This window comes from Nonomuraea fuscirosea (genome assembly GCF_003001935.1).
Lineage (GTDB): Bacteria > Actinomycetota > Actinomycetes > Streptosporangiales > Streptosporangiaceae > Nonomuraea > Nonomuraea fuscirosea.
In genome coordinates, this window is record NZ_PVNG01000016.1 from 55,387 (window position 1) to 170,729 (window position 115,343).

Genomic DNA, 115,343 nt, shown 5'->3' on the forward strand with positions numbered 1-115,343 from the left:
CGGTCGGCGAGCGCTTGCGCCCATGGCGCGTCCAGCCGTGCCAGGCCGTTCCGGAACGACTCCACCGGGTCGGCGCTGTGGACGTCCAGGTGCAGGGCCGGCGCCACGAGCAGGCCGAGCTGGAGCAGGCGCCGCAGATACTCGCGCACGTCCTCGGGGGAACGGTTCGGCCGGTCGGCGGCGCTGAGCAGTTCGGCCAGCCGCCCGAAGGACACCTCCGCCCGCTCGCCCAGGATCCGCATGACCTCCTGCAGCAGGGTGCCCTGACGCAGGAAGAAGAGGTTCTCCCGCATGCTGTCCGCGCCCGTCGGGATGTCGTCGTCACCGACCACCCGGATCCGCCGCACGTAGCGCACCCGCTCCGTGTCGGCCCGCGAGCCCGACGTCAGGCGCACCGTGAGCTCGGGCCGCAGGTCGAGCTGGTCGACGATGACGTCTATCAGGCGGGCCAGCGCCGCGACGTTGAGACGGGCGTGAGCGCGCCAGACGACGTCGAGGTCGACCTGCGGGAAGAGGGACCCGCTGCCGGGTACGAACCGCCCGAGCGCGACAGCGGTGAACGTGCTGAACGGGCTCGTCTTGCAGGCGGTGCGGTACACGTACTCCAGCAGCGACCGCTCGATGCGGCGGGCGCGCTTGTTCAGCGGGCCGGCCCCGGCGTCGAGATAGGCCGGCAGGTAGCGGTCCAGCGAAGGAGACGCCAGCAGCACGCCCTTGCGCAGTCTCGGATCGCGGGCGAGTTCACGCAGGTGGGCGCGGGCCAGGCCGGTTTCATCGGCCACGACGGCGGCGCCGCGCCGGAGTTCCTCGTCATAGGCGGCGCGCTGGTCGAGCCAGCCGAGCAGGGCGGCGCGACCCTGGTCGTCGAGGTGCGCGGCGAGCGCCCGCGCTGACGCCAGGTCCTTGGGGAGGCGGCGGTTGAAGACATCGCGCCGCAGCGTGAGCAGCCGGCGACGCTGCCGTTCGTCGTCATTGTCCGCGATGGACTCCTGCAGCGCGTCGGCGATCACCTGCTTCGCCGCGTCCATGGCGGTCTCGGCCGCCAGCAGGGCGTCCGCCCATCGCACCCCCCGGGGGTTGGTCAAGGGGGCCACGGCGTCGATGGGCATCCCGGCCACCCGCAGCATGAACTGCGGGGTGACGATCCACTGCCTGCCGTCGTCCTGGCCTGCCGGGGAGTCCGTGCCAAGGGGGAAATCATGGTCTATCAACCGGTGTCACCTCTTCGGGTCGGTGAGATCAACGGAGCCGGAAGTGGAAGTCGGGAGCCTTCTGGCGCTCGTGCCCCAGCATCACGATCAGCAGGGGCCATTCCCGGGCGTCGTCATCGCCGCCCGGATCTCGCCGCCTGTCCAGGTGCTCGGCGTACGACACGTTGTCGAAGCCCAGCGCGGCCCCGCAGCCGATGTTCGCCGCGGCCGCGGCCAGATACATGGCCTGGGCGGCGGCGCCGACCTCCGCGTTGAGGAACCGGTAACCGCGCTGGCCGGTGGCCGCGATCACCGCGTGCGGCCGTGCCAGCACCGTGACGACGGCGGCGACCTGCTCCAGGTTGTAGTTGTTCAGGAAGTAGTTGCGCTGCAGGAACGACGCGCTCACACCGACGCCGAGGGGGAGCAGCGTGTTGGTGGCGAGGTCGTAGTCGTACGCGTCCGGGGGGACGCCGTCGACGTGGCCGGCGAGCACGGCCAGCCTGGTCAGCTCCGGCGTGCCGTCCGGCTGTTTGACATCCGACACGAGCCGGGCTCCCAGGGTTCCCGCGCGCAGCACCGCGGCCAGTTCGGCCTGTCCGAGGCGGTGGTGTGCGCTGAATCTGCCGAAGCTGCTGCGGCGAGCGCGCAGGGCGTCCCGCACGGTGGCGTCGAGCGGGAGCGGATCGGCCAGCTTGATCGCGTCGCCGCTGCCGCCGCTGCCGCCGCTGTGGCTCGGCCTCGCCGCCTTCAGCTGGTCAGCCGGTGCATCGCCGGGCGGCGGAGTGGCGACGGTCGAGGCGTGCACGCGCTCGACCGCGGGATGCCGGACGACGGTACGTGACCGTTCCGCGGGGACGGCGGTGACGCGAAGTCCGGGCCGGCCCTCGGGGGACGGGCCTCCGCCGCCGGGCAGCGGCACCACGGCGAACACGCTTTCCTCGTGCGTCCGTACGCCCAGCAGCCGGTTGAGTGCTTCCTCGTCGAAAGTGAGCAGCGGGCGCAGCGGAACTCCCGCCGCCCTCGACCACAACTGCCACGTCCCCAGCGCCGTGCCCACGTCCATGGTGACCACGTGGTAGCCGAAGGCCTCGTACTTGAAGGTGTTCTTCCAGAACTTGACCGTCACGAGCAGGAACTGGTCGCCGACGGCCTCCGCCGGCGCGATCGCCTGACGCACCTGGCTCGTCACGTCACCGATCAGCAGTCTCTGCACACCGTGCTGGGCCGGCGAATAGTTGTAGACGCCCGGCAGCATCGGCCCGCCGGGCCCGCAGACCCAGTAGATCTCCAGCGGGTACAGGCCACCCCCGGACGCCGTGCCGCGAGACCAGACCGCGCGCGGATAATGCGGCAGAGCCACCGTGTCGTCGTTGACCGTGACCGCCAGCCTGCGCCCGCCGTACGCGTAGGAGTCGCACAGCATCTCGTAGAGCATCGGCAGGGTGAACGCGCCGCCGTCGCTGGGCGGCTGCCCGGTCAGGCTCGCTTCGAGAGAGGCGAGCTCGACCTTCGCGGCCGGCAGCGGGACGGGCGTGACGCCGGGATAGACGTTGTGCATGCGCGGCTGGTCGGCCCAATCGGGTTTCAGGCTCCAGTCCTCCGCCGGCGATCGGTTGCGGCGCATGATCGCGGCGATGTAGTCGCTCGCTGTTTCGAACGCTTGCTCCGTGTCCATGGACGACTCCTCAGGCGCGCCGGTAGCGGCGAGCAGGTGCGTTGGCCGGTTCATCGGCCGGTTCATTGGAAGGGGTGCGGAGCCCGGTTGAGCCCCGAGGCTTCGAGATCGCTGTCGCGGAGTCCGGCCCGGCGCAGGACAGTGCGGGTCCGCGTCATGTGCAGGGCGCGCTGGCGGTCCCACCCGAAGTCGACCGGCAGCAGGCCGGGGATCACCACGCTCGCCGTGTGCAGGCGGATCTCCGCCTGCTCCGGCGAGGTCTGGTCCACCACGATCACGTCGAAACCGGCCTCGACCACGGACTGAACGCAGAACCTGAGGTCGTCCAGCAGATCCAGGGTGCGCGGCCGTTCGTGCCGCCAGCCCCGGTACACCTCCTCCACCGGGGGAAGCCCGGCCGGTCGGCCGCCGTCGCCGAGCAGATGGGCGGCGTACCCGGCCATCTCGGGCAACCCGTAGAGCGGGGCGTGATCGGACAGCGAAACCACCTGGCTGAAGTCGGCCGCCTTCGCGGTGAGCTCGTCGGCGCGCAGCTTCGTGTAGCCGGGGAAATCCGGGATCGCGGACGCGACCTCGTACAGGCCGGAGGCGATCGCCTCCTCGGGATCGAGACTGGCGCCGGCCCCGAAGAGCAGCCTGCCCACGCCGCCCCCTCTGCGCTGGGCGACGGCGATGACGACCGGGATCGGAAATTCGATTCTGGCGTCGAACAGCCGGAGGTCGTAGCCGTACATCGAGAGGCGATCAGTCATCAGCCGGCTGCTGACCCTCGTGCTGCTGTACGGGTCGATCTCGCGCAGCCGCGGCTTGGCGTACCAGGCGATCAGGAACGCGTCACGCTCGACCAGTTCGAGGAGGCCGTGGAGGATCGCCTCTTCCAGGCAGCCGCCGGACGCGCACCCGTTCGAGCATTCCTGGACGAATCTGCCGGTCTGGTCGATCAGGTGGTAATAGGTGATCGCCGCTGGGACCAGAAGGGGACGCTCATCGCGCAGCGAGTAACCCCATACCCAAGGAATCGCCAGATCAGGATGGTAGGGCGTGTAATGCCGGGACCTGGCGTAGAACTCTTCGGTGTACAGGCCGCATTCGGCGGGATCCAGCGCCGAGTCCCGCAGATTCCGGTAGGTGCCGACCACCGGATCGGAGAAGCGCCGAGGCTGGGTGCCGGCGATCCGCTCGTGGGCTTCCAGGATTCCCAGGAGCGCGCTGCGGGCGTAACTGTCGGAGTGACCGGCCCAGAACGTCTCATGGACGTACCCGCCACCGGGGACGTCGATCCGGCCTTTCACGTTCGCCGTCGTCGTGCTCGTCATGCTCGGCTCCGCGCCGGTGCCGGCCATCCCGCAGACCGGGTTCGCGTACGCTCCGAATTCCAGGTCGTGGTCGGCGGCTGAGCTGATCCGGAAGTCGTCCACCGACCGTTTCGTCTGGCTGCGCAGCGTTATGCGAGCGGCGTCGGCGCTGTCTTCAGCCGGAACAGCGCATCGAGGGCACTGCGAGTCCGCGACGATCGGGTGACGCCGCACCGTCAGGTCTCTCAGCCGTAGTTCGTGCACGAACGGATGTCCGTGCCGGTCGGTGTGTCTCCGTTCCGGCGGCACCCGGACGATCTGCTGGACGGTCCGCCAGATCGCCTCCAGGCCGAACCGGGAGAGGAACGGGGACGTGTGGTGCGCGACGAGCGACGGCCCGCCTTGCAGGGCCTCACGTTCCACGCCGGTCCGCAGCTGCTGCCACCGTCTGGCCAGGCAGTGGAAACAGGGGCGTGCGCTGTCGAACGGGCCGAGCAGCACGGCGTCGCCGTGCACATGGACAGGCAGCAAGCCTGCCGTGTCCGTGTCTGTGTCCGTGTCCGTGCCTGTGTCCGTGCCTGGGTCCGTGCCTGTGTCCGTGTCCGGTGCGTCAAGCCGCCGCATCGCGTTCTGCGCGCCGAGGAGCGCCACGCGAACCGTCACGGGCCGCCCGGTCGTCCCGGCCAGTCGATCGTGCAGGTAACCGGCTACCAGTCGTCGATCGTCCGCGAGCGCCTGGGGGACCCGCTCCTTCATCACGTGCATCGCGTCAGGAGGACCCGGCAGGTCACCACGGCCGCCTGAGACCTGAGCTCCGGAGTCGTGGTGTCGACGACGAGAACGTCGCGGCCCTCGCCGGCGAGCTCGGCGACCAGGGCCGCGAGGTCGCTGGGGACATCGGGGTCGGTGCGGTCGATGGGGCCTGTGGGGTCGCTGGGGGAGCCGTCTGTCGTGGCCGGCACCGGTTCCCCGGACGCGGGCACGGCCCGGGCGTCGAAACCGGGCAGTAGCGGCTCGCCGAGGTCGACGTCCTCGATCTTCGCCAGGTGACGCAGCTGGACCTGCCCGGCGAGATCTCGCAGAGCTCCGACGAGCGCGTCCTGCCGGGACAACGCTGCCTGGACGGTCCACAGCGGCCGCTCGGCGGAGTCCGCGGCCCGAGCGAGCACGATGCCGGCGTTGCGCCAGGGGGAGAGCTCGAGCACCTCCGGGCGGAGGCTCAGGTTGCCGCAGGTCCGCAGTAAGAACTCCAGCTCGGAACCTGTTTCGGGATCCCCGCACACGACCGGACGAGGTTCACTCCGTCCCGAGACCGCCGCGCGCAACGCCTCGAACGCGATGGCGGACGACAGGCCCGCCCGGACGGCCTCACCGAGGCTCGCCCCGGCTCCGGCACCCGCCCCGCTCCGTTCGAACCACGAGTCGGCGTTCAGTCCTGAGAACGGGTGAACCGCCGCGGCGGGCACCAGCCGCTGTTCTCCGCTCACCAGAGACGTCGAGGGAAGCCATGGGAGCGTCTCGCGTCCCTCGATCGCCAGCCCCGTGGAGACGGACAGGTCGGCAGGGGCGACCGTGTGCGGCAGCTCCGTCGAGCCGGTCACCGCGTTCCGGACGCTCGCCACCTGGCCGACATAGGCGAGCAGCGCGGCGCGCACCGCGCTCCGGCGCGCGACGGGCACGTAGTGCAGGTCGAACGCCGTGATCAGCCGAGTCCGCACGTCGGATCCGGCCTGGGCGCCGAGGCGGACCCTGCTGACCTTGAGCGGTGACTGGTCCAGAGCCGCGTCGTCGAACGACGACAGCAGACCCGTGTGGGAGCCGACCAGTTCGTCGGCCTCCTTCAGCAGCGCCCTGAGCCGCTCCTTGTCATCATGACCGGCGCCATCATGACCGGCGCCATCGTGACCGGCGCCATCGTGAGCGGCGTCGTGAGCGGCGCGGAACGGTCGCGGTGGCGTCTCGTGGACGACGGCCGGCGTGACGGGCCCGGCGCCGAAATCCTGGTGCTCCGCGCAGGAGGGGCAGAGCGGGTGCGGCCACAGCCGCTCGCGCCTGGCCTCCAGCGTGGAGACGTCCTGGATCAGGACGCCATGGTCCGTCTCCGCGTCGAAGCAGCCGGTGACCAGCCGGAACAGGTCGAAGGCGAGCAGATTGCCGACCATCGCCGCGAGCTGCGGATTGAGCCTCGGCGCGGCCAGGCCCGCGGCTCCGCACGCGATGCCGCGCCACAGGGCGGCCGCCTCGCGTGGCTCGGCGTTGGCTCCGTAGCGGAGCATGGAGCACGTCCAGCATCCCGCGGTCGCCGGGCGGGTGACCGGACCGATGACGACGCTCGAACCGATCGAGGTGGCGGGCAGCACCACGGGACCGCCGTTCACGCCGGCGTCGATCAGCCGCCGCAGCGTGGCCATGCCGATGTCGTCGCCGGACGCGAGCACGAAGTCGTAGCCGTTCAGGGCGTGCGGCGTGAGGGCCTCGTCCAAGGTGAGGCCCGGCAGGTGGACCTGCGGAGGGCTTCCGGCCTCGGTCAGGTCCGCGACGCATCCCGCCAGCCCCGCGAGAGCCGTGGGGGAGCCCTCGGCCGGGCTCTCCGGCGAAGACTCGACCAGGCTCAGTGAGGCGAGCCCGTTGCGCAGCAGGCTCTCGGCCGCCGCCCGGTTCACCCGGCCGGTGCCCAGCATCAGCACCTTGGCCGTACGGAAGCGCAGAAACCGAGACTTGGCCTCGTCGACGAAGTGCTCCACATAGTTCAGCTGAGAGGCGAACACCTGCTCGACGGCGGGGTCCAGATCGATGTCGCCCGCCGGAGGTACGTCGCGCGCGAAACCGTTGTCGATCAACGACCGGACCAGGGAGACGACCATCGCCTGCCGTTCGGGCGCGAGGCCCGCGCACAGCTCGGCAAGCGTGTGTTCGGCGGTCAAGTACGGTGCGAGCGAGCACAGGAAACGGTAGGCCCATCGTCCTTTGACGACGTACACCTTTTCGGTGTTGCGCACCACGACTTTGTCGCCGACATCGTAGAACAGCACGTCATGACCCAACCTGGGCCGGACCGCGAGATCATCGGCCGTCGCCGGCTTTCCCTGTCCCGCCTCTGGCTCAAGCTCTGTAGCAGTCATCGTCGAGATCACTTCCTTGGCGTTCGACGCCATGGGCGTTGTGGTGATGAACAGGCAGGAGACCGTGGGCGGCCGACCGCCACGCGACCTCTCTGACAGGCGCTGCGCGTTACGTCTCAGGAGTATGGCCGCGGCTTCTTTCGCGTCTCTTTCGGCTGTTGCCGCAGGTGGCAGCAGCGTGAAAGGGGTCGTTGCGATACTGCGCCTGTTCGGCCCGATCGTGCGAAGGAAAGGAAACGCGCTGTGCGGACCATCGTCGAGAAACCACTGTCGGATCTGTTCCAGGAGCTGGAGCAGCTGGGGTCGGAGACTTTCGAGGTCTCCGACTACACCGAAGTCGACATCCACCTGTCCCCTGTAGCGGCCGCCACGAGCTGCTGCGGGTCCACCAGCACCACGAGCACGAGCTGCAGCAGCGGAACCCAGAGCGGAGAGTGCTAGGGATCCGCGGCGGAGCTGCCCGCGCCGCGGGAGCAGCGTGACGTCACCGATCCCGGTTCGGCCGTTGATCTCCCGCTGACGCCGTCGGCTGCCCGCGGACTCCGCGGGCAGCCGACTCGGCTCGATCGGGGCGCCGGTGGCGGCGTACGCGAAAGTGCTCGTTCATCTCGCGCGAAAGGCTGGAAGCAGGTGGCATCAGCGGCGGAGCAGGACACGGAGACCGGCGCATCGGCGCCGGACCGGCTCCTGCGCTACCTGGATGCGCGGCTGGAGCAGGGAGACCTGCCCGACGTGGCGGTACTCGGTCTGCGCGACGCGTTGCACCTGCCCGCAGCGGAGAAGAGCCATGGCCTCGTGCCGATCTCTTTCGCCGCGGGCTCGGCCGTCCTCGGACCGGTGGTCACCGGACAGAGCGGCTCGGCCCCGTGTGGGCGATGTCTGGCCCTGCGGTGGCAACGCCTGCGCCCCGCACCGGAACGTGATGCGATCGAACGCGGGCGGCAGGTGCGGTCGCCGGCGTCGTCGCCGTACTTGACGCCCTTCGCCCTTGAGGCGATCTGGCGATTGTGGAACCTGCTGCGGACCAGCGCCACGGACGGCCGGCGTCATCGCGCCGGGATCGCCCCGGTCTACGAACTGAATCTGCGGACCCTGCGGGTGTCCCGGTACGAGCTGCTGATGGACGCCGCATGTCCCGTATGCCTGCCGGGTGAACCGGACACCGCGGCCGGCGCCGTCCTCGACCTGCGTCCGATCCCGAAATCGGCGCCGAACCGCTACCGGCAGTTTCACCTGCGCGACCACGACCTGCCGGTCTCGGCACTGACGAATCCGATCTGCGGCGTGGTCGGCCGCTACGCGCACCGCGACGACCTTTCTCCCACCACGTCGCCGAGTTTCGGCATGTTCCACTTCCACGACGGCGTCGCTCTGCAGGAGATCCAATGGAGCGGCCAGACCAATACATTCGCGACCAGTGAGACCAGCGGGCTGTTCGAAGCGCTCGAGCGTTATGCCGGACTCGAACAACGGCGATGGACCGAAGTCACGGTGGACAGCTTCCACGCGTTGTCCGCGCAGGCCATCGACCCCCGAGGATGCGGCGTCTACGCGGACGAGGTCTACGCGTCGGGGGCGTATTCGAGATTCGATCCTGATCGGCCGATTCCCTGGGTCTGGGGTTACTCGCTGCGTGACCGGCGGGCGGTTCTGGTGCCGCAGCGCACCGTCTTCTACGGCGGGGCGGATCGCACTGACAACTTCGTGATGGAGTGCTCCAGCGGCTGTGCGAGCGGCGCGAGCGTCGAAGAGGCGATTCTGCACGGAATGCTGGAACTGATCGAGCGCGATTCCTTCCTGCTCGCGTGGTACGGCAAGGCAGCGTTACCCGAAATCGATCCGGCCACGTGCCGCGACGAATCCCGCTTCCTGATCGACCGGCTGCGGCTCTGCGGCTACGACGTCCGCCTGTTCGACATGAGAATCGACCTGCCGGTGCCCGCCGTGCTCGCGGTGGCGGTCCGCCGGGACGGCGGTCCCGGCACGCTGACCTTCGCGTCCGGCGCCTCCTTGGATCCGGCGGAGGCCGTCGCGTCCGCGCTGTCAGAGGTCGCCTCCTTCGCGCCGACCATGCCCGAGCAGTTCACCAGACGCCCCGACGCGGTCCTGGCGATGACCGAGGACTTCGGCAAGGTCCGCACGCTGATCGACCATCCGGCGCTGTTCGCGGCGCCGGGCATGAGACACCATGCCGACTTCCTGCTGTCGAACAGCCGGCTGACCTCCATGGGGGAGTTGTACCAGGAGTGGCAGCGGACTCGGCCCAGGAGCCCGGACCTGCTGACGGACCTGTCGTACTGCCGCGATCAGCTGATCGAGGCCGGTCTGGACGTCCTGGTCGTCAACCAGACGGCCCCGGAACAGAAGCTGCTGGGCCTGCGCACGGTTCGCGTGATCGCACCGGGGCTCCTGCCCATCGATTTCGGCTGGTCACTGCAGCGCGCTCTGCACCTGCCCCGGACCCGTAACGCGTTCCGGCGCGCCGGCTGGCGGACCACCGATCTGGATGCTGCTGACCTGCATCAGGTGCCGCACCCCTTCGCCTGATGGCACCCGGCAAGGACGCCGGTGACGCGAAACCTGCCGCGGCGGCCGTCAGCGGGCGTGAGGGGCGGCCGGTTCGCCGGTGTGGAAGGCGCTGCGGTACGCGGACGGCGAGGTCCGCATGATGGCGGCGAAGTGGTGGCGGTAGGTGACGGACGTGTCGAAGCCCACGGCTCTGGCGATCCTCTCGATGGGCGTGTCCGTCGTCTCCAGGAGCGCGAGGCTCGCCTGGATCCGCTGGTGGATCAGCCACCGGATCGGGGTGGTGCCGGTGGCGCGGGTGAAGTGCCGGAGATAGGTGCGGGTGGACATGTGCGCCTGCCCAGCTAGTTTCTCGGCCGTGATCGCCTCGGCGAGGTGGGCCAGGGCCCACGCGATGCTGCGGGCGATGCGATCGTCGGCCGGGTCGGCGGGCAGCGGAGCTTCGATGAACTGGGCCTGTCCGCCGTCGCGGTGCGGCTGGACCACCAGCCGCCGGGCGACCGCGTTGGCGATCGCCGGGCCGTAGTCGCTCCTGACCACGTGCAGGCACAGGTCGAGGCCGGCGGCGCTGCCGGCGCTGGTGAGCAGGGGGCCGTCGTCGATGTAGAGGACGTCCGGGTCGAGGCCGACCTCGGGGTGCCGGCGGCGGAAACGGTCGGCGTAGCGCCAGTGGGTGGTGGCCGGCCGGCCGTCCAGCAGCCCCGCACCGGCCAGGGCGAACGCGCCCGAGCAGATGGACATGATCCGCGCGCCCCGGTCGAAGGCCCGGCGCAGCGCGGCGACCAGTTCCGGTGACGGGTCGGCGGTGACGTCGGGCACGCCGGGCACGATGACCGTCTCGGCGGCGGCGAAGGCGTCCAGGCCGTGGGGCGTGTGCAGGCTGGCCCCGCCGATGACGCGTACGGGGCCGGGCGCTTGCGCGCAGACGGTCAGCTCGTACCACGGCACCTCGAATTCCGGCCGGGGCAGGCCGAACACCTCGGTGACGATGCCCAGCTCGAACACCGACATCCCGTCGTAGGCGAGCACCGACACGGTCGGCCCCCGCGGGGTGGGTCGCAGCATGGCGGAATGTTAGCGCCCGTCGTCACTGACGCCACTGGCCGCGGTGGTGGGACCGGGCCGAGGATCCTTCCATGTCATTCGTCCTTTCCCCGTCGCCCGCTTCCGCCGGGCGGGCCGTCGCCCACTTCGCCGCGAAGCTGTCGTACGAGACCGATGTCAGTGACGTCCACAGCGACCTGGAGGCCGGCGCGCCCGGGCTCGTGGTGGTGGACACCCGCGGCCCCGACGCCTGGGAGCAGGGGCACGTCCCCGGCGCGATCCACCTGCCCACCAGGCAGATCCCGACGAGAGCAGCGCGGGAGATCCCCGCCGGCGTCGTGGTGGTCACCTACTGCTGGGGGCCGGGCTGCAACGGCTCCGCCAAGGCCGCGCTGGCGTTCGCCAAGCTCGGCTACCAGGTCAAGGAGATGATCGGCGGCTACGAGTACTGGGTGCGTGAGGGCTTCCCGGTCCGTACCCCGGCCGGCCTGCGGCGGCGCGAGGGGGACGACCTGACCGTGGTTCCCGCGGGAGTGACGTGTGACTGCTGAGCCGACGCTCCAGAAATAATCGGGAAAGTTCTGCGCGCGGGTGTCCGGTCGGGTGGTCGCCGTTCGTCACTAGGGTGAATCGCCGAACACCTGAGGAGCGCGACATGAAGTACATGATGTTCGTCTGCAGCGACACCGAGCCCGACACCGACCAGCGGAACCTGCCCGACATCGACGCCTGGGTGGCCGAGAACGACGGCCGCGGCCGGCGGCTGGACGGGTCGGCGTTCGCGCCCGAGTCCTCCGCGACCACGGTGCGGGTACGGGAGGGTGAGCTGATCCTCACCGACGGCCCGTTCGCCGAGACCAAAGAAGTGATCGTGGGCTTCGACCTGCTCGAATGCGCCGACCTGGACGAGGCGATCGAGGTCGCCCGTACGCATCCGATGGCCCGGCTGGGGCGGCTGGAGCTGCGGCCGCTCGCCGTCGACGGTCAGTGAGCACGTCCCTGGAGGCGGTGGCGGCCGACGCCTACCCGCGGATGGTCGCCACCCTGATCCGCGTCACCGGTGATTGGACGCTGGCCGAGGACTGCGCCCAGGAGGCGCTGGCGGCCGCCGTGCAGCGGTGGCCGCAGGAGGGCGAACCTGGCAATCCGGGCGGCTGGCTGATGACGGTGGCCCGCAACCGGGCCATCGACGCGTTGCGCCGCGCCTCCGTCGAGCGCCGCAAGCTCGCGGAGGTGGCGGCGCTCGCGTCGGCCGAAGCCTATGAGGCCGACCAGATCGACGAGGTCATAGGGGAGGGGGAGGTCGTGGACGATCGGCTGCGGCTCGTCTTCACCTGCTGTCATCCGGCGCTGGCGCTGGAGTCGCGCGTGGCACTGACGTTGCGGACGATCTGCGGAGTTCCCGCCGCGGACATCGCCCGGGCGTTCCTGGTCACCGAATCGACGATGACGCGCCGCCTGACCAGGGCCAAGAGCAAGATCGCGGACGCGGGGATCCCGTACCGGGTGCCGAGCGGGCCGGCGCTGGCCGAGCGGCTGCCGGGGGTGCTGGCGGTGCTGTATCTGCTGTTCACGCAGGGGTACAACGCCGACGGGCGGCCCGCGTTCGCGGAGGAGGCGATCCGGCTGGCCCGGCTGCTGCGCCGGCTGATGCCGGGGCAGGGCGAGGTGTCGGCGCTGCTGGCGTTGTTCCTGCTGCAGCACTCCCGGCGGGCGGCCCGGCAGGACGACGAGGGCAACCTGCTGCCCCTCGACCGGCAGGACCGCTCCCGCTGGGACGCGGCCGCCATCGCCGAGGGCCTGGACGTGCTGGCCGAGGCGGAGCGGGACAGCCCGTACGCGCTGCAGGCCCGCATCGCCGCCTGCCACGCCACCGCCCCGTCGGTGCCCGGCACGGACTGGGCCGAGATCGCCCGCTGTTACGACGCGCTGGCCGGGATCCGGTCCACACCCGTGGTCGAGCTGAACCGCGCCGTCGCCCACGGCTACGCGCACGGGGCACGGGCCGGGCTGGCGCTGCTGGCCAGGGCGCGGGAGGGCGGCGAGCTGGACGGGCATCCGCTCGCCATCGCCGCCGAGGCCGACCTGACCGCCCGTGAGGGCGACCGCGACCGCGCCGCCGCCCTGTTCCGCCGGGCGGCCGCCGCCGCGCACACCGAACCCGAACGCCGCGCCCTGCTGGACCGCGCCGCCGAGACCGAACGCTCGGCACCGCAGGACCGCGCCGCCGAGACCGAACGCTCGGCACCGCAGGACCGCCCCGCCGAGACCGAACACTCGGCACCGCAGGACCGCGCCGCTGACGTCGAACGCCAGGCGCTGCCGGGTCGCGCCGCCGAGACCACACGACAGGAGCTTGGATCATGATCAGCGCTGAGGCCGAGGCGTTGCTCGCCTTTCAGAACAACCAGCGGCAGCACGTCCAGGGCATTCTGGAGGGCCTGAGCGAGGCGGACCTGCGGCGGCCCGTGCTGCCGTCGGGCTGGAGCTGCCTGGGCCTGGTCCGGCACCTCGCCCTGGACGTCGAGCGGCACTGGTTCCGCGCCGTGATCGCCGGCGAACCGGCGGTGATCGACGTCCTGGACCGGGCCGGTGACTCATGGAAGGTCGGCTCCGAGGAGTCCGCCGAAGCCGTCCTCGACGACTACCGGCGCCAGATCGAGGCCGCCGACGCCGTCATCGCCGCCACCCCGATGGACGCGGCGCCCGCCTGGTGGCCTGACCGGTTCGGCGAGTGGCGGCTGCGCACGGTGCGGGAGATCTTCCTGCACGTCATCACCGAGACCGCCTGCCACGCCGGCCACCTCGACGCGGCCCGCGAGCTGCTCGACGGCCGGAGGTGGCTGGTCCTCTCATGACGCCTCAGGTGCCGGCCGGGCACAGCTGGTCCGCGCGTCAGCCGCTGGACCGGGCACGAAGATCGGCGCTCGGCCGGTCCGCACATAAATATCAGCGTTCGGCGGCATATGGCCGCTACCGTGCCTCCATGCTGGACACACACGAACGATTCGTGACCTCAGGGCCGCTGCGCATCTGGACGGAACGGGCCGGAGATCCCGAACGTCCCGCCGTCTTGATGATCATGGGATCGGCCGCGCAGGGGGTCAGCTGCCCTGACGAACTCGTCGGCCGGCTGGTCGAGCGCGGGGTCCAGGTGATCCGGTTCGATCATCGGGACACCGGCCGGTCCAGCGTCGTCGACTTCGACGCGCATCCGTACACGATCAGTGACATGGCCCGCGACTGCCTGGCCGTGCTGGACGGTTACGGGCTGAGCTCCGCTCATGTGGCCGGAGCCTCCCTGGGCGGGATCATCGCGCAGTGGCTGGGGGTGCACGCGCCGGACCGGGTCCGGTCCCTGACGCTGATGTCCAGCTCGCCGATGGGGCACGATCCGAGCGCGGCGTGGGCACGGGCGCAGGCCGGGGAGCCGGCCGACCCGGACGACCTGCCACCGCCGGCGCCGGAGTTCCTCGCCCATGTGGCCGCCGATCTGCCGCCGGGCGTGGAGTCCGACGTGGCGCTGTTCCGGGTCTTCAACGGTCCGGTACGGCCGTTCGACGAGGGGGCGGCCAGAACGATGCTCGAACTGGCGCTGTCACGGGCCGTCGACCCGGCGGCCGCGGCCAACCACCACCGGGCCGTGTGGAGGGACGACCCCGGCCTGCTCGCACCCCTGTCGTCGATCACCGCGCCGACCTCGATCATGCACGGCGACCAGGACCCGGTCAATCCGCTCGCCCACGGCGAGGCCCTGGCCGCAGCGATCCCCGGCGCGGTCCTGCACGTCGTGCCCGGAATGGGCCACGTCATGACCTCACCCGGCCTGCCCGAGGAGGTCGCCGGCCTGATCAGGATCGACGACTGAGCCGGCGCGGGGGAACGAGATCAGCGGAACTCGGTCGTCACCGTGGCCGGGGCCGGTGCCTTGACCGACACCTTGCCGCCCCACCCGGTGTACCGGCTGTCCACGGTGCTGGTGTAGGTCGTCCCGTCCTCCGTCAGCGCGTAGGTGGAACTCACCCGGCTGACCAGGCCCGACGAGGACAGGGTGAGCGTGTAGGAGATCTTCACGCCGTCGGCTTCCTTGGTGAGCATGGCGGCGGACACCCAGGCAGAGACGGTCTTGAGTTCCTTGAGGGTGATGGAGCCTGAGACGGTGTTCCCCTCGGCCGTGCCCTTCTCGAGTAAGCGGGCCAGGGTCTTCGTCTCCGCGGGGTTGATGAACTGCGACCACGAGTCGGGCATGCCGCGGTTCTTCTGCTTGTACCAGGTCTTGTCCTCAGGCAGCAGGCGCTCGTACAGGCCGCCCGAGTAGTAGCCGGTCTTGCCGATGCCGATCACGCGCTGCCGTTCGTCGCCCTCCTCCATGCTGATGTCGAACGCGGCGACGCCCTTCTTGCCGAACTGGAAGACGCCCTTGATGTCGCGGGCGCCCCGCTCGCTGGTGCCGTCCGTCCAGGTGACGTTGCCGGTGAAGTGCACCCCGTGTCCGGGGACGATCTTCGCGTTCAGGGCTTTGACCGGGTCCTTGGGGGCCGCGTGCGCGGGCGTCGCGGTCATGGTCAGCGCGGCGAGGGCCGCCGTGGCGATGAGTGCTTGCTTCATGGCAGGTGATCATGCCGGACGGCGGTGACAACCTGGGGCCCTAGATCGTCCGCGACCGCTCATCGTTATCCGGATGATGCGGCTCCTCAGTGGTCGCGTATCGGGAACAGGCTTGCTCCCGCCATCCGTGTTCCGGGCCGAGGAGGGGCTGACCAGGGGCGTATACGGAGTGTGTGCTGGAGATATTCCGGCGCTGGTTACGCTCCCGGCAATCCAGTCATTGATGACGACCGGTCTGTCCGCCGGTCGCGGTGGCGGAGGCGAGTCCGGGAAGCGGGTGTTGCCGGTGGCCGGCGCGCGGTCGTGGATCAGCGCTCACATCTTCTACGACGGCGACCTCGATCTCGTCATCACCGACCTGCTGGACACCGTACACAGCCGGCTCGACCACGCCGCGGCCGGCCAGGGGCTGTTCTTCCTGCGGTACTGGGAGGGCGGGCCGCACCTGCGGGTGCGCGTCCTGGCCGGGCCGGGACGCGCGGACGACGTACGGCGGATTTTGTCGGGCGCCGTCGCGGACTCACTCAACCGCCTCCCCGCACCCGTCCGGGTGACCCAGGAGGACTACGACGGTTACGCGCCCTCGATGGCGGCGCTGGAGCGGCTGCGATCGTACGAGCGGCACCGCCGGCCCCCGAACTCGTTCGCCTTCATCCCGTACCGGCCGGAAACCGAAAAATACGGCACGGGTGCGGCGCTGCACGCCGTCGAGGACCACTTCGTGCGGTGCAGCGCGGCGGTACGCGGGCTGCTGGCGACGCGGCCCTCCCATGACCGGCGCACCACGGCCGCGTTCGCCGTGCTCGCCCTGAACCGGTGGATCGCCGCGCGCGGCATCGGATGGCCGGAGCAGGAGACGCCGCCGTGGCCGCCCGGCGGGCGGTCCCGGTACGAGCGCCGGCGTCCCGCCCTGCGCGCCATCACCGAACGGACGCGCGCGCTGGCCGCGAACCCGCCGGGGGACCCGTCCGGGTTCGCCGGGGCACTCGCGGCCTCCGCCTCCGAGCTGGCCGGCCGGCTCGGGGAGCCCGAAGTCGCGCCCGTCCTGGACATGTGCGCCCATCTGACCTGCAACCGGCTCGGCGTGAGCCTCGACGAGGAGCTCCACCTGCGCGACTGGGCCGCCAGGACGTTCGCCGACCTCGCCAGGGAGGAGGCCCTCGCATGACGACCGGCTGGCACAGCGTGCACATCCACCACCACGGCGACGCCACCGACCGGCTGCTGCTGGACGCCGTACGTCCCGTCATGGCCGAGCTGGCGGAGCGCGGGCATCGGTCATGGTTCGCCCGGCACTGGCGGCAGGGCCCGCACGTCCGGCTGAACGTCGAGGCCGGCGGCACGGCCTTCCGCGCGGAGGTGCTGCCGCTGGTCGCGGCGCGGATCGGCCCGTACCTGGCGCGGCTGCCGGTCACGGCCCACGACGAGGCCGCGATGGCGCCGCTGCACCGCCGGCTGGCGGAGGCCGAGGCGGAGCCGGGCCCGCTGAGGCCCTGGTACGACGACAACTCCTGGCACACCGAGCCGTACGACGCCAGGACAGCCGTCCACGGCACGCCCGAGGCCGCCGCGCTGTACACGGACTTCATGTGCGCCGCCAACGAGCACGCCTTCGCCGTCCTGGACGGGATGGCGCGGGGACGTGATGTGCTCGCGGCGGCGTTCGACGCCATGGTCGTCGTGGCCGACGAGTTCCACGAGGACGGCATCGAGGCCGGCTACCTCAGCTTCCGCTCGCACGCCGACGCCTTCCTCGCCCAGCGGGACGGCGGCGCGGCACGGCGGCGGGAGTGGGAGGCGCGCTTCCAGGACCGGGCCGGTGTGCTCGGCGCTCGCCTGGACGCCCTGCTCGATCCCGGCTCAGGGGCCGTGGACGAGGCGACGGAAAGCCTGGTCGACGCCCTGCTGCGGAGCCGGGAACGCGGGCTCGGCCTGCGCGAACGCGGACTGCTCCCGCTGGGAGAAGAAGACGCGGACCCGGCCCTGGTGCGGGACGCCTACCGCGAGCTGAGCCCGTTCCACCGCGCCCTCGCCGAGAACGAGCGGTGGCTGGCCGAGGTGTTCCCGTCCACCTGGTTCGCGCTCTTCCGGCTCGTGCTGAACCTGATGTACCTGCAGTTCACCCGCCTGGGAGTGACCCCGTTGCGACGCTTCTTCCTCTGCTACCTGATCGCCGCGGCGGTGGAACGACGTACCGGCAGACAGGCCGCCGACGTGCTCCGCGATTTCGCCGCGAAGGGCGGGGAGGCGGGGTGAGCGCGCTGAACGGCACGGCTGAGGTGTACGAGACCCTTCGGTTGCGCGACGGCGTGTCGGCCGGTCGCGGGCGCGGTGGCGTTCACCTGGTGGGGTACCCCGACGTGCGGCCGATCGGCGACGAGGATCTGGCCTTGGTGCGAGCGCTTGCTTCCGGTGAGCACCGGGCCGGGGAGTTCTCGCCGCGAGAGCGTAGGTTGCTGGCGGGGTTGCGCCGGGACGGCTGGCTCGTCGCCACGGTCCACGACGGCGACACGCCCGTCTACACCCTGGACCCCCACATCTGCCCGGACGGCGACGCCTGCCGGGACGGGGATGCTCGCCTGAACGGCGACGCTTGCGCGGGTGGCGGTGCTTGCGCGCGTGGGGGTGCTTGCCCAGGCGGGGATGCTTGCGCGGATGGTGGTGCTCGGTCGGGCGGGGGTGCTTGCGCGGACGGTGGTGACCCCGTGTTGGGTGCGGAACTCGTGGATCCGCCGGTCGGTGCCCGCTTGTCGCGCTTCACCACCATCGCGGCGGTTCCGGGCGGCGGCTTGCGGGCCACGTCGCCCCGGGCCTGGGCCGCCATCACCGTCCACGCTCCCGGCGCGCTGGCCGTCCTCGCCGACCCCGGCGCTCGAGTACCGCACCCGGGGATCGGCGCGCGGGCGGCGGCCCTGCTCCGGCGTGACCTGCTGCGGTCCGGGCTCGCCGTGACGGGGGAGGAGGACACGGAGTTCCGGGTGCGGCAGTGGTCCGCGATCGACCTGGCGTTCCACCGGAGCAGCCGGGGCATCGACGGCGCGGTGGGGGTGGCCGGCGGGTTCGGCGCCACGTACTGGGGGCTGGAGCACCTCACCGATCCGTCCGACCGGCCGCCCGCCACCGCGCCCGGCGCCGGGTCCGCTGCCGGGTCCACTGCCGGGTTGGCTCCAGGGCCCGCCGCCAGGTCCGCTGCAGGGCTTGCCGCCGGGTCCGCCATGGACCTGCCACTTCCCGATCTCGAACGAGTCCTCGCCGCTGACCCGAAGCTGACCGAGGTGCTGCGGGCACGCCGGTCCGTGCGCGACCACGACGCGGAGCGGCCGATCACGGCGGGGCAGCTCGCCGAGTTCCTCTACCGCTGCGCAGCGACCTCCGACCACCCGACGCCGTACGGCGACCGGCCACGTCGCGCCTATCCCGGCGGCGGCGGGATCCACGAGCTTGAGCTGTACGTGGTGGCGCACCAGGTGGACGGGCTGGAGCCGGGGACCTACCACTACGACGGCTACGGTCACCGGCTGGAGCCCCTGGGACGGAAGGCCGGCGCGGAGCGGGTCCTGCTGGACGCGGCGCGGTCCATGTCCGGAGCGCGGGCGCGGCCACAGGTGCTGCTGCTGGTGACGGCCCGGTTCGAGCGGCTCATGTGGGTGTACGAGGGGCTGGCGTACGCGCTGATCCTGAAGAACCTCGGCGTCCTGGTGCAGACCATGTACCTCGTCGCCACCGCCATGGGGCTCGGCGGGTGCGCCCTGGGGAGCAGCGCGCCACGCGCCTTCCAGCGCATCTCCGGAGCCGATCCCCTCCGCGAGGACGTGGTCGGGGAGTTCATGCTCGGCACCGTCGCCGTGGAGCACCAAACGGGAGGGGACGCATGAGGCTGCGTCTGGTCGACCACGCGTACATGGCCCCGATCGAGAACGGGCTGCACATCGTCACCCCGGCCGGGCCGGTCACCCTCACCGGGGCGTCCATCGCCCGCTGGGTCGAGGCCCTCGTGCCCCACCTGGACGGGCGGTTCAGCCTCGACGAGATCACGGCGGGCCTGCCGGCCGCGCACGCGGAGCTGGCCAGATCGATCCTGACCCGGCTCCGCGAGGCCGGCGTCGTCCGCGAAATCCCCGCTGGGCCCGAGTCCGACGGTCGCGTCGAGGGATCGGCCGCGCGGGTCTCGCGCGACAGCGGCGACGAGGAATCGGTCGCGGGGCCAGCCCTCGGCGGTGGTGACGAAGTGCCGGGCGGTGGTTTCGCGGGGGAGGTCGCGCTCGTGGCGGCCCACGTTGAGGGGGCGCGGGCCGCGTTCGACCGCTTCCGTGAGCTCAAGGTCGCCGTCGCGCGTGACGATCCGGCGGAGGAACCGCTGGCGGAGGCGATCGCGGCCTTCCTGCGCGCGTCCGGGGCCGCGCACGTCCGGGTGGGCGACGCGGGCGAGCTGGGCGAGGAGGAGCTGTGGAGCCTGGACGTGCTCCTGCTGACCTCCGCGCTCGGCCCGGCCTCCGCGAAGGGACGGTCGTGGGGCGGCAACCCGGCCCCGGTCGCGCGGGACGGGCTCGCCGTCGGATACGTCCTGCGGGAGGGAACGGACATCTGGTACGTCCCCGTACGGGCGGCCAAGGAGGACCCCCTCGCCACGGTACGGCCGGGGTCGCTGCGTGCCCGCCTCCGCCGAGCGCCACGAGTTCCGGAGCCGATCACCGATCTGCACGTGGAGGCCGCCGCCGCGCAGGTGGGACGGGCGGTGCTGCGCTGGGCCACCGGTACGGCGGACCCACGACACGCGGGCAGACTGACCAGGATCGGGCCCGGCCTGGTCACCTCCAGACACCACTGCCCGCCGCACCCGTACGAGCTGCCGGCGGCGGCGCCCACCCCCGAGGCGGTGCTGAGCCGGGTTGAGCACCTCCGGTCGCTGCCCGCCGAGGACGGGCCGGCGTTCTCGGACGCGGCGATCAGGGCCGCAGACGAGCTGTTCGGCCCGTTCCGCTACCTCCCCGACGACTCCGCCGCACAGAGCCCGCTGCACGTCTCCGAGGCCGAGGTCGGCGACGCGCACGCAGCCGGAATCGCAACCGGGCCCGCAGCTGGGCCCGCAGGCGAGCTCACAGCCGGGCCCATAGACGGCCCTGCGGCTGGGGCCGCAGGTGAGCTCGAATCCGGAGTCGCACGCGAGCCCGCAGGCGGGCTCGTATCGGGGCTCGAAACGGCATCTGGGTCCGGGTCTGAGCACACGTCCGGGCCCAGGTCCGAGCGGGCATCCGGCTTCGGGACGGCCGGCGACGGACGAGCCACCGTCGTGCGCGCGGTGGGTTTCGACTACGCGGCCACCAGGATCGAAGCGGCCCGCGCGGCGCTGGCCCGCTACGTCGCCGCCACGGTGGACCCACGCCGCCTGGTGGACTCCGGCGGTGCTCCGCTGGCCGCCGAGGACGCCGATCCGGCCGATCTCCACGCCGTCCTGGCGGCCGGCGTCCCCGGCGGGTTCGCGCTCGCGTACGACCTGGCCGCCGCGGCGATCGTACGGCTGCCGGCGGAACAGGCATTCCCCCGCCCGTCCACCGGAGCGGCCGCACAGATGCCCGGACAGGGCGAGGGCTACGGCGCGAGCTGGGACGAGGCCGTGACACGCGGACTGTGCAGCCACTGGACGTGCGACCCCGAGCTGATCGAGGACCGCGCGGGCGCGCCGGCCACGGTCGACCCGGCCGGGCTGGACGAGACAGGACGGCGGTGCTTCGCCCTGCTGGCCGAGCTCGGCGAGCTGCCCGAGGTCCGCGACCACGACGGCCGCTTCGGCGTCACCGTGCTGTCGTTCCACCACGACGGGACAGAGGTGGCCAGGACAGCCGGAACCGCCTCCTCGGCCTGGACCAGAGGACTTCTCGACACGCTCTTCGCCGTCCAGACACGGATCCACGCGGGCCACCCCCGCCCCCGCGAAGACGACCCTCGGCCCGCCACGCTCGCGGCGTCCACGACGCGGCTCGATCCCGGACAGTCCATCGACCCGGACGAGGTGGCGGCGGCCCTGGCCGTCACCGGCCGCCGCGCCGTCGTCCTCCCGCTCGACCACGACCCCGCCGTAGCGGCGATCGCCCCGCTGAGCCTGCGCGTGGCGATCACCGACCCCCGCTGACCGGCACGGCCAAACCCGAACGAACCCGGAAAGAAGGCGCGAATGGCAGAGCACCCCGTGATCGTGCTGGCGGGCGGGCGGATCGCCGGCGCCGTGGCGGAGCGGCTCGGGGTACGGCCCGTCCCCCTCCCGGACGGCGACCTCCCCCCGTCACCGGCCGTCGCCGCCACCGACGGCTGGGCCGACGTCGTCACGGCGGACCTGCGCGCCAGGCTCACCGGCCCCGTGCTCCCGGCCCGCACCGAGCTGGACACGATCGTCATCGGCCCCTGGGAGACCCCGGGCGAGCAGGGATGCGCCTCCTGCGCCGCCTACCGGCAGTCCTGGGCCGGCCCGATGCACGAACGCAACGAAGCCGTCCGCGAACGCCACGCCGAGCGGCTGGCCGGCCCGTCGCCGCTGCTGACCGAGGGCGCGGTCCGCCTGGCGGCCGCGCTGATGGCCGACGACCTGCGCTCCCACGCCGCCGGCGAGCGGCCGCGGACCCGCGGCACGGTGCTCACCGTGGACCTGCACGACCTCACGATCACCCCGCACCGGGTGCTGCCCGACCCGCTCTGCGCGGTCTGCGGCCCGCGCGTCACCGACGAGCCCCCGGTGGCGCTGGGGACGCCCAGGCCGGTCCCGAGCCACGCCGAGGGCGCCGTACGCGGGCGCGATCTCGTCGCCGAGCTGGACGCGCTGACCGAAACCTACGTCGACCAGCGCACCGGCGTCGTGTGGCTGCTGCACGACCGCACCTCCGGCGGGGCGATCCTCAGCTCGGCGGAGGTGTCGCACCGGTGGGGCAGGGGGTCGGGCGGCTACGGCCGCGCCCCCGAACGCCGGGTCAGCCGGACGATCGCGCTGCTGGAGGCGCTGGAACGGTTCTCCGCCGCGCCGGGACGGCTGCACCCGCCGAACGTGGGCACCTACCACGACCTGGCGGACCGCGCCCTGGACCCGCGCACCCTCGGCCTGCACTCACCACAGGCTTACGAGGAGCCCGGTTTCGGGTACGAGCCGTTCGACCCGGACCGCGACTACCGCTGGGTGTGGGGCTGGTCGTTCCTGCGCGGCGAGCCGATCCTGGTGCCCGAGACGCTCGCCTACTACGGGACCCACTCCCACGAACCGGACAACCGCCCCTTCGTCTACGAGATCTCCAACGGGTGCGCGCTCGGCTCCAGCCTGGAGGAGGCGGTCCTGTACGGGATGCTGGAGATCGCCGAACGCGACGGCTTCCTGCTGACCTGGTACGCGCGCATGCCCGTACCGGAGATCGATCCGGCCACCCTCGACGGGCGCGACGCGCTCCACCTCGCCGCCCTGCGCGCCGAGACCGGCTACGACCTGCGCCTCTTCGACATCACCACCGAGCACGGCATCCCCGCCGTGTGGGCCCTGGCCACCGCCGCCCCCGGCACCGGCCTGCCCGCCGCGTTCTGCACCGCCGGCGCGCACCTGTCCGGCCGCCGCGCGGTCATGGGCGCGGTGGCCGAGCTGGGCGACATGCTCACCAGCGGCATCCGGTACGGCGTCACCCCCGAGGCGCGGGCCAGGGCGGCGGCCATGGCCGAGGACTCGTCCGCGGTGGAGGAGATGGAGGACCACCCGCTCCTGTTCCACGATCCGCGCGCCGCGGCCCGGCTGGGCTTCCTCACCGCGGGCACGCCCTCCCGCGCGGCCGGCGAGATCGGCGTGGGCACGGAGGAGTTCGCCTCCGGCGACCTGGGGGAGCTGATGCGCGCCGTCGTCCGCCGTTACACCGGGTCGGGGCTGGACGTCGTGGTCGTCGACCAGACGCCGGACGAACTGCGCGCCATGGACCTGCGCGCGGTCAAGGTGCTGATCCCCGGCACGCTGCCGATGACGTTCGGGCACCGCCACCGGCGCACCACCGGACTGCCCCGGCTGCTGGAGGTCCCGCACCGGCTCGGCCACACCCCGCGCCCCCTGACCGAGGACGAGCTCAACACCGAACCGCACCCGTTCCCATGAAGCGCCCGAGACCACCGGACCGCACCCGTACCCCGAGACGTCACAAACCCGTCCGAGACTGCGGAGAGAAGGATCGATGACTGAACAGGCGGCGGCCGCCCGGCCGGTGGCCGTGTGGCGGATCTTCCTGGGCTGGGCGCGGCCGTACCGCGCCCGGCTGGCCCTGGGCCTCGTGCTGGCGTTGCTGTCCGCGGCGAGCGTCCTGGCGCTGCCCCTGGCCACCCAGCGGCTCGTCGGGCAGGTCGCCGCCGGAGACCCGGCGCTCGGCTGGATGCTGCTGATCGGCGGGCTGGTCGTGGTCAACGTCGTGCTCAACGCGGGCAGCTGGTTCCTGCTCGACCGGACGGGCGTCATCCTGACCAGGGACGTCCGCCGCCTGCTCGCGTCCCGCTTCGTGCGGGTGGGCATCCCGGAGTTCGACCGGCTCCGGCCGGGCGACCTGCTCGCCCGCGCCACCGCCGACGCGGCGAGCGCGGACGACCTGGCCGGCTATGTGCTCGTCGGCCTGGGCGTGCACATCCCCGTGATCATCACGGTGATCGTCTTCATGGCCTTCCTCGACCTCGTCCTGCTGGGGCTGATGCTGGCGGTGGTCGTCGTCGCGTTCCTGGCCTTCCGGCTGGTCGCCCCCAGGATCCGGAGCGCGAGCATGGCCACGGCCGAGGCCGTCGGCACGCTCACCGCCGACCTGGAACGTGCTCTCGGCGCCCTGCGCACCATCCGGGCCTTCGGCGCGGAGGGGGCGGAGGAGGCCCGCCTGCACGCGGCGGCGGAGGCCGTACGCCGGGCCAGGACCAGGGCGTCGCTGTGGGAGGTGGTCTCCGCGAACGTCACCGGCCTGACCTACCAGCTCGCACTCCTGACGGTGCTGACCGCCGGCGCGGCCAGGGTCGCGACCGGCACCATCGGTGTCGGCGTGCTGGTGGCGTTCCTGCTGTACGTGTTCTACCTGATCGGGCCGATGCAGAACGCGATCCAGGCGCTCGCCTCGTACCAGTCGGCCAGTGCCGGGGCGACGAGGATCGCCGAGGCTCTGGACTATGCCGCCGAGCCCGGCTACGAGCCCCCGCCGCCGCAGACGGACCGCTCACCCTTGAGCGTGCAATTCGACTTCGTGCACTTCGGCTACGCCGCCCGCCCGGTGCTGAGGGGCCTCACGTTCACCGCCGCCCCGGGGACCGTGACCGCGCTGGCCGGGGCCTCGGGGGCGGGCAAGTCCACGGTGTTCGGCCTGATCGAACGGTTCTACGAGCACGAGGACGGCCGCATCCTGGTCGGCGGCCGCGACATCAGGGACTGGCCGCTCGCGCGCCTGCGCCAGGCGATCGGGTACGTCGAGCAGGACGCCCCCGTGCTGGCCGGCACCATCCGCGACAACCTGACCTTCGCCGCCCCCGGCGCGACCGACGCGGAGCTGGCCGAGGTACTGCGGATGGCCCGGCTCGACCAGTTCGTGGCCGGCCTGCCCGACGGGCTCGACACGACCGTCGGGCACCGCGGCGGCACCCTGTCGGGAGGCGAGCGGCAGCGCCTGGCCATCGCCCGCGCCCTGCTCCGCCGGCCGCGCCTGCTGCTGCTGGACGAGGCCACCTCGCACCTCGACGCCGTCAACGAGGCGGCCCTGCGCGACACCGTCCGCGCCATCGCGCGTTCGGTCACCGTCATCGTGGTGGCGCACCGCCTCTCGACGGTCATGGACGCCGACCGCATCGTCGTCCTCGACCGGGGCGTCGCCCGCGCCGTCGGCACGCACGACGAGCTCAGGAGGAGCGACCGCCTGTACGCCGACCTCCTGTCCAGCCAACTGGGCGGCGCCGCGCCCGTCGCTCCCGGTGTGCCGGCGAGCTGAACCAGGCCAGGAACCGGCCGGGGGCGGGTTCCCGAAAGTGTCCGGCTCCCGCTGGGGGAACCGGGTGAGAGAAAGGAACGCGATGAGCTCCGCGAAATCGAAGTTCTCGGTCGCCGACCTGCCGGTCGACGTCTTCGAACTGGAGACCGGCGACCTCGAGATCGAGTCGCTGACCGGCGGCCACGGGATGCTGGAGCACGGCGCCTCCAGGAACTGCGGCTGCTCCTGCCAGATCATCGGCTGCAGCTGCTGCAGCGGCTCGCCCAAGTCACCGAAGTGATCCGGGCCGGACGGCTGACGCCCCGGCATCGGTGAAGGGCCCGGCCCGGCACGCACACCGGGCCGGGCTCACCCATCCGGACCGCAGCCCGGAGCACGAAGGAGATCGATGAGCTCAGCGCAGGCGTCCGCGCGGATGGCGGGCGTGACGGGAGACGCGGTGGTCCGGGTCGCGGGGCTGGCCGCGGCGGCTCTCGACGGGCTCCGTTCGCCGCGCCTGGCCGCCGCCCTCGACGACGTGCTGACGCGCCGTGACGGGCACCGAGCGGAGGGGCGCGCTCTCGCCGAGGCGCTGCACGGCGTGATCGGCGACCTGCCCAGAGACGGTGTACGCCCGCGCGTCGTCGGCCTGCGCCGGGCCCTGCACGCCGGGCGGCGGCCGGGCGCGGGGGAGTGGACGCCGGAGATCGCCGGGCGGCTGCCGGCTGAGGTGTCGCGCGGGATCGCGGGCTGGCTGGCCGACGCCGCCGCCCTCGCCGCCGCCGAGGACCGCCTGCCCCGGGTGCTCGCCGCCGAGCGGGAGTCCGGCCTGAACGCGCTGCTGAAGGCCGCGACGGACCCGGGGTTCCGGATCGCGCTCGGCGGTACGAGCCCCGTACTCGCGGCCGAACTGGAGAAATGGATCGCCGACCCGAGACGCACGCCCAGGACCGGCACCACGACGACGCTCGCGCGCTACCTGGCCCGCGCCGTGACCAAGACGAGCCCGCTCAGCACGTTCACCACCAGCGGCCCCGTGCTGTGGCGAGCCGGTGGTCCCGCCGTCGGGACGCGCCCGGTGGATCGGTCCGGCGCGTTCGAGCTGTCCTACTACCACATCCGCGAGAGCATCGCCGCCTTCGTGCTCGGCCATCCGGCCCTGTCCGGCCGGGCGCCGATCGCGCTCAACGCCTCCGCCCAGCGTCTGGGTGAGCAGGTCGTGTTCCTGCGCGGCTTCGGGATGCTCGGACTGCTCGGCGGCGAGCGCTACTGCGCCGTCCCCGCGCGGCCGTCCGTTCTCGCCTTGGTGGAGCTGCTGGGTGGGGAGCCCGAGGGACTGCCCCGCCACGTGCTCAGGGAACGTCTCACCGCAGGGGACGCGTCCTTGAACGAGGAGGTCGACGCCTTCCTCGACCACCTGCTCGACGCCGGCCTCCTCGTGCCCGGGCTGCCGGTCGCGTACCCGCACGAGGTGCTCGTCGGAGCCGCCGCATGGGCACGGCAAGGGATGGAAAGCGAGGCCCGGGCGTTGTCGGTCGCTTTGGAGCGGGCGGCCGCCGCGCTGGCGGTGCGTCCTGCGGTCGGCGATCCCGTCTCCTACCGGGCTCGCCGCGAGGCGGTGGTGAGCGGGCTGCGCGAGCTGGCCGGGTTCGCCGCGCCGGGTGACCCGCAGCACGCCATGTTCACCACGCTGACGACCGTGAACGTCCGTGACACGGCGGTGGCCGCGGAGCCGCCGGCCGTCTGCTCGGCACGCGCGTGGCGGCCGGTCGCCGGCGACCTGGACCTGATCCGCCGCTGGATCGCTCCCTTCGCGCCGCACCTGCCGGCCAGACTGGCCCTGACCGAGCTCTTCGGCGACCGGCTGCGTGAACGCGGCCCCCTTCCCGTGATCGCGTTCTACCGCGAGTACCAGCGGGCCGTGACGGCGGAGGACGAGATCGGCGCCGAGCTGCGCGGCAGCGTCGTCGCACCGTCGGCGCGGCATCCCGAGGACAGCGTGCTGGACCGGGTGCGCCGGCTGAGCGACGTGATGGCCGACGCCCTCGCGGCCCTCTCGCCCTACCCGCGCGACGCCGGCGAACCCGGCATGAGCGGACCTGGCACGATCGGACCCAGCACAACCGGACCAGGCACGAGCGAACCTGGCACGAGCGGACCCGTCACCGTGCCCGCGGAAGCCTTGCGAACGGCCATCGCGGCCTACCCGCCCTGGGTGCCCGAAGTGCGGTCCATCAGCGCCTACGTCCAGCCCGCCGGTGGTTTCGGCGTGGTCAACGCGCTGGGCGCCGGCTTCGGTTCCGTACGCGCCCGCCTCGACCATCTGACCGGCCGGCGGGGGACCGGCGTGGCGGACCCGGGCGCGGGGCCGATCTACGCGGCGTTCGGCAGCCGGTTCGGCATCTCGCTCAACGACCACCGCCGATGCCTCCCGTACCAGCTCGGCGGCACCCCCGGCCTGATCGGGCGCGACGGCGCCGCCCGGCTGCGGATCGAGGATCTCGTCGTCCGGCTCGACGGGGAGAGCGGCCTGCTCGGACTGGCGACGACCGGCGGGCGCGAGGTGCGCGTCGTGCACACCGGGGCGGCCGCGCGGGAGTTCCTGCCGCCGTTCTCGCTGCTGCTGACGGTGCTGTCAGGCGACGTGCCGCCGCTCACGATCCTGCCACCGCCGCACCCCTCCCGCGCCGCGCCGCGCGATCGGCGCCGCGACTGGCCCCGCCTGGTCGTCGGCTCGCTCGTGGCCGGACGGGCGCAGACCAGGTTCCCCGCCGGCGACGTGCCGCTGCCCAGGCAGGGGGAGGAGGAGAGCCGGTTCCTGCTCCGGCTCGCGGAGTGGCGGCGGGCCGAGGGGATCCCCCGCCGGTGCTTCTTCCGTACCCGTCCAGAACCGGAGAGCGTGGCCGAGCGCCTGACCACGTCCCCGGCATCGTGGACCCAGACCCAGGAGAAGTGGCACAAACCCATGTATCTCGACTTCGGCAGCTGGCTGCTCGTACGCGGGTTCGCCGCGGCCCTGCGCCGGCCCGGCACGGCGCTGGTGACGTTCGAGGAGGCGCTGCCCGACCCGTCCGCCGCGCAGAGCGGCGATCACCACGTCGCCGAGCTGGTCCTGGACGTCACCGCCGGTTCGCCGCTCTGAGCCGGTCGTCCAGCGTCTCCACGCCGCTCTCGTGCGCGATCGAGCGGAACAGCTCGCGCGCCTCCTCCCAGACGGCCCCGGCCGCGCGGCGGTCCCCGGCGGCGGCGTGGGCGTCGCCGAGTGAGCGCAGCGTGCGCGCCAGGTAGGGGATGGAGCCGCGGGTCCGCCACACCCGCACCGAGCGTTCGAGGGTGGCGATGGCGGCGGGCACGTCCCCTTCGGCCAGGTCGAGCTGCCCGAGCACGCTGAGCGCGTCGGCGAGGTAGTGGCCGAAGTTGCCGTCCTCACTGTAGGACAGCGTGAGCTCGGCGGTCGCCCTGGCCCGCGGGTCCCCGATCGCGGCGAGCAGCTTGGCGAGGTAGAGCAGCGAGAACGTCTCCAGATAGCGGTAGTTCAGCCGGCGCGCCATGGCCAGGGAGCTCTCCAGCAGTTCGCGGCCGCCCTCGGCGTCGCCGCAGAACGCCTTCGCCGCGCCGAGGAACTGGGTGACCGTCGTGGTGTAGTGCGGGTTGCCCAGCGCCTCGGCGACCTTCGCCGCCTCCTGCAGGACCGCGTGCGCCGCCTGTGGATCGTCCTCGCCGTGGATGATCGCCATCACGTGGTAGGCCCGCGCCTGGCCGCCGAGGTAGCCGGCGTCGGCGGCCGTGCGCAGGGCACGCCCGGCCAGGGCGAGCGCCTCCGCGCCGCCGTTCCCGTCGGCCGTCATGCTCCACGCCAGGGTCGCCAGGGCGTCGGCCATGCCGACCGGATCGTTCAGCGTGGTGAACAGGTCGAGCAGCTCCGTCGCGCCGGCCCGCATCCGCCGCATCGCCGGGCCTGGGCCCGCCGGGGAGTTCCACGTGGTGACCTCCAGCAGGCCGCGCATCAGCACGGCCTCGCCGCGCTGGTCGCCGGTGCGCCGGCAGAGCGCGAGCGCCTGCTCGTGCATGCGCTGCCAGCCGTCGTACAGGCCGCGCACGTTCAGGTACGTCTCGGTGGAACCGGCGAGATCCCAGGCGAACTCCGGCAGGCCCGCCTCGCACGCCTGCGCGACCGCCGTCATCAGCGCGGCGTGCTCCGCGCCGAACCAGGCCATCGGATCGGCCAGCAGCGGCCCGGCGACCCCGGCGGGCAGCCGCCAGCGCGGCGCGGGACCGTGCATGAGCGCGTGACACGGGCCGGGAACGTGCTCCGCCGCGGACTCCGCCAGCGCGAGCCACGCGCCCAGGGCCCGCCGGAGCGCGGCCAGGCGCTCGGTCTCCGGGTCCTCGCGTTGTGCCCGTTCGCGCGCGTACAACCGGATCAGGTCGTGGAAGCGGTACCGGAGCCCGCCGGTCTCGTCCGGGCCGGTGAGGGTGAGCAGGTGGGCGTCGACCAGGATCTCGATCTCGCGTTCCGCCTGACGTACCGGCACGTCCAGCAGAGCCGCCACCGTCCAGGAGGCGAAGTCGGGCGCGTCGAGCAGGCCCGCCAGCCGGAAGGCGCGCTGCGCGCCGGGCCGAAGCGTCTGGTAGCTCATCTCGAATCCGGCCCGGATGTCGAGGTCGCCCGCCACGAGCTCGTCCAGCCGGTGCCGCTCCTCGCCCAGGACGCCGGCGAGATGGGACAGGCTCCACTGCCTCCTGCCGAGCAGCCTGGCCGCCGAGATGCGCACCGCCAGCGGGACCCGCCCGCACAGCCGGGTGATCTCCAGCGCCGCGTCCGGGTCGTCCTGGACGCGTTCGTCGCCGACGATCCGGCCCAGCAGCGCCATGGCCTGCGCCGACGGCAGGACGTCCAGCTCCAGCAGGCTCGCGCCCTCCAGACCGACCAGCCGGACCCGCCCGGTGAGCAGCACGGCCGTGCCGGGAGCTCCGGGCAGGAGCGGCCGCACCTGCTCCTCACCGGCGACGTTGTCGAGCAGGACGAGGATCCTGCGCCCGGCCAGGCTGCTCCGGTAGAGCGCCACGCGCTCTTCCAGCGAGTCGGGGATGGAGGTGGTGCTGACGCCCAGGGCGAACAGGAACCGGCTGAGCACGTCCTCGGGGCGGGCGGGATCGGCGGAGGCGCCGCGCAGGTCGGCGTAGAGCTGGCCGTGCGGGAAACGGCCCATGATCCGGTGCGCGACGTGCACGGCCAGCGTGGTCTTGCCCAGGCCGCCCAGGCCCGCGATGCTCGCCATGGCGACGGTGCCGGGCCGCGGTCTGGTGAGGGCCGCGGTGAGATCGGCCACCTCGCGGTCTCTGCCGGTGAAGTCCGCGATGTCCGGGGGTAACTCGGCGGGCACGGGCGCCCCCGGGTCATCCGCCGGGCGTGCGGCGAGGTAACGGTGAGCCGGCTTCGCCGGCGGGCGCCGGGTCTCCCCGGCCGTCGCCGCGGCGCGGGGCACGAGGTCGAGCGAGGGGTCCTGGGTGAGGATCCGCTGGTGCAGCTCGTGCAGCTCCTCGACGGGATCCAGGCCGGTCTCCGCGATCAGCGTCCTGCGGGCGCGCGCGTACTCGGCGAGCGCGTCCGCCCGCCGGCCGCAGCGGTACAGCGCCAGCATCAGCTGCGCGCGCAGCCGCTCCCGCAGCGGGTACGCGTCGATGAGCGCGGTCAGCTCGCCCAGCAGCTCGGCGTGGCGGCCCAGCCGCAGATCCACGGCGATCCGCGACTGCAGCGCCGACAGGCGGACCTCGTCCAGCCGCGCCGCCTCCGCGGCCAGCATCGGGACATCGGTCAGGCCGGAGAACGCGGGCCCGCGCCAGAGCTCCAGCGCCTCGCGCAGGCGGTGGGTCGCCTGCTCCGGCTCACCGGCGTCCTCCGCCGCCCGCCCGGACCCGGCCAGAGCCTCGAACCTCGCCGCGTCCAGCTCGTCCCGGACCGGCGGCACCAGATATCCGGAGCCCTGCCGTACGATCCGCGCCGGGTCACCCAGCCGGCGCCGCAGCCGGTGCACGTACGTCTGCACGTTCTTGGTGGCGCTCCTCGGCGGGTCGTCCCCCCACAGCGCCCCGGCCAGCTGATCGTCGGAGACGATCGTGCCCGCCCGGCACAGCAGCACCGCCAGCAGCACCCGCGCCTTGGGCGTGCCGAGATCGAGCTGCTCACCCTCGCGCCACACGGTCAGGGGACCCAGTATTCCGAACTCCATCGCGCTCCCTCGGCTGGACGCACTGTAAAACCTAAGCGGCCAGTTTGGGTGATCCAGGCGGTGAAGAAACGATTGCAAACTTCTTTCACTCCGGGTCGACCCCAGCGGTCAGCTCAGTCGCTCGCCGGCCGGGGTGAGCGGCCGGCCCGGCCAGGAGACGCGGCACCGCTACCGGTGGCCGGCCTCGCTGGAGAGCGGCTGACGCCGCAGGCGGGAGAGCATGGTCTCGGCGGGTCTGCCGAGCACCTGCTCCAGGTCCGGCGTCTGCTGCTCCAGGGCGCCGGCTCGCACCTGCGCGTTGAGCCGGCTCATGGGGCCGGGAGCGGTGTCCGGCACTTCGCGGTACGGCACGCCGAGCGCCTCGGCCACCTCCGGATGGCTCCACAGCGGGCCGGTGAAGTCGTAGGCCCGCCCCAGATGGCCGTCGCCGGTCAGGACGTTGACCGCCGCCTCGGCCAGGTCGGAGCGGAAGGCGGTGTTCAGGCCCCGGCCCCCGGCGCTGCCGGTCAGCTCGCCGCCGGAGATCTCCGGGATGAACGCGTCGCCGTAGAAGGGGTGACGCAGGATCGTGTACGGCAGCCCGCTGCGCAGGATGGCCCGCTCCGTGGCGTGGTGGGCCTCCGTCATCCCGGTGGCGACCGTGCCCGCGTTCAGGAAACTGGTGTAGACGACGGCGCCGACGCCCACCTGTGCGGCGGCGGAGAGCGCGGCCAGGTGGTGGCCGATCCGGCGGGCGGGGTCGAGCTCCGGGGAGGAGATCAGGAGCAGGCGCGTGGCGCCGTCGAAGGCTTCGCGGAGACTCGCCGGGTCGTCGTAGTCGCCCCGCCTGACGGTGACGCCCGCGGGCGCGCGTCCTGGGTCTCGTACCGCGGTCACCACCTCCGTCCGGGTACGCAGCCGGTCGATGACGAGGTGGCCGAGCGCACCTGACGCGGCCGAGACAACGATCATGGAACTCCTTCGGTGGCAGACGGCTCATAGTGAAGCGCCCGCGGGCGGCCGGAGGCCACTCGTTTTCCGCCCGGTCCGGCGGTGAGCCTCCCGGAGCCCGGAGGCCGATGAGGTGGCCCGCCGGGTTCTTGGCAAAGCCTGGTGGCGGCCTCACTATCGATGGCGGGTGTCGAGGCGAGGGAGGTCTCGATGGGGTACCCGGCATCGCCGGCGGGGGAGATCCGGCAGTTCGGTGGCTTCTGGCTGGGCCGGCGCCTCGGCGCGGGCGGGCAGGGCGTCGTCTATGAGGCGTACGACGCCGCGGGGGAGCGGGTGGCGGTCAAGCTGCTCCGGCTGGATCGCGCGCACAGCGCCGGCGCGCGGGCCCGGTTCGCCAAGGAGGTCGCCGCGGCCGAGCGGGTGGCGGGTTTCTGCACCGCCCGGGTGATCGCGGCCGACGTCGCCGCCGCCGAGCCGTACATCGTCAGCGAGTACGTCGACGGCCCCAGCCTGCGCCGGGCGATCGCCGAGCGCGGCCCTCTCGACCAGGCGCAGCTGCACCGGCTCGGCACCGGGATCGTGACCGCGCTCACCGCCATCCACATGGCCGAGGTCGTGCACCGCGACCTGAAGCCGGAGAACGTCGTCCTGGGCACCGACGGCCCCCGGGTGATCGACTTCGGCATCGCCAGGTTCGACGGGGCCACGCTCACCGACGAGGGACTGTGGCCGGCCGGCACCCCGGCCTACATGTCCCCCGAGCGGCTGCGCGGCGAACCGGCCGGGTACGCGGCCGACATCTGGGCCTGGGGCGCGGTGCTGCTGTTCGCGGCGACCGGCCGGCCGCCGTTCGTGGCGGAGACGGCGCAGGCGGTCTACCACCTGGTGCTGACCCGCCCGCCGGACTTCTCCGTACTGGACGGGACCATCCGGTACCTGGTCGAGGCGGCGATGCGGCCCGACCCGGCCGAGCGGCCGACGGCCAAGTCGCTGCTGCTGAGCCTGGTCGGCGGCAAGGGCGAGACCCGGCTGCTGCTCAGCCAGGGCAGCCGCGCCGCCGGGCGGATGCCCCGGCCGCGGGTGACCAGGACCCCGGCCGACCGGCCGCTGGGGGAGGTGGCCGAGACCGTCTACACCCGGCTGGACCCCGCCGACAGGGAGGTCGTTCCCGCCGTCGTGCTGCGCATGGTGCTGCCCGGCGACGACGCCGACGGCACGCTGCGCCGGGCGTACACCGTCGAGCTGCTGGACGGCACCCTGGACTCCGCGCGGGTGCGGCGGGTGATCGACGGGTTCGCCGGCGAGGACCTGCTGTCCGGCGACGGCGAGATGGTGACGCTGGCCAGCGCCGCGTTGCTCCGTGCCTGGCCGCGGCTGCGGGAGTGGATCGACGCCGACCGGCCGGGCCTGCGCCTGCACAGCCTGCTGAGCCAGGCGGCCCGGACGTGGGAGGCGTCCGGACGCGATCCGGCCGACCTGTACCGGGGCACCGCGCTGCGCGCCGCGCAGGAGTGGGCCGGGAGCGGGCCCCGGGTGCGGGTGAACCGGCTCGAACGGCGTTTCCTGACCGAGTCGGCCGCACACGAGCGGCGCGCGGAGCGGCGTCGCCGGCGGGTCAGGGCGGCGCTGGCCGCCCTGGCGGCGCTGAGCGCCGCCACCACCCTGATCCTGATCCAGCGGGGCGCGGCCGACACCGGGCGGCGCGAGCTGGCCGCCTCCAGGAAGGCGGCGGAGACGGCCGAGCTGCTGCGCGCGCGGGACCCGGTCAAGGCGCTGCTGCTGAGCGTGGCCGCCTGGCGGCTGGCCCCCGCGGAGCCGGCCGCGGCCGGCGCGCTCTACGGTTCGCTGGCCCAGCGGGAGTCGCGCGTGTTGGTCCCGCCCGCCGGCCCCGGCGAGGCGCGTTTCGACCTCAGCACGGACGGAACGACCCTGGCGCTGGTACGCGGTGGGACGGTGTCGCGGTGGGACGTGCGGGGCGGGCACCGGCTGCGCGGCCCGGCGGTCGACGTGGGCGAGGGGATCACGGCGATCGCGCTGAGCCCGGACGCGACCACGCTGGCCGTCGCGGGCAGGCGATCGGTCCGGCTGTGGGACCTGCGGACCGGCCGGGCGATCGGCACGGGGTTCGGCTCCGGCGGTGCCGAACGGCTGTCCTTCAACGCCGGCGGCAACGTGCTGGTCGTCATGGACGCCCCGGACGGCGGGCGGGCCTGGGACCTGGCCGGCCTTCCCGGCACGCCGCCCCGGCCGGTGTGGACGAGCACCGATCCCGGCTTGCGGGCCATCGCCGTCTCGCCCGACGGCTCCGCGGCGACCATGGCGTACGAGGACCGGCCGTACGAGATGGTGGATCGCGGAGGCGCGCCGCTACCGCCGCCCGGGGGAGCACGACCGGTCACGGGCGACGTCGCCGCCTACTCGCCCGACGGCACCACACTCGCGGTGGGCACGCGCGACACCGTCCGGCTGTGGGACCTCACCACCACCACCTGGGCCGGACCGGCCTTCGAGGGCGCCACGGCACACGCCGTCACGCTCAGCCCGGACGGCGAACACGTGGCCACGCTCGACGACTCGGGCGTCACGTTGTGGCGGCGCGACGGCACCAGGCTGCTGACCCGCGCCGCCCGCGAAGCCGTCGGCGAGCCCCGCTTCGACGCGTCGGCGCGCACCCTGAGCTACCGCCACGGCGACGGCACCGTGACCAGGCTCGACGTCGCCGCACTCACCTCCGCCCGGCCGATCGTGCCGCGCGCCGGGAGCGGCGCGATCGACGCGCGGGCCCGCGTCGCCTTCGTGCGGGACCGCACCGTCACGCTCGCGGGGCCGGATGCGCCGCCGCGGCGGCTGGACGTCCGGGGCGGCGGGCGGGTGGCGGCCTTCAGCCAGGACGGCACCATGCTGGCGACGACCGGAGCGGACCCGGCCCGGGTGACCGTCTGGGACGTGGCCACCGGCACCCGGAAGCGGACGTTCACCCTGCGCCGGCCCCTGGAGGCCATCGGCCTGGCCTTCAGCCCGGACGGCGGGACGCTGGCCGTCTCCCCGCACAGCGGCGGCCAGGCCGAGCGGGTGCGGCTGTGGGACCTGCGCCGCGACGGGGCCCCGGTGGAGACGCTCGGCCTGCGGGGCGGTCCGCGGATGGAGTTCAGCAGGGACGGCCGCCTCCTGGCGGTCAACGGCACCGGGCACAACGGTGTCGCGGAGCTGACCAGCCCGCGCCGGTACCGGAACCAGTTGTTCGGCACCGGCGGCGACGGCGGCCGTCCTCTCGCCCTCGACCCCGCCGGCCGGTTCATCGCCGCCGGCGGTCCTGGCGCGGGCGTCGACCTGTGGGACGCCGCCGGGTTCACCCGGCTGCGCACCCTGCGCGTGGACGACGAGCAGGAGCAGCTCTCCCTGGCCGCCTTCGCCCCGAAGGGCGGGATCCTGGCCGCCGCGGGGACCAGCGGGCGGGTCTGGCTGTGGCGCCCGGCCGGTGAGCGTCCGCTGGGAGTTCCCGTTCCGCTGCACGCCGGTCCGGTGCTGGCCCTCGCCTTCACCGACGACGGCCGTACGCTGCGCAGCCTGGGCGCCGACGGCGTGGTGCACAGCCTGCCCGTGGATCCGGCGCCGGCCGCGGCCGACGTCTGCCGCCGGATCGGCGGGGCGACGCTCACCGAGGAGGAATGGACGCGAATCCTCCCTGGAGTGGATTACCGAGAGATCTGCTGACACCGAAGGAGCACCACCATGTCCCCAGCGCCGAATGACCCGCTGTCCCCGGCATCCCCGCCGACCGACGAGACCGGAGCGGCCGACGCCACCGGGGCCGACGCGACCGGGGCCGATGCGACTGGAGCGGCCGACGAGACCGGACCGGCCGAGGTGATCGAACCGATCGATCCGATCGTCCAGGAGATCGAGGTCGTGCCTCCGGTCGTCGTCCTCGGCGGCCAGAGCGTCAAGGTCGAGTTCCAGGTGTACCTGACCGAGCCCGCCGCCGTCCGGGCCGGCCTGCTGGGCCCCGACGGCCAGGCGACGGACCTGGCGCTGCAGCCCCGCGACGACTCCGACGGCGCCGCCGCCGACTCGGTCTGGTCCGGGGCCCGGGTGTTCCAGCCCGACGCCCTCACCGGGCGGTGGCGGCTGGTGATCGAGCTGGGCGGCAACCAGGTCGAGCAGGAGTTCCAGGTCCGCCGGGACTGGCTGCGGGCGCCGGTCCGGATCACCACGAACCTGTCCAGCGGCGGCATCGACCTGGGCGAGGCGATCGAGGTGACCGGGACGGTCGAGCGAGAGGTGAAGCACGTCTGGGAGCCGTTCGGCCACCAGATCGTCTCGTTGAACTACCTGACGGACGTACGGGGCGAGTCCTACTCGCTCGGCCAGGTCGACACCGGCGCGGACGGGCGCTTCTCGGCACTGGTCGAGCCGATCGCCAGCGGGCTGCTCTGGGCCGAGCTGGAACTGACCGCCCAGCCCGGCCCCGGCACCCGGAGCGTCGCCGCGCACATCACCGTCAACGACCCCGACATCGGCGGGGACCGGGCCTACTACAGGAGCCGTACGTTCCGGTGGCCGGGGGACGGCTGGCTGCGGCACACCGTGGAGATCGAAGTCGGCCCGGAGGGCAGCGCGGCCCGGCGCAAGGCCACCGGACGGATCGCCGTCTACCACTCGAAGGGCAAGACCAAGCCGAGGCCGGGCGATCCCGGCACGTACGCGCCGATCCGCAACAGCCAGGACGGAAAGGGCGGAGACACCGGCGGAGGCCGCTACAGCGTGCAGACCCGCCGTCCGGGACGCGGCTTCTACTGGCGGATCGTCTACTACGACACGGCCAACCGCCGGCGCAACGCGAGCAGCTGGATGAAGGACCCCACCTGAGAGGTCTCGTTCGGGACGAGGGGCGTCTAGCAGCGCTGTCTTATATAAGTGGATGCTGGTATTGTCCATGTTCGTGCACGCGTTCGACATCCTCGGCGGCCCGGTGCGGCGGCGCATTGCGCACGGACGAGACCGATCCATCAGCGAAGGGACACGACTTGAAGGACATCTTGGATGAACTGGCCACCGCACGCCGAGCGATGGGCAAGGGCAGCGTGCCCGCAGGTGACGCGTACACCATCGAGCTGCGGCGTCGATACGCGGCGCGGATCGACGACGTCTGGGACGCCCTGACCAGCCCCGATCGGCTGCAGCGCTGGTTGCAACCGGTCACCGGGGACCTGCGGCCAGGCGGGAGGTTCGAGCTGGACGGTGGCGAGCACGGCGAGATCCTCCGGTGCGAGCCCCCGCGGCTGCTCAAGGTGTCCTGGCTCTACGGGCCGGAGGCCGACGCCTGGCCGGGCACGAGCGAGGTGGAAGTGCGCCTGGCCCCGTGCCCGACCGGCGGCACCGAGTTCGAGCTGATCCACGCGGCGGTCGTCGAGGAGCCCCTCTTCCCGACCTACGGCCCCGGTGCCGGCGGCGTCGGCTGGGACCTGCGTCTCCTCGCCCTGGCCCAGCTGCTGGCCGGTGGCGAGATCGCCGACCACGAGGCGGTCCAGAAGTCGCCCGAAGGGCGCGAGTTCATCAGGCGCAGCGCCGCGGCCTGGGGCGATGCTCACCTGGCCGCCGGCGGCGAACCGGAGCACGTCGCGGCCGCGGTCGAGGCCACCACCACGTTCTACGCACCCGACCCGAACTGACGAGATCGAAAGTTTTACGACGACTCCTGTGGCCCGGGCGGGGGATCGGACAGTGCCGGATCGAGGATGAAGCTCATCCCGCCGACCACCAGCCCGTCGATCAGGGTGCGCAGGCGGATGACCGCGTCCGGTCCGGCCGCCGTGACATCGCCGGCCGTGAAGTTCCCGCCCGGGTGCACGACGAGGGTGACCTCCCGGCCGGCACGGGGCTCCAGGCGATGGGTCGTGCCGGCGGCGAGGGTGAGGTCCCAGCCGCGCCGGCGCAGGAAGGCAGGCAGGTCCGTCTGGACGGTGACGTCCGCGCCGCGTGGCCAGGGGTTGTGCACCCGCAGGCCGCGGCCGTGCAGGCTCCGCGTGAGGCCGCTCGCCCCGCCGCCACCCGCGACGGGCGTCATGCCGCGCTGGGCGATGTTGTTGTCGAACGGCACGAGCCGGTGCAGCGGGATCGGCCCCTTCGCGGACGCGAGCGAGGTGGCCGGATCGTTGCCGGCCCGGTCCCCCGGTGCGCTCACGCACATCAGCAGGCAGTCGTGCCCGGCGGTGGGCGTCCAGGCGAACGGGCCGGCGATCACGCTTCCCCCTGGGACGATCGGGCCCGGCACGGTGATCGACGGCGTGTCCATCGGCTTCCAGTCGTCCGGCCAGACGAGTCCGGCCGACGGGCCGCAGTGGAACCCGCGGACGGTGACGTTCCGGGCGTCGCCGGTGCCGCGGTTCCCGACTCGTACGTAGGCGTGGTTCACGGCGCCGGCCACGGGCGTCTGGTGGATGCCCGCCCCGTCCGCGGCCCGCCGGTTCCAGATGTCGGTGCTCTCCCAGAAGTCTCCCTGGTACGTGTACTCGCCCTGCCGGCCGTCGTCGATGAAGACGTCGACCGCGCGGGGGACACCGGGATCGTTGCTCGGCAGGACCGTGCCGGGGGCCTTGTAGAGCCCGCGCCGCTCGAAGCTCCACCGGATGACCTTGCGCAGCCCGCCGGGCAGCCCCTCGTAGGCGGCCGGAGCGGCGTCGGCCACCATCATCGCCTTGGCGTAGGCGTCGGCCCGGGACACGGTCGTGTACGCCGCGGTCGGCAACGCGGCGATGCCGCCGATGATCAGATAGGCGGCGTACCGGGACGCCCACGTCTGGACGCGCACGTCCGGGGAGGCGCCGCCGATCGAGCAGTAGAGGGAGAACAGGGTCGCCGACAGGATCTGCTCGCTGCCGTAGCCGGAGACGACGTCACGGTCGCCGTCCCAGGCCCACCCGTCCTCCAGCTTTCTGAGGGGCCCGCCGTGGTGGCGCTCCGTCCTCGTCCACGGGAACGTCCGGTGCCGGTCCGGCGCCCTCGATCCCGGGTCGTACAGCACCGCCGCGAGCGCGTCGCCAGGACTGTGCGCGAACGTCAGGTTCGCCGCGTGCACGGCGTCCCACAGCAGCGCGTGGCAGAACTCGTGCGCGACGACGCGGGCGTCGTCGGCCAGGCTGACCCCCGTCTTCGCCGACCGGCCGAAGACGAACCGCTCCAGCCCGGCGCCGCCCAGCCTGCCCAGCGCGTACGCGTTGTCCTCGTCCTGGACGGCGCGATGGTCGACCGGGACCGGCTCCTTGCCGATCGTCTCGTCGAACAGCTTGCCGAGCACGAAGCCCAGCTCCTGGACCAGGCGGAACAGCCGGTCGACATGGTAGTAGGCGTTGACGGCGGCGAACTCCTGGCTGTCGACGGGATACCGGAAGGTGCCGCTGGTCGTGGACGGTGGCGGGCCGTGCGGCGGCTCGCTGTCGACGATCTGCACGAACTCGCCGCGGAGCGTCTGCGGATCGGTGGGTTGGAGACCCCGGAGCTCCTCCAACGCGCAGCGGGCGTCGAGCTCCCCGGCCACGCCCTTCAGCTCTCCGCCGGTGGTCACGGGGTCACGAGGGTAGACGTACCCATGGACGGCGGCGATCGCGGCCCGCAGGTACAGCACCCCTCCGGTCGTCACGTCGACGAACGCCCGCCAGCGTACGGGCCCGGCGCCCGGGACGGGCCAGGTGAACAGCACCTCGCGGACGACGTAGTGCCGGCCCGCCACGACGGTGTCGGAAAGCGCGCGCAACGGGAGCACCGGCACCCCGCCCGCGGTGCCGTCGGGGGCCGGACCGGCTTCGGGATCGAAGCGGGCGGCCGGGTCGTAGCGGTGCACGAGCAGCCGGCTTCCGCCGATCTCCGGCAGTGGGTCGGACGGCTGCGGGTCCGCCAGCAGGCCGAGCAGCCAGGCGAGGTCCTTGTCCGGGATCGGCAGCAGATGGCGGGCATGGTCGTCCGGGCTCTCGACGTCCACCTCCAGGTGGACGCTGCTCTGCGAGGCGACCACCCGTAACGGATCAGGAAGCAGCGACACGCTCAGACCGGCCTCCCAGATCGGCAGCGACAGAACCGTCTGCACGAACGAGACGGTCGTCACCTGGGTGATCGACTTCTTCTCGGCGAAGCGAAGCAGGGCCGGTTCAGGAACGGGCCCGTCGCCCACGGGCGTCCAGAGGTCGGTGAGCATCGAGCCGGGAATGCCGTAGACGGCCGCCACGTCGTTCGCGTACCGGGCCGCGACCCGGAGCGGGTCGCGCTCGCCGAGGTCGAAGTAGGGCCGCTCCAGGTGCTCCAGCCCGCGTACGATCCCGTGCTCGTCGTATTCCACCTCGACGCCGGGTTCCAGCTCGAAAGCCACCTTGTCCACCAACCTTCGCGGTGACGCGGGCGAGCAGCGCCACCTCATCGGCCGGGCCCCTGCCCCAGTTGTACATCGCTCTCGTCCCGGCGTCATGCGGCGTTCCCTCGCGGGACAGGGAGGTGAGGCCCTCGTGAAGCCGCGCGCGACGCGCATGAGCCGGGAAGACGAGGGCAGGCGTCCAGGATCCGAATGATCGGCCGGGAGGACGTATGTCGCGGGTGGACAGGATCGCGGAGCCCTGGGGGACGCGGACGCCGTATGGTCCGGGGGAGCCGTGGCCGGTCCGGGTGGACTCCTTCCTGCGTGAGGGAGTCCGCGAGGAGGACGTGGACCGCTGGGTGCGGAGCGCGTCGATCCTGCACAGCAACGGCGACGCCCTGGACATCGCGGTCAAGGACGAACGCGTCGTCGGAGTACGGGGGCGGGCGGAGGACCGGGTGAACCACGGCCGGCTGGGGCCGAAGGACCTGTACGGCTGGCAGGCCAACCACTCGCCGGACCGGTTGACGCGGCCCCTGGTACGCGAGGGCGGCCGGTTGGCCGAGGCCGGCTGGGACACCGCGATGGACCTGGTCGCGAGCCGGGCGAAGGAACTGCTGGACGAGCAGGGGCCCAGCGCGATCGGCTTCTACACCTCCGGCCAGCTGTTCCTGGAGGAGTACTACACCCTCGCCCTCATCGCGCACGGCGGCATCGGCACCAACCACGTCGACGGCAACACGCGGTTGTGCACGGCGACGGCGGCGGCCGCGCTCAAGGAGTCGTTCGCCTGCGACGGCCAGCCCGGCTCCTACACCGACCTCGACCACGCCGACGTCATCGCCCTGTACGGCCACAACATGGCCGAGACCCAGACCGTGCTGTGGACGCGCGTCCTCGACCGGCTCGCCGGGCCGAACCCGCCCGCGGTGATCTGCGTCGACCCCCGCGAGACGCCGGTCGCCCGCGCCGCCACCGTGCACCTGGCGAACCGTCCCGGCACCAACGTCGCCCTGATGAACGGCCTGCTGCACGAGATCATCGAGCACGGCTGGATCGACGAGCGGTATCTGAGCGACCACGTGGTCGGGTTCGAGGAGCTGGAGCGGAGGGTCGGGGAGTATCCGGTGGAACGGGTCGCGAAGATCTGCGACGTCCCCGTGGACGCGCTCCGCGAGGCCGCCCGGCTGATCGGCACGGCGCGACGCCTGATGTCCACCGTGCTGCAGGGCTTCTACCAGGCGCACCAGGCGACGGCCGCCGCGGTCCAGGTCAACAACATCCACCTGGTCCGCGGCATGCTCGGCCGGCCAGGATGCGGCGTCCTGCAGATGAACGGCCAGCCCACCGCGCAGAACACGCGCGAATGCGGCGCCGACGGCGACCTGCCGGGCTTTCGCAACTGGTCGAACGACGCGCACATCCAGGAACTGGCCGGGATCTGGAACGTCGACACCCTGGACATCCCGCACTACTCGCCGCCGACCCACGCGATGCAGATGTTCCGCTACATGGAGGAGGGCTCCATCCGCTTCCTCTACGTGAGCGGCACCAACCCGGCGGTGTCGCTCCCCGAATTGCGCCGCATCCGTTCGATCCTGGGCCAGGACCGGCTGTTCGTCGTGGTGCAGGACATCTTCCTGTCCGAGACCGCGCAGCTGGCCGACGTGGTCCTGCCCGCGGCGACCTGGGGGGAGAAGACCGGGACGTTCACGAACGTGGACCGTACGGTGCACCTGTCGGAGAAGGCGGTGGAACCGCCGGGGGAGGCCCGCCCGGACCTCGACATCTTTCTCGACTTCGCCCACCGGCTGGGCCTGAAGGACCGCGACGGCGCACCGCTGGTGAAGTGGAGCGACCCGGAGGGCGCGTTCGAGGGCTGGAAGGAGTGTTCGCGAGGGCGGCCATGCGACTACAGCGGCCTGTCCTACGACAAACTGCGCGAACACGGCGGTATCCAGTGGCCCTGCGATGAGGAGCACCCTGACGGAACCGAGCGGATCTACGCCGATGGCGCGTTCTGGAGCGCCCCGCAGGTCTGCGAGAGCTACGGCCGCGACATGATCACCGGCGCGCCGCTGTCTCCCACCGAGTACCGGGCGCTCAACCCCGAGGGCAAGGCGGTGATCAAGGCGGCCGAGTTCTTCCCGCCGCACGAGCCGCCCGGCGAGGACTTCCCGTTCTGGCTCACCACCGGGCGTACGCTGTACCACTTCCACACCCGGACCAAGACCGCCAGGGCGCCGCAACTGCGGCGGGCGGCTCCGGAGGTGTGGGTGGAGATGTCGGAGGGCGACGCCGAGTCGCGGGACCTGGGCGAGGGCGATCTGCTGGAGATCGCGACGGTGCGGGGGAGCGTACGGGCCCGGCTGCGCGTGTCGGGCATCCGGGACGGCGTGCTCTTCCTGCCGTTCCACTACGGATACTGGGACGAGCCGGGCGGGCACGGCCCCGGAGACGGTCCTGGGCGGGCGGCGAACGAGCTGACCATCACCGACTGGGACCCGGTGTCCAAACAGCCGATCTTCAAGACCGCGGCCGCGCGGGTCGCGCTGCTGGAGCGGGCCGGCCGCGTGCCGTCGAAGGCGCCTACGACCACCGCGTCCAGGCCCGTCGCGCCGTCGGCGGTTCCGGCGACGGCGGGCGGAAGCGCCGCCGAGGCCGATGAGCGGATACCACCGGCGGGGGCCGGCGAGCGGATACCACCGGCGGGGGACGGCGAGCGGAGACTGCCGGCGGAGGGCGTGTCATGAAACTCGATCTGGTGATCCGTGAGCTGCACCGCTCGGAGAACGAGCTGGCCCATGTCCTGCTCCGCCTGTCGGAACGGCACAAGGCCGACCATGAGACGTACCACGTCGCCCGTGACCTGGTCCGGTGGTGCCACGACCACGTCCGCGAGCTGGCCAGGATCGGCGCGGACTACGGGCTCGACCTCGACCCGGCACCCGCCGGCGACTCCACCGTCATGGAACGGATCAGGGAGAAGGCGGCGGAGTGGCTCGGCCGCCGCTCCGAGCCCTCGCTGCTCATGCTGGCCGACTTCCGGCACCTGTACCGCGTCGCCTCCGGGGTCTCCCTCGACTGGGAGCTGCTGGCCCAGGCCGCGCAGGGGGCGAGGCAGCGGGAACTGCTCGAACTCGCCGAGCGCTGCCATCCGGAGACCCTGCGGCAGACGCGCTGGGCGAACGCGCGGCTGAAGGAGTCGGCGACCCAGGCCCTGGTCAGCTGAGAGACCGTTCGCACGCCGATGGGCCGGCGGCTCCGGCCCGCATCCTCCGCGCATGCCCCGGCGCGTCCGAGCGGCGTTGACCGGAAGGCGCGGAGCGGCTTACCGTGGCGTCTAGCAAACCGATTTGCACAGCCTCCGAGAGAGGGCCTGAGCGCCCACCATGCCCGGCGATCCGAGCGCTCCCCGGACCCCCGACTACCGAAAGGTGCCCAGTTGAGCAAGCTGCGCGTCGGCGTCATCGGGCTGGGCGAGGTCGCCCAGGTCATCCACCTGCCCGTGCTCGAGTCGCTGCCCGGCCGCTACGAGATCGCCGCGATCTGCGACCTCTCGCCGGGCCTGCTGGAGCGCGTCGGCGACCGTCACCGCGTCGGGCGCCGCTACTCCGACCACCGCGAGATGATCGCCGACGGCGGGCTCGACTGTGTGATCGTGCTGAACAGCGACGAATACCACGCCGACTGTACGATCGCGGCACTCGACGCGGGCCTCGACGTGCTGGTCGAGAAGCCGATGTGCCTCAGCCCCCGCGAGGCCCGGGAGATCATCGCGGCCCGCGACCGGTCCGGCAGGACGGTGATGGTCGCCTACATGCGGCGTTTCGCACCGGCGTTCACCGAGGCGGTCGCGAAGCTGCCCGAACTCGGCCCGATCCGTTACGCCCGCGTCCACGACGTGATCGGCGAGAACCGGCTGATCGTCGACCAGACGTCCTACGTCGACCGCCCGGACGACGTCCCCCAGGAGGCCGTGGACGAGAAGTGGGCGCGCAGGTCGGCGCTGGTGAAGGAGGCGCTGGGCGACGTCCCCCAGGAGCTGGAGTGGACGTACGGGCTGCTCTGCGGCCTCGGCAGTCACGACCTGTCCGCCATGCGGGAGCTGCTCGGACGCCCGAAGGAGGTCTCGGCGGCGAAGATGTGGCGCGCCGGCGGCTACGTCGTCGCCCTGCTCGACTACGGCGACTTCGTCGTCACCTACGAGACCGGCGTGGACCAGCAGTTGCGCTACGACACCTACATCGAGGTGTACGGCGCCAGCGGCACCATGAAGGTCGAGTACGACACGCCGTACGTCCGCCACTTCCCGACCACGCTGCACCTGGAGCTGACCGACGGCGACTCCTACGTGCGTTCCGTGCGGCGGCCCCACCTCAAGGACCCCTACACCTACGAGCTGGAGCACTTCCACGACGTCGTCACCACGGGCGGCACGCCCAAGACGACCCCGGAGGACTACCTCCAGGACATGGAGCTCTTCGTCGACATCATCCGGGCCCTGGACAAACGCTGACCGACCACCCCAGAAAGGCGCCACCGCGATGACCGAGACCCTGACCGACGCCGACGTGGCGTTCTTCCGCGAGCACGGCTACCTGCTGCCGGGCCGCCCGCTGCTGCCGGAGGCCCGCCTCTCCTGGCTGGAGCAGATCTTCAACGAGCATCTCAGGGACAAGGGCGACAAACTCTCCGACGAGCTCGACACGCCGCACTACCGCGACGAACGGCTGCTGGACCTGCTGCTCTCCGACGAGGTGCTCGACTGGATCGAGCCGCTGATCGGCCCCGACATCGCCCTCTGGTCGAGTCACTTCATCTCGAAGGACCCCTTCACCGGCCGGGCCACGCCGTGGCACGAGGACAGCGCGTTCTGGGAGGGACGGTTCGACGACTACGACCACATCGTCACGATCTGGCTCGCCCTGGAAGACGGCTCGTCCGAGGAGAACGGCTGCATGAGGGTCATCCCCGGCTCCCACCTGAACGGCGGCTTCTCCGACGGCTACCGGCCGACCGACATGACCGAGCAGACCTTCCACGCCGAGCTCGCCGGGGTGGACGAGTCGAAGGCCGTCTCCTTCGAGCTGCGCCGCGGCGAGTTCTCGATGCACGACGGCCGGATCGTGCACGGCGCCAGGGCCAACACCAGCGCCAGGCGCCGCACCGGCTACACCATGCGGTACTTCCCGAGCTCGGTGAAGATGCGCGACGTCCCGCAGAACGAGGGCTGGAGGATCTGGCTGGCCCGCGGGCGTGACCTGGCCGGCAACGACTACGCGAACGCGCCGGCCGGCGCATGAGGCTGGGGCTGCTGACCGCCTGCCTGCCGGGCGAGCCGCTGGAGGAGATCGCCCGCTGGGCCGGCGCGCACGGGTACGCCGCCCTGGAGGTCGCGGCCTGGCCCAGGCGGCCGGGACGCGACTGGGAGGCCGGGCATCTGAACGTCGAGGACTTCGGGCCGGCTGAGGCCGAAAGGGTCAACGCGCTGCTCGACCGGCACGGCCTGAGCATGTCGGCGGTCGCGTACTACGAGAACAACCTGCACCAGGACCCCGAGGTGCGGGCGGCGACGCACGCGCACCTGCGCCGGTGCGTCGACGCCGCCCAGCTGCTCGGCGTCGGCCTGGTCGGCACGTTCGTCGGCCGCGACGTGACGCTCACGACGGCGGAGAACCTGCGGCTGGCCGAACGGGTGCTGCCGCCGCTGGCCGAGTACGCCGCCGCCCGCGGCGTCCGCCTCGTGATCGAGAACTGCCCGATGGAGGGCTGGCATCCCGACGGCTACCCGGCCAACCTCGCCTACTCGCCCGAGCTGTGGGGCTGGATGGCCGAGCTCGGGCTGTGGCTCAACTACGACCCCTCGCACCTGGTCTGGCTCGGCATCGACCCGATCGCGGCGATCGAGGCGCACGCGGAACGGATCCTGCACGTCCAGGCCAAGGACGTCGAGGTGCACCCCGACGCGCGCAACCGGTACGGGGTCTTCGGGCAGGTGCTCGACCGGCGGCCCTGGGAGAGCGGCTGGTGGCGTTACCGCGTCCCCGGCCACGGCGAGGTCGACTGGCCGCGGCTGATCGACGCGCTGCGCGGGAACGGGTACGACGGCGTCGTCTCCGTAGAACACGAGGACCCGGTCTGGAGCGGCGACCCCGGCCGCGTCCGCCAGGGCCTGGCCATCGCCCAGGCCGTCCTCGCCCCGCACATCCGCACCTGACCGCGCCGCACGTCCGCACCTGACCGCACGTCCGCACCTGATCGGCCTCGCACGACCGCACCTGCTCGATCCACCTGCTCGATCCACCTGCTCGACCCACCTGATCGGCCCGCACCTGATCGACCCGCCAGGAGGCTCGTCCCATGCACCGCGGTGTCTACTTCGACGCCTGGTTCCCCCGCCAGCACTGCTACCACCCGAGCCTTCCGCCGCGCCGCCTGCGCATGGTGGACGACCTGGTCGACTACCACGCCACCGTGCTGGTGTGGGCGGCCATGGGCGGCGGCTCGCTGGCCCTGCCGTACCTCGAACAGGAGGCGTTCGGCCCGGTCGACGCCCGCTCCCGCTTCTACGGCTTCGTCAACGACAGCGAGTTCATCGCCGCCTGCCACGAGCGCGGCATCAAGGTGCTCGGCATCGTGTTCGAGGCCCAGGGCTGGGAGTTCCCGGTCGAGCTGACCGACGCGGAGGACGCCGTCCTCGCCCTGAACGAGCTGCGCGGCGCGGGCAAGCGCGACTGGATGGGGCTGCGCGAGTTCTCCGCCAACCGCTACCCGAAGCTCTGGAAGCCGGTGGAGCACTACTTCCCCGGCGGGCTGGTCAACTCCGACGGCGAGCCGGTCACCGACCTGATCGAGGAGTGCGTGGCCCGCGACATCCACGGCCGGCCCTGCCACGCGCACTGGGTGGAATGCCCTGATCGCGAACATCAGTGCTTCTACATGGACCGCAACAACCCCGTCTGGCGCGAGTACCTCAAGGCCGTGATCAGGATCCAGATCGACGCCGGCGTCGACGGCATCCAGCTGGACGAGGCCGAGCTGCCGATGGGCGCGTTCCAGTACGGCGCCTGCTTCTGCAAGGACTGCATGAAGGGCTTCCGCGCCTACCTCCAGGAGCGCAGGCCCGCGAACGCGCTGCTCGACGGCGTCGACCTGGAGACGTTCCACTACGGCGACTGGCTGCTCGCCCAGGGCCACGACTTCAAGACCGGCCGCGCGTCGGCGCCGCTGTTCGGCGACTACTACGCCTTCCAGTGCCGGTCGATCAAGAAGTACTTCGCCGAGCTCGCCGATTTCGCCCGCGCGTACGGCAGGTCGCGCGGCCGCGAGATCATCGTCTCGGGCAACTTCTTCAACCTCGAACCGATGTACCTCGCCCTCGCCGACGACGTGGACCTGATCATCACGGAGATGCGGAACACGACCTACCGCCAGCCCGAGTGGTACCGGTACGTCGCCGCGTTCGCCGGCGGCAAGGACGTCGTCGTGGTCGAGAACCCGTACGGCGGCGTCGTCCCCGAGCTGATCGGCCTGCTCGGGAAGGGTAAGGGCCACGACCTGTTCCGGCTGTCGTCGTTCGAGGCGGCGGCGATGGGTGCGAACATGTCGGTGCCCTACGGCTCCTGGATGGGCAGCGTCATCGAGGACTCCTTCTACGCCCCCCACGAGCTGGCGAGCGAGATCCAGGCGTTCCTGGCCGGCCACGAATGGCTGTTCGCGCGCAGGACCGCCAACGAGGTCGCGGTCGTCTTCAGCGTCGAGAGCACGCGCGAGCTGATCGGCAAGGCGGACGTCAGCGACAACACCAGCAACGCGCGCGACGAGTCGGTGGTGGTGCCGTACCGCGTCGTGACCAGGACGCTGTCGGACGCCGCGGTGCCGTACGACGTGGTCATCTGGCCGGACGGCGTCACCGCTCCCGACCGGTCCGGCGCCGAGGCGCTGCTGCGCTACTCGACCGTGATCCTGCCCGACGTGCACGCGCTGACCGCGAGCCAGGCCGCCGCCGTCGAGGGGTACCTCGCGGCCGGCGGGACGGTCGTCGTCACCGACCGGGCGGCTAGCTCACTCCCGCCGCACCCGGGCGTCCGCACCGCCCGCCACGACGTGCTCGGCGAACTGCTCCCGCACGGCAGGCAGGTCGGGACCACCGCGCAGGTCGCCGCGAACCTCCAGCACCTCGCCGACGGCTCCTACGCGCTGCACCTGGTCAACTACGACTACGACCGCGACGCCGACGCTGTACGAGCCCTCACCGGGGTGCCGCTCCGCGTGCGGCTGCCCGAGGCCAGGAGACAGGCGACCATGGTCGCGAGCGACGGCACGCGGACGCCGCTGACGCCGGCCCGCGAGGACGACGCGCACGTCGTACGGCTTGACTCGCTGGGCGTGTACACGATCGTGGTCTTCCACGACGGGGAGCTGCCGTGAGGATCGCGGCGCTGCGCGGGCGCGAGACCTTCGAGATCGAGCACGCTCCGGTCCCGGCGATCGGTCCCGGCGAGGTGCTGATCCGCGTCGTGGCCTCGGGCGTGTGCGCGTCGGAGCTGGAGACCTGGCAGACGGGGCCGCCACCAGGGGAGGCCCGCTACCCGGGCCACGAGGTCAGCGGCGTGGTCGCCGCGGCCGGCGCGGAGGTCACGGAGCCGGCGGTCGGTGACCGGGTCGGCGTCTGGGTCACCGAACGCGGCTTCGCGGAGTACGTCGCGGTGCGCGCGGCGTACTGCTTCCCGGCCGGCGACGGCCCCCTCGACGAGGCGCTCGCCGAGCCGATCGCCTGCTCGCTCAACGCCGTCGAGGCCGCCGCCGCCCGCCTCGGCGACGACGTGGTCGTCATCGGGGCCGGCTTCATGGGCAACCTGGTGCAGCGGCTCTCCGCCCTGCGCGGCCCCCGGCAGCTGATCGTGGCCGACGCCCGCGCCGACGCGCTGGAACGCGCCGCGCGGCTCGGCGCGACCCGCACCGTGGACGTGACGAAGGAGTCGCTGCCCGACGTCGTACGCTCTCTCACCGGCGGGCGCGGCGCCGACGTCACCTTCGAGTGCACCGGCACCCAGCCCGCGCTCACGGCGTGCGGCGACGTCACCCGGATGAGCGGCACGATCGCGATCGTCGGCTTCCACCAGGGCGCCGACCGCACAGTTCCGCTCTCCTACTGGAACTGGATGGCCTTCACGATCGTCAACGCCCACTTCCGCGACGTCGGGGTGATCATGCGCGGCATGGAGACCGGGATGCGGCTGCTGTCCGGCGGCGTGCTGTCGATGGACGGCCTGGTCAGCCACCGCTTCCCGCTGGAGGAGATCAACGCCGCCTTCGTCACCCTGCGCGACAAGCCCGAGGGGTTCGTGAAGGCGGTGGTGACGTTCCCGGAGGCGTGACGCCCGGCGGGTCAGGCGGTGCCGCGTTCGACCAGCTGGCAGGGCAGCACGACCGTCCGCCCGGCCCCGGTGTAGCGGCCGGACGTCCGGCTCATCAGCAGGTCGCCCGCCGTGCCGCCGGCCTCGTAGGCCGGGTTGCGCACGGTGGTCAGCTGCGGCGTCACGATCGTGGCGGCGTCGACGTCGTCGAAGCCGACGATGGCCACGTCGTCAGGGACGGACAGGCCCAGCTCGTGGGCCACGTCGAGCGCGCCGATCGCCATCAGGTCGTTGGCGCAGAAGACGGCGTCGGGCCGGTCCTTGAGCGCCATCAGCGTCCGCATGGCCGTGTAGCCGCCCTTGCGGGTCCAGTCGCCGCGCACCATGCGCTCGCCCGGGACCTTCAGCTTCGCGGCCTGCATCGCCGAACGGAAGCCCGCCGTGCGCGTCATGCCGTAGTGCGGCGGCCCCTGGATCATCGCGATGCGCCGGTAGCCGCGCGCGGCCAGCAGCGCGCCGGCGGCGCGGGAGCCGGTCTCGTCGTCGGGGATGACCGCGTCGCACAGCGGATGGTCGAGCTGGCCGCCGACGCAGACGATGGGGGTCTGCTGCTCGACCTGCCCGAACTCGACCTGCGAGGCGGTCTCGCCGGAGGCGAAGACGATGCCGTCGACGCCGCGGTCGAGGGCGTCCTGGAAGAACTTGCGCTCCCGTTCGTGCTGGCCGTCGGTGTTGCACACGTACGTGCCGACGCCGGCGGCGTCCACGGCGTCGGCCAGGCCCCGGGTGAGCACGGCGTAGAACGGGTTGGTGATGTCGGGGACGACGACCGCGATCATGTGCGATCGCCTGGTCCGCAGGTTGCGGGCGACGATGTTGGGCCGGTAGCCGAGCTCGCGGATGGCCGCCAGCACGGTGCCCCGGGTGGCCGCGCCGACCGCGCGTTTGCCGGACAACACGTGGGAGACGGTCGTGGGGCTCACCCCCGCGTGGCTGGCGACCTGCGCGATTGTCACACGAGAGTGTTGATTCGACGCGCTCTCGCTCCTGGACATGGCGGTATCTTACTGGGAATCCTGCGGCAAAACGATTTGACGGGTCGGTCGTCATGATCGACGTGCCGGGCGCCGCCGCGTCGGACCGGCTGAAGCGGCTCGCTCCCGGGGGATCTCGGGGCCGTCACAATCTGCACGGACGCCAAGTGAATCCATTGACAAAACGCCCAGCTCTTGGCGAGACTGCCCGCCAAGACGCCAATCGATTTGCATCAGGTCAAGAACTCCGTATCTCCTCTGAGCAGTAGGGAGCGGGTGTGGTGAGAATCCATGGATCCCGGTCGGCTCCGGCGGTCATCGCGTTGGCGCTCGCGACGTCTCTGAGCCTCGCGTCGTGCGGCGGCGGCGGCGAGCGGCCGAACACCGACGTGGGCAAGGGCACGGGCCCGGTGGCGGACCCGGCCTCGCCGCAGACGGTGACGTTCTTCTCCTGGGTCGGCAACGAACCCCAGATGAAGAAGATGGCCGCCGAGTTCCACGACAAGCACCCGAACATCACCATCAAGTTCGAGAACGCCCCCGCCGAGCAGGCGCAGCAGGTGCTCAGCACCCGCATCGCCGGCAACACCGCCCCCGACGTCGCCTACATCAACGCCAGCGACACCAACGACTACGCCGCCAGAGGGGCGCTCGTCGACCTCGGCGGCTACATGAGCCGCAGCCAGGTGGTGAAGCCGGACGACTACGTCGACGGGTTCAAGACGTTCGTCACCTGGAACGGCAAGATGTGGGGGCTGCCGTTCGACGGCGAGACGACCGGCCTGTTCTACCGGACCGACCGCTTCAAGGAGGCCGGCCTGGCCGGCCCGCCGAAGACGTGGGAGGAGTTCAAGGCCGCCGCCGCCAAGCTCACCGACGCCGCGAACGGCAAGTACGGCTTCGAGATGTTCGCCTCGGAGGCGGCCTACTACTTCTACCCCTGGCTCTACCAGGCCGGCGGCGAGACCCTGACCCAGGACGGCAAGGACGTCGCCTTCGACAGCGCGGCCGGCAAGACGGCCGCCGCTTTCTACGTGGACCTGGCCAAGTACGCCCCGCGCGACTACTTCAACTCCAACTCCTACGACGGCCGGGTGGCCTTCGCCAAGGGCGACGTGGCGATGTACGTCGCGGGCGCCTGGTTCGCCGGCACCCTCGCCGACGAATACCCCAAGATCACCGGCAAGTGGGCCGCGGCGCCCCTGCCCGACGGGGCCGCCGGCTGCAAGACCACCATCGCCGGGGACTCGCTGGTGATGTTCAACAAGACGAAGGTCTCCGACGCCGCCTGGCTGTGGATGGAGTTCCTCTCCCAGCCGGACAACCTGGCCGCGTGGACGTACAAGACCGAGGGCACGCTGCTGCCGCCGACGAAGGCGCTGCTCGGCAGCGACGACCTGGCCAAGGAGAAGCCGGTGCTGAAGCCGTTCGCCGACCTGATGGCCTGCGGCGTCGCGAGCGCGGCGCCCAACCCCAAGTATCCGCGGATCGAGACAGTGCTCAACGAGGAGCTCAGCAAGGCCATCTACGGCGAGCAGACCCCGGCCGAGGCGCTGGACAACGCCGCCACGCAGGGCCGGGCGATCCTCGCCCGCGGCTGACCGGGCGAGTGGTCAGGCCCGGCGGCGTACGGAGGAGAGGAAAAGGCATGAACAGGCGCGGCCTCCCGGCCCGGGTCTGGAAGGAACGTTCGGCGTACGTCTTCCTGCTGCCCGGCATGGTGATCTTCTCGGTCTTCACGCTGGCCGCCCTGGTCTTCGCCGTCTACCTGACGTTCCACCGGTGGAGCATCATCGAGCCGGACAAGCCGTTCGTCGGCCTGGACAACTACCGCGACATGATGCACGACGAGCGGTTCGTCGAGTCGGTGCTGAACACCGTCTACTTCAGCGGCGCCTCGGTCCCGCTCTCGATGGTGACGGGACTGCTGCTCGCGCTGCTGGTCAATCTGCCGCTGCGGATGCGCGGCCTGTTCCGGGCCGCGTTCTACCTGCCCGTCGTCACCCCGTTCGTGGTCTCCGCCATCCTCTGGAAGTGGCTCTACAACAGTGACTACGGACTGTTCAACTACTACCTGCTGCAGGCGCACATCATCGACGACCCGCTGCTGTGGCTGTCGGACAAGAACATCGCGATGCCGGCCGTCATCCTGATGAGCGTCTGGGCGGGCGCCGGATTCTCGATGGTGGTCTACCTCGCCGGGCTGCAGGCGATTCCCCAGGAGCTCTACGAGGCGGCCCGGATCGACGGCGCCGGCGCCTGGCACCGCCTGCGGTACGTCACCATCCCCATGCTCCGGCCCACCACCCTGTTCCTGCTCGTCATGGGCATCATCAGCTCACTGCAGGTCTTCACCCAGATCTTCGTGATGACCAACGGCGGACCGGTCAACAGGACGACGACGATGGTCTACTACATGTATCTCTGGGCGTTCAAGTACTTCGACATGGGTTACGCCAGCACGCTGGCGTTCGCGCTCTTCCTCATGCTGCTCGTCTTCACGGCGTTGCAACTGCGCCTGGCCCGGCGCGGGGCCGTCGCATGACCGGCCAGTTCGGGCTGCGGCAGAAGGCGCTCACGTACCTGGTGCTCGCCCCGCTCGCCATCCTGTTCCTGGCGCCGTTCGCCTGGCTGGTCAGCGCCTCGTTCCAGCCGATGGGGGAGATCTTCTCCAGCACGCCGCACTGGATCCCGCAGGACGCGACGCTGGAGGGGTACAAGGGCTTTCTGAACGTCGGCCAGCTCACCAAGGCCCAGCAGGCCCAGGGGCACGGCGACTGGCGGTGGTTCGTCAACAGCGCCGTCGTCGCGGTCACGATCACCGTGCTGCAGACGTTCTTCAACGCGCTGTGCGCGTACTGCTTCGCCAAGCGCCGCTTCCCCGGACGGAACGGGATCTTCGTCCTCTTCCTGGCGACCATGATGGTCCCCGGGCAGGTCACCCTCATCCCGAACTACCTCATCATCCAGCACATCCCCTTCTTCGGCGGCAACGACTGGATGGGGAACGGCGGTCACGGCTGGCTCGACTCCTACTGGGGCCTGATCATGCCGGGGATCGTGTCGGCGTTCGGCATCTTCCTGCTCCGCCAGTACATGCTCTCCATCCCGGACCAGCTGCTGGAGGCGGCCCGCATCGACGGCGCGGGCGAGTTCCGCATCTTCCGCTCCGTCGTGCTGCCGCTGTGCGGGCCGGCCCTCGCGGCGAACGCGATCTTCACCTTCCAGGGGGCGTGGGAGGACTTCTTCTGGCCGCTGATCATCATGTCCAGCCCGGAGAAGATCACCGCGCCCGTGGGCCTCGCGCTCTTCGTGGTGCAGAACCGCACGTCGTGGACGTTGTTGTTCGCCGGCTCGGTGATCGCCGCCCTGCCTATGATCGTCGTGTTCCTCGTCTTCCAGCGCAGGTTCGTGCAGGGCATCGCCCTCACCGGGATCAAGGGGTGACATGACGATGGCAAATCCGGCACATCCGGCACATCCGGCACATCGGGACGAGGTGCGCGACGTGCTCGCCCGGCTGCTCGAAGCCGGGAACGGCGTGCTGAGATGCGCGCCCGCCTGGGTCGCGCGCGACTTCCTGCCTCCGGGCCGGCGGCTCGGCCTGCCCGAGCACGCCTACGACGCGGGGGAGCGCGGCGCGATCTGCGAGCGGTGGCTCGCCTCGACGACGAAAGCCGACAACCGCGTCGGCCCTCCTGACGAAGGGCTCAGCCACGTCGTGGGGGAGCACGGCGAACGGCTGCTGCTGCGCGACGCCGTGGCCGCCGACCCCGCCGCGATCCTCGGCGCGGCGTACGCCGCCACGCACCCCGCCGGGCTCGGCCGGCTGGCGAAGATCTTCGACTACGCCTACCGGCTGCCGTACCACATCCATCCGCCCCAGGAGTTCGCCTCCCTGGTCGGCCGGAACGCCAAGGACGAGTCGTACCACTTCCTGCCGGGCGCCGAGCCGGGCGCGCATCCGGAGACGTTCTTCGGCGTGCACCCGTGGATCGCGGAGCGGGCCGCGTACGACGTCTTGCTGCCCTACCTCGTCGACTGGGACAGCGACCTGATCCTGCGGCACGCCCGCGCGGAGCTCCAGGTCGCCGGCGAGGGCTTCCACGTGCCGTCCGGCGTGCTGCACGCCCCCGGCACCGCCCTCACCCTCGAACTGCAGGAGGACTCCGACGTCCTGGCGATGTTCCAGGCGCTCAACGCCGGCCGGATCATCTCCAAGGACCTGCTGTTCAAGGACGTCCGCCCGCGCGACCGGGCCGAGCACGGCGAACGGTTCCCGCTCGGCTTCGTGGACTGGGAGGTCAACGGCGACCCCTGGTTCTACGAGAACCGCCACCTCAGCCCGCTGCCGGTCGCCGGCGCGGACGGCGACGGCGCGGAGACCTGGGTTTTCTACAACACCGGCAAGTACGCGGGCAAGCGCCTCGTCGTCCCGCCGGGCGGGGTGCACCGGGTGCGCGAGCCCGGGGTGTACAGCGTGTTCGCCTGGACGGGGGAGGGGAGGTACGCCGGGCAGGAGGTGCGTGGGGGTGAGCCGGGGATGGACGAGCTGGTGGTGAGCTTCGACGCGGCGACCCGGGAGCACGAGGTCGTCAACACGGGCCAGGAGGACCTCATGGTGTTCCAGTTCTTCGGACCCGACCTGCACACGGAGACACCGTCCATCGCGGGCCGGGCGCGGTGACGTCGGACGTGGCTCGGACGGTCACGTGTGCAGCACGACCTGGCCGTCCCGCTGGGTGACCCGGTAGGTCTTGAGCCCGACGCGCTCCGGCTCCAGCAGCGAGCGGCCGCTCTCCAGGTCGAACTCCCAGCCGTGCCAGGGGCAGCGGATCACCCGGCCGGCCCGGCCGTAGACGTACTCGTGCGGGCCGGCCGCGACGAGGGTGCCGCTCAGCGAGCCCGTGCACAGTGACGCGCCCATGTGCGGGCACCGGTCGCTGATCGCGAAGAACTCATCACCGACGCTGATGACGCCGACCGGCCGCCCGTTCACCTCGACCGTCCTGCACCCGTCCCCGCGCACTTCCTCGACGCTGCCGACCAGGATCTCCACGCGCACCCCCACGATCCTCTACCGCCATGCCAATCGATTTGCTATCCATAACTATGAGGGCTTCGCACCGCCTCCGCAACGATCGCCCGGACAGGAGTTCCCATGGCCGACCCGCGTGACCAGACCCTCGCCGAGGCGTCCGCGCCGAGCCGCTACCGGCTCGTCGACTGCGACGTCCACCCGATCACCAAGCGCGGCCTCGCGGAGCTCAGGCCGTTCCTGTCCCAGGCCGAGCAGCGCCGCCTGGGCCTGGACGAGCGGCGGAACCTGACCACGATCGGGCATCGTGAGGCCGTGTCGATCCCGCGGAACATGCTCTACGTCAACCAGGCCGGCGTCCTGCGCGACGACGCCCGCGCCCCGGACGGCTCCGCGCCGGGCGCCGACCCGGCCTTCACCGCCCGGCAGCTGCTCGACGGCAACGGCATCGACCGCGCGGTGCTCATCGGCGGCGAGGTGCTGGGGCTCGGCGCCATGCCCGACCCGGACGCCGCGGCGATGATCGCCTCGGCCTACAACCGGTGGCTCGCCACGACCTGGTTCGACGCCGACGACCGCTACCGCGGCTACATCGTGGTCGGCGCGCGGGACCCGCTGCTCGCGGCCAGGGAGATCCGGCGCGCGGCCGAGGACCGGCGCTTCGTCGGCGTGCTGCTGCCGCTCACCGACACGCTGATGGGGCTGCGGCACTACTATCCGATCTACGAGGCCGCGAACGAGCTCGGCCTGCCGGTCGCCGTCCACCCCAACTCCGGCGAGGGCATCTTCCGCACCTCGCCGCCGATGGCGGGCGGGACGCCGACGTACTACGTCGAGTGGCACAGCGGGCTGAGCCAGGTGTTCCAGGCGAACGTGATCAGCCTCGTCTGCCACGGGGTGTTCGAACGCTTCCCCAACCTCAAGGTGATCGTCACCGAGGGCGGGCTGGGCTGGATCCCCGACGTCATGTGGCGGCTGGACAAGAACGTCAGAGGGCTGCGCGACGAGGTGCCCTGGGTGCGGCGGCTGCCCAGCGAGTACATCCTGGACCACGTCCGGTTCACCACGCAGCCGCTGCCGGAGCCGAAGCGCCGCCACCACCTGCACGTGCTCTGCGAGATCGCCCACGCCGAGCGCACGCTGATGTTCAGCTCCGACTATCCGCACTGGGACTTCGACGACCCGCGGCACGCGCTGGGGACGCTGCCGGCGGCGATCAGGCAGCGGGTGAGCAGCGAAAACGCGGTGGAGACGTACGGCGACCGGCTCTGACGCACCCCGCACCGACCGCGGCGCTCACCTTGTTGACCGGTGCCCGCCCGTTCACCGGCGCCCGCCCGTTCACCGGTGTCCGCCCGTTCACCGGTGCCCGCCTGCTCTCCGGCGCTCACCCCGCTCGTCGGCGTCCGCTGCGCTCGTCGGCGCGCGTCGCTGGTCAGAGCGGCGGGCGGGCGGGGGCCCGCTGGAAGGCGCGCAGGATCGCGGCGTAGGCGGGCTTCGGCTGGAGGTCCTGGTCGAACGGCAGCGGCCGCCGCGCGGCGCCGTCCGGGCGCGGATAGTCCTCCTGCAGCCAGGTGTAGCGGTCGCTCAGCCCGAAGTTGAGCACCACCTTCACCGCCGGCTCGCGAAGGGTCACGGACAGGTAGCGCGCGTACACCTCCGCCACGGCCGCGTCCCGGCTGGGGATGTCGGCGTCCAGCCCGTCGTCCTGGACGTCCATCTCGGTGATGAAGACGGACAGGCCGCGCGCCGCGACGGCCGACAGGAAGGCCCGGTAGGCGGGTGCGTCGAAGCTCTGGGCGAACCCGTCCGCGTTCAGGTGGGCCTGGATCCCCAGCGCGTGCACCGGGACGTTCCTGCTCCTCAGATGGTCGATGGCCTTGAGCATCGACCGGCGGCGGGCGGGCGCGTCCGGCCCGGTCTCGAACCCGAACTCGTTGATGAGCAGCAGCGCGCCGGGGTCGCACCGGTGGGCGAGCCGGAACGCCTCCTCGACGTAGCCGGGCCCGATCGTCTGGTACCAGGGCTCGGCCGTCCAGAAGCCGTCGGCGTCCTTGTCCTCCCCGTCGGTCACCTCGTTGGCCACCACCCAGGCCCGCACCCGTCCGGCGTAGTGGGCGACCTCCCGCCGGATCGTCCCGAAGAGCAGCTCACGCGCCTCCCGGCGGCCGAGGCCGAACAGGGCGTCCGGCTCCCAGCCCTCACCCAGCCCCTCGTCCCAGACCAGGTGGGCAGCGAGCACCGGCTGTCCGTTGCCGGTGGCGAACGACACGATCTGGTCGCCGTAACCGAAGTCCAGCGGTGCGTCCGGCGTCGGCTTGAGCCGGTACCACAGCAGGTCGTCCTCGGTGAGCAGCATCCCGCTCTCCCGCGCGTACAGCGCCGCGTAGCCGGCGTCCGGCTGCACCTGCCACGTCGCGGCCGAGGAGCCGTACCGGATCCCCTTGGCCAGCGCCGCCCGGTGCAGCCGTCCGGACGGCGCCGCCTGCCCCGGCCCGCCGGAGAGAGGCGACTGGTGCAGCCGGCCGGACGGCGCCGCCCAGGCCGTGCCCGTGAACGCCGACGCACCACCACCCAGCAACGCCGCGGCTCCCAGGCCGCCGGCCTTGATGAACGACCTCCGGCGCAGACCTTCATGACCTGCCATCGCCTTCTCCTTCGCCGAGCTGTTCGAAGAATGACGCGCCATGCAAATCGATTTCCCTACAGATACACCCGCCGCTCGCGTCCTGGGAAGACCCAAGATCGCCCCGCCCCGGCAGCCACCCCGGCCCCGGCTCCGACCCGACAGCCGCCCCGCCCCTGTCCAAGAAGCCGACTGCGCCCCTGACCGAGAGCCGGCTTCGGCCCACTCGGCAGCCGCAACGGCCGACCCGAAACTCCGGAGTTGTGGTTCGGCGGCAGAAAGCGGAGACCTTTGACCTGGCGCAGCCGTAAAGGGCCGATTCGCATATCCGAATTTCCGCCGGAGTATCGCAGTTTTGTCTGATATGCGCAATATTTGTGACAAAGAATGCCATTAGCCCATTTGCATGACGATGAATCTTTCTCGGAGACAGCCACCCAGTCATGATGAGTCGTGATATTTCGCCTCACATCGACTCGACAAGGAGCGCTGATGAGAAGACTGCTGACCGCCGTCGCCGTCGCGGTGGCCGCCGTCATGTGCCTTTCGCCCGTGCCCGCGGGAGCGTCGGCGCAGCTGTTCGGCCCCAGCACGAACGTCTGCGCCAACGCCCCCATCCCCACCGGCTCGATGCCCACGGCCTATTTCGACTGGTACCAATGCGGCCAGCCCGGCACCATCTACTACAACGCCAAAACCGTCAAGGTCATCAGCGACACCTCCGCCGGCGGCACGGTGACCACCTGCATCACCCCTCCGCCCCCGGCCGGGTTCTACGCCACGGCGCTGTCGTACTCCATCAATTGTGAGATCAGCAAGACGCCCAACGGCGTGCTGAACAATCAGCAGACGCTGACCAACCTCAACGGTCTTCCCTCCGGTCGAACGCTCGTCATCTGCGGCGTCCAGTCGGCGCCGCCCGGCTGGACCGTCGTCGCCGTCGTGCAGACCTACCTGTGCGTGTACGCCCGAGGCGGCGGGGTCGGCGACAACGCCGTATCGATCCGCAAACTCTGAGGCCTGATCGTCCGCTCGGGCGAACGCGGCCGTTCACGGGAACACCCGGTGGCCCCGGCCTGGCACGCGGGCTGCGCGCTCCCGGCGACCGCTTGACCTGGGGCCGCCGGGAGCGCGCAGGTCTCGCCGAAGATCTCCTGGATCAACGAGAATGACCGCCGGCCGATCAGGCGACGGCGCCGATCCGGTACAGCCCGGGCCCGCCGGCGAAGAAGTAGTCCTTGGTCCTGTCGCCGTCGATGGCGACGGCGCCCAGGTAGTCGTCGACGTCGAGGGTGTCCTCCTCCCAGAGGTAGAGGACCGCGTTCGGGGCCACGCACTTGTCGACCTCGACCCGCTGGTTCACGGCGATCGACACGTAGTCCGCGGTCGCCGGCCAGACCCTCACCCCGGTGCTGGTGTTGATGTACACCTCGTCGTGCCCGTTCTCGGTGATCTCGAGAGCCCGGAGCCCGTCGAGGAACACGTTCCCGCCACAGGTCAGCGCGGCGGCGCTCTGGCCGGCGACCGCCGCCGAGGCCCCGCTGACGGCCAGACACGCGGCCACCGTGCCCACGGCCGCGAGTCGCGACAGCTTCCGCCAGGTACGCATACCGATTCCCTTCCGCCGTTCACTGGAATCTCCAAGCGAACACGACGACGTGCACAAACGGGCTTCGGCGCGACCTCACCGCAGGTCAGCAGGGCGGTGCTCCCGGGATGGGTACGGGATCCGGACACCGGGAAGGGCGGCGCACGCGGCGGGACCCGGACGCGGAGGGTGGCGCACGCGCAGGGATCCACATGCCGGCCACTTCCGTCGGTGGCCGGTGGCATGATCCGGCCATGACGGTCTTCACCCCGCCTCCGGCCACCGCGGCCTGGCAGCACCTCGACGTACGCACCGGCTTCGAGGTCGTCTACCTCCGCTCCACCCCCGGCGGCTATCGCGTCGAGGGCTGCACGACCGCGGTCGAGGACGGCGACGCCTGGGTCGTCGACTACATCATCGAACTCGACCCGGGCTGGGCCACCCGCTCGGCCCGGCTGACGAGCCGTTCCGCCCGGGGCGAGCGTCACCTCACCCTGGAGACCGACGGCGCCGGCCACTGGCGGCTGGACGGCGAGCCGGCACCCTGGCTGGACGGATGCCTCGACGTCGACCTGGAGTCCTCAGCCCTCACCAACGCGTTCCCCGTACACCGGCTGCACCTCGACGTGGGCGCCGCCTCACCTGCTCCCGCGGCCTTCGTCCGAGCCACCGACCTGGCCGTCGAACGGCTGGAGCAGCACTATGCCCGGTTGCCCGACGGCGGCGGGCGACAGCGCTACGACTACGCCGCGCCGGTCTTCGACGTCGCCTGCCGCCTGACGTACGACGAGTCCGGCCTCGTCCTCGACTACCCCGGCCTGGCCGTCAGAACCGCTTGACGAAGCCATCACCCCCGTTCGCCTCAGACCTCGCCCAGCGCTCGCGGGGCCGGAGCTCTTCCTGATCATGTGTCATGGGTGGGGCCGCGTCGACGTTTCCCGCTGGGCGGCGCCGGGCGGACGCGGGTGCGAAGGGAATCAGCCGGGCAACCGTGCGGTGAGGGAGGGGTGGCGGGAGGTGGCCCGGGGGTGAGGCGTGTGGTGGGGTGCGTCACTATGTTTACGTAAACATTTGTAAGCCTCCCCTTGGAGATCGACAGTGATGGCTGATCGCCCGTTTCGCTGGCTTCGCCGGCCCGCCGCATCCCCCCGCGGGCTGAGCTACGGCGCGGACTACAACCCCGAGCAATGGCCCCCGCACATCTGGCGGCAGGACGTCGAGGCGATGCGCCGGGCGGGTGTGACCATCGTGTCGCTGGCGATCTTCTCGTGGGCCCGGTTGCAGCCCGCCGCCGACCGGTGGACGTTCGAATGGCTGGACGAGGTCATGGACCTGCTGCACGAGGGCGGCATCGCGGTCGATCTGGCCACCGCCACGGCCTCCCCGCCCCCGTGGCTGACGGCCGCGTACCCGGAGATCCTGCCCGTCGACCACGAGGGCCGCACCCTGTGGCCGGGCGGGCGCCAGCACTGGCGCCCCACCTCGCCGGTCTTCCGCGAGCACGCGCTGCGCCTGGTCCGCGCCATGGCGGAACGCTACGGCGACCACCCGGCGCTGGCCGCCTGGCACATCTCCAACGAGCTGGGCTGCCACAACGCCTACGACTACTCCGACGACGCCGCCGCGGCGTTCCGCACCTGGCTGCGCGCCCGTTACGGCACCGTCGAGGAGCTCAACCGGGCCTGGGCCACGTCGTTCTGGTCGCAGCAGTACGGCGACTGGAGCGAGATCCTGCCACCCCGCCTGGCCGCCTCCTTCCCCAACCCCACTCAGCAGCTCGACTTCCGCCGCTTCTCCTCCGACGCGCTCAAGGAGCACCTGCGCGCCGAACGCGACCTGCTGGCCGAGCTGACCCCCGGCATCCCGGTCACCACCAATTTCATGGTGATGGGCGAGACCAGGAACATGAACTACGCCGACTGGGCCGGCGAGGTCGACTTCGTCTCCAACGACCACTACCTGCTGACCGGCACGCAGGCCCGCGACGAGCTGTCGTTCTCGGCGAACCTCACCGGCAACCTGGCGGGCGGCCGGCCCTGGTTCCTGATGGAGCACTCCACCAGCGCCGTCAACTGGCAGCCGGTCAACCTGGCCAAACCGCCCGGCGGCCTGGCCCGCGACTCGCTCACGCACGTCGCCCACGGCGCCGACGCCGTCTGCTTCTTCCAATGGCGGCAGTCGGCCGGCGGCGCCGAGAAGTACCACTCGGCGATGATCCCGCACGCCGGCACCGACAGCGAGGTCTTCCGGGACGTCACCGACCTCGGGGCGACCCTCCGGGCGCTCGCGCCGGTCGCCGGCACCCGCCGCCGCCCCGCCCAGGCGGCCATCGTCTTCGACTGGGACTCCTGGTGGGCCGCCGAACTCGACTCCCACCCCACCTCGCTGCTGCGCTACCGGCAGGAGGCGCTCGACTGGTACTCGGCGCTCACCGCGGCCGGCATCCGCGTGGACGTCATCCCGGCCGGTGGGCAGGACGACACCTCGTTCGACCGGTACGCGCTGCTCGTGGCCCCGATTCTGCACGTGGTGCCGCAGGACCTCGCCGACCGCCTGACCCGGTACGCCACCTCCGGCGGTCACCTGGTCACCACGTACTTCTCCGGCATCGTGAACGAACACGACCAGGTCTGGCTCGGCGGCTACCCCGGCGCTCTGCGCGACCTGCTCGGCATCCGCATCGAGGAGTTCGCGCCCCTCTTGGACGGCGAGCGGGTGGAGCTGGACCTCGGCGTGGCCGGCACGCTGTGGACCGACCGCGTCGAGGTCACCGAGGAGGACGTGGAGATCGTCGCCCGCTACACGTCCGGACCGCAGGCGGGGCGCGCCGCCGTCACCAGACGTCGCACCGGCGCCGGCTCGGCGGCCTACGTCTCCACCCGTCTCGGCCCCGACGGCCTCGCGCCCGTGCTCGGCCGCCTGCTGGAGTCCGCCGGCGTGACCGGCGAACTCCCGGCCTCCCTGGCGGGCTCGGTGGAGCTGACCATCCGCTCCGGACCCGACGCCGACTACTGGTTCCTGATCAACCGGACGGACGACGACGTCGCCGTGGACGGGGTGGAGGGGGAGCCGATCCTGGCGCCCTCGCTGGCCAAGGACCTCAACCTCGGGCCACGCCAGGTCTGCGTGCTGCGCCGCCCGGCCCCGGAGAACGGCTGAGCGTTGGGGTCGGCTGACCGTCAAGGACGGCTGAGCGTCGAGGACGGCTGATCCCCGGACGGCTGATCCCGGGGCGGCCGATCTCCGGACGGCCACGGGGTCAGCCGTAGTAGTCGCGGATCTCCCAGTAGCGGGAGGGGTGGCCGTCACAGGTGTACTGGACGGCCTCCAGGTTGTTCGCGGTGCTCACGCCGCCGGCGATGGTCAGGCACTTGGCGGTCTGCGCGTTGCGGAACTCGACGTACTGGGCGGTGCCGTTGCCGAGCGCCCAGTACCGCGAGGGGTGCGTGTCGCAGGTGTACTGCAGGGCGACGACGTTGTTCTCGGTGCTGACGCCGCCGGCGATGGTCAGGCACTTGCCGGTCTGACGGTTCTTGACCTGGAGGTACGCGCTGGAATAGCCCCAGATGTCCCACCGGCGGGACGGATGGCTGTCGCAGGTGTACTGGACGGCGTGGACGTTGTTGTCGGTGCTGACGCCGCCGGCGATGGTCAGGCACTTGCCGGTCTGACGGTTCACCAGCTGGACGTTCGACGCGGCCCAGACGGCGGTCCCGTACGACCGAGCGGACGACCCGGCGGACGACCCGGCGGACGACCCGGCGGACGACACAGCGGATGACCCGAGGGATGGCCCGGTGGCCGATGCGGTGGCCGACGCCGGAGCGACGGCGGCGGCGCCGGCGACGGCGCCGGCGGCGAGCAGGGGTGCGATGACGGCGGCCGCCCTGCGGGCGGTCCCGTGCGGAGCAGGTGACTTCATGGACACAGCGTGTGCTCGCACGGGCCCGCCCCGCCTGAGTAGCCGGTACTCAACCGCGGCTGTGGGCGACGCGCCGCGCCGCGGCTGAACGAGCGGAACCGGCGCCCGCGCGAGTACGTTCGTGCTGTCCGTGATCTCCAGCACCGGCGAGGACCTGTCATGCGAGCCGTCACCATCCGAGACCGCGCCGCGGGCGTGGCCGGGCTCTCCCTGACGGAGGAGCCCTACCCGCACGCCGCCGAGAACGACGTGATCGTACGGGTGCACGCCGCCGCGTTCACCCCCGGGGAGCTCGACTGGCCGGGGACGTGGGTCGACCGCGCCGGCCGGGACCGCACGCCCAGCGTGGTCGGGCACGAGGTGTCGGGCGTGGTCGCCGAGGTGGGCTACGGGACCACCCTGCTTACTGTCGGCCAGCGGGTGTTCGGCTACACCGACCCGGCCCGTAACGGCACACTCGCCGAGTACGTGGCCGTGGAGGCGCGCGACCTAGCTCCGCTGCCGGCCGGGGTCGACCACACGGTGGCCGCCGCGCTGCCGATCTCGGGGCTGACCGCGTGGGAGGGGCTGTTCGACCACGGGCGCCTGACGAGCGGGCAGACCGTGCTCATCCACGGCGCGGCGGGCGGCGTCGGTTCGGTCGCCGTGCAGCTCGCCCGGGAGGCGGGGGCGCGGGTCATCGGCACGGGGCGGGCCGCCGTCAAGGACACGGTGCTGGGGCTCGGCGCGGACGCCTTCCTGGATCTGCAGGCCGACTCCCTGGAGGACGCGGGCCAGGTCGACCTGGTGCTCGACGTGATCGGCGGCGACATTCTGAACCGCTCGGCCGCGCTGGTGCGCCCCGGCGGCACGCTGGTCACCATCGCCGCGCCGCCCACGGTCCGGCCCGCCGACGGGCGGGCGATCTTCTTCGTCGTCGAGCACGACCGCGTCCGGCTCGCCGACCTGGCGCTGCGGGTCCGCGACGGGCGGCTGCGGCTGCTCGTCGGCGACGTACGGCCACTGGCCGAGGCGCCCGCCGCGTTCACCCGGTCGGGCCCCGGCAAGACGATCATCCAGGTCAGGGAAGAGGCATAGCGAAAGAGGAAAGAGGCATGGCGAAAGCACGGCGGCTCCTGGCCGAAAGTTGAACCGGCTCCTGGTTAACCTCCTGACTGCCCGGACAGCTGAACCAGGCGCTCGGCCTCCGCCCGCGTCCTCGCGGACGGCGGCCAGGCGCCCGTGGCCGCGGTCCTGCCCGCCGGTCACGAGGCTGAAGCAGAACGGGAGGAGCCGTCATGATGCGAGTACGGCCAGTTTGTGCCCTTCTGGCCGCCGGCATGGTGGCTGCGACGGCCGCCTGCGGGCCCGCGGGGGAACGCGCGACCGCCGAGCGGGCGGCCGGGGAGCGGGCCGCCGCCGGTCGTGCGCCGGTCGCCGTAGCCCCGGTGACGGAGACGCCCCCCGGCACAGAGACGCCCGTCACCACGGGGACGCCCACCGCCACGGGTACGCAGCCGCCTGAGGAAACGGTAAAAACGCTGCTGGAACAGCCGCTTCCCGGCGTCAAGGGCAAGACGTTCACGTCGAAGACCGTGGCCTTCCCGCCCGGCGGACGCTCGGTCCCGCACCGCCACGGCAACGCCTTCGTCTACGCCTACGTCGTCGAAGGCACGATGCGCAGCCAGCTCGGGGGCGAGCCCGTGCGCACGTACCGCCAAGGGGAGTTCTGGGTCGAGGCGCCGGGCGCGCACCACGTGCTCACGGAGAACGCCAGCCAGTCGGAACCGGCGAAACTGGTGGTCGTCTACATCTCCAACACAGGAGAGAAGCTCAAGGTCGACGACTGAACCGGCCGCCTGGCGGAGGAGCCGGAACCATCGTCGCGCCGGCGTCATGGTCCGCGCGGCGCAGGAGATGGATCCCGGACCGGGCCTCGGCGCGTCCCATTGGAGAGGGCAGCGCCGCCCGGTTCCGTCCACCGCATCCGTCAGCGCCACCACGATCCTCTCCTGACAGGAGGAAGAAACCCTGATGGACCCTGACGCCATCGCCCGCCGCGCGCGCCGGCACGGCTGGACCGTGCAGTTCAGCGCCGACCCCGGAGTAGTGCTGCTCCGCCGTGCCTGGCGGCTGGAGATCACCTTCGTCGGCAACGTCCCGTCGGTCGCGCGCATCATGGGCTCGGAGCGCGACGCCGGCCGGCCCGTCAACCTGCGCTCCATCAACACCCTGATCCGCGCCAGACCGGACGAGATCGCCCAGCGCGCCGCGGAGGCGACCCTGGGCGAGCCCGCCGCCCGCACGGAGGACGCGGGCCCGTAGCGAGGCGATCATGCTCGCCGGCTCAGGGTGCGGCATCGAGCCCGGAGCCGGCCGATCGCCAGTTGTGCGGGGCCTGTTTGAGCGTGTACGCCGCCTCAGGCAGATCGTCGCGGACGCGGATCATCCACACGGCCAGCTCGGCGGTGAGGGTGGCCCGCACGTCCGCGAGCGCGGGATCGTCGTAGCGGTCGTCCAGCTCGGCGGGGTCGGCGTCCAGGTCGTAGAGCTCGCCGGCGCCGCGTTCGTTCAACAGCAGCTTCCACCGCCCCCGCCGGAGCATCACCGTCGTCCCCGACTGGGTGACGGTGTTGAGCTCGTCGAAGGTGCGGCCCTGGTAAGGGAAGTGCAGCGGCGGGCGCTCGCCGGGGTCGTAGGACAGCCCGCCGAAGCCGAGCTCGCCGTACGCACTGGCGAACTCGTCTGCCGGATACGGCTCCCCGGTGAGCAGCGGCCACAGGCTGCGCCCCTGGACGCCGGCCGGGATGCCGGCGCCGAGGGCGTCGCAGATCGTCGGGAGCAGGTCGGCGAGCGAGACGAAGGACTCCGCGTCGGCCGCCGCCCGCACGCCCGGCCCGGTGACCGCGAACGGGATGCGCATCAGGCACTCGGCCATGCCCGCGCCCTTGCGCTGGAGGCCGTAGTCGCCGGTGTAGTCGCCGTGGTCGGCGACGAAGAACACCAGCGTGTCCGCGTCCCGCCCGGTGGCGCGCAGGTGCGCGAAGAACCGGCGGAGCTGGTCGTCGATGAGCCTGAGCATGCCGCAGTAGTTGGCGCGGTAGCGCCGCCACTCGGCGTCGTAGCCGGGCCGTTTCTCCTCCGTCAGCTCGCGCAGCCAGCTGTACATGCCGCCTTTGCGCGCGGCGCCCTCGGGTCCGGCCAGCCGCTCGGGCATCTCCTCCGGGCCGAACATGCTGAAGTACGGCTCCGGCACCTGGTACGGGTTGTGCGGCTCGGGAAAGGACAGCCAGGTGAAGAACGGCCGGTCGGCGGGCGTGCGGTCGACGGCGCCGATCGCCCCGTCGACGATCCGGTACGGGAACTGGCTCTCCACCGGGAACGGCGTCGGCTCGTGCGCGACCGAGTGGTCGAGCCCCGCGAGCCACCGCTCGAAGCGTTCCTGATCGGGCGTGGCCGCGCCGTCCGGGCCGCGGTCGTGCCAGTACGGGGCGGCGAACGTGTCGAAGTCGGCGGCCTCGCGGTGGAAGTGCGTCTTGCCCGCCAGATGCAGCGCGTACCCGGCGTCGCGGAGCACGTCCACCAGGTCGGGGCCGCGCAGCACGTGCCGGGCGGCGCTGTTCTGCCGGACCCGGTGCGCGGACGGGTAACGCCCGGTGAGCAGGCTGATCCGGGCGGGCACGCACAGCGGAGACGTGGTGTAGGCCCGCTGGAATCGCACGCCGGTCTCCATCAGCCCGTCGAGGAAGGGCATGGTGTCCAGCGGGAAGCCGCTCGCGGCCGTCCAGCCGGCCCGCTGCTGGTCGGTCATGATGAGCACGATGTTCGGTCGGTTCACGGGTCGGGGCCTCCGCTAGCGGTCCGCGTACATCGGCTCGGTGTAGTCCGAGCGCGGTTTCCAGTTGGGGAAGGCGAAGTCGTCCAGGCCGACCTGAGCGCCCTTGGCCTTGGCCGCGGCGATGGCCGTGTCCCGCTGCGCCGCGCTGTCGCTGGACAGCTTGGTCAGCGCCGCGCGGACGTCGGTGACGTCGCCGGTGAGCGCGCCCTGGACGATGTCCCCGAGGTTGGGAGTGACCGGCTTCGAAGCGATCTGCACCTGCTGGATGTCCGCGTTGCCGGCGATCGGCTCAGGGGCGAGGAAGACGCTCTCCTTGAACCAGGTGATCAGCTTCTTGTACGCGGGATGCGCCGCCGACCGGTCGACGACGGAGATGTCGCGCGGCGGTTGTGACATGGTCCCGGCGACCTGGAGGGAGTATTCCTCGGTGGTGAAGTGGTCGCTCAGCAGCTTGCTCGCCACAGCGGCGTTCTTACTGGTCGCCGACAGCCAGTAGTCTCCCGCCTGCGGTGCGTGGTAGGTGGCCACGTCGCCCGGCCCGGGGGTCAGGATGGGCCCCACGCCGAGCTTCGCGCCGAACTCGGGCGCCGCCTTCAGCGCCACGCCGGGGCACCACGGGCCGTCGAAGTAGTAGGCGGCGATCCCGGCGGTCCACCGGGCCCGCGCCACGTCGTCCAGCCAGGAGTTCGCGCCCGGCACGAGCACCTTGTCCTGGCGCAGCGAGACCAGGAACTCGATCACGTCGACGTACTCGTCGGCGTGGAAGGCGTACTCGCCGTCGCGGTACCGGACCCCGCCGGCGCCGGCGAACCCGGCCGCCTGCGCCAGATCGTTGACCTGCTCGCCCAGGCGGTTCGGCATGCCGATGTTCCACACCCAGCCGTACGACTGGCCGCCGCCCGCGCTCTGCGCCTTCCTGGCCGCGGCCCGGAATTCGTCGTACGTCCGCGGCGGCGCCTCCGGGTCCAGCCCGGCCCGTGCGACCAGCTCCTTGTTGAACCACGTCACCGCGGAGTAGGTCTGGTGGCTGAAGATGGGGAAGGCGTAGATCTTGCCGTCGAACGTGTGCAGGCCTTCGATGAGCGAGTCCTCGACCCTGGCCTCGGCCTCCGCGGTGAGCTGCAGCGGCTGCGACCACCCGGCGGCGACGAGCGCCGCGGCGGGCAGGGTGAGGCCGGCGTTGGTACGCAGGTCGGGAAGCTGACCGCTCTGCTTGGCCAGTTGCAGCGCCTGGCCCATCTTCGCGGGGTTGTAGTAGGTGTACTGCACGGGAACGCCGCCGGGGCCCTGGGCGAACGCGGCGAAGATCTCCTTCTTCGCCGTCTGGAGCTGGTTCTGGTGATCCCACCAGGTCAGCCCCTTGCCTGCGGCGCCACCGCCGCCGCCTCCGCCGCCGCACGCGCTGGTCGCGGCCGCGGCCGTCAGAGCACCCGCCGCGGCGAGGAACCCTCGCCGAGTCATCGCGGTCATTCGGTCCTGCCTTCCACCACACGGCCCGCCGAAGGGGGTTGTGAGTAATGTTGCCGCGTGGCAAATTCATTCTTGCCACGCGGCATGCCACGCGGCAAGACTGTCTTCATCAAAAAATGCCGCCGGGAGGGCGAACGAGTGTGGTGACCCAACGAGACGTGGCACGGCTGGCGGGAGTGTCCGTACGCACCGTGTCCAACGTCGTCAACAATTTCGCGTACGTGTCCGAGGAGACCCGCGCCCAGGTGCAGCGGGCCCTGGACGAGCTGGGCTACCGGCCCAACGTCGCGGCGCGCAGCCTCAACCTGGGGCGGTCCAACCTGCTGGCCCTCGTGCTGCCGCTGGACGTGCCGTACTTCACCGAACTGGCCGCCCACGTGGTGGACGTGGCGGAGGAGCGCGGCTACACGGTGCTGATCGACCGCACGGAGGGGGTGGCGGAACGCGAGCGGCAGATCGTCATGCGGCGCGACCGCTCGGCCCTCTTCGACGGGTTCATCTTCAGCCCGCTCGGCCTGAGCGCGGACGAGCTGCGCGACTGGGCGGGCAACTGCCCGGCGGTGACGCTGGGCGAGGTGCGGGTGGACGGCGTGGACCACGTCGCGATCGACGACACCGACGCCGCCAGGAGCGCGACCGCGCACCTGGCCGCGCTGGGCCGGACCAGGATCGCCGCCATCGGCCTGGTGGACCGGCCGACGGGCAACACCGCGGCGCACCGGTCGGCCGGCTACCGCCAGGCGCTGGAGGAGGCGGGGCTGCCGGTGCTGCCCGAGCTGACCGTGCCGGTGCTGCGCTACCAGCGCCAGGACGGCCGGCAGGCCATGGAGCGGCTGCTCGACCTGGCGCAGCCGCCGGACGCGGTGTTCTGCTACAACGACCTGCTCGCGCTCGGCGCGATGCGGGCGGTGCTGGCCAGGGGGCTGCGCGTCCCGGAGGACGTGGCCGTCGTCGGGTTCGACGGCATCGAGGAGGGCCGGTTCGCCACCCCGCCGCTGACCACCATCGTGCCCGACAAGGAGAAGATCGCCGAGCTGGCCGTGAGCCGCCTGCTGGAGCGCGTCGAAGGCGACCAGAGCCCGCCCGTCCAGCTGGAGGCGCCCTGGCGGCTGATGGTGGACGAGAGCACCGTGGGCACGAGCGGATGACGGCCGCGACCCCCGCCGCGGCCCGTCCCCGCCGCGACCGCACCACCCTGTACATCTGGCTCTTCCTGACCCCGACCGTGCTGCTGTACGGCGCGTTCACGATCTACCCGATCGTGGGCAGCTACGTCTACTCGCTCACCGACTGGAACGGGTTCGACGCCAGCCCGTCGTTCATCGGCCTGGCCAACTACCGCGAAGTCCTGGCCGACCCGATGTTCTGGAGCTCGTTCCGGCTGACGCTGGCGTTCATGCTGTTCGCGGTGCCGGCCCAGGTGCTGGCCACCCTGCTGATCGCGATCGTGCTCAACTCGCCGCGCATGCCGCTGCGCAAGCTGTTCAGGACCGCCCTGTTCCTGCCGGTGGTCACCACGACGGCGATCGTCGGCGTGGTCATGCAGTTCGTGTTCGACCCGGCCAGCGGCCCGGTGAACCTCGCGCTGGGCGGGGCCGGCCTGGCGCCGGACGGGGTCGACTTCCTCGGCCAGTCCACGACGGCCCTGGGCACGACGATCGGCGTGTACGTATGGAAGTGGTTCGGCATCACGCTGGTCTACTGGCTGGCCGCGCTGCAGACCGTTCCCCACGAGGTGTACGAGGCGGCCCGCCTCGACGGGGCCGGCGCGCTGGGCACGCTCCGGTACATCACCATGCCCCTGCTCAAGCCCTTCCTGGTCATCATCACCCTGCTCTCGATCGAGGCGTCGCTGCAGGTCTTCGACCTCGTCCTGACCATGACCAACGGCGGCCCGTTCTACTCGACCGAGGTGATCGAGGTGTACATCTACCGGTGGGCCTTCGCCGCGACGGTCCCCCGGCTCGGCTACGCGTCCGCGGCGGCCGTGCTCTTCGGCCTGTTCGTCTGCCTCGTCGGGATGCTGCAACTGCTCGCGATGCGCGCCACCCGCAGGACCAGGGGGATGGCGTGAGCCGCCGGCGCCGGGCGCTGCGCCGGCTGCCCTGGTGGATCGCCGCCGCCGTGCTCGCCATCGGCTGCCTGATCTGGATCTACCCCTTCCTGTGGATGGTCTCCGCGTCGCTGAAGACGTCGGCCGAGGTGTTCACGAAGGGGCTCGACCTGCTGCCCGGCGACCCCGCGTGGAGCAACTACGAGCGCGCCTGGGTCGAGGCGGAGTTCGGGAAGTACCTGCTCAACACCGTGATCGTCACGGTGTGCACGGTCGTCGTGGTGGTGGTCCGGTGTGCCATGACCGGCTACGTCCTGGCCCGCCACGACTTCCGCGGGCGCCGGATCATCATGGGCGTCCTGGTGGCCACGCTGTTCGTCCCCGCCGGGTACACCATCATCCCGCTGGTCGACCTGTCCCAGAAGCTCGGCCTGCTCAACTCGCTGACCGGCATGATCGTGGCGATGTCGGGCGCGGCGAACGTGGCGGCGATCCTGCTCTACTTCGGCTACTTCCGCGGCATCCCCAAGGAGTTGACCGAGGCGGCGCTCATCGACGGCGCCGGGTTCGCCACCGTCTTCTTCCGCGTCATGCTGCCGCTGGCCAAGCCGGTGACGGCCACGGTCACCGTGCTGACCTTCCTGTCCACCTGGAACGCGTTCTTCCTGCCGCTGGTGTTCACGTTCTCGCGGCCCGACCTGCGCACCGTCAGCGTCGGCATGCTCGCGTTCATCGGCGAGAACGCCACCGACTGGTCGGGCATGGCCGCGGCGGCGACGATCTCGCTGCTGCCCGTCGTCGCCCTGTTCATCGTGCTGCAGCGCTACTTCATCGAAGGCATCGCCGGCGCCGTCAAGTCCTGACCCGCTCCCCGTTCCCATCTCCCCGTCCCCATCCAGAAAGTGAGCACCATGTCCGTGCATCCCGCCGTCCCCCGCCCCGAGTACCCGCGCCCCCAGTTCGTCCGCGCCGCCTGGCAGTGCCTCAACGGGACCTGGCAGTTCGAGCGGGACCCCGGTGACTCGGGCCTGGAACGGGGGCTGCTCGACCGGGACCTGACCGGCGAGATCGTCGTGCCGTTCTGCCCGGAGTCCGAGCTGTCCGGCGTCGGCGACCCGGACTTCCACGCCGCCGTGTGGTACCGCCGCACCGTCCGGGTGCCGCAGGACTGGGCGGGGCAGCGGGTCCTGCTGCACTTCCAGGCGGTGGACCACGACGCCACGGTGTGGGTGGACGGCGTCGAGGCCGGCCGGCACCGGGGCGGCTTCACCCCGTTCTCCTGCGACCTGGCCGCCGCGGCCGACCCGGCGCACACGTACACCGTGGTCGTCCGCGCCCGCGACCCGCGCGGCGGTCCCCAGGCGCGGGGCAAGCAGGCCACCAGCTACGAGGGCCGCGGCGCGCACTACGGCCGCACCACCGGCATCTGGCAGACCGTGTGGTGCGAGCCGGTGCCCGCCGTGCGCCTCGGCCGGCCGCGGATCACGCCCAGCGTCGCCGCGTCCGCGTTCCGGATCACCGTGCCGGTGACGGTCGCGGCGCCGGCCGGCCGCGCGGGACACCAGGTGCGGGTGACGGTGTCGGACCAGAACGGCGAGGTCGCGACCGCGCGGGCGCGCGCCGACGTCGACCTCGCCCCCGAGCTTTGGCTGCCGCTGCCGGCCGATCGGGTCCGCCTGTGGTCCCCCGAGGACCCCCACCTGTACGACCTGCGCGTCGACCTGCTCGACGGTGACGGCGCCGTCGCCGACACCGCGGACAGCTACGCCGGGCTGCGCTCGGTCAGCATCGACGGGAAGGCGGTGCTGCTCAACGGCCAGGTGCGCTTCCAGCGGCTCGTGCTCGACCAGGGCTTCTACCCCGACGGCCTGATGACCGCGCCCACGGACGAGGCCCTGCGCCACGACATCGACCTCGCCGTGGCCGCCGGCTTCAACGGCGCCAGGCTGCACCAGAAGGTGTTCGAGGAGCGGTACCTGTACCACGCCGACCGGGCCGGCTTCCTGGTCTGGGGCGAGTTCGGCGACTGGGGCGCCAACATGCAGGGCCCCGCGGGCGACAACCAGCAGCCGACCGCGTCGTTCGTCACCCAGTGGGTGGAGGCGGTCGAGCGCGACTACTCCCACCCGTCCATCGTCGGCTGGTGCCCGCTCAACGAGACCTGGCAGCGGATGCACGACCGGATCACCGTGCTCGACGACGTCACCTGGGGCATGTACCTGGCCACGAAGGCGGCCGACCAGACCCGTCCCGTGGTCGACGCCTCCGGCTACGCGCACCGGGTGCCCGGCGCCGACGTCTACGACTCCCACTGCTACGAGCAGGATCCCGAGCGGTTCGGCAAGCTGATGAAGGGCCTGGCGGACGGCACCCCGTACGTCAACGCCGACCCCGACGGGACCGCCTGGTCGGTGCCGTACGCGGGGCAGCCGTACTTCTGCAGCGAGTTCGGCGGCATCTGGTGGAACCCGGAGGCGCGCCCCGACGAGAGCTCCTGGGGATACGGCGAACGCCCCACCAGCGAGGAGGAGCTCCAGGAGCGCTTCGCCGGGCTGGTCGCGGTCCTGCTGGACGACCCGGGGATGTTCGGCTACTGCTACACGCAGCTGACCGACGTCTTCCAGGAGCAGAACGGCGTCTACCGGTTCGACCGGTCGAGCAAGCTGGACGTCTCCCGCATCCGCGCGGCCCAGCTGCGCCCGGCCGCGATCGAGCAGGACGAGCGGTGAGCCGTACGCCCTTACGGCGGCGCCTGGCGCTCGCCGTCGCGTTGATCAGCGCCGGGACGCTGCTGGCGGCGACCACGCCCGCGGTCGCCGCCGCCCCGCGACCGGCGACCGCCCCCGCCGTCCCAGAGGCGACGACCGAGGTCAGCGGCCGGGTGGTGGACGCCCGCACCGGCGCGTCGGTCGAAGGGGCGAGCGTGCACGCCTCGCGGACCACCGCCTTCGCCACGACCGGGCGGGACGGCGCCTTCGTCCTGACCGACGTGCCCGGGAGCGCCGCCCTGGTGATCGCCGCCAAGGAGGGGTACGCCTTCGCGTCCGCTCCCGCCGGCCGGGCGGTCACCCTGAAGCTGGCCCGTGACACCGATCCGGCCCGCTCGGAGTACCCGCGCCCCGACGCCGACCGGCGGCCGTTCACCGGCGGCGACTGGCTGTCGCTGAACGGCACCTGGTCGTTCGACTTCGATCCCGGCGACGTGGGGGAGCGGGAGCGGTGGTTCGATCCCCGCCACGCGTTCGGCAAGGCCGTCCGGGTGCCGTTCGGCTACCAGTCGCTCGCCGCGTGGGGCGAGGAGGAGCTGGCGACCAAGGAGATCTTCCGCAGCGCCTTCTCCCGCTATCGCGGCACGGTCTGGTACCGGCGCACCTTCACCGTTCCGAAGAACTTCTCCGGCTCGGAGGTGCGGCTGCGCATCGGCGCGGCGGACTGGGGCGCGGCGGTCTGGCTGGACGGCGAGCCCGTGCTGCCGTACTCCGGCGACGGCTACACCGAGATCAGCGCCGGGCTCGGCGCTCTCGCGCCGGGCTCGTCGCACACGGTGACGATCCGGGTGGTGGCGCCGCCGACGACGGCGGACTCCCCGTACCCGATGGGCAAGCAGACGGGGGAGCCCAACGGGGCGGACACCGGCTGGTTCAGCGACGTCGGCGGCATCTGGCAGTCGGTGTGGATCGAGCCCTACGCCGGCGCGCGGCTCACGCGGACCCGGGTGACACCCGAGCTGACGTTCGAAGGGGACGCGCGCACCCCGTCTGCGGCGAGCGCGCGGATCGACGTCGCCGGCACAGGCGCGGGCACAGGCGCGGGCACAGTCGGCGTCACCGTGAAGGACCCGCGCGGCAAGGTCGTCGGCACCGCCGAGGTGCGGCTCAGCGACGGCGAGGGCACGGCCACGATCCCGATCGAGCGTCCACGCCTGTGGGAGCCGGACGATCCGGCCCTCTACACCGCCGACATCCGGCTGGGCGCCGGCGAGGGAGTCCGCGCCACGTTCGGGCTGCGCAAGATCGAACGCGCGTGGGCGCCCGGACACACCGGCGAATACCAGTACGTCCACCTCAACAACCGGCCGATCTACCTGCGGGGCGTCCTCGACCAGGGCTACAACCCGTGGGGCCTCTACACCTACACCGGAGTCACCGCCGGACCCGACCTGCGTACCGGGACCGAGGCCGACCCGGGCCGCGGCTCCATCCTGCTCGACCTGAAGAACGCCAAGAGGCTCGGCTTCAACGTGATCAGGAACCACCTCAAGGTCAACGAGCCCGCCTACTACCACTGGGCGGACCGGCTCGGGCTGATGATCTGGTACGACCTGCCCAACGCGGGCTGGCACTCCCTGGGCCCGGAGGCTGAGCGGCTGTTCGAGGGGCTGCTGCGCAACACGTTCGCGCGTGACCACAACCACCCGTCGATCGTGATCTGGACGATGTTCAACGAGTCGTGGGGCATCAACGAGGAGCCGTGGCAGCAGCCGATCCCGCCGCGGGCGTTCCCGTACGTGCGCAGGATGGTCCAGGTCGCGCGCGACCTCGACCCGTCACGGCTGATCGTCGACAACTCCGCCTGCTGCCAGAACGGCCACCTCGACACCGACCTGAACGACTTCCACTACTACCTGTCCACCTACGACGAGTGGAAGAAGCTGCTCGACGGGTTCGCCGCCCAGGTCCGGCCCGGCTCCAGCTGGAACTTCGACGACGGCGCCCAGAGCGGGCAGCCGTGGCTCAACTCCGAGTTCGCCGTCAAGTCCGGTCAGTTCCCGCACACGGCGAGCCTCTTCCGCGCCTATCCCAAGCTCAACGGCTACGTCGGCGTCCAGCTGGCCGAGACCGAGCAGGAGGTGCAGAGCCCGGTCACCTTCGACCGGCAGCCGAACGAGCCGGAGTTCGTCGACCATCGCGGCCGGCGCCGGGGCATCGAGATGTTCCAGGGCGACGACGCGATCTCGCTGATGGGCAGGTCGGCACGGACCGTCGACCGCGGCGGTGAGATCGAGGTCCCGGTCAAGATCAGCCACTTCAGCGACACCGACCTGTCCCGGGCAACACTCCGGTGGAAGATCGGCGGATACGACGCCCAGGGCCGCTGGATCGCCGCCGCCGGCGGCGGTTCCCGGCCGGTCGCCCCCGCCCGCTACACCGTCACCGACGCCGGCGTCGTGACGGCCACCGTGCCCGGCGAACTGCTGACCGGGTACGTGTGGATCTGGCTCGACGCCGATGGCCGGACGGCCGCCGAGAACACCCTCACCTTCGACACCCCGGCCCCCGGCGGCGGCTTCTCTCCCGGCGCCGTGAGCGCCCAGGAGTGGACCGGCGGGGCGCAGGCCCAGACCACCGGCGGCGCGGACTGGGTCACCGGCCACGGCCGCGGCTACTTCGAGTACGAGGTCGAGGTGCCCAAGACCGCCGCCCGATCGGGGGCGACCCTGATCGCGGAGGTCGCCTCCGCCCAGTCCCGCGGCTGGTACGACCCCAACAACGTGACCACCGCCCGCCGCAACCCCACCCGCCTCACCGTGTCCGTCGACGGCAGCCCGCTGCCGGCGATCGAGCTGCCCGACGATCCCCACGGCCCGACGGCGCTGGCCGGCCGATCACGCGGCTCGCTCACGGGCGACTTCGGCAACCGCTACGGGTACCGCGTGGCCGTCCCGATCCCGGCGCGGCGGCTCGGCGACGCCCGTACCGTCACCTTGCGGTTCGCCTCCGACGGGGGCGGCCTGTCGATCTTCGGCGTCCGCTCGGGCCGGCACGGCACACCGCCCACGCTGGCCGGCGGGCGGATCACCGTGCCCGACGAGCGGCCACGGTTCCGCGCCGTCGACTCCCGGCTGTCGGTGTACCAGGCGTCGGCCGCGATCTCTCCCGAGACCGGCGCCGGCACGGTGATCGTCTCGGTCGTCAACGACACCGCCAGAACGGCGAGGAAGGTCAAGGTGGCACTGGCGGCGCCCGGGGGCTGGACCGCGACCGCGGCCGAGCCGGACGTGATCGGGTCGCTGAAGCCAGGGGAGGCCCGGCACGTCGCGTTCGCCGTACGGGCCGGGTCGGGCGTGCGCACCGGCCAGACCGCGGACTTCACCGCCACGGCGAGCTGGAGCGGCCACGCCGTCCAGGTGATCAGCACGTCCACGGTGACCTTCGCCCCCGACGCCTACGCCGAGGCCGGGGTGGACGACACCTTCGACACCGACTCCAGCGCCGCGTACCAGGTGTTCCAGCCGTCGGCGGCCGAGGCGCTGCCCCGGCTCACCTTCGGCGGCGGGAGCCTGCGGGCGGAGGGGCCGGGCGCCTACTACGGCATCGTCGCCCACGAGTCCGGGCCGCCGAGCCCCCGCGCGGCGGTGATCGTCGATCACGGCCAGTGGGCCGGCACGGGGAAGGGGCAGGACGCCCTGTTCAACGGGCTGATCAAGGACGAGCGCAACTACGTCCTGGCCTGGACCGGGATCAAGGGTCAGCACGGCATCGACATCAGGATCGACGGCAGGCTCACCAACGCCTGCTGCTCCTCCGCGCCGCTCGAACCCGGTGATCGGTGGGCGTTCGTCCTGGACGGCAACGCGATCGGCATCTGGGTCGACCGCGGACTGGGCTGGGCCCGGATCATGTCGAGCACGACCCAGGACCGGATCGACTTCACCGAGCCGGGCGCGCTGGACGGCTGGCACTACGCCGCCGGCCTGCGCGGCAATGCCGGAACCCAGGCGATCACCCGATTGGAGGGCCGCCACGACCCCGGCTGATAATGGCGGGTGCCCTTCACCCTGAGCCATGTCGTCGCGATCCTGCCGGCGCGGCGGTGGTTACCGCCGTCCGCGCTGGCCGTCGGGGCCGTGGTGCCCGACGTGCCGTACTACCTGCCGCTGCCGTTCTCCTCGGCGAGCACGCACGCCTGGTGGGGGGCGCCGCTGCTGGGCCTGCCCGCGGGCGTGCTGCTGCTGGTGCTGTTCCACCAGGTGCTGCGGGCGCCGCTGACCGGGCTGGCTCCGGCGGGGCTGCGCGCCCGGCTGCCGGAGGCCGTCCGGCCGGCGCCGGTGGCGGTGGTGGCCGGGTTGCTCGCCGGGATGGCCACGCATCTGCTCTGGGACGCCTTCACGCAGGTCGGCGGCCCGGCGGTGATGCACTGGGAGGCGCTGCGGCAGCCGGTCGCGGGCGCGCACCGGGTGTTCAACGTGCTGATGTACGTCAGCTCCGCGGGCGGCCTGCTGATCCTGGCCGGCTGGCTCGTACGGTGGTACCGGCGGACGCCTGCCCGCCCCGTGCCGCCGCCGGACCTGGCGGGCCACAGCCACGGCGAGGTGCCGCCGGATTTCGCGGGGCGCGGCGCCGTGTCGCCGGGCCTCGCGGGGCGGGTGCGCGGCTTGGTGCTGGCGGCGGCCACGCTGGCCACGGCCGCCGGCGCCGCCGTGGGGCTGGCCTCGGACCGTGCCGCGGTCAGCGACTACGACCTCGTCCGCAGCACGATCCTGGGCGGCGCCGACGGGGCCGCGGCGGCCCTCGCCTGCTACGTGCTCGCCTGGCACGCCTGGACGGCGTTCAGCCGCCGGCCGTCGCGGTGGCGCGGCGAGCAGGAAGGACGTCGGCGAACGGGCTCAGCCGGCCCCAACCGGCCAGCTCCCTGACCAGCCACGGCGGCGCGGCCACCGTGATGCCCCCGGCCCGCTGCGCCGCCGCCAGGCTGACGGTCCCCGAGTACCAGCGCACCAGCCAGGCGGTGTCCACGGTGACGATGCCGTCGTCGTCGAACCCGGGAGGCTGGGCGCACACCTCGTTCCCGCTCCTGGTCAGCAGCAGCCAGTAACGGTCCGGCCGGGACCCGTCGGTGAGGTCGAACCGGACCACGATCCGCCGCCGCGGCAGCGTCGCCGGATCGATCAGCCGCGACAACATCCACAGGGCCAGGTACGGGTCCAGATACTCCGGCGGGACCTCCCGCCACCGCGCGCCCCACACTCCGAGCGCCGTGCACACCTCGATCAGCTCCATCCCGCAGTCGGTCAGGTGGTACTCGACCGCCCGGCCGCGCCGCTCACGCTGGACCACGCCGTCGCGCTCCAGCCGCCGCAGCCGCTGCACCAGCACGCTGCGCGACAGCCCCGGCGCCCCTTCAAGGATCTCGCCGAAGCGGTGGCATCCGACGAACACGTTCCGCAAGATGATCGGCGTCCACCGCTCGGCGAACACCTCGGCGCCCAGCGCGATGGGGCAGTACTGGCCGTATCCCCGCATGCGCCCACCATGGCCGCGCCGGGCCGCGAGGGGAAGTGCGAATTCCGTACCGGCCCGGCTGCGGTTCGGATTCAGGTCGCCGCCGGTCCGGAGATCGGCCTGTCCGCCCGCCCGGCCCCGTAACAGGCTGAACGGCGACCACGGAAGTCGTGCCCGGCTCGCCTGGCGGGGCTAGGGCCGCGTCTTCCCGCCATGCGACGCCACGCTCAGGCGCAGGCGTCCTCCGAAAAGGGGAAATATCGTGAAATCTGCTCTCGTACCGGCCCGGTTCGCCTGGCTGGTCGCACTGCTCACGCTGGCGGCGACGGGCCTCCTGCCCGCCTCCCCGGCCGCGGCGGCGATCCCTGGACTGCAGCGCGTGGTGACCACCAGCCCCCTCAACTCCGTCGGTAATCCCAAGGTCGCGTCCGCGGCCTGCCCGGCCGGCAAGAACGTGATCGGCACCGGCGGGTACGTCACCGGCGGCAACGGCCAGGTCGTGCTCACCGAGATCCTCCCGGACACGCAGTTGACCAAGGTCAGAGCCGTCGCGTACGAGGACGCCACGGGCTACGCCGGCAACTGGTCCGTCACGGCCGTCGCGGTGTGCGCGAACCCGCCGTCCGGCCTGCAGCGGGTCGCGACGCAGAGCGCCACGAACTCGGACGACAAGGACCTGACCGCCAGTTGCCCGAACGGGAAGCGGACCCTCGGCCTCGGCGCCCGGCTCAACGGCTTCGAAGGCCGGGTCTTCCTCAACGCGCTGCAGCCGTTCGCCCAGGTCAGCGGCCACCTGTACGCGTCCGAGGACAAGGCCGGCCTGAGCGGGAACTGGTCCGCCACGCTCGTCCTGATGTGCGCCGACCCGGTTCCCGGCTTGACCTCGATCACGAACTGGAGCGTCGGCGACTCGTCCTCGCCCAAGTCCGTGGCCGTGGCCTGCCCCGCCGGCACGGTGGCGATCAGCGCGGGCGGGATGATCTCCGCCGGCATCGGCGACTACGGTCAGCACCACGTCCTGATCGACCGCCTCGACGTGTCCGCCGCCCTCGACCACGGCACGGCCGGCGCGGCGGAGGCCGAGGGCGGCGTGGCGTACTCCTGGCACGCGGTCACCATTCCGCTGTGCGCCGAGGCCTAAGTCCCGGGCTGGAGATAGCTCCATCGGAAGCCGTAACTGCTGGATGAACCTCCATGGCCAGGTGGAGGCCGGGATGGTTGTCTGGGGGTCATGAGATCCATGACCACCGAAGGACGCACGGTCGTGCCCGCCCGCGAAGGCCGCGCCGTGCGGGTCGCCGCCGGGCAGCGCCTCAGCGTCGTCGACCTGGAGGGCGGCCAGGTCGGCGACGTCTTCGCCTTCGTCCCCGTACCAGAGGGGACCGGCGCGGCCGCGGCGCCGCCCGAGCACCTGAGCGCCGCGCACACCCGCGCTGTCACGAACCGGCTCTTTCCCGAGGCAGGGCAGCGGTTCGTCACCGACCGCCGCCGCCCCGTCCTCACCCTGGTCTCCGACACGTCTCCGGGCTTTCACGACATGCTGATCCCGGCCTGCGACCCGGCCCGCTACGCCGCTCTCGGAGCGGCGGGCGGGCACGCGTCCTGCGCGGACAACCTGCGGCGGGCCCTGGCCGGCACGGGGCTGTCCGTCCCGTTCACGCCGCAGCCCGTGAACGTGTTCATGCGCATCCCCGTGGAGCACGACGGGCGGCTGCGCTGGCTGCCGTCCGCGAGCCGCCCGGGAGACGCGATCACCTTCCAGGCGGTCACGGACTGCGTGGTCGTGGTGTCCGCCTGCCCGCAGGACCTCGTGGAGATCAACGACGGCGGGCCGACCGCGCTGGCCGTCGACCTGCGGTCCTGACCTCCGGCATCCATCCTCAGAAGGAGCGAGCTTCCATGAACGACATCCGCACCGGCTCCCATCCGGCCCTGCGCCCTGAGCGGATCGGCCGGCTCACGCTGGCCAACCGCCTCGCCGTCGCACCCATGACCCGGGTCTCGGCGGCTCCCGACGGCACGCCGACGCCCGAGATGGCCGACTACTACGCCGCGTACGCCGAGGGCGGCTTCGGCCTGCTGATCAGCGAGGGCACCTACACCGACACCGTCTACAGCCAGGGTTACCTCAACCAGCCCGGCATCGTCTCCGGCGAGCACGCCGAAGCCTGGCGGCAGATCACCGAGCGGGTGCACGCCGCCGGATCGCGGTTCATCATGCAGCTGATGCACGCCGGCGCGCTGTCCCAGGGCAACCGCTACCGCGACGACACGGCCGGCCCGTCGGCCGTGCTCCCGCGCGGCGAGAAGATGCCCGAGTACGGTGGCAACGGAACCTGGCCTGCGCCCAAGGCGATGACCCCGGCCGACATCGAGACGGCGGTGGACGGCTTCGTGCGGTCGGCGGTGCGCGCCAGGCAGGCGGGGTTCGACGGCGTCGAGGTGCACGGCGCCAACGGCTACCTGGTGGACCAGTTCCTCACCGACTACACCAACCTGCGCGACGACTCCTACGGAGGCCCGGTCGCCGGCCGGGTCCGCCTCGCCGCGGAGGTCGTGGCCGCGATCCGGGCCGAGCTGGGCGCGGACTTCTGCGTCGGCATCCGGCTCTCGCAGACCAAGGTGAACGACTTCACGCACCGCTGGCCGGGCGGCAGCCACGACGCTAAGATCATCTTCGCCGCGCTGGCCGAGGCCGGCGCGAGCTACCTGCACATCGCCAGCGAGGGCCGCGACTGGATCGAGACCGCCCGCCTGGACGGCGGCGCCACCATCACCGGCCTGGCCCGCCAGGTGACCGGCCTGCCCGTCATCGCCAACGGCGGCATGCACGACCTCACCAGGGCGGCCCAGGTGCTCTCCGACGGCCACGCCGACCTGGTGTCCGTGGGACGGGGCGCGCTGGCCAACCCCGACCTGCCGCGCCGCCTGGGCGAGGGGCGGGCGCCGGCCGAGTTCGACCATATGATGCTGCAGCCCATGGCCACCCTGGGCAACGCCCGCCTGTGGCGGCAGGCGGCGAGGATCTGAGCGGAGAGGCAGGCGGTCGGTGTGACCACCCACTGGCATCAGGACGCCGCGGCGGTCGTGACGCTCACGTTCGACGTGGACGCCGAGACCCCGGTCCTCGCCCAGGGACGCCGCTACGCCGGGCACGCGAGCACGATGTCGCACCAGGCATACGGTCCCGACGTCGGCCTGCCCCGCATCCTGGGCATCCTGGACGACCTGGGCGTCCCCGCCACGTTCTTCGTGCCCGGCTGGGTGGCCGAGCACCGGCCAGGACTGGCCGCCTCCATCGCCGAGCGCGGGCACGAGGTGGCGCACCACTCCTACAGCCACCGGCCGGCCACCTCGATGACCCCGGCCGAGGAACGCGCCGACTTCGAGCGCGCGCTGGCGGTCTTCGCCGATCAGGGCATCGAGATCGCCGGGCACCGCGCGGCCATGTGGGAGGCGTCGTGGCGGACCACGGACCTGGTCGCCGAGCACGGCCTGCGCTACGACTCCTCGCTGATGGGCGACGACCGTCCCTACCGGATCGCGGCGATTCCTGGCGACATCGTCGAGTTGCCCGTCCACTGGTCGCTCGACGACTGGGAGCAGTACGCCTTCCTGCCGGAGCCGCACGTCGGCTCGGTCATCGAGTCGCCGGCGAAGGTGCTGGAGCTGTGGCGGGCCGAGCTGGACGGGATGCGGCGATACCGGTGCCTGTTCAACCTGTGCGCCCACCCCTTCCTGTCGGGGCGTCCCGGCCGGGCCGAGGCGTTGCGCCGGTTCATCGAGTACGCGCTCGCCTGCGGGGACGTGCGCTTCGCCCGGTGCCGGGAGGTGGCCGAGGCGGCGGCGGTGGATCAGGACCTGCCCACCCGCCGGCCCCGCCCGCCGGACGCCGGCCCGGACGTCTACCCCGGCTGACGGCCGGCCTGGGCGTCTACCCCGGCTGACGGCCCGCAGTCCCATCGGTCTCCCGGCTGACGGCCGCGTCCCGGGAAAGTGCCTGACGGCCGCTCACTCCATGGCGTCGATAGCGAGTGCGAGGAACAGGTCCACCCGGTCCTCGGTGCGGTTGACGTCCCTGCCGGTCAGCTCGGCCGCCTTGGCCAGCCGGTTGCGCAGCGTGTTGACGTGGATGTGCAGGGCGGCGGCGGTCGTCGCCCACTGCGCGTCGTGGTCGAGGAAGGCGCGTACCGTCCGTTCGAGATCGCCGCCGCGCCGGGCGTCGTGACGGCGCAGGGACGCCAGCAGATCGTGCGAGAAGGCCCGCAGCGTGTCCTGGTCGACCAGCCCGAGCAGCAGCCGGTGCGTGCCGAGCTCGGCGAAGCCGCGCACGGCCGGCCCGCCGGGGGCGCGGCGCAGCACCCGGCACGCCTCCCTCGACCGCATCAACGGACGGCGCAGCCCGGCCGAGTGCGGCGCCAGGCCGCCCAGCCCGGCGACGGCGCGCCGGCCGGGAAACCGCTGGTCCACGGCCTTGACCAGCCGCTCGGCCAGCAGGGACAGCTCCGGCTCCGGCCGGTTCCAGGCCAGCACCGTGACGACGTCCTGGGTGCCGCCCGCGACCACCGCCGGCACCCCCTCGCCGCCCAGGAAGTCGCCGATGACCTGCGCGAGCCCGTGCGGCGTGCCCGCCTCCGCGCCGGCCAGGGCGACCGCGCAGACCGTCAGCGGCCCCGCCGGGTTCACCCCGAACGCCCGCAGCCGCTCGGCCACCTCCGTCGTGCGCCCGCCGGACAGCACCATCTCCAGCAGCTCGCCGGCGAACCGCATCTCGATGGCCTGGACGGCCTGCTGCTTGGCCACCTCCAGGCTGAGGAACCTGGCCGCCTGCTCCAGCGCCTCGTGCTCGGCCGGGGTCAGGCCGAACAGCGGGCGCAGGCAGACGAGCGCCGCGTCGATGTCGCCCACCGCGCCCACGGGATACAGCGCCGCGAGGCCGGTGCCCAGGTCGAGCTCCAGCGCCGGCGGACGCCGCGACAGCCCCGCGGCCACGATGCGCAGCTGCTCCTCGTCGAGCCGCGCGCCGGTCGTCGCGAGCAGCCGGCCCATCCGGTCGACCACCGCCAGCGGCAGATCGTGGTCCTTCGTCAGCACCCGCAGCACGCCGGACGCGCCCGCCCCGCGCGAGATCGCCGTGGCCAGCGCGTCGCCGCGGCGCACCATGCCGATGAGGCCGCGCTGGCGCTGGTCGGTGTAGATCGCGGCGGCCGTGTGCGAGATCGCGGTGAACGGCACCGCCTGGGAGATCTCCAGCAGCGGCAGCCCCGCCTCCGCGCACGCCCGGATCAGCTCCTCCGGCGTGCGCGGCATCTCGGCCCGTAGCCCGAACACGATCCCGGCCGCCCTGGCGCGCTTGACGTTCGCCACGAACTCGGCCGCCGGCACCTGCCCCAGCCAGAGCCCGTTGGTGAGCACCAGCTCCTTCTCCTGGAGGTACGCCGAGGGGTCGGGCAGCTCGGTGTTGTGCACCCACACCACCGGCGCCTCCAGCGCGCCCGCCGGTCCAGGCACGAGCACGGTGAGTTCGAGCGCCGCGTCACTCACCAGGGCTTCGAGGGTGAACATGGTGTGAATATAGACACCTCACGGCCCGATGGCTAGAGATTTCTCCACTCTGTACGGCGGCCAAGCGAAGGTTTACCCGGCGGCGCCGCCGTTCAACGGACCTCGACCTCGACGTGATAGCGGCCGTCGCCGTCGCGGTGCGCGCCGTGGATGTCGGTGGCGAGGTCGGGGAAGCAACGGTCGAACTCCTCCAGCGCCCGCAGGTACGTGATCAGCGGCCCGTCCGCGGGCCCGGCCGCCTCGCCCGGCATCAGCATGGGGATGCCCGGCGGCGTGACGACCACGATGGCGGCGCTCACGCTGCCGGCCAGGCGGTCGAGCGGCACCCGCTCGGTGCGCGAGCGGATCAGCGCCTGGTAGCTGTCGGCCGGGGTGCGCACCTGCTCGGGCAGGTCGGTGAAGATCTCGTTGACCAGCTCGCCGAGCCCCAGCGCGCGCAGCCGCTCGTGGACCTCGGTGCAGAACCGGCGCAGCGTCGCGGCCGGCGGGCCGAAGCCCGGCAGCACCTCGGCCAGCGGCAGATCGTCGTCGTAGGCGCGCTTGAAGTCGGTGAGCGCGTCGATCAGCGTGCCCCACTTGCCCTTGGTGATGCCCATGGAGAAGAGCACCAGCAGCGTGTGGTCGCCGGTCTTCTCCACCACGATGCCGCGCCGCCGCAGATAGGCGGCGACGATCCGGGCGGGGATGCCCCAGCCGAGCGTGCCCGCCACCGCGTCGGCCCCCGGGCAGACAATGGTCACCTTCACCGGGTCGAGCAGGCAGTAGCCGTCGCTCAGCCCCTGGAAGCCGTGCCAGGCGGCGCCGGGCTCCAGCACCCAGCACGCCGGATCCGCGGCCAGCCTGACCGGGTCGGCCTCGGCGAAGGGGACCGTTCGGCCGGTGCCGGGCTCGGTGACGTGCGGAGGCTGCCAGACGCCGAAGTACCAGTCGGGCCGCCGGCCGTCCTCCCTGATGCGGCCGGCCAGCCGCACCATGGCCTGGCGGAAGCGCACCGCCTCGGTGACGGCCTCGCCCACCAGGTACGGCCCCGACGGCCCGTCCATCATGCCCGCCGCCACGTCCAGGGAGGCGATCATCGGGTAGAGCGGCGAGGTGGAGCAGTGCATGAGGTACGTCGCGTTGAGCCGCTCGTAGTCCACCGGCGCCCGCTCGGCCGGCCTGACGTGCAGCATCGCCGACTGCGACAGCGCCGCCAGCAGCTTGTGCGTGGACTGGGTGGCGAACACCGTGGGCCGGCGCGGCCCCGGCAGCGTCTCCTCGGTCACGGCCATGCCGTAGCGGCGGGCGTACAAGGGGTGGAAACGGGCGTAGGCGAACCACGCCTCGTCGAAGTGCACGCGGGGGACGCTCTCGCCGAGCAGCTCCGCGACCCGTACGGCGTCGTAGCAGAGCCCGTCGTACGTCGAGTTGGTGATCACGGCGTAGACCGGATCGGTCTCGGCGAGGGGATGGTCGGCCAGGCGGGCGCGCAGCGCGGCCGGGTCGAGCGCCGCGGGCGGGATGGGACCGGCCAGGCCCAGGCCGTTGCGCTCCGGCACCAGGTAGAGCGGGCGGGCGCCGCTGATGGTCAGCGCGTGCTGCAGCGACTTGTGGCAGTTGCGGTCGACCAGGGCGGTCTCGTCGCGGGCGACGGCGTGGTGGCCGACGACGCGGTTGGCGGTGGCGTTGCCGTTCATCACGAAGAAGGTGCGCTCGGCGCCGAACACGCGGGCCGCGTTGCGCTCGGCCTCGCCGACCGGGCCCGTGTGCTCCAGCGGCGAGCCGAGCTCGGGGACGGAGATGGACAGGTCGGTGCGCAGCAGGCGCTCGCCGTAGAAGTCGAAGAACGCCCGCCCGACGGGGGACTTCAGGAACGCGACCCCGCCCGCGTGCGCCGGGGTGTGCCAGGAGTACTGGTGGTGGTCCTGGAGGTCGCGCAGCGCGCGGAAGAACGGCGGCAGGATGCGGTCGGCGTACTCCTCGGTGGCGTGCACGATGCGTCCGGCGATGAAGTCGGGCGTGTCCTCCAGCGGGAAGACGAAGCCCTGGATGACCTCGTACACCCACAGGGGGAGCTCCTGCTCGGCGGTCATGAGGAAGACCGGCAGGCCGCGGAAGCGCCGCAGGACCGCGTCCAGGCTCTGCTCGGCGCCCGGCGCGTCCCAGTCGGCCAGCATCCCGGCGAGCGAGGCGTCCGAGCCGATCACCGCCAGCGCGTCCTGGACCCGGTAGGTCCAGCGCAGTTGCACGCCGAGCCGGCCCATCGCCGCGCCGACGCGGCGGACCTGCTCGGCGAGCGCCGTGTCGGCGTCGGGACGCTCCGCGATCGCGGCGAGAACCGTTCGTTCCATACGAGCTCCATGGGCGGGGGGACGGCGAGGGGACCGGAGACGGGGGACGGCGCGCGCGCCTCAGGACGGCGGGCCCGCGCCGCGTTCGGAGATCCGGCCGCTCGTCGGATCGGTCATCTGGTCGGCGATCCGGCCGGCCGTCGGATCGGTGATCTGGCCGCCCGTCGAGCCGGTCGTCGAGCTGCTCGTCCGGGCCACCAGGCGGTCGGCGCGGGGCCAGCGCACGTCGTGGGCCCAGCCCGCCCGCTCGAACCAGCGGATCAGCCGCGCGCTCGGGTCGAGCTGGCCCTTGAGCACGCCGTGGCGGGCGCAGGCCGGCTCCACGTGGTGCCAGTTGTGCCAGCCCTCGCCCAGCGTCAGCAGCGCCACCCAGCGCACGTTGGACGAGCGGTCCCTGGTACGGAACGGCCGGTCGCCGAAGGTGTGCGCGATCGAGTTCACCGACCAGGTGACGTGGTGCACCACGGCGTACCGCACCAGCCCGCCCCACAGCAGCCCGCTCCACGCGCCCGCCCACGACATCGACCACAACCCGCCCGCGGCGGCGGGAAGCGCGAACGACAGCAGCACCACGAGCGGATAGGCGGCGTCGAACCGCCGCACGTCGGGATCGGCCAGCAGGTCGGGCACCCAGTGCGCGCGGCTGGAGCGGCGGCGGGCGGTGTAGAACCAGCCGATGTGCGCGTGCAGCATGCCGCGCAGCAGGGCCAGGCCGCTGTCGCCGTAGCGCCACGGCGAGTGCGGGTCGCCCTCGCGGTCGGCGTACTTGTGGTGGCGGCGGTGCTCGGCCGCCCACAACGACACCGAGCCCTCCACGGCCAGGCCGCCGGCCAGCATGAGCGCCAGCCGCAGCGGCCGGTTCGCCTTGAAGGCGCGGTGGGTGAAGAGCCGGTGGTAGCCGATGGCGATCCCGAAGATGCTCACCAGGTACATGACGACCGCGATGACCAGGTCACGCGGGCCGACGCCCCAGCCCCAGGCGGCCGGGACCGCGAGCACCGGCAGCAGCACGGGCAGGACGATCAGGACGACCAGATAGGCCGCGCGGCGGCCGGCGGTGACCGTCACCGTCTCCGCCCTGCTCGCTCCGGTGGGGTCCGGCTGCGGCATGGGTGACGTCACGTTACCCCCACGGGTGCGACAAGAGGATGAGGTCCCCATTGAAGGGCCAGCCCCCTGGAGCGCGGCAATGTCCCCGCAGTGACGGATCAGTTACTCTCGGGAAGCAAAACAATGCGCGCCGTAGCCATGAAGGAAAGCCGGGCCCCCTCCATAGATTGTGATTGCACAGTGTGATCATGCCCGTTCGTTCCGATATCGGTGGAGGTCTGCGCCATGGGTGCTGTCGAACAGACGACCGCGGGCGGCTACCTGGAGGCGTACGAGCAGGCTCTCGCCCGTGCCCCGATGTCGGCGTTCGGGCTGGTCAGGGAGTGGATGCGGACCGACTGGCGCAACCTGTTCGCCGAGCTGCGCGAACGTCGGCCCGTCTTCGTCACCCCCGCCTTCACCGTCGTGACCCGCTTCGCCGACGTCACCGAGGTGCTCTCGCACGAGGAGGTCTTCTCGGTCCGCGCCTTCGGCCCGCGCCTCGACGCCGCCCTCGGCGCGCCGTTCATGCTGGGCCGGGACGCCACCCCGATGAACTGGCGGGAGAAGGGCCTGATGCAGGCCATCCTCGACCCGGGCGACGCGGCCCGGGTCCGCGACCTGACCGGCCGCCTCGCCGACGACCTCCTCGACGCGGCCCTCTCAGGTGGGGCTTCGGACGGGAGCGTGGAGGCGGTCGGTGCGCTGTTCCGGCCCGTCGCTCTCGCCGTGTGCGCGCGTTACTTCGGCGTGCCAGGACCCGACCAGGCCACCCTGTCGCGCTGGACGCGGGCCGTCGTCGCCGACGGCTTCGCCAACTTCGTCGGCGACCCGGCGATGCGGGCCGCGTCCGAGCAGGCGGGCGCCGAACTGGTCGGCCACCTGCGCGACCTCCTGGCCCGGCACCGGGCCGACCTGGCGGCGGGACGAGACCTGCCCGACGACGTCTTCACCCGCCTGGTCCGTTCGTCCCTGCCCGCCGGCACCGGCCTGACCGACGAACGCATCGTGACCAACATGGCGGGCATGCCGCTGGGCTTCGTGGAGAGCGCGCCAGGGGCCATGGCGGAGGCGGTCGAACAGCTCCTGCTGCGCCCCGACGTGCGCGCGGAGGCCGTGGCCGCCGCCCCCGACCCCGACCGGTTCGACCCGTACGTCTGGGAGGCGCTGCGGTTCAGCCCGTTCTTCAAGCTGATCCCCCGGCTGTGCGAGCGCGATCACGTCCTGGCCGCCGGCACTCCGCGCAGCACGCTCATCCCGGCCGGCACCTTCGTGCTCGCGGCGCCGGCCTCGGCGATGTTCGACGCGGACGTGGTGCCCCAGCCCGAGGAGTTCCGCCTCGACCGTCCCCGCCACCACCGGCTGTTCTTCGGCTCGGGTCACCACGCCTGCCTCGGCGTGCACGTGGCCGGCCCCGTGATCGCCGAGACCGTCCGCCGCCTGCTGCTGCGCCCCGGCGTACACCTGCTGCCGCCACCGCGAGGCCGCGTCGAACGGTCACTCGGCATCTTCCCCGACGCGTTCGTCCTCGGAACCGGCGCGAAGGGGCAGGAGGGCCGATGACGAGGAAGGAACCGACGACGGCGGAAGGATCGACGACACCGGGAGGGCCCGTGACGGCGGGAGGATCGGTGGCGGCAGGAGGACCGATGGCGGCGGGACGCCCGGCGAGCGCGCGCGGCATCGCCACCGACGGCCTGGCGAACCGGCTCAGGTTCCTGGCCCTGACCAACGGCCGGCCGTTCTGGGACCTGGTGCAGAAGTGCCCGCCGGTACGCCGCCGGGTCAACGCCACGCTGATCGACCACGCGGTCCGCGAGATGCCGCCGCGCCCCGAGCCGCTGAGCACGATGGCCGACTACACCTCGTGGGCCTCACTCACCGACCGCACCTACAGCGGCAGGCACCTGCCGCCGGTGCACGCCGACGAGAATCGCCGGCCCGCTCCCGAGGTCGCGGCCGGCCTGTTCGCCCGCGGCGAGTCCATGGTCCCGTGCCGGCGCTCCACGGTGCTGTTCGCGTACTTCGCCCAATGGTTCACCGACGGCTTCCTGCGCAGCGACGCGAACGTCCCGCGCGACCCGCGCAAGAACAGCTCCAACCACCACATCGACCTCAACCAGGTGTACGGCCTCGACGCGGCGGCCACCACCGCGCTGCGCACGCTCGAAGGCGGGCAGCTCAAGAGCCGGCTCATCAACGGCGGCGAGTTCCCGCCCTACCTGTGCGAACACGGCAAGATCAAACCGGAGTTCGCCCCGCTGAGCGTCATCGACTTCGACGAACTCACCGACGCGCGACGCGACACCCTGTTCGCCACCGGCAGCGACCGGGGCAACATCCAGATCGGCTTCACCATGCTCACGGTGCTGTTCCTGCGCGAGCACAACCGGGTGGCCCGGCTGCTGGCCCGGCGTCATCCGCGCTGGGACGACGAACGGCTCTTCCAGACGGCCCGCAACGTCCTCATCGTGCTGCTGATCAAACTGGTCGTCGAGGAGTACATCAACCACATCACCCCCTACCACTTCCGCTTCACCCTGGACCCCCGGCTGTCGGCGGCGCTGGCCCGCGCGCCGTGGCACCGCGAGAACTGGGCGTCGGTCGAGTTCAACCTCGTCTACCGCTGGCACAGCCTGATCCCGTCCCGGCTGTCGGTGGGCGGGCGCGACCTGCCGCTGGCCGAGACCCTGCTCGCCGGGCCGCTGATCCCGGAGGCCGGCCTGGCCCGCCTCTTCGAGGACGCCTCCGGCCAGCGGGCCGGCCGCATCGGCCTGTTCAACACCGACCCCGTCCTGCACCCGATCGAGACGGCCAGCATCGCCGAGTCCCGGGCGCTCGGGCTGGCGCCGTACAACAGCTACCGCGAGCACTGCCGCTTTCCGGCGGTGCGTCGCTTCGAGCACATCAACGGTGATCCGCGGGTCAGTGGTGCGTTGCGCGAGCTTTATCGCGACGTGGACGACATCGACCTGTACGTCGGGCTGTTCGCCGAAGAACCCGGATGCCCCGACGCCATCCTGCCCCCGCTGCTCACCAAGATCATCGCGATCGACGCCTTCTCCCAGGCCCTCACCAACCCGCTCCTGGCCCCGCGCGTCTTCAACGCCGCCACCTTCTCCCCGTACGGCGCCCGCGTCATCACCGCCACCCGCACCCTCGCCGACGTCGTACGCCGCAACACCCCCGAGGACCCGACTCCCCGCTTCGTCAGCATGTCCCGCCGGACCCGCCCATGAGCAGCGGCGCCGATCCGGCGGACGCGGTCGCCGACGAAGACGACGACCCTGCGGATGCGACCGTGAGCACCGGTGCTGTTCCGCCGGATGCGGCCGTGAACGGCGGCGATGTTCCCACCGGCGGTCCCACCGGCGCCGCCGCGAACGACGGTGAGGACCCGGCGGGGTCGCTGCGCGCTGCCGCCCGCGAGCTGGTGGACATCGCGATCCTGATCCAGGACGCGGCGGCGCACACCACGGCCGCCCTCACCGACACCGCGCTGCTCCGTGCCCTGCCCCACGCCTCCGCCACGGGCCGCCCCGCCTACCGCGCGCTGCTGCGAGCCGCGACGAACCGGCATGGCCTCGGCTACGCGCTCACCGGCACCCACACACCCACCGGGCCCACCCCAGCGACTCTGACCACCGCAGCGACTACCCCCGTGGCGTTGACCGGTTCGACGAGCTCGGCCGTCTTCGGTGTGCTGGCCACGTTGGCCGGGAAGGTCGGGGCGATGCTGGGGGGTGAGAGTCTGGCTGTTCGGGTGCTGGCTACGTCGTTGCGGTTGCGGGTGGCGGCCGTGGCTGTCGATCATCCTGAGCTGAGCGAGGATCCTCTGGTGGTCAGGCTCATCGAGGCCGCCGCCGCGGACCGGGATCTGGAGGCCGTTCGGGCGCTGCGTGCCCTGCTCAAGGACCGGGGCGCGGTGCGGGCGCTCAGCCTGCTCGCCCCCGTCTTCGGCGAGGTGCTCGCGTTGCGTGCGCTGCTGGACGAGAATCCGCTCAACGACGCCACCGCCTGGCTGATCGCCACCGGGAGGGGTTTCGCCACCGCCGACCCATTCACGGGCATGAGCAACAGGGCCGTCGCGCTCCTCGACCTCGGTGAAGGAGGCGCCCGCCGGGTCGAGCCGACCCCGGCCGAGTCGGCCCGGCTGAGCACACGAGGGTCGTTGCTGGGCGTCCTGGGCAACATCGGCACGATCGGCACCACCGGACGGGCCCTCATCCAGAGCGTCGAAGGCCCCGACGGAGTGATCCGCCACATCCTCCAGGCGCCGGGCATGCGGGTGGGACACCCCGACGGACGTTCGCCACAGGACCTGCTCGGCGCGTTCAGCAGCGCCGTCCTCGACAGCAGCCCCTACAGCCGCGCCCTCGCCCAGGCCGTGGCCGACTACGGGCTGCCTCCGGACGCCGAACTCGCGCTCGTCGGTCACAGCGCGGGCGGGGCGGCGATCATGAACCTGGCGCAGGACCCCGGCTTCTGCGCCCGCCACCGCGTCACCCACGCCATCGCCGTCGGCGCTCCCGTCGACTTCAAACGGCCCGCCGACCCGCGAACGTGGGTGGCCAGCGTCACCAACCAGCACGACCTCATCCCCACCCTCGACGGACAGGGCGCCGGCTCGTGCTTCGACCTGCACCCCGGCTGGTACGTCGTCGACTACACCGACTCCACCCACCTGTTCCCGCTCTGCCACGGCATCGAGCACTACCTGGCCAACCTCGCCGACGACCTGCCCGAGGCCCGCGCGCACATCGACGAACGGCTGAAGCCCTTCCACGGGCCGGTCGTGCGCTCGCAGGCGTACCTGCTGTTCGACCGGCCGCCGGACCCGGAGGAGTTCCCCTTCCTGACCGTGCCCACACGCCCGGTCGAGACCGCCGGCGCGACGGCCGACCTGCCGATCCGGTGCCGGGACGGCTCCGCCCTCACCGCCTACTTCGCCGCGCGCCCGGGTGTGGCGGCCCGGTTGCTGAAGGGCAGCGGGCTCGCCCCCTTGCTGGTGGCGGGCCGGGCCCTGGTCGGCGTGCACGCGGCGTGGAACCGGCGCAGCAGTGCGGGCGGCCACCGCGAGTTGCAGATCGGCATCGTCGTCTCCGGCCCAGGCCGCCGATCCGCGTGGTCGGGCCGGCGTGGCTTGTTCCGCCGGGCGGAGTTGCGCCGGTCGGGCGACTTCCTGCTCGGCTCCGCGGTCGACACCCCGATGGCGCGTGAGCTCGGCCCGCGGTTGTGGGGCGGTGAGACGTACCTGACGGCCCTGGACGTGCGGGTCGGCGTCCGGCGCGGGGCCGGGCCGGGGGTCCGGTCGGCGCTGGTCGTCGCCGACGGGATTTTCACGATGGAGGGTCGGCTGGGTCCCGGGCTGCCCATGAGCGATCCCGGCTCGGTGGGTTACGCCGGTGATGCCGGTGCTCTGCTGCGGTCGTCCGTACGGGCGCGGGGGTCAGCCCGGTTGCACCCCGCGCCACCGATGCGGCTGAGCGTCGAGCCCCGGTCGCCCCATCCGCTGGCTCGGCGGCTGCGCGAACTGGGAGTCGACGGCGCTCGCCCGCTGCTGTGCCTGTCGGCGGCCACCCGTCAATCGATCCGGGACGCCGCCGTTCCCGTACCGCCCGCCTGAGAGGACGCCATGCCCGACGGACAGAGCACGATCGCCGCGCACGCCGAGGTTCTGCGCAGGGACGCTCAAGCCCTCACCGCCTGCACCGAACGCCTGCGCGCGATCGAGGCCGCCCTGGAAGCGGCCGGCGCGGCGCCACCCTGGCTGCGCGCGGCGGTGCACGCCCACTGCGCCGCCTGCGTGACCGCCGCCGCCGACCTGCGGACGGCCGTCCGCCACCTGCTCGAATACGCCGAGCAGGCGGGCCGCTGACGACGGACCGAGGACCGACCGGATCGAACCCGCTCCGGGAGCCCGGCTCGAACGAACTCCCGCGCCCGGCTTGAACCTGCTCCGAGTGCCGGCCACGCCCATCAGCGAGTCGATATCCGATTGCCCGACGGGCGCTCGATGTGTCAGCGTCGCTGGACGTGATGTCAGGGCAGGTGATGGGGATGCGGTACGCGGGGCCGGCGCTCGCGCTCGGGTCCTCGTGGTGCTTCGGGTTCTCCGGGCCGATGGCCAAGTACCTCGACGCGGCCGGGCTGGCGCCGATGGAGGCGGTGTGGGCGCGGATGGCGGGGGCGGGGCTGCTGCTCGTGGCGGTGCTGGCCGTGGTCAGGCCGCAGGCGTTGCGGATCCCGCGCTCCAGGGTGGCGTTCGTCTGCCTGTACGCGATCATGGCGGTGGCCGGCGTGCAGTCGCTGTACTTCGCCGCGATCACACGCCTGCCGGTGGGAATCGCGCTGCTGCTCGTCTACATGGCGCCCGTGATGGTGGTCGCCTGGGTACGGCTGGTACGCGGAGCCCGGCCGGCGCCGGCCGCGTACGCCGGGGCGGTCGTCGCGATCGCGGGCCTCGGGATCGTCGCCGAGGTCTGGCAGGAGGTACGCCTCGACGCGCTGGGCCTGCTGCTGGGACTGCTGGCGGCAGCGTGCTCCGCCGGATATTTCCTGATGAACGATGGCTTCGGGGCGGAGATGGATCCGCTCGGCCTCGTCGCCTGGGGGATGACCGGGGCGGCCGTGGTGCTGATCCCGTTCGCGCGGCCCTGGGCGATGAAGTGGGAGGCGTTCACGGTGTCCGTCACGCCCGCCGCCGGCGGTCAGCGGCTGCCCGTGCTGCTGGCGTACCTGTGGATGGTGCTGGTCGCGACCGTGATCGCGTACATCATGGGGGTCAACGCCGTGCGGCGGCTGACGGCCGCCGTGGCCGTCACCGTGGCGTCGCTGGAGGTCGTCGGCGGGACGGTGGTGGCCTGGGCGCTGGTGGGGGAGCGGCTGGGCGCGTTCCAGATCGTGGGCGGGCTGATCCTGCTGTCGGGCGCGCTGCTCGCCCAGACCGCCACCCGCCTGGGCGCCCCACGACGGCCGGCCACCGTGCGCCGCTAGCCTGCCGCCGCGAGGCGCCAGCGACGGCCGGTCACCGCGCGCCGCTGGCCCACCGCCGCCAGGCGCCAGCGACGGCCGGTCACCGCGCGCCGCCGGCCTGCCGCCGCCAGGCTCCGGCCGGTCGCCGTGAAGGTCAGCCCTGCTCCTCCGGGACAGGCGCCTGCCCCGCCCCCTCCTTCTCCAGGATGGTCAGGTCGCGTTCGGCGTAGAGCCGGTGCTCCCACTCCTCATTGAGGATGATGCGCAGGCAGTTCCTGAACGGGAAGCTGTCGGCCTGCGGCCAGCCGGGCTCGGGACGCGACACCTCGGAGGCCAGCTGCTCCTCGGTGAGCGACTCCATGACGCGCCGGACCATGGCCTGGCGTTCGCGGCGGATCGCGAGCACCTCGTCGAGCGCGGGCCGGGCCGCGCGGTCCCACGGAAAGCCGGCCCATTCCGGCGCCTCGTCCCACGGCAGGTCCAGCGGATGCCAGGGGGAGAGGTCGCCGAGGATCATCCGTCCCGCCCAGGCGCCGGTGGCGAAGTTGAGGTGGCGCAGCGTCTGGATGAACGACCACTCCTCGTCGACCTCGCGGTGCAGCGACGCCTCCGGGAACGTCCTGGCCCGGGCCACGGTCCCCGCCCACAGCCGCTCCAGGATCGCCCAGGCCTCGCGGAAGCCGTCGGCGTCGGCGGGGCGCATCTTCGCCCGGTCCGGCATGCGGCGGTTCAGCTCGGCGTCGACCAGCGGCGCGATGTCCACGCCGTTCACGACGACGTGTCCCAGCTCGCCGCTGATCTCGACGTCGACCAGCTCGACGCCCCGCAACCGGGTGCCCTCGAAGAAGGCGCCGCGGATCCGCGTGCCGGAGAAGTCGACCGACCGCATGCTCGCGCCGTCCAGCTTCACCCGGTTGAAGGTGGAGCCCGACAGGGTCACGCGCTCGAAGCGTGCCCCTGTCAGGTCCTGCTCGTGGAATTCGGAGGTCATGGCCGTCACGTTAGGACAGGTTCAGGACGATCCGCTTCCGGTTCAGGCCAGCCGGGCCACCCCTTCCAGGAGCCGATCGACGTCGGAGCGGTCGTTGTAGTGGACCAGGCCCGCGCGCACCGCGCCACCCGTGTCGCGGATGCCCAGCACGCCGGTCAGCTCCCAGGCGTAGTTGTGCCCGTTCCACACGTTGACGCCGCGCTTGGCCAGGTGCTCGGCCACCTGGCGCGGGGTGTGCCCGGCCACGTTGAAGTACACGGTGGCGGTGCGCCTGGCCGGTTTGCCGTACAGGGTGACGTGCGGCATCGTCTCCAGCTCCCCGGTGAGCACGGAGAACAGCGCCGTCTCGTGCTCCTCGGCCGCGCTCATCGAGGCCAGCAGGCGTTCGCGGCGGTTGCCCGGGCCCGGCACCATCGCGGCCAGGTGGTCCACGGCGGCGGTCACCCCGTCGAGGTCGGCGAAGGCCGCCGTCCCCGTCTCGAACCGCTCCGGCACCGTGTCCGCCGAGGAGGCCAGCTTGTCCGACCTGATCGTCTCCAGCAGCGCCGGGTCGGCGACCACCGCGCCGATGTGCGGGCCCGACCACTTGTACGCGCTCGTCGCGTAGAAGTCCGCGCCCAGCGCCCGCATGTCCACCGGGCCGTGCGGGGTGGCGTGCACGCCGTCCACGTACATCAGCGCGCCCGCCCGGTGCGCCAGCTCGGCGATGGCGGGCACGTCGGGGCGGGTGCCGAGGATGTTGCTGGCCGCGGTGACCGCGACCACCCTGGTGCGCTCGTTGATCAGCTCGGCGTACTGCTCGACCGGCAGCTCCCCGGTGACCGGGTCCACCTCGGCCCAGCGTACGGTGGCGCCGACCTGCGTCCAGGGGCGCACGTTGGCGTCGTGGTCGAGCCGGGAGAGCACCACCTCGTCCCCCGGCCCCGCGATGGCGCGGGCCAGGCGGTAGGTGAGCGTGGTCATGTTGGGGCCGAGGATGACGCCGCCGGGATCGCCGCCGACCAGGTCGGCCACGGCGGCGCGGCAGGCGGCCACGATGGCGTCGGAGCGGTGGCTGGCCGGGAAGGCGCCGCCCACGTTGCCGATCCCCGTCCGGTAGGCGGTGGCGATGGCGTCGATCACGGGCCGGGGGGTCTGCGTGCCGGCCGCGCCGTCGAGATAGGCGTAACCGTCGGACAGCGCGGGGTACGTGGCGCGTACCTCTTTAATGGGGAAGGGCATGATATGTAGATGCTCAGCCTCCGCGACCTCAACCGTGCCACGCTGGCCCGCCAGCATCTCCTCTCCCGCCACCAGGGGAACGCGGCCGACGTCGTGCACCGGCTGGCCGGGCTGCAGGCGCAGGAGCCGCGCCCGCCCTACCTGGCGGTCTGGACCCGGCTGGAGGGGTTCCAGCGCGACGACCTGCACGCGGCGCTGCACGCGCGCACGCTGGTCCGGGCCACCCTGTGGCGGGCCACGCTGCACCTGGTGACGGCGGCGGACTTCACCGCGTTCCGGCCGGAGGTGGCGCCCGTGCTGGCCGCCGCGGCCCGCCGCTTCGACGGGATCGACTTCGACGCGGTGGTGGCCGCCGCGGACCGGCTGCTCGCGGCGGGGCCCATGACCTTCAACGAGCTGCGGCCCCGGCTGCTGGCGGAGTTCCCCGGCGCGTACGACCGCGCGCTCGGGTACGCCGTGCGCATGCTCACCCCGCTCATCATGGAGCCGACCGAGGACCGGTGGAGCTTCCCGCGCGAGGCGGCGTTCGGACTGCCCGGCATCGAACCGGCGCCCGCCGGCAGGCCGGCCCTGATCGAGCGCTACCTGGCCGCGTTCGGCCCGGCCACCCCCGCCGACGTGCAGACCTGGTCCGGGCTGAACGGACTGCGCAAGGTCATGGAGGGTATGGAGCTGGACAGAGTGACCGACTTCGCCGGAAGGGAGCTGTTCGACCTGCCGGGGGCGCCGCGGCCGGGCGGTGACGTGCCCGCGCCCGTACGTTTCCTGCCCGACTTCGACACGCTGATCCTCGGCCACGCGGACCGGACCCGGGTGCTGGCCGACGAGCACAAGAACCGCGTCGCCACCAAGAACCTGCGGGTGCGGGCCGTCTACCTGGTCGACGGGTTCGCGGCCGGGACCTGGCAGATCAAGCGGTCGGGCAAGAAGGCCAAACTGCTCGTCAGCCCGTTCGGACCGGCCGGCCTGGAGCCGCTGGAGGAGGAGGGGCTGCGGCTGCTCGCCTTCGCCGAGCCCGACGCCGCGACGCGCTCGCTTGAACTGGCGGATCAGGTCTGATTGGTTCGGGGACGGAGGTGTGACGATGCCGCAGCTGACCGCACTCGACGCGCAGTTCCTGCACTTCGAGACCGCCACGAATCCGGCCAACATCGCCGGCCTGGCGATCCTCGACCGTGACGTCAACCGCGCCGATCTGCAGGCTCTGCTCCAGCAGCGGCTCCCGCACGTGCCCGCGATGCGGCGCAAGCTGGCGCCGGTGCCCCTGGGGCTCGACCACCCGTACTGGACCCAGGAGGACGACCTCGACCTCGACTACCACGTACGCGAGATCGGGCTGCCCCCGCCGGGCGACGAGCGGCAGCTGGCCGACCAGGTCTCCCGCCTGCACGCCCGCCGCCTCGACCGCGGCCGCCCGCTGTGGGAGATCTACCTGATCCACGGGCTGTCCGGCGGGCGCATGGGCCTCTACACGAAGATCCACCACGCCGCCGTGGACGGGGTCGGCGGCGCCGACGTGCTGGCCGCGCTGCTCGACCTCACGCCCGAGCCCGCCCCGCCGCCCGAGGCCGCGCCCGAGCACGACCCGGCCCCGCCGGGACCCGCGGGCATGCTGGCGCGCGGCCTGGCCAGGCTGGCGGGCAACCCCGCCCACGCCGTGCGCTTCGCCGCCCGCGCCATCCCGCACCTCGACGAGATCCCCGTCGTCTCCTGGCTGCCCGGCGCCGGGACCGTCTCCAGCCTGGCCCGCCGCCTGGCCGGCAGCGGCCGGGTGCCGGAGCTGCCGCCGCTCCCGGCGCCGCGGACCCCGTTCAGCGGGCCGCTGTCGGCGCACCGGCGCTTCGCGTTCGTGTCGCTGCCGCTGGAGGAGATCAAGCGGGTGCGCAAGGCGTTCCAGTCGCCGGCGGAGGGGAAGGCCGGGGTCACGGTCAACGACGTGGTCATGGCCGTGTGCGCCGGCGGACTCCGCCGCTGGCTGGCCGCGCACGGCGGCGTGCCGGCCCAGCCGCTGGTGGCGGGCGTGCCGTTCTCGCTGCGGGCGGCCGGCGACGAGGGGCCGGGCAACCAGGTGGCGATCATGACAGCGCCGCTGGCCGTGCACGTCGCCGATCCCGTCGAGCGGCTGCGCCACGTCCGGCACGCCATGCACCGGATCAAGGACCGCTTCTCGCTGTCCCCCGCGCGGTGGCTGCGCGAGTTCAGCGAGTCGATGCCGGCCGCGCTCATGGGGCTGGCCTCACGCTCCGCGTTCGACCTCGTGGGCCAGGCGGCGCCGCCGATCAACCTGATGGTCTCGAACGTGCCGGGGCCGCAGTTCCCCCTGTACGTGTGCGGGGCGCGGCTGCTCAGCCACTATCCCGTCTCGGTCATCACGGACGTGAGCGGCGGCGTGAACATCACCGCCTTCTCCTACGACGGCTCGCTCGACATCGGCGTCGTCACCGACAGGGAGATGGTGCCGGACGCGTGGGAGCTGGCCGGAAACCTGCGCGAGGCGCTGGACGAGCTGCTCGACGTGGACGTCGTCCCACCGCGATAGCTCCCGTCACCGCGGAGGAGGAGATCGAATGGTTGGCCTCCAGGAGCTTTCCGCCGCGCGAGCGGGGGAACCTATGGGAGGGCGCGGTGCCGGGGTCCGGCGGAGAGGGGAACGGGTGGGGGCGCGGGAAGGGCTGATCCGCTGACCGGGCCGACGGCGTGCTCAGCGGACGGCGTACGCGCCGATCGCCGGCTCCAGCAGACCGAACACCCGGGGCGCGGTCTCGGCGAGAGCCCGCGCCAGCGCGTCCGCCGTCTCGTCGTCGTCGTTCGGGAAGGCCGCCAGCATGCGTTCGTGCAGGTCGCGGAAGAGCAGGCGGTCGGCCGCCGCGAGCTGGGCGGCCACGGCGCGGGCGACGACCGGATCCCCTCCCGTCGTCTCCGCCTCCGCCGTCAGCCGCGCCGCCAGCGCCTGCTCGCGCTGCTCGTGCAGGTCGCGCAGCCGGGCGACCAGGGTCGGGCTGTCGGCGATCATCCGGGTGAACGCGGGCCCGGTGAAGCCGATGACCGGGTCACGACGGTCCAGCGCCGCCAGATACTCCCGGCGCACCGCGGCCAGCGCCGATTCGCCGGGAGGCCGGCCCGCCACCACCCGCGCCAGGCCCGCGACGAACTCCTCGTGGTGGTCGAGCGCCAGGTCCTCCTTGCGCGGGAAGTAGTTGGTCACGGTCATCTTGGCCACCCTGGCGGCGGCGGCGATGTCGGCGATGGTGGTCCGGTCGAAGCCGCGCACCAGGAACAGTTGGGTAGCGTGGTCAGAGATGGCCTGCCTGGTCTCTCGCTTCTTCTGTTCCCTCAAGCCCAAGGTGTCGATGCTCATAGCCGCAGTCTTCCACAAAATTTTAGGTTCGACCTTATTTTAGGTTGACTCTTCTTTTGAGGCAACCTAATGTTAGGCGCGACCTAAGTTTATGCCGCCGTCCACAGCCCCCAAAGCGAGCGAGGAGTGAGGTTTTGTCCCAAGCAGCAGAGGTTCTAGAACTGGACGACAACGTTGCCGAGAGCGGTGCGGCCGTCGGCGCCGACTCGGTCAAGGTCTACTTGAAGGCGATCGGTCGCGTGCCGCTGCTCACCGCCGAGCAGGAGATCGAGCTGGCCAAACGCATCGAGGCCGGCCTGTTCGCCAGGGAGCGGCTCGACTCCGAGCCGGGCCTGTCCGACGAGATGCGCGCCGACCTGGAGTGGATCGCCGCCGACGGCGCGCAGGCCAAGCGCCGCATGCTGGAGGCCAACCTGCGGCTGGTGGTGTCCATCGCCAAGCGCTACACCGGGCGCGGCATGCTCTTCCTGGACCTGATCCAGGAGGGCAACCTCGGCCTGATCCGGACGATCGAGAAGTTCGACTACCGGCTCGGCTACAAGTTCTCCACCTACGCCACCTGGTGGATCAAGCAGGCCATCACCCGGGCCATGGCCGACCAGGCCAGGACGATCCGCATCCCCGTGCACATGGTGGAGCTGATCAACAAGGTCGCGCGCACCCAGCGCCGGCTGCAGAGCGAGCTCGGCCGCGAGCCCACCCCCGAGGAGATCGCGGCGGAGTGCGAGCTGGAGGTCGACCGGGTCAGCGAGATCCAGGGCTACGGCCGTGAGCCGATCTCCCTGCACACGCCGCTGGGGGAGGAGGGCGACAGCGAGTTCGGCGACCTCATCGAGGACACCGAGGCCGTCTCCCCCGCCGACGCCGTCTCCTTCACCCTGCTCCAGCAGCAACTGCACGCCCTGCTCGACCAGCTCTCCGAGCGCGAGGCGGGGGTGATCAGCATGCGGTACGGCCTCAACGACGGCAAGCCGATGACCCTCGACGAGATCGGCCGCATCTACGGCGTCACCCGGGAGCGCATCCGCCAGATCGAGGCCAAGACGATGTCCAAGCTGCGTCATCCGTCCCGGTCGCTGGCGCTGCGCGACTACCTGAGCTGACCCGGCTCGCCGCTTGGTACGAGGTGCGGACAGAAAGGCTGCGCAAACGGGAACTCAAGAGTGTCGCCGCTGCCCCATGGGCCCCCTCCGCGGTGACCTACATTCCAAGGCGTGAAACGCTCCCGTTCGAGCCTCGTCCACCAGGTGACGTACGCGACCAAGAACCCCCACAAGATCCTGCCCCATCTGCGCCGGCTGGCCCGCGACACGTGGTTCCGGCTGCGTACGCGCGACCACGTCGCCTACTACCGGGCGGTCATGAAGTCCGACACCGCCCGCGACCCCGAGGGCGCCGTCGGGTCGCACACCCACAAACGCTGGCTGGCCCTGGGCCGGCTCCAGTTCGACTACCTGCTCGAACACGGGCTCAAGCCCGAATGCCGGATGCTGGAGATCGGCTGCGGCAACCTGCGGGCGGGCCGGCTGTTCGTCGGCTACCTCTACACCGGCAACTACTACGGCATCGACATCTCGCCCGACATCCTCATGGCGGCCCAGGACACGATCGTCAGGCACGGGCTCGGCGACAAGATGCCCTACCTGACCCCCGTACGGGACCTGCGCTTCGCCTTCCTGCCCGACGAGTACTTCGACGTCGTCCACGCGCACAGCGTCTTCTCCCACTCCCCGCCCGGCGTGATCGAGGAGTGCTTCGCCCACGTGGGCCGGATCATGAAGCCGGACGGCTGGTTCGACTTCACCTTCGACCGGACCGAGGGCAAGGAGCACCAGGTGCTGCGGGAGGACTTCTACTACCGCACCGAGACCCTCGTCGCGCTGGCCGAGAAGCACGGGCTGCGGGCGGTCTTCATGGAGGACTGGGAGAACCGGCACAAGCAGTCGAAGATCCGCATCACCCGTCGCCGGGCCGCCTGACCCGCCGCTGATCGGCGGCCGTTGATGGGCGGCCGTTGATCGGCGTACGGAGGCACGCTGATCGCCGGTCACTTGGGGAGGCCGTCGCCGGTCACTGGGCGAGGCTGTTCCAGAACTCCTCCAGCCGGGCCGCGCCGGCCGCCGGGTCCTGCAGCAGCCACCAGTGGCCCAGGCCCGGCAGCTCGGCCACCGCCGCGCCCGCCCTGGCCGCCGCCGCCCGCGCCGCGTCCCCGTCCAGGAACGGATCCTCCGACGCCACCAGCACCAGCCCCGGCACCGGGACGCCGGCGAAGGCGGGCGACCACTCGCGCCCCACGTCCACGGCCGACCGGTAGAGGGCCAGGATGCTGCCGGCCATGACCTCGTCCGCCTCGGCCACCATCGCCAGGGCGTGCTCGCGCGGGACGCCGAAGCCCTCGTACGGCAGGGCCAGCTCTTCGACCGGCAGGCCGCGCCGACGCTCGAAGAACTGCTCACCGGCGCCCGGCGTCTGCCACAGCCTGGCCAGATCGTGCCAGCGGAAGTCGGCGTGGCCGAGGCCGGCGGCGTCGGTGACCCACGAGCGCACCAGGTCGGGGCGCAGGCTGACCAGGCGCACCACCAGGCCGCCGCCCCAGTCGTGGCCGACCAGGTCGACGTCCTGCCCGGCCAGGTCCTCCAGCTCGGCGGTCAGCCAGGCGACGTACTCCTCCTTGGTGGCGGTGAACCCCTCGGGCCGGGGACGGCCGAACCCGGGGAGCCCCAGCACGCGCACGTCATCGCGGCGCAGGACCGCACGGAGAGGGTCCCAGACGGCTGAGGTCTCCGGCACGCCATGGACCAGGACTACGGTCATGATCGGCTCCATCTCCGGCGAGGGCTCACGCCCTTCCTACCCCCGCCGATAACCAGGTGCACCGGATTTCGGGCAGCGCGTAGGGTGGGCGCACGTGAGAGACGTACGTGCCCTGCCCAAGGCCCACCTGCACGTTCACCTGGAGAGCACCGTACGGCCGCGGACCGTGCGCGAGCTCGGCGGCCCGCCCGAGCCCGAGGGGGCGTTCGCCACCTTCAGGGAGTTCGCCGACCAGCGGGCCAAGGTGCGCGAGGTGCTGCGCACGGCCGAGCACTTCCGGCGGATCGCGGTCGAGTTCTGCGCGGACGAGGCCGCCCAGGGCACCCGCTACGCCGAGGTGACCTTCACCGCCGCCGCGCACGGCGAGCGCGTGGGCGATCACGAGATGCCGCTGCGGGCGGTGCTCGACGGGCTCGCCGAAGGGCGGGAGCGGTACGGGATCGACTGCGGGGTGCTGCTCGACCACTCCAGGCGGCGGCCGGTGGAGCGGCTGTGGCGGACGTACCGGATGGCCGTCCGCCACGAAGGGGTGATCGGGATCGGGCTGGCGGGTGACGAGAGCCACCCGCTGGCCCCGTTCACCGAGGTGTTCGCCGCGGCCTGGGACGCGGGGCTGCACCTGGTGCACCACGCGGGCGAGACGGCCGGGCCGGACAGCATCCGCGACGCGCTCGGCCCGGGACGCGCCGAGCGGCTCGGCCACGGCATCCGGGTGCTCGACGACGACGAGCTCGTGGCGGAACTGAGCGAGCGCGGCGTCCCCCTGGAGGTCTGCCCGACCTCCAACGTGCTGCTCGGCCTGGTGCCCTCGCTGGCCGAGCACCCGCTGCCGCGGCTGCGGGAGGCGGGGCTGACGGTCACGATCAACACCGACGGGGAGACGGCGCTGGCCGACGAGTACGCCCGGCTGCGCGACGTCTTCGGCTTCACGGACGCGGACCTGGCCGACCTGGCCCACGCCTCCATCGACGCCGCGTTCGCTCCTGAACAGATGAAGGCCGAGCTCAGGGCCGGGGTGAACGCCTGGCTGGCGACCCCGGAGACGGCCTCATGACCTCCGAGCCCGCCGCCGGCGGATCGCCCGCGCCTGAGGGATCGCCTGCGCCTGAAGGGCCGCCCATGGCTGGGAGAAGGGCTGTGCCTGAGGAGGGGGCCGCGCCTGAAGGAGAGGAGCCGCCGCCTCCGGAGGTGCTCGCGGCCTTCGGGGCGGCGGGGGAGCCGGTGTGGATGGGCGGGGCGTGGCGGGCCGGCGATCTGGCGCTCAAGGAGGTCGGCTTCCTGCCCGAGACGCTCTGGCGGGCCGGCGTGCTCGCCGAGCTGCCCGAATCGCCGCACTTCCGGGTGGCCCGTCCCGTCGCGGCGGCCGGTGGCGGCTGGGTGAGCCAGGGCTGGGAGGCGAGCAGGATGGTGCCGGGTGTGCCCGACGTCCGGCGGCAGGACGACGTGCTGCGTACCGGGGCCGCCTTCCACGAGGCGATCGCGCACCTGCCCAGACCCGGTTTCCTCGACCGGCGCGAGGACCCCTGGACCCAGGGTGACCGCGTCGCCTGGGAGGAGCTGCCCGTCCCCGGCGCGGCCGGCGGTCTGCTGGAGCCGCTCGTACGAGCGCGCCGCCCGGTCGACCTGCCCTGCCAGGCCGTCCACGGAGACCTGCCCGGCAACGTGCTGTTCGCCGACGGCCTGCCGCCGGCGATCATCGACTGGCCCGTCTACTGGAGGCCGCCGTCGTGGGCGGCGGCCGTCGCCGTCGCCGACGCCCTGTGCTGGTACGGCGCCTCACCCGCCCTGGCCGCCCGCTGGGCTCACCTGCCCGAATGGGGGCAGATGCTGATACGTGCGCTCATCTACCGGATCGTCACCCTTGACCTGGTAGACGGGCCCGCGGGCTGGACCCCGGACCAGCTCGCGGTCCACCGCCCGGCGATCGAGGTCGCGCTCTCCCACGCCGATCGCGGGCCCGTGCACCCTGGGGGAGCGGTCCGGCACCCGCCGGCGTCCTGAGGGCGATCACGCCGGCGCGGTGCCGTACGGGGGAGAATGGGTCTCGATGGACGAGCTGATCACATTCATGCGGGCCCGGCTCGACGAAGACGAGCGCGGGGGGCGGGACGCGACGCCGGGCCCGTGGTCGTACGACCCGGGCAAGGAGTGGTACGACGGTGACGACTTCGTCACCATGACCAACGGGCAGGAGTTCGTCGGCTACGGCGGCCTGTCCCCCTTCCGCGGCGCCGTCTGCATCACCGGCGACGCCGGGCACGCGCAGTCCGCCAAGGACGCCGAGTACATCGCCGCCCACGACCCGGCGCGCACCTTGCGCGAAACAGAGGCCAGACGCCGCACCCTGGCCCGACACGCCCCCGCCGCGCCGACCGAGGCCGGACGCCGAACCGTGGCCCGGCACGGCTACGACCCGCAGACGGAGACCGCTCCACTCCCGAACGCCGAACCGCCGTCCGGGGCCGAGCCGTCCGGGGCCGAGCCGTCCGGGGCCGAGCCGGCCGGGACCGAGCCGGCCGGGACCGAGTCGGCGGCCGAGGCCGAGCCGGATGCCCCGCCCCGCTGTCAGCACGACGGACAGCCGTGGCCGTGCCCGGACCTGCGCGACCTCGCCGCCCCCTACGCCGACCACCCCGGCTACCGGGAGGAATGGCGACCGTAAGGCGGCAGATGGCGGTCAGAAGGCGGCGGGTGGCGGCCGTGAGGCAGCGGGCCGAGGGCATGACTCAGGCCCTCGGTCGCGGGCGAGCGCAACCGGCCTGGCAGGCGTCGGGGGCCCGGTTCCGGCCCCCGCTGTCACCCGCGGGCGATCTGGATCACCGACGCGCCCAGCGGCGCCAGCGACACCGTGCCCGACACCGGCGCCCCGGTGAGCAGATCCGTCCCCTCCCCTCCCACGGGAACGGACACGCTCTCGGCGGCGCTGTGGTTGAGCAGGAACACGTACTCGTAAGCGTCGTCCCCCCGCACCGCACATTCGACGTGCGCCGGCACCCCCTCGAACCGCGAACGCACCCCCGCCTCCGCCACCACCCGCGCCACGACGTCGTCGAACGCGCCCTGCTCCAGCAGCGTCGCGAAGTAGACCACCCGCCCGGCCCCGTACCGGTTCTCGACCACGGCGGCGCGTCCCTCCAGCAGCCCGTCGGCGTACGTCGCCAGCGCCGTGCCACCCTCCAGGTGCAGATCGTCCCGCCACCACGTGGCCGTCGCCGAACGTCCATCGGCGAAGGACACGGCGAACACCTCGTCCGGCCTGGCCGGCCAGTACTCGTCGATCTTGGCCCCGATGAGCTCGCGGAACGCTCCCGGATACCCGTCCGGCCGCACCCGGTTGTCGGCGTCCACGACGCCGGAGAAGAAGGACATGATCACCGTCCCGCCGTCCGCGGCGAACTCGCGGATCCGGGCCGCACCCTCGTCGTCGATCAGGTACGCGTTCGGCACGACCAGCACCTTGTACCCGTCGAGCGACCCCCCGTGCGGCACCACGTCCACGGCGTGGTGCCGCTCCCAGAGCGGCGTGTAGTGCCGCATGACCGTGTCGGTGTAGCTGAAGTCGCTGCGCGGCAGGCCGAAGACCTCCTCCAGCCCCCACCATCCGTCCCAGTCGAACACGATCGCGATCTCCGCCCGAGAGCGCGTGCCGGCGACCGGGGCCAGCAGCCGCATCTCCCGCCCGAGGTCGCTGATCTCGCGGAACGTGCGCGAATCGGGCCCGGAGTGGGGCAGCATCGCCGAGTGGAAGCGCTCCTGCCCGCCCCGGCCGGCCCGCCACTGGAAGAACATCACCGAGTCGGCCGCCCGCGACACCGCCTGCAGCGAGCCGAGCCGCATCCGGCCCGGCTCCTTGACCACGTTGAGCCGCCACTGGCTGACCGCGCTGCTGGACTGCTCCATCAGCATCCACGGCTGCCCGCCCTTGAGCGAGCGGAACAGGTCGTAGTTGAAGGCCGCCGACACGTGCGAGTCGGATTCGGCCGGGTTCGGGTAGATGTCGAGCGCGGCCGCGTCCTCCTCGGGCGCCCACTTCCAGTAGTCGGCGTGGCGGAAGAAGCGCATGAAGTTGGTCAGGACGGGGACGTCGTCGCGGAAGGAGCGGACGATGTCCCGCTCGGCGAGGTAACACTCCAGCAGCGCGTCCGAGGTGAAGCGCTTGAAGTCGAGTCGGCGGGTGGGATTCATCCACGTACGCGGGATGTGCGGCACGTCGACCTGCTCCCAGTCGGTGTAGACCTGGCCCCAGAACCGCGTGGTCCACGCCTCGTTCAGCCGGTCGAGGTCGCCGTACCTGCGCTGCAGCCAGCGCCGGAACGCGGCCCCCGCGGCCGGGCCGAACGACGTGGGCCCGTACTCGTTGCTGATGTGCCACATCGCCAGCGCCGGATGGAACGAGTAACGCTCGGCCAGCCTGGTGGTGATGCGGGCCGCGTACTCGCGGTAGATCGGCGACGAAGGGTCGTAGTGCAGGCGGTTGCCGAAGCCGAACGGGTGCCCGTCCTCCCTGATCGGGAACACCTCGGGGTGCAGGTGCGTGAGCCAGACGGGCGGCGCCGCGGTGGGGGTGGCCAGGTTGACGCTGACGCCGTGGTCGTGCAGGAGGTCCATGACCTCGTCCAGCCAGCCGAACTCGTACGTGCCGGGCTCCGGCTCCAGCGAGGCCCACGCGAAGACGCCCAGGCTGACGATGTTGACGCCGGCCTCGCGCATGAGACGCACGTCCTCGCGCCAGACCGAGCGGTCCCACTGCTCGGGGTTGTAGTCCCCGCCGAAGGCGAAACCGCCCACGCGTCGGCGGAAGGCTGCCATGCGTGACATTTCACTGACTCCCATGGTTCTTCGGTCCTTGAGCCTCGCGTGCGTCCCCGATCAGGAGTCATCCCGCGCGGCGTTGATAGCGCTGACAGAACCGCTCCGCCCCTGCTGGAGCGCGCCTCTGCTGGATCGGAAAGTTTCGGATAATGTTGCCGAAAGATGACCGTGACATTGTCGGATCATTACGCTAGGCTCCGGCTCATAGCACTGTCAACAGTCCTCGACCCACGGCGACACCGCCAGGTCAGATGGGTTGACCCAGGCCGATCTGGACTGCCGAAAGTTTTCGTGTCCTGATGCCGCCGAGACGCGGCAGCACGGCAGAACGGGAGATCCGGTGCGCAGAGCCACGCTGGCCGATGTCGCGGCCGCCGCCGGAGTGTCGGTGCCGACCGTCTCCAAGGTCCTCAGCGGCAAGAAACACGTCTCCGCCGCCACCAGGGACAAGGTGCTCGAAGCCGTCAGAACCTCCGGCTACGAGGCGCCGCGCCCGCCCAGCAGGCCCAGGGCCGGCGTCGTCGACCTGCTCATCGAAGGGCTCGGCTCACCGTGGGCGCAGGTGCTCATCGGCGGCGCGGAGAAGGCGGCGGCGCGGCGGGGGTTCTCGCTGGTCGTGACCTCGTCCGCGCGCTCCGACTTCGACCTGCGGCGCTGGATCGGGATGGTGCGCAAGCGCAACACCGACGGCGTCGTCCTCGTGCTCTCCCGCGCCGACCAGCGCGAGATCACCGCCCTGGAGGAGCTGCTGCACGTGCCCCTGGTGCTGGTCGACCCGGTCGGGCAGCGCGACCCGCGCCTGTCCTCGGTCGGCGCCACCAACTGGCTGGGCGGCGTCATGGCCACCACCCACCTGCTGGAGCAGGGGCACACCAGGATCGCCTTCATCGGCGGGCCGCTCGACACGCAGTGCACGCTCGACCGGTACGAGGGCTACCTGGCCGCCCACCGTACGTTCGGGATCGACTCCGACCCGGCGCTCGCCCGCTACGGCGACTTCCTCGTCACCGGAGGCAAGGCGATCGGCGGCGACCTGCTCGACCACGACGATCCGCCCACCGCCGTCTTCGCCGGCAACGACCTCCAGGCCGCCGGCGTCTACCAGGCCGCCACCGAGCGCGGTGTCCGCGTGCCCGGCGAGCTGTCCGTGGTCGGGTTCGACGACTCGATGTTGTGCGACATGCTCTCGCCGCCGCTCACCACCGTCCGCCAGCCGCTCGACGACATGGCCAACGAAGCGGTACGGCTCGTCGCCGAGGAACTGACCCACCCACGGGGCCCCTCCGGCACCCGCATCGAACTCGCCACCACCCTCGTCGTCCGCGGCAGCACCGCCCCGCTCCACCCCGACCCGGCCCGGCCACCGGGAACCACGCCACGCCGGGCCCGTCCGTAGCCGAGCACCGGTGATCGGCCCCGCGCCGGTTATCGGAAGACGAACTCGAAAACGGCGCTCTGGACGCTGGGCCTTGGAAACCGGCTCTTGGGGAGGGGCCGTCGGATGTGGTCAGAGCAGGCCGGCGTCGCGGACCTTGTTGGCCACGTGGACCCGGTTGTCGGTGCCCAGTTTGGCGAAGATGCGGGTGACGTTGGCCTTCACCGTGGCCACGCTCACCGACAGGTCCCGCGCGATCTCGGCGTTGGAGCTGCCCTTGGCCACCTCGATCGCGACCTCGCGCTCGCGTTCGGTGAGGGTGGCCAGCTCGCGGGCCGCCTCGGGACGCTGCGGCTCGTAACGGCCGGTGGCCGCCGCGATCACCTGCTGGGCGACGCTCGGCGACAGCACCGGCTCGCCCTTCGCCACCGCCCGCACGGCCTCGATCATCTTCGGCGGCGGCGTGTCCTTCAGCAGGAACCCGTGCGCGCCGAGCCGCAGCGCCCGCATCACCATGTCGTCGGCGTCGAACGTGGTCAGCACCAGGATGCGGGGCGGGGACGGCCGGGAGAGCAGCAGCTCGGTGGTGGTCAGCCCGTCCTGCTCCGGCATGCGGATGTCCATCAGCACCACGTCGGGCCGCAGCTCCCGGATCACGGCCATGGCCCGCTTCCCGTCGGCCGCCTCACCCACGAGGTCGAGGTCGGCCTCGCCGCCCAGGATGAGACGCAGCCCTGTGCGCACCATCGGGTCGTCATCCACGATCACCACTCGGATCACGAGGTCACGCCTCCCACGGGCAACAGGGCATCCATGATGGCTCGGATCACGAGGTCACGCCTCCCACGGCAGCAGGGCGTCCAGGACGAAGCGCCCGTCCCGTACGTCATGGCTGAGCGTGCCACCGGCCATCCGGGTGCGTTCGGCCAGCCCGACCAGCCCCAGCCGCCCGCCCGGCCCGGCCACGACGCCGGCCGGGGCCGGATTGCTCACCCGGATCCGCAGCCCCACCCCCGGCCGCCCGCCGAGCTCGGCCCGCACGGGGCTGCCGGGCGCGTGCTTGCGGGCGTTGGTGAGCGCCTCCTGCACGATCCGGTACGCGTGCCGCCCCGTCTGCGCCGGCAGGTGCTCCCTGCCGCGCACGGTGTCGTCCACCTCGACCCGCTGCCCGGCCGCGCGTACCTCCTCGAACAGGGTGTCCAGGTGAGCCAGCGTCGGCTGCGGCGCCTCCAGGCCGCCGTCACGGCGCAGCGTGCCGAGCACGGCGCGCAGCTCGTTGAGGGACTGGTGGGCGTTGTCCTGGATCGCCAGCGCGGTCTCGCGCATCTCCTCGGGGCCGAGGTCCTTGCGGTAGGCCAGGCCGCCCGCGAGCATCGTCAGCAGCGAGATCCGGTGCGCGAGGACGTCGTGCATCTCCTGGGCTATCTTCAGGCGTTCGGCGAGCTTGGCCTGCTCCACCCGGTGCTCCTGCGCCGCCACCTCCGCGGCCCGCTGCGCGTCCGCCCACTCGCCGCGCCCGCGCAGGTAGAGGCCGAGGACCGTGAGCACGCCGAGCACGGCGGCGCCGATCGCGCCGAAGACGAGGGTCAGCACCCAGCCGTCCTGCCATCGGGTGGAGGCGAGCGTACAGAACCAGAAGACGACCGCCACCGGCACCACCTGCCGCCAGCGGCGGTGCGTGGCCAGGGAGGCGAAGGCGACGAGGGCGGGACCGGTGACGGTGAAGGAGAAGACGGTCGGCAGGATCAGCGCCAGCGCTACCGGCACCGGCCACCTGCCACGGAACCCCAGCAGGACCAGCCCCGCCGCGCCGATGCCCATGTCGAGAATCAGCCGGTGATCGTCGGACCCGGCCCGCCCCGGCCCGAGCGTGGCCAGCACGACCACGTAGAAGAGCAGGGGGAGCGAGGCGAACAGATAAAGCAGAACGGTACCCAGCCGATCAGCCACCGGCAGCCGGCCGGCCCCTGCGGGAAAGCCACTCCTAGGCGTTGGCGGAGGGTTTCCTGGGGAGGTCGCAGGGAGGGCTTCGGTGGAGTGGGGCTCCTCGGGGAGCGCGGGGCCGGGGTGGGGTGGTCGCCCGTGCTCGGCGGGCCGGGCGCGCTCGGAGGGCCGTCGGCTGGAGGGCGGCGGCGGCCCCGCTCCGAGGGACGGCCGGCGCTCGTCGGGGTGGTCCTGCACGTCTCCCAGCCTAGAGACCTCCTGTCCAGGGCTTTAGCACCCCAGGTCCACCTCACTGCCGACCGTGGTCCACATTCTCGGCCCCAACGCTGGACCCAGGACCGATGAGATCCGGCCGCCTTTTCGATGAACTTGACCCGTGATTGAATTCCACCGCCTCAGCAAGGCGTACAACGAGGTGAAGGCACTGGACGAGGTGTCCTTCACCGTCCAGCCGGGCACGATCACCGGATTCCTGGGTCCCAACGGCGCGGGCAAGTCCACGGCCATGCGGATCCTGGCCGGCCTGTCCCGCCCCACCTCGGGCACCGGCACCGTGCTGGGGCGGCCGTACGCCGAGCTGGAGCGGCCCGGCTACGAGGTCGGCACCCTGCTCGACGCCGGCGCTCAGCATCCCGGCCGCTCCGGCCGCGAGGTGCTGACCCTGGGCGCCATGATGCTCGGCCTGCCCCGCTCGCGCGTCGACGAGGTGCTGCGGCTGGTGGGCCTGAGCCCCAAGGAGGGCAAGCGGGCCGTCGGCGGCTACTCCCTGGGCATGCGGCAACGGCTGGGCCTCGGCCACGCGCTGCTCGGCCGGCCCAGGGCGCTCATCCTCGACGAGCCGGCCAACGGCCTCGACCCCCAGGGCATCCACTGGATGCGCGGCCTGCTGCGCGACCTGGCCGGCTCCGGGTGCGCGGTGCTGCTCAGCTCCCACCTGCTGCACGAGGTCGAGCAGGTGGCCGACCGCATCGTGATGATCGGCGGCGGCCGGGTGCTGGCCGAGGGCACCCTCGCCGACCTCGGCCGGGGCCGCGACCTCGAACAGACCTTCCTCGACCTCACCTCCAAGGCCGACCGGAGCTTGGCCTGAGCACCGCCCTCATCCCCTACGTGTCGACGATGGGTCCTGGCTTGACCGCCGATCTCGCCTCCTGCGTCGATCGGGGCTTGGCTTGATCGCCTCCCCCCTCTTGACGGGAAGGGGATTCCTACGGTCGTCCGTGAGGGCTTCCTGCTTCACCGCCGGTCGCCCGCCCCGAGACGAGGATCTCTCGTTGAGGTCTTACACCAACTCCATAGGCGTTTCACCGCTCCGCCGGCCCGGCGGCGAGGGGATGTCCGAGCGCTGTCTCGGCGGCTTGGTTCTCGCGACCGTCGAACACGCTGTCGAGCCGTGCGCATCGCGCTGTGCGCAGACGGTGATCCGTCCAGCGGCCTATCGCCTGCAGCCTGTCCTGCTTGACAAGAGTCCGATTTCTCCCTCGCGTAAAGGCGGGGTTTCTCTCGGAGGTATTCGATGACCACCGACACGCCGACTGCGTACCGCCTTCCCTTCGGGAGGTTGCTGCGGGTGGAGGCCCGTAAATTGCTCGACACGCGTACCAGCCTGATCATGATGGGTGTCCTGATCGGGGTGGCGGTGGCGCTCGTCGTCGGCCGGGCCCTGGCCGGTGGGCCGACCGACCTGTTCACCCTGGCCGGCACGGCCGGGATCGCGTCAGGGACGCTGCTGCCCGTGCTCGGCATCCTGTCGCTGACCGGTGAGTGGAGCCATCGCACCGCGCTGACCACGTTCACCCTGGAGCCGCGCAGAGGCCGGGTGCTGGCGGCCAAGTGCCTGCCCGTGCTGGCCGCGGCCGTGGCCGGGTGCCTGCTGGCGCTGCTGGTGGCCGTGCCGGCGACCGCCCTCGCCTCGGCCGCCCAGGACGGGCAGGTCGTCTGGGAGCTCGACCCCGGCCAGGTGCTGGGCTGGATCGCGACGACGGTACTGTCCACCGCGCAGGGGCTCGCCCTGGGGCTGCTGTTGCTCAACGCGCCGGCCGCGATTGTGATCTACCTGGTCAATCCCATGTTGTGGAGCTTCGTCGGGCAGCTCGGCCCGGTGGGTGAGTCGGCAGGGGAGTGGCTCGATCCCAACAGGACCATCAGTGTGCTGATGAGCTCCGACCTGACCGGCGGCGACGCCGCGCGGCTGGCCGTGTCGGTGGTGCTCTGGATCGTCATCCCCGCTGGGGTGGGCGTTCTGCGGGTGCTGAGGAGGGAAGTGCGCTGATTTCGCTTTACCGGCAACGTAGATCTTTGCCGGTTTCATGGGGTTATGTTTGCGTTTGTCCGGTTTGGACCGTAACGTAGGTCTCGTTCCCAGCGAAGGGTCCAGTACTTCACGTCTCGAGGTGGGCCCCGCCCGGATCTCCGGATCCCGACTCCAGTGGATTCCTCCCGCGCTCCACGCAGCGTCCGTCACGGCACGCTGCCCAGGTTACGTTCGTCCAGCGAGCGCAAGTTCCCGTCCCCTAACAAAGGACCTGAATTTCTTCATGTCTGCTCGCCTGCGTTCCATCGCTCTGCTCGCCGCCTCCACCGTCACCGCGCTGACCGTCGGCTCGGCCGCCACGGCGCACGCCGAAACCGGCACCGGCCAGCGCGGCGTTCTGCAAGGCTCGACCACCGCGTCCTACTTCTGGGACGACTCCTCCGGCCGCGCCGGAGACACCGGTCTGCCCGCCGCGGGCAAGCCCATGCAGAAGGGCCTGGTCGCCAGCCCGAGCTGGCCGCTCATGACCGAGGGCTACGTCGTCTACAAGGGCAAGAAGATGCCCTTCTTCGTGG

At 72.2% G+C, this 115,343-nt stretch carries 88 protein-coding genes and 1 pseudogene (2 of these 89 only partly in view); 62 read left to right on the forward strand and 27 right to left on the reverse strand.

What is annotated here, in order from left to right:
- The 4 genes from B0I32_RS33240 to B0I32_RS33255 all read right to left on the reverse strand — a co-directional run.
- Positions 1–1,211, reverse strand: partial view of a lantibiotic dehydratase gene (locus B0I32_RS33240; protein ID WP_146178399.1) — the 5' end (the start) only. The gene continues 1,546 nt to the left of window position 1, outside the view; only the first 1,211 of its 2,757 coding nucleotides appear in the window; the start codon lies at positions 1,209–1,211; the stop codon falls past the left edge of the window.
- Positions 1,212–1,239: 28 nt separating this feature from the next.
- A complete protein-coding gene (locus tag B0I32_RS33245) occupies positions 1,240–2,868 on the reverse strand; it encodes a SagB family peptide dehydrogenase (RefSeq protein ID WP_106246540.1) in 1,629 nt (542 codons plus the stop codon).
- A gap of 62 nt (positions 2,869–2,930) precedes the next feature.
- Entirely contained in the window at positions 2,931–4,694 is a 1,764-nt protein-coding gene (locus tag B0I32_RS33250; RefSeq protein ID WP_181308042.1) for a TOMM precursor leader peptide-binding protein, read from the reverse strand.
- Positions 4,695–4,918: 224 nt separating this feature from the next.
- Entirely contained in the window at positions 4,919–7,195 is a 2,277-nt protein-coding gene (locus tag B0I32_RS33255; RefSeq protein WP_181308044.1) for a TOMM precursor leader peptide-binding protein, read from the reverse strand.
- Between the two features lie 333 nt (positions 7,196–7,528).
- Between B0I32_RS33255 and B0I32_RS33260 the strand changes: the two genes are divergently transcribed.
- Both B0I32_RS33260 and B0I32_RS33265 read left to right on the forward strand, forming a co-directional pair.
- Positions 7,529–7,726, forward strand: coding sequence for a thiazolylpeptide-type bacteriocin (locus tag B0I32_RS33260; protein ID WP_245956185.1), 198 nt, complete (start codon positions 7,529–7,531; stop codon positions 7,724–7,726).
- Positions 7,727–7,915: 189 nt separating this feature from the next.
- Positions 7,916–9,832: a TOMM precursor leader peptide-binding protein gene (locus tag B0I32_RS33265; protein ID WP_106246546.1), complete on the forward strand. Its 1,917-nt coding sequence runs from the start codon at positions 7,916–7,918 to the stop codon at positions 9,830–9,832.
- Between the two features lie 48 nt (positions 9,833–9,880).
- On the opposite strand, the gene B0I32_RS33270 is transcribed toward B0I32_RS33265, so the two are convergent.
- Positions 9,881–10,876, reverse strand: a complete 996-nt coding sequence (locus tag B0I32_RS33270; RefSeq protein WP_106246548.1) for a helix-turn-helix domain-containing protein — start codon at positions 10,874–10,876, stop codon at positions 9,881–9,883.
- 71 nt (positions 10,877–10,947) lie between these two features.
- Between B0I32_RS33270 and B0I32_RS33275 the strand changes: the two genes are divergently transcribed.
- The 5 genes from B0I32_RS33275 (at position 10,948) to B0I32_RS33295 (ending at position 14,723) form a co-directional block, all read left to right on the forward strand.
- Entirely contained in the window at positions 10,948–11,406 is a 459-nt protein-coding gene (locus B0I32_RS33275) for a rhodanese-like domain-containing protein (RefSeq protein WP_106246549.1), read from the forward strand.
- Positions 11,407–11,510: 104 nt separating this feature from the next.
- Positions 11,511–11,846, forward strand: a complete 336-nt coding sequence (locus B0I32_RS33280; protein WP_106246551.1) for a YciI family protein — start codon at positions 11,511–11,513, stop codon at positions 11,844–11,846.
- Positions 11,843–13,222 carry an RNA polymerase sigma factor gene (locus tag B0I32_RS33285; RefSeq protein WP_245956186.1) on the forward strand — a complete coding sequence of 460 codons (1,380 nt, stop codon included), beginning with the start codon at positions 11,843–11,845 and terminating at the stop codon, positions 13,220–13,222. Before B0I32_RS33280 ends, B0I32_RS33285 begins: the two co-directional genes overlap by 4 nt.
- The gene (locus B0I32_RS33290; protein ID WP_106246554.1) at positions 13,219–13,713 is read left to right on the forward strand and encodes a DinB family protein; all 495 of its coding nucleotides are present in this window, start codon (positions 13,219–13,221) and stop codon (positions 13,711–13,713) included. The genes B0I32_RS33285 and B0I32_RS33290 overlap by 4 nt, the downstream gene beginning before the upstream one ends.
- A 128-nt stretch (positions 13,714–13,841) precedes the next feature.
- Complete coding sequence (locus B0I32_RS33295) at positions 13,842–14,723, forward strand: alpha/beta fold hydrolase (protein ID WP_106246556.1); 882 nt, start codon at positions 13,842–13,844, stop codon at positions 14,721–14,723.
- Positions 14,724–14,743: 20 nt separating this feature from the next.
- Here B0I32_RS33295 and B0I32_RS33300 read toward each other — a convergent pair whose 3' ends face one another.
- Positions 14,744–15,463: a hypothetical protein gene (locus tag B0I32_RS33300; RefSeq protein ID WP_106246558.1), complete on the reverse strand. Its 720-nt coding sequence runs from the start codon at positions 15,461–15,463 to the stop codon at positions 14,744–14,746.
- 223 nt (positions 15,464–15,686) lie between these two features.
- Between B0I32_RS33300 and B0I32_RS33305 the strand changes: the two genes are divergently transcribed.
- The 8 genes from B0I32_RS33305 (at position 15,687) to B0I32_RS33340 (ending at position 28,543) form a co-directional block, all read left to right on the forward strand.
- Complete coding sequence (locus B0I32_RS33305) at positions 15,687–16,631, forward strand: lantibiotic dehydratase C-terminal domain-containing protein (RefSeq protein ID WP_181308046.1); 945 nt, start codon at positions 15,687–15,689, stop codon at positions 16,629–16,631.
- Positions 16,628–17,719, forward strand: a complete 1,092-nt coding sequence (locus B0I32_RS33310; RefSeq protein ID WP_106246561.1) for a thiopeptide maturation pyridine synthase — start codon at positions 16,628–16,630, stop codon at positions 17,717–17,719. Before B0I32_RS33305 ends, B0I32_RS33310 begins: the two co-directional genes overlap by 4 nt.
- A 449-nt stretch (positions 17,720–18,168) precedes the next feature.
- Complete coding sequence (locus B0I32_RS33315) at positions 18,169–19,338, forward strand: SagB family peptide dehydrogenase (RefSeq protein WP_146178400.1); 1,170 nt, start codon at positions 18,169–18,171, stop codon at positions 19,336–19,338.
- The gene (locus B0I32_RS33320; RefSeq protein ID WP_106246565.1) at positions 19,335–21,593 is read left to right on the forward strand and encodes a hypothetical protein; all 2,259 of its coding nucleotides are present in this window, start codon (positions 19,335–19,337) and stop codon (positions 21,591–21,593) included. Before B0I32_RS33315 ends, B0I32_RS33320 begins: the two co-directional genes overlap by 4 nt.
- 42 nt (positions 21,594–21,635) lie before the next feature.
- Positions 21,636–23,573 carry a TOMM precursor leader peptide-binding protein gene (locus B0I32_RS33325; protein ID WP_106246567.1) on the forward strand — a complete coding sequence of 646 codons (1,938 nt, stop codon included), beginning with the start codon at positions 21,636–21,638 and terminating at the stop codon, positions 23,571–23,573.
- Positions 23,574–23,649: 76 nt separating this feature from the next.
- Entirely contained in the window at positions 23,650–25,422 is a 1,773-nt protein-coding gene (locus B0I32_RS33330; RefSeq protein ID WP_106246569.1) for an ABC transporter ATP-binding protein, read from the forward strand.
- Positions 25,423–25,504: 82 nt separating this feature from the next.
- Positions 25,505–25,702 carry a thiomuracin/GE37468 family thiazolyl RiPP peptide gene (locus B0I32_RS33335; RefSeq protein WP_106246570.1) on the forward strand — a complete coding sequence of 66 codons (198 nt, stop codon included), beginning with the start codon at positions 25,505–25,507 and terminating at the stop codon, positions 25,700–25,702.
- A 108-nt stretch (positions 25,703–25,810) separates the two neighbouring features.
- On the forward strand, positions 25,811–28,543 hold the full coding sequence (locus tag B0I32_RS33340; protein ID WP_146178401.1) for a lantibiotic dehydratase family protein: 2,733 nt from the start codon (positions 25,811–25,813) through the stop codon (positions 28,541–28,543).
- On the opposite strand, the gene B0I32_RS33345 is transcribed toward B0I32_RS33340, so the two are convergent.
- Together B0I32_RS33345 and B0I32_RS33350 are read right to left on the reverse strand one after the other, a co-directional pair.
- Positions 28,521–31,634: an AfsR/SARP family transcriptional regulator gene (locus B0I32_RS33345; protein ID WP_106246574.1), complete on the reverse strand. Its 3,114-nt coding sequence runs from the start codon at positions 31,632–31,634 to the stop codon at positions 28,521–28,523. The genes B0I32_RS33340 and B0I32_RS33345 overlap by 23 nt on opposite strands.
- A gap of 168 nt (positions 31,635–31,802) precedes the next feature.
- Entirely contained in the window at positions 31,803–32,585 is a 783-nt protein-coding gene (locus B0I32_RS33350; protein WP_106246576.1) for an NAD(P)H-binding protein, read from the reverse strand.
- A gap of 189 nt (positions 32,586–32,774) precedes the next feature.
- On the opposite strand from B0I32_RS33350, the gene B0I32_RS33355 reads away from it, so the two are divergent.
- From B0I32_RS33355 to B0I32_RS33365, 3 genes are all read left to right on the forward strand, one after another.
- Positions 32,775–36,278: a WD40 repeat domain-containing serine/threonine protein kinase gene (locus B0I32_RS33355; protein ID WP_181308048.1), complete on the forward strand. Its 3,504-nt coding sequence runs from the start codon at positions 32,775–32,777 to the stop codon at positions 36,276–36,278.
- Between the two features lie 18 nt (positions 36,279–36,296).
- A complete protein-coding gene (locus tag B0I32_RS33360) occupies positions 36,297–37,433 on the forward strand; it encodes a hypothetical protein (protein ID WP_106246579.1) in 1,137 nt (378 codons plus the stop codon).
- Between the two features lie 158 nt (positions 37,434–37,591).
- Positions 37,592–38,236, forward strand: a complete 645-nt coding sequence (locus B0I32_RS33365) for an SRPBCC domain-containing protein (protein WP_245956187.1) — start codon at positions 37,592–37,594, stop codon at positions 38,234–38,236.
- Between the two features lie 14 nt (positions 38,237–38,250).
- Here the strand turns inward: B0I32_RS33365 and B0I32_RS33370 are convergent, their stop codons facing one another.
- A complete protein-coding gene (locus B0I32_RS33370) occupies positions 38,251–40,926 on the reverse strand; it encodes a hypothetical protein (protein WP_146178403.1) in 2,676 nt (891 codons plus the stop codon).
- A gap of 212 nt (positions 40,927–41,138) precedes the next feature.
- Between B0I32_RS33370 and B0I32_RS33375 the strand changes: the two genes are divergently transcribed.
- The 7 genes from B0I32_RS33375 (at position 41,139) to B0I32_RS33405 (ending at position 50,291) form a co-directional block, all read left to right on the forward strand.
- Positions 41,139–43,661, forward strand: coding sequence for a molybdopterin oxidoreductase family protein (locus B0I32_RS33375; RefSeq protein ID WP_106246582.1), 2,523 nt, complete (start codon positions 41,139–41,141; stop codon positions 43,659–43,661).
- Complete coding sequence (locus B0I32_RS33380) at positions 43,658–44,140, forward strand: hypothetical protein (RefSeq protein WP_106246584.1); 483 nt, start codon at positions 43,658–43,660, stop codon at positions 44,138–44,140. The genes B0I32_RS33375 and B0I32_RS33380 overlap by 4 nt, the downstream gene beginning before the upstream one ends.
- A 213-nt stretch (positions 44,141–44,353) precedes the next feature.
- On the forward strand, positions 44,354–45,427 hold the full coding sequence (locus B0I32_RS33385) for a Gfo/Idh/MocA family protein (RefSeq protein WP_219912127.1): 1,074 nt from the start codon (positions 44,354–44,356) through the stop codon (positions 45,425–45,427).
- Positions 45,428–45,455: 28 nt separating this feature from the next.
- Positions 45,456–46,214: a phytanoyl-CoA dioxygenase family protein gene (locus tag B0I32_RS33390; RefSeq protein ID WP_106246587.1), complete on the forward strand. Its 759-nt coding sequence runs from the start codon at positions 45,456–45,458 to the stop codon at positions 46,212–46,214.
- Positions 46,211–47,128, forward strand: coding sequence for a sugar phosphate isomerase/epimerase family protein (locus B0I32_RS33395; RefSeq protein WP_106246589.1), 918 nt, complete (start codon positions 46,211–46,213; stop codon positions 47,126–47,128). Before B0I32_RS33390 ends, B0I32_RS33395 begins: the two co-directional genes overlap by 4 nt.
- A 143-nt stretch (positions 47,129–47,271) precedes the next feature.
- A complete protein-coding gene (locus B0I32_RS33400; protein WP_106246590.1) occupies positions 47,272–49,341 on the forward strand; it encodes a type 1 glutamine amidotransferase family protein in 2,070 nt (689 codons plus the stop codon).
- The gene (locus B0I32_RS33405; RefSeq protein WP_106246592.1) at positions 49,338–50,291 is read left to right on the forward strand and encodes a zinc-binding dehydrogenase; all 954 of its coding nucleotides are present in this window, start codon (positions 49,338–49,340) and stop codon (positions 50,289–50,291) included. Before B0I32_RS33400 ends, B0I32_RS33405 begins: the two co-directional genes overlap by 4 nt.
- An 11-nt stretch (positions 50,292–50,302) precedes the next feature.
- Here the strand turns inward: B0I32_RS33405 and B0I32_RS33410 are convergent, their stop codons facing one another.
- Positions 50,303–51,286, reverse strand: a complete 984-nt coding sequence (locus tag B0I32_RS33410) for a LacI family DNA-binding transcriptional regulator (protein WP_181308049.1) — start codon at positions 51,284–51,286, stop codon at positions 50,303–50,305.
- Between the two features lie 299 nt (positions 51,287–51,585).
- Here B0I32_RS33410 and B0I32_RS33415 point away from each other — a divergent pair, with 299 nt between their 5' ends.
- The 4 genes from B0I32_RS33415 to B0I32_RS33430 are packed head-to-tail and all read left to right on the forward strand — an operon-like array spanning position 51,586 to position 55,991.
- Complete coding sequence (locus tag B0I32_RS33415) at positions 51,586–52,905, forward strand: ABC transporter substrate-binding protein (protein ID WP_146178404.1); 1,320 nt, start codon at positions 51,586–51,588, stop codon at positions 52,903–52,905.
- Between the two features lie 47 nt (positions 52,906–52,952).
- A complete protein-coding gene (locus B0I32_RS33420; protein WP_106246597.1) occupies positions 52,953–53,849 on the forward strand; it encodes a carbohydrate ABC transporter permease in 897 nt (298 codons plus the stop codon).
- Positions 53,846–54,751, forward strand: coding sequence for a carbohydrate ABC transporter permease (locus B0I32_RS33425; protein ID WP_106246599.1), 906 nt, complete (start codon positions 53,846–53,848; stop codon positions 54,749–54,751). Before B0I32_RS33420 ends, B0I32_RS33425 begins: the two co-directional genes overlap by 4 nt.
- A 1-nt stretch (position 54,752) precedes the next feature.
- Positions 54,753–55,991: a cupin domain-containing protein gene (locus B0I32_RS33430; protein WP_146178405.1), complete on the forward strand. Its 1,239-nt coding sequence runs from the start codon at positions 54,753–54,755 to the stop codon at positions 55,989–55,991.
- 21 nt (positions 55,992–56,012) lie between these two features.
- On the opposite strand, the gene B0I32_RS33435 is transcribed toward B0I32_RS33430, so the two are convergent.
- Positions 56,013–56,369, reverse strand: a complete 357-nt coding sequence (locus B0I32_RS33435; protein WP_181308050.1) for a Rieske (2Fe-2S) protein — start codon at positions 56,367–56,369, stop codon at positions 56,013–56,015.
- A gap of 96 nt (positions 56,370–56,465) precedes the next feature.
- Here B0I32_RS33435 and B0I32_RS33440 point away from each other — a divergent pair, with 96 nt between their 5' ends.
- Complete coding sequence (locus B0I32_RS33440) at positions 56,466–57,614, forward strand: amidohydrolase family protein (protein ID WP_106246605.1); 1,149 nt, start codon at positions 56,466–56,468, stop codon at positions 57,612–57,614.
- Between the two features lie 163 nt (positions 57,615–57,777).
- Here B0I32_RS33440 and B0I32_RS33445 read toward each other — a convergent pair whose 3' ends face one another.
- Entirely contained in the window at positions 57,778–58,989 is a 1,212-nt protein-coding gene (locus B0I32_RS33445; protein WP_181308051.1) for an endo-1,4-beta-xylanase, read from the reverse strand.
- A 471-nt stretch (positions 58,990–59,460) separates the two neighbouring features.
- Here B0I32_RS33445 and B0I32_RS33450 point away from each other — a divergent pair, with 471 nt between their 5' ends.
- The gene (locus tag B0I32_RS33450) at positions 59,461–59,985 is read left to right on the forward strand and encodes a hypothetical protein (protein WP_106246609.1); all 525 of its coding nucleotides are present in this window, start codon (positions 59,461–59,463) and stop codon (positions 59,983–59,985) included.
- 166 nt (positions 59,986–60,151) lie between these two features.
- Here B0I32_RS33450 and B0I32_RS33455 read toward each other — a convergent pair whose 3' ends face one another.
- Positions 60,152–60,577: a hypothetical protein gene (locus B0I32_RS33455; RefSeq protein WP_106246611.1), complete on the reverse strand. Its 426-nt coding sequence runs from the start codon at positions 60,575–60,577 to the stop codon at positions 60,152–60,154.
- A gap of 233 nt (positions 60,578–60,810) precedes the next feature.
- Between B0I32_RS33455 and B0I32_RS33460 the strand changes: the two genes are divergently transcribed.
- Together B0I32_RS33460 and B0I32_RS33465 are read left to right on the forward strand one after the other, a co-directional pair.
- A complete protein-coding gene (locus B0I32_RS33460) occupies positions 60,811–61,395 on the forward strand; it encodes a putative glycolipid-binding domain-containing protein (protein WP_106246612.1) in 585 nt (194 codons plus the stop codon).
- 262 nt (positions 61,396–61,657) lie between these two features.
- Entirely contained in the window at positions 61,658–63,715 is a 2,058-nt protein-coding gene (locus tag B0I32_RS33465; RefSeq protein ID WP_106246614.1) for a beta-galactosidase, read from the forward strand.
- A 100-nt stretch (positions 63,716–63,815) separates the two neighbouring features.
- Here B0I32_RS33465 and B0I32_RS33470 read toward each other — a convergent pair whose 3' ends face one another.
- Positions 63,816–64,478, reverse strand: coding sequence for an RICIN domain-containing protein (locus B0I32_RS33470; RefSeq protein ID WP_106246615.1), 663 nt, complete (start codon positions 64,476–64,478; stop codon positions 63,816–63,818).
- Between the two features lie 159 nt (positions 64,479–64,637).
- Here B0I32_RS33470 and B0I32_RS33475 point away from each other — a divergent pair, with 159 nt between their 5' ends.
- The 3 genes from B0I32_RS33475 (at position 64,638) to B0I32_RS33485 (ending at position 66,782) form a co-directional block, all read left to right on the forward strand.
- Positions 64,638–65,555: an NADP-dependent oxidoreductase gene (locus tag B0I32_RS33475; protein WP_106246617.1), complete on the forward strand. Its 918-nt coding sequence runs from the start codon at positions 64,638–64,640 to the stop codon at positions 65,553–65,555.
- A 242-nt stretch (positions 65,556–65,797) separates the two neighbouring features.
- Positions 65,798–66,307, forward strand: coding sequence for a cupin domain-containing protein (locus B0I32_RS33480; protein WP_106246619.1), 510 nt, complete (start codon positions 65,798–65,800; stop codon positions 66,305–66,307).
- Positions 66,308–66,491: 184 nt separating this feature from the next.
- The gene (locus B0I32_RS33485; protein ID WP_106246620.1) at positions 66,492–66,782 is read left to right on the forward strand and encodes a hypothetical protein; all 291 of its coding nucleotides are present in this window, start codon (positions 66,492–66,494) and stop codon (positions 66,780–66,782) included.
- Positions 66,783–66,804: 22 nt separating this feature from the next.
- Here B0I32_RS33485 and B0I32_RS33490 read toward each other — a convergent pair whose 3' ends face one another.
- Together B0I32_RS33490 and B0I32_RS33495 are read right to left on the reverse strand one after the other, a co-directional pair.
- The gene (locus B0I32_RS33490) at positions 66,805–68,295 is read right to left on the reverse strand and encodes a sulfatase-like hydrolase/transferase (RefSeq protein WP_219912128.1); all 1,491 of its coding nucleotides are present in this window, start codon (positions 68,293–68,295) and stop codon (positions 66,805–66,807) included.
- A 15-nt stretch (positions 68,296–68,310) separates the two neighbouring features.
- The gene (locus tag B0I32_RS33495; protein ID WP_106246622.1) at positions 68,311–69,765 is read right to left on the reverse strand and encodes an extracellular solute-binding protein; all 1,455 of its coding nucleotides are present in this window, start codon (positions 69,763–69,765) and stop codon (positions 68,311–68,313) included.
- A 143-nt stretch (positions 69,766–69,908) separates the two neighbouring features.
- Here B0I32_RS33495 and B0I32_RS33500 point away from each other — a divergent pair, with 143 nt between their 5' ends.
- From B0I32_RS33500 to B0I32_RS33525, 6 genes are read left to right on the forward strand one after another with little or no spacing between them, the layout of a single operon-like run.
- Positions 69,909–70,913, forward strand: coding sequence for a LacI family DNA-binding transcriptional regulator (locus B0I32_RS33500; protein WP_245956188.1), 1,005 nt, complete (start codon positions 69,909–69,911; stop codon positions 70,911–70,913).
- Positions 70,910–71,839 carry a carbohydrate ABC transporter permease gene (locus B0I32_RS33505; protein WP_106246625.1) on the forward strand — a complete coding sequence of 310 codons (930 nt, stop codon included), beginning with the start codon at positions 70,910–70,912 and terminating at the stop codon, positions 71,837–71,839. Before B0I32_RS33500 ends, B0I32_RS33505 begins: the two co-directional genes overlap by 4 nt.
- A complete protein-coding gene (locus tag B0I32_RS33510; protein WP_219912129.1) occupies positions 71,836–72,681 on the forward strand; it encodes a carbohydrate ABC transporter permease in 846 nt (281 codons plus the stop codon). Before B0I32_RS33505 ends, B0I32_RS33510 begins: the two co-directional genes overlap by 4 nt.
- Before the next feature lie 48 nt (positions 72,682–72,729).
- Positions 72,730–74,547: a glycoside hydrolase family 2 protein gene (locus B0I32_RS33515; protein WP_106246627.1), complete on the forward strand. Its 1,818-nt coding sequence runs from the start codon at positions 72,730–72,732 to the stop codon at positions 74,545–74,547.
- Positions 74,544–78,575, forward strand: coding sequence for a glycoside hydrolase family 2 TIM barrel-domain containing protein (locus B0I32_RS33520; RefSeq protein WP_106246629.1), 4,032 nt, complete (start codon positions 74,544–74,546; stop codon positions 78,573–78,575). Before B0I32_RS33515 ends, B0I32_RS33520 begins: the two co-directional genes overlap by 4 nt.
- Before the next feature lie 9 nt (positions 78,576–78,584).
- Complete coding sequence (locus tag B0I32_RS33525) at positions 78,585–79,454, forward strand: DUF4184 family protein (RefSeq protein ID WP_106246631.1); 870 nt, start codon at positions 78,585–78,587, stop codon at positions 79,452–79,454.
- Here the strand turns inward: B0I32_RS33525 and B0I32_RS33530 are convergent.
- A complete protein-coding gene (locus tag B0I32_RS33530) occupies positions 79,369–80,061 on the reverse strand; it encodes a winged helix-turn-helix transcriptional regulator (RefSeq protein WP_106246638.1) in 693 nt (230 codons plus the stop codon). The two genes, B0I32_RS33525 and B0I32_RS33530, sit on opposite strands and share 86 nt — an antisense overlap.
- A 241-nt stretch (positions 80,062–80,302) precedes the next feature.
- On the opposite strand from B0I32_RS33530, the gene B0I32_RS33535 reads away from it, so the two are divergent.
- From B0I32_RS33535 to B0I32_RS33550, 4 genes are all read left to right on the forward strand, one after another.
- A complete protein-coding gene (locus tag B0I32_RS33535; protein ID WP_106246640.1) occupies positions 80,303–81,181 on the forward strand; it encodes a hypothetical protein in 879 nt (292 codons plus the stop codon).
- A gap of 99 nt (positions 81,182–81,280) precedes the next feature.
- Entirely contained in the window at positions 81,281–81,904 is a 624-nt protein-coding gene (locus B0I32_RS33540; protein ID WP_245956189.1) for a DUF1989 domain-containing protein, read from the forward strand.
- 35 nt (positions 81,905–81,939) lie between these two features.
- Positions 81,940–83,070, forward strand: a complete 1,131-nt coding sequence (locus tag B0I32_RS33545) for an oxidoreductase (RefSeq protein ID WP_106246644.1) — start codon at positions 81,940–81,942, stop codon at positions 83,068–83,070.
- A 21-nt stretch (positions 83,071–83,091) separates the two neighbouring features.
- Entirely contained in the window at positions 83,092–83,958 is an 867-nt protein-coding gene (locus tag B0I32_RS33550) for a polysaccharide deacetylase family protein (protein WP_106246646.1), read from the forward strand.
- Between the two features lie 93 nt (positions 83,959–84,051).
- On the opposite strand, the gene B0I32_RS33555 is transcribed toward B0I32_RS33550, so the two are convergent.
- The 3 genes from B0I32_RS33555 to B0I32_RS33565 form a co-directional block, all read right to left on the reverse strand.
- The gene (locus B0I32_RS33555; RefSeq protein ID WP_106246648.1) at positions 84,052–85,605 is read right to left on the reverse strand and encodes a PucR family transcriptional regulator; all 1,554 of its coding nucleotides are present in this window, start codon (positions 85,603–85,605) and stop codon (positions 84,052–84,054) included.
- 92 nt (positions 85,606–85,697) lie between these two features.
- Positions 85,698–87,935 carry an Orn/Lys/Arg family decarboxylase gene (locus B0I32_RS33560; RefSeq protein ID WP_106246650.1) on the reverse strand — a complete coding sequence of 746 codons (2,238 nt, stop codon included), beginning with the start codon at positions 87,933–87,935 and terminating at the stop codon, positions 85,698–85,700.
- A gap of 60 nt (positions 87,936–87,995) precedes the next feature.
- Positions 87,996–89,045, reverse strand: coding sequence for an acyl-CoA desaturase (locus B0I32_RS33565; RefSeq protein ID WP_245956190.1), 1,050 nt, complete (start codon positions 89,043–89,045; stop codon positions 87,996–87,998).
- Positions 89,046–89,270: 225 nt separating this feature from the next.
- On the opposite strand from B0I32_RS33565, the gene B0I32_RS33570 reads away from it, so the two are divergent.
- The 5 genes from B0I32_RS33570 to B0I32_RS33590 all read left to right on the forward strand — a co-directional run bounded on the left by B0I32_RS33570 (position 89,271) and on the right by B0I32_RS33590 (position 96,020).
- Positions 89,271–90,587: a cytochrome P450 gene (locus tag B0I32_RS33570; RefSeq protein ID WP_106246652.1), complete on the forward strand. Its 1,317-nt coding sequence runs from the start codon at positions 89,271–89,273 to the stop codon at positions 90,585–90,587.
- 86 nt (positions 90,588–90,673) lie between these two features.
- Positions 90,674–92,263, forward strand: a complete 1,590-nt coding sequence (locus tag B0I32_RS33575) for a peroxidase family protein (RefSeq protein ID WP_106246653.1) — start codon at positions 90,674–90,676, stop codon at positions 92,261–92,263.
- The gene (locus B0I32_RS33580) at positions 92,260–94,650 is read left to right on the forward strand and encodes an alpha/beta hydrolase family protein (RefSeq protein WP_245956191.1); all 2,391 of its coding nucleotides are present in this window, start codon (positions 92,260–92,262) and stop codon (positions 94,648–94,650) included. Before B0I32_RS33575 ends, B0I32_RS33580 begins: the two co-directional genes overlap by 4 nt.
- A 9-nt stretch (positions 94,651–94,659) precedes the next feature.
- Positions 94,660–94,902, forward strand: a complete 243-nt coding sequence (locus tag B0I32_RS33585; protein ID WP_106246655.1) for a hypothetical protein — start codon at positions 94,660–94,662, stop codon at positions 94,900–94,902.
- A gap of 182 nt (positions 94,903–95,084) precedes the next feature.
- Positions 95,085–96,020 carry an EamA family transporter gene (locus B0I32_RS33590; protein WP_106246657.1) on the forward strand — a complete coding sequence of 312 codons (936 nt, stop codon included), beginning with the start codon at positions 95,085–95,087 and terminating at the stop codon, positions 96,018–96,020.
- A 133-nt stretch (positions 96,021–96,153) separates the two neighbouring features.
- On the opposite strand, the gene B0I32_RS33595 is transcribed toward B0I32_RS33590, so the two are convergent.
- Together B0I32_RS33595 and B0I32_RS33600 are read right to left on the reverse strand one after the other, a co-directional pair.
- Complete coding sequence (locus B0I32_RS33595; protein ID WP_106246886.1) at positions 96,154–96,990, reverse strand: DinB family protein; 837 nt, start codon at positions 96,988–96,990, stop codon at positions 96,154–96,156.
- Positions 96,991–97,032: 42 nt separating this feature from the next.
- On the reverse strand, positions 97,033–98,211 hold the full coding sequence (locus B0I32_RS33600; RefSeq protein ID WP_106246658.1) for a cysteine desulfurase-like protein: 1,179 nt from the start codon (positions 98,209–98,211) through the stop codon (positions 97,033–97,035).
- A gap of 9 nt (positions 98,212–98,220) precedes the next feature.
- Here B0I32_RS33600 and B0I32_RS33605 point away from each other — a divergent pair, with 9 nt between their 5' ends.
- Positions 98,221–99,270, forward strand: a complete 1,050-nt coding sequence (locus B0I32_RS33605) for a winged helix DNA-binding domain-containing protein (RefSeq protein WP_106246660.1) — start codon at positions 98,221–98,223, stop codon at positions 99,268–99,270.
- A gap of 25 nt (positions 99,271–99,295) precedes the next feature.
- The gene (locus tag B0I32_RS33610) at positions 99,296–100,750 is read left to right on the forward strand and encodes a WS/DGAT/MGAT family O-acyltransferase (protein ID WP_106246888.1); all 1,455 of its coding nucleotides are present in this window, start codon (positions 99,296–99,298) and stop codon (positions 100,748–100,750) included.
- Positions 100,751–100,912: 162 nt separating this feature from the next.
- Here the strand turns inward: B0I32_RS33610 and B0I32_RS33615 are convergent, their stop codons facing one another.
- A complete protein-coding gene (locus B0I32_RS33615; protein WP_106246661.1) occupies positions 100,913–101,569 on the reverse strand; it encodes a TetR/AcrR family transcriptional regulator in 657 nt (218 codons plus the stop codon).
- A gap of 149 nt (positions 101,570–101,718) precedes the next feature.
- Between B0I32_RS33615 and B0I32_RS33620 the strand changes: the two are divergent.
- A pseudogene (locus B0I32_RS33620) lies at positions 101,719–102,672 on the forward strand (RNA polymerase sigma factor); the annotation flags it as partial.
- A 111-nt stretch (positions 102,673–102,783) separates the two neighbouring features.
- Entirely contained in the window at positions 102,784–103,548 is a 765-nt protein-coding gene (locus B0I32_RS33625; protein WP_106246664.1) for a class I SAM-dependent DNA methyltransferase, read from the forward strand.
- Between the two features lie 91 nt (positions 103,549–103,639).
- Here B0I32_RS33625 and B0I32_RS33630 read toward each other — a convergent pair whose 3' ends face one another.
- Positions 103,640–104,383, reverse strand: a complete 744-nt coding sequence (locus B0I32_RS33630; RefSeq protein WP_106246890.1) for an alpha/beta fold hydrolase — start codon at positions 104,381–104,383, stop codon at positions 103,640–103,642.
- 94 nt (positions 104,384–104,477) lie between these two features.
- On the opposite strand from B0I32_RS33630, the gene add reads away from it, so the two are divergent.
- From add to B0I32_RS33645, 3 genes are all read left to right on the forward strand, one after another.
- Positions 104,478–105,437 carry an adenosine deaminase gene (add, locus tag B0I32_RS33635; RefSeq protein ID WP_106246666.1) on the forward strand — a complete coding sequence of 320 codons (960 nt, stop codon included), beginning with the start codon at positions 104,478–104,480 and terminating at the stop codon, positions 105,435–105,437.
- Between the two features lie 83 nt (positions 105,438–105,520).
- Complete coding sequence (locus B0I32_RS33640) at positions 105,521–106,384, forward strand: TIGR02569 family protein (RefSeq protein WP_106246668.1); 864 nt, start codon at positions 105,521–105,523, stop codon at positions 106,382–106,384.
- Between the two features lie 46 nt (positions 106,385–106,430).
- The gene (locus tag B0I32_RS33645; protein WP_106246670.1) at positions 106,431–107,045 is read left to right on the forward strand and encodes a DUF6221 family protein; all 615 of its coding nucleotides are present in this window, start codon (positions 106,431–106,433) and stop codon (positions 107,043–107,045) included.
- Positions 107,046–107,179: 134 nt separating this feature from the next.
- Here the strand turns inward: B0I32_RS33645 and B0I32_RS33650 are convergent, their stop codons facing one another.
- Positions 107,180–109,192 carry a beta-galactosidase gene (locus tag B0I32_RS33650; RefSeq protein WP_106246672.1) on the reverse strand — a complete coding sequence of 671 codons (2,013 nt, stop codon included), beginning with the start codon at positions 109,190–109,192 and terminating at the stop codon, positions 107,180–107,182.
- A 343-nt stretch (positions 109,193–109,535) separates the two neighbouring features.
- On the opposite strand from B0I32_RS33650, the gene B0I32_RS33655 reads away from it, so the two are divergent.
- On the forward strand, positions 109,536–110,591 hold the full coding sequence (locus B0I32_RS33655) for a LacI family DNA-binding transcriptional regulator (protein WP_245956192.1): 1,056 nt from the start codon (positions 109,536–109,538) through the stop codon (positions 110,589–110,591).
- Between the two features lie 111 nt (positions 110,592–110,702).
- Here B0I32_RS33655 and B0I32_RS33660 read toward each other — a convergent pair whose 3' ends face one another.
- Both B0I32_RS33660 and B0I32_RS33665 read right to left on the reverse strand, forming a co-directional pair.
- Complete coding sequence (locus B0I32_RS33660) at positions 110,703–111,350, reverse strand: response regulator (RefSeq protein WP_106246673.1); 648 nt, start codon at positions 111,348–111,350, stop codon at positions 110,703–110,705.
- 54 nt (positions 111,351–111,404) lie between these two features.
- Positions 111,405–112,520, reverse strand: coding sequence for a sensor histidine kinase (locus B0I32_RS33665; protein WP_106246675.1), 1,116 nt, complete (start codon positions 112,518–112,520; stop codon positions 111,405–111,407).
- A 370-nt stretch (positions 112,521–112,890) separates the two neighbouring features.
- On the opposite strand from B0I32_RS33665, the gene B0I32_RS33670 reads away from it, so the two are divergent.
- The 3 genes from B0I32_RS33670 to B0I32_RS61485 all read left to right on the forward strand — a co-directional run.
- Positions 112,891–113,604 (forward strand): ABC transporter ATP-binding protein, encoded by a 714-nt coding sequence (locus tag B0I32_RS33670; protein WP_106246677.1) that lies wholly within the window; start codon positions 112,891–112,893, stop codon positions 113,602–113,604.
- Positions 113,605–114,030: 426 nt separating this feature from the next.
- Complete coding sequence (locus tag B0I32_RS33675; protein WP_106246679.1) at positions 114,031–114,786, forward strand: ABC transporter permease subunit; 756 nt, start codon at positions 114,031–114,033, stop codon at positions 114,784–114,786.
- Positions 114,787–115,051: 265 nt separating this feature from the next.
- On the forward strand, positions 115,052–115,343 hold the 5' portion of the coding sequence (locus B0I32_RS61485; RefSeq protein WP_106246681.1) for a hypothetical protein. 278 nt of this gene lie beyond the right edge of the window; 292 of the gene's 570 nt are visible here — the first part of the coding sequence; its start codon is at positions 115,052–115,054; its stop codon lies beyond the right edge, outside the window.

What these genes read in the sequence shown, in the direction of transcription:
- B0I32_RS33245 (WP_106246540.1), bottom strand. Translation starts at nt 2,868, where the DNA reads ATGGACACGGAGCAAGCGTTCGAAACAGCGAGCGACTACATCGCCGCG.
- B0I32_RS33270 (WP_106246548.1), bottom strand. Translation starts at nt 10,876, where the DNA reads ATGCTGCGACCCACCCCGCGGGGGCCGACCGTGTCGGTGCTCGCCTAC.
- B0I32_RS33275 (WP_106246549.1), top strand. Translation starts at nt 10,948, where the DNA reads ATGTCATTCGTCCTTTCCCCGTCGCCCGCTTCCGCCGGGCGGGCCGTC.
- B0I32_RS33280 (WP_106246551.1), top strand. Translation starts at nt 11,511, where the DNA reads ATGAAGTACATGATGTTCGTCTGCAGCGACACCGAGCCCGACACCGAC.
- B0I32_RS33290 (WP_106246554.1), top strand. Translation starts at nt 13,219, where the DNA reads ATGATCAGCGCTGAGGCCGAGGCGTTGCTCGCCTTTCAGAACAACCAG.
- B0I32_RS33295 (WP_106246556.1), top strand. Translation starts at nt 13,842, where the DNA reads ATGCTGGACACACACGAACGATTCGTGACCTCAGGGCCGCTGCGCATC.
- B0I32_RS33300 (WP_106246558.1), bottom strand. Translation starts at nt 15,463, where the DNA reads ATGAAGCAAGCACTCATCGCCACGGCGGCCCTCGCCGCGCTGACCATG.
- B0I32_RS33305 (WP_181308046.1), top strand. Translation starts at nt 15,687, where the DNA reads ATGACGACCGGTCTGTCCGCCGGTCGCGGTGGCGGAGGCGAGTCCGGG.
- B0I32_RS33310 (WP_106246561.1), top strand. Translation starts at nt 16,628, where the DNA reads ATGACGACCGGCTGGCACAGCGTGCACATCCACCACCACGGCGACGCC.
- B0I32_RS33320 (WP_106246565.1), top strand. Translation starts at nt 19,335, where the DNA reads ATGAGGCTGCGTCTGGTCGACCACGCGTACATGGCCCCGATCGAGAAC.
- B0I32_RS33325 (WP_106246567.1), top strand. Translation starts at nt 21,636, where the DNA reads ATGGCAGAGCACCCCGTGATCGTGCTGGCGGGCGGGCGGATCGCCGGC.
- B0I32_RS33330 (WP_106246569.1), top strand. Translation starts at nt 23,650, where the DNA reads ATGACTGAACAGGCGGCGGCCGCCCGGCCGGTGGCCGTGTGGCGGATC.
- B0I32_RS33335 (WP_106246570.1), top strand. Translation starts at nt 25,505, where the DNA reads ATGAGCTCCGCGAAATCGAAGTTCTCGGTCGCCGACCTGCCGGTCGAC.
- B0I32_RS33340 (WP_146178401.1), top strand. Translation starts at nt 25,811, where the DNA reads ATGAGCTCAGCGCAGGCGTCCGCGCGGATGGCGGGCGTGACGGGAGAC.
- B0I32_RS33345 (WP_106246574.1), bottom strand. Translation starts at nt 31,634, where the DNA reads ATGGAGTTCGGAATACTGGGTCCCCTGACCGTGTGGCGCGAGGGTGAG.
- B0I32_RS33350 (WP_106246576.1), bottom strand. Translation starts at nt 32,585, where the DNA reads ATGATCGTTGTCTCGGCCGCGTCAGGTGCGCTCGGCCACCTCGTCATC.
- B0I32_RS33355 (WP_181308048.1), top strand. Translation starts at nt 32,775, where the DNA reads ATGGGGTACCCGGCATCGCCGGCGGGGGAGATCCGGCAGTTCGGTGGC.
- B0I32_RS33360 (WP_106246579.1), top strand. Translation starts at nt 36,297, where the DNA reads ATGTCCCCAGCGCCGAATGACCCGCTGTCCCCGGCATCCCCGCCGACC.
- B0I32_RS33375 (WP_106246582.1), top strand. Translation starts at nt 41,139, where the DNA reads ATGTCGCGGGTGGACAGGATCGCGGAGCCCTGGGGGACGCGGACGCCG.
- B0I32_RS33380 (WP_106246584.1), top strand. Translation starts at nt 43,658, where the DNA reads ATGAAACTCGATCTGGTGATCCGTGAGCTGCACCGCTCGGAGAACGAG.
- B0I32_RS33390 (WP_106246587.1), top strand. Translation starts at nt 45,456, where the DNA reads ATGACCGAGACCCTGACCGACGCCGACGTGGCGTTCTTCCGCGAGCAC.
- B0I32_RS33395 (WP_106246589.1), top strand. Translation starts at nt 46,211, where the DNA reads ATGAGGCTGGGGCTGCTGACCGCCTGCCTGCCGGGCGAGCCGCTGGAG.
- B0I32_RS33400 (WP_106246590.1), top strand. Translation starts at nt 47,272, where the DNA reads ATGCACCGCGGTGTCTACTTCGACGCCTGGTTCCCCCGCCAGCACTGC.
- B0I32_RS33420 (WP_106246597.1), top strand. Translation starts at nt 52,953, where the DNA reads ATGAACAGGCGCGGCCTCCCGGCCCGGGTCTGGAAGGAACGTTCGGCG.
- B0I32_RS33425 (WP_106246599.1), top strand. Translation starts at nt 53,846, where the DNA reads ATGACCGGCCAGTTCGGGCTGCGGCAGAAGGCGCTCACGTACCTGGTG.
- B0I32_RS33430 (WP_146178405.1), top strand. Translation starts at nt 54,753, where the DNA reads ATGACGATGGCAAATCCGGCACATCCGGCACATCCGGCACATCGGGAC.
- B0I32_RS33440 (WP_106246605.1), top strand. Translation starts at nt 56,466, where the DNA reads ATGGCCGACCCGCGTGACCAGACCCTCGCCGAGGCGTCCGCGCCGAGC.
- B0I32_RS33445 (WP_181308051.1), bottom strand. Translation starts at nt 58,989, where the DNA reads ATGGCAGGTCATGAAGGTCTGCGCCGGAGGTCGTTCATCAAGGCCGGC.
- B0I32_RS33450 (WP_106246609.1), top strand. Translation starts at nt 59,461, where the DNA reads ATGAGAAGACTGCTGACCGCCGTCGCCGTCGCGGTGGCCGCCGTCATG.
- B0I32_RS33455 (WP_106246611.1), bottom strand. Translation starts at nt 60,577, where the DNA reads ATGCGTACCTGGCGGAAGCTGTCGCGACTCGCGGCCGTGGGCACGGTG.
- B0I32_RS33460 (WP_106246612.1), top strand. Translation starts at nt 60,811, where the DNA reads ATGACGGTCTTCACCCCGCCTCCGGCCACCGCGGCCTGGCAGCACCTC.
- B0I32_RS33465 (WP_106246614.1), top strand. Translation starts at nt 61,658, where the DNA reads ATGGCTGATCGCCCGTTTCGCTGGCTTCGCCGGCCCGCCGCATCCCCC.
- B0I32_RS33470 (WP_106246615.1), bottom strand. Translation starts at nt 64,478, where the DNA reads ATGAAGTCACCTGCTCCGCACGGGACCGCCCGCAGGGCGGCCGCCGTC.
- B0I32_RS33475 (WP_106246617.1), top strand. Translation starts at nt 64,638, where the DNA reads ATGCGAGCCGTCACCATCCGAGACCGCGCCGCGGGCGTGGCCGGGCTC.
- B0I32_RS33480 (WP_106246619.1), top strand. Translation starts at nt 65,798, where the DNA reads ATGGTGGCTGCGACGGCCGCCTGCGGGCCCGCGGGGGAACGCGCGACC.
- B0I32_RS33485 (WP_106246620.1), top strand. Translation starts at nt 66,492, where the DNA reads ATGGACCCTGACGCCATCGCCCGCCGCGCGCGCCGGCACGGCTGGACC.
- B0I32_RS33495 (WP_106246622.1), bottom strand. Translation starts at nt 69,765, where the DNA reads ATGACCGCGATGACTCGGCGAGGGTTCCTCGCCGCGGCGGGTGCTCTG.
- B0I32_RS33505 (WP_106246625.1), top strand. Translation starts at nt 70,910, where the DNA reads ATGACGGCCGCGACCCCCGCCGCGGCCCGTCCCCGCCGCGACCGCACC.
- B0I32_RS33515 (WP_106246627.1), top strand. Translation starts at nt 72,730, where the DNA reads ATGTCCGTGCATCCCGCCGTCCCCCGCCCCGAGTACCCGCGCCCCCAG.
- B0I32_RS33530 (WP_106246638.1), bottom strand. Translation starts at nt 80,061, where the DNA reads ATGCGGGGATACGGCCAGTACTGCCCCATCGCGCTGGGCGCCGAGGTG.
- B0I32_RS33540 (WP_245956189.1), top strand. Translation starts at nt 81,281, where the DNA reads ATGACCACCGAAGGACGCACGGTCGTGCCCGCCCGCGAAGGCCGCGCC.
- B0I32_RS33545 (WP_106246644.1), top strand. Translation starts at nt 81,940, where the DNA reads ATGAACGACATCCGCACCGGCTCCCATCCGGCCCTGCGCCCTGAGCGG.
- B0I32_RS33555 (WP_106246648.1), bottom strand. Translation starts at nt 85,605, where the DNA reads ATGTTCACCCTCGAAGCCCTGGTGAGTGACGCGGCGCTCGAACTCACC.
- B0I32_RS33560 (WP_106246650.1), bottom strand. Translation starts at nt 87,935, where the DNA reads ATGGAACGAACGGTTCTCGCCGCGATCGCGGAGCGTCCCGACGCCGAC.
- B0I32_RS33565 (WP_245956190.1), bottom strand. Translation starts at nt 89,045, where the DNA reads ATGCCGCAGCCGGACCCCACCGGAGCGAGCAGGGCGGAGACGGTGACG.
- B0I32_RS33570 (WP_106246652.1), top strand. Translation starts at nt 89,271, where the DNA reads ATGGGTGCTGTCGAACAGACGACCGCGGGCGGCTACCTGGAGGCGTAC.
- B0I32_RS33575 (WP_106246653.1), top strand. Translation starts at nt 90,674, where the DNA reads ATGGCGGCGGGACGCCCGGCGAGCGCGCGCGGCATCGCCACCGACGGC.
- B0I32_RS33580 (WP_245956191.1), top strand. Translation starts at nt 92,260, where the DNA reads ATGAGCAGCGGCGCCGATCCGGCGGACGCGGTCGCCGACGAAGACGAC.
- B0I32_RS33585 (WP_106246655.1), top strand. Translation starts at nt 94,660, where the DNA reads ATGCCCGACGGACAGAGCACGATCGCCGCGCACGCCGAGGTTCTGCGC.
- B0I32_RS33590 (WP_106246657.1), top strand. Translation starts at nt 95,085, where the DNA reads ATGCGGTACGCGGGGCCGGCGCTCGCGCTCGGGTCCTCGTGGTGCTTC.
- B0I32_RS33595 (WP_106246886.1), bottom strand. Translation starts at nt 96,990, where the DNA reads ATGACCTCCGAATTCCACGAGCAGGACCTGACAGGGGCACGCTTCGAG.
- B0I32_RS33600 (WP_106246658.1), bottom strand. Translation starts at nt 98,211, where the DNA reads ATGCCCTTCCCCATTAAAGAGGTACGCGCCACGTACCCCGCGCTGTCC.
- B0I32_RS33605 (WP_106246660.1), top strand. Translation starts at nt 98,221, where the DNA reads ATGCTCAGCCTCCGCGACCTCAACCGTGCCACGCTGGCCCGCCAGCAT.
- B0I32_RS33610 (WP_106246888.1), top strand. Translation starts at nt 99,296, where the DNA reads ATGCCGCAGCTGACCGCACTCGACGCGCAGTTCCTGCACTTCGAGACC.
- B0I32_RS33615 (WP_106246661.1), bottom strand. Translation starts at nt 101,569, where the DNA reads ATGAGCATCGACACCTTGGGCTTGAGGGAACAGAAGAAGCGAGAGACC.
- B0I32_RS33630 (WP_106246890.1), bottom strand. Translation starts at nt 104,383, where the DNA reads ATGACCGTAGTCCTGGTCCATGGCGTGCCGGAGACCTCAGCCGTCTGG.
- B0I32_RS33645 (WP_106246670.1), top strand. Translation starts at nt 106,431, where the DNA reads ATGGACGAGCTGATCACATTCATGCGGGCCCGGCTCGACGAAGACGAG.
- B0I32_RS33650 (WP_106246672.1), bottom strand. Translation starts at nt 109,192, where the DNA reads ATGGCAGCCTTCCGCCGACGCGTGGGCGGTTTCGCCTTCGGCGGGGAC.
- B0I32_RS33675 (WP_106246679.1), top strand. Translation starts at nt 114,031, where the DNA reads ATGACCACCGACACGCCGACTGCGTACCGCCTTCCCTTCGGGAGGTTG.